Source organism: Marinibactrum halimedae (assembly GCF_021234875.1).
GTDB lineage: Bacteria > Pseudomonadota > Gammaproteobacteria > Pseudomonadales > Cellvibrionaceae > Marinibactrum > Marinibactrum halimedae.
The window spans coordinates 57,672-173,014 of sequence record NZ_JAJQVM010000001.1 but is presented as its reverse complement, the minus strand read 5'-3'; the positions used below and the strand labels follow the sequence as shown (position 1 = coordinate 173,014).

Here is a 115,343-nt window from a genome sequence, read left to right as displayed (position 1 = left end):
ACAAAGCGCTCCACCCACCACCTGGAGCGGCCCTGTTTCCTACGGGCAAGCCGTTAAAAAAGCCGCGCCCTCAGTGGTGAACATCTACAATCTTAAGCCCACACCGACACGCCGCTTCCCTTTAATCGACGACCCTCTGTTTAGACACTACTTTAATAATGCCGACCAAATGCGGCAGCAACGACTTCAATCCACGCTTGGATCTGGCGTCATTGTTGATAATCGCGGGTACATCTTAACGAATAACCACGTTATCGAATCAGCCGTCGAGATTGTCGTATTACTACATGATGGACGAGAAGCGCTGGCTGATATCATTGGTACAGACCCCGAGTCCGACCTCGCGGTGCTCAAAATCAACCTTCCCGCCTTAACCCCAATTGAGCTTGGTAACCCTAACTCCGTCAACATTGGAGATGTTGTTTTGGCTATCGGTAACCCTTTTGGGGTTGGACAGACAGTAACTCAAGGCATTATCAGTGCAACGGGCCGATATGGCCTTGATCTGAACCGCTATGAAAATTACATTCAAACTGATGCAGCCATTAACCCTGGCAATTCTGGTGGCGCACTGGTGGACGCCTATGGCTATTTGGTCGGCATAAATACTGCCATCCTCGACAATACCGAAAATACCGTTGGCATTAGCTTTGCCATTCCTTCTGATCAAGCAATGAAAGTTCTCTACAACATCATTGAGAATGGACGCGTTATACGAGGCTGGCTCGGTATTGCTGCACAGCCCATATCAGCAATGCTGGGTTCTGCCATTGGCCTTGAACGTGGAAATGGTGTTGTGGTTACAGAGCTCTACCGAGGTGGCCCCGCTCAACTGGCCGGGCTGCTACGTGGCGACATCATTACTCACATTGATGATCAGCCGGTAGGTAATGGACGAGCAAGCATGAATCAAATTGGGGAAAAGAAACCGGGAGATTTGGTTAACTTAAGCATTATCCGTAACGCCCGACAGTTTGTTGTAACAGCACAACTCGCGGAAAAACCGCTTATTTCTCGTTAATCGACCTACCTTTTTAAAGAATGGTCAGTTAAGGAATGGTCAGTTAAGGGACGCAGCATTTAAGGCACTCACCAGCCCTTAGTCTTCTTTGAGAATACGATACTCTGCTGATCGAGCATGAGCTTCCAGTGACTCCCCTCTCGCCAATACAGAGGCAACCTTACCCAATTCCGACGCACCTTTGGGAGAACACATGATAATTGAACTACGCTTTTGAAAATCGTACACCCCAAGCGGCGAAGAGAAGCGTGCAGTTCCCGAAGTTGGCAGCACATGATTAGGGCCTGCACAATAATCACCCAATGCTTCTGATGTATGCCGCCCCATAAAAATAGCCCCAGCATGACGAATCTGAGGCAATACTGCTTCAGGATCATCAATCGACAACTCCAAGTGTTCAGGCGCAATACGATTTACCATTTCAATCGCCTGCGATAAATCACTGACTTCAATTAACGCACTGCGCCCCTCAATGGCTTTTTGTGTGATATCAGAGCGTTCGAGTGTAGGCAGTAACCGCTCAATACTGTCTTTCACTTGATCTACAAAACCGGGGGAATAGCTGATCAAAATTGCTTGAGCCTGTTCGTCATGCTCAGCTTGCGAAAAAAGATCCATCGCAATCCAATCTGGATTGGTTTTACCATCACATACCACTAAAATTTCAGACGGCCCTGCAATCATATCGATCGCCACTTCGCCAAATACAGCTCGCTTGGCGGTGGCCACATAAATATTGCCCGGCCCTACGATCTTATCCACCTTTGGAACCGTCTCGGTGCCATAAGCCAAAGCCGCGATCGCCTGAGCTCCGCCGACTTTAATAACGTTATCCACACCCGCAATGGCTGCAGCAGCCAACACTAAATCATTCACTTCACCTCTGGGGGTCGGAACTACCATGGTAATTTGTTCAACACCGGCCACTTTCGCGGGGATCGCATTCATCAATACTGAAGAGGGGTAGCTTGCCTTTCCTCCAGGCACATAGAGGCCCACGCGATCCATTGGAGTCACTTTCTGGCCCAGTACGGTATCGTTCTCTTCTCGATACTGCCAAGACTCCTGACGTTGATGCTCATGATAAGTGCGTATACGAGATGCTGCCGCTTCTAATGCACTTCGTTGATCAAAGGGCAACTGCTCTAGCGCAGAAACCAAATCTTCACGCGACACAACCAGTTGTTCTGCGTGCTCAGGGTTCCACCCATCAAAACGACGAGTGTATTCAAGCAGTGCTTGATCACCTTCAATACGCACAGCAGCTAAAACCTCACTGACCACTGCCGCTACTGACGCATCGGAAACCGCTTCCCACGCGAGTAATTGATCGAGCTCTTGATCAAAGTTCGGGTGTGCCGCAGACATCATTTTAATCGTCACTTGAGCAGGCTTAGAGGAAGGAGGTTGTGTAGGTGTTGTCATAATACGTCTCAAAGACAAGTTCAATCGTGGTGAATCGTTTAATTAGGTTGCTCAACAGCAAGGCGAATATCATCAATTAATTTCAAAATCACTTCGTGCTTCATTTTCATAGAAGCTTTGTTAACGATGAGTCTTGAGCTTATATCTGCGATATGTTCCCGTGGCTCTAAGCCATTTGCGCGCAGGGTATTACCCGTATCGACGATGTCTACAATCTCATCTGCCAACCCGATAATGGGCGCAAGTTCCATGGCGCCATACAACTTTATGATATCGACCTGACGGCCCTGCGCTGCATAGAAGCGTTTGGCGACATTCACAAACTTAGTCGCAACTCGAATTCGCCCGACTTTAGTGGTTTTGCCTTTTATGGCTGCCGTCATGAGTTGGCATTTGGCAATCTGAAGGTCAAGTGGCTCATAAAGCCCCTCACCGCCATGCTCAAGGAGCATATCCTTCCCCGAAACCCCTACATCTGCAGCACCGAATTGCACATAAGTGGTAACATCCACCCCACGTAACACAATTAAATTGACACCGTCTCGATTGGTTTCAAAGGTGAGTTTTCGGCTTTTGGTGATATCTTCTAACGGTTCGATGCCCGCTGCCGCGAGCAAGGGCAAGGTTTCCTTTAAAATTCGCCCCTTCGTCAGAGCAATGGTCAATTTTGACATGTTTGGTTCTCTTTACCAGACGGTATTCCCGACTCGACGTGCTTGGTCAGGTTACAAAAATGGACAACAGGAAATAAGACACGATTAGCCGGGCACACGCCGGATATTCGCACCCAGCATTTGCAATTTTTCTTCAATACATTCATAACCACGGTCAATATGGTAAATACGATCTACCATGGTCTCACCTTCCGCGACCATTCCAGCAATCACTAGGCTGGCCGATGCTCTCAAATCTGTTGCCATCACAGGGGCGGCTTTAAGCTTCTCCACACCGGTGACAATCGCTGTATTGCCCTCGAGCTTGATACTTGCACCCATACGATTCAATTCGTGAATTTGAATGAGCCGATTTTCAAAGATGGTTTCCGTTACCGCACCCGTGCCTTCTGAAACCGCATTCATAGCGGTGAATTGTGCTTGCATATCTGTAGGAAAGGCAGGATACGGCGCGGTTTTTAGATTCACCGCTTTGGGGCGATTGCCCTTCATGTCCAACGCCACCCAATCACTTCCGCAACTGATGTGAGCACCCGCTTCTTCAAGTTTTAACAAGACGGATTCTAGAATTTTCTCATTGGTGTCTTTTAGTTTAACGCTACCTCTACTGGCGGCGGCGGCGACTAAGTAAGTCCCCGTTTCAATACGGTCCGGCATGACATCAAAACGACAACCTGTTAGACCAGGCACCCCTTCGATGGTGAGAGTATCGGTTCCAATACCTTCGATATTGGCGCCCATTGCAACGAGACAGTTCGCCAAATCAACCACTTCTGGCTCCCTCGCGGCATTTTCCAAAACGGTCTTACCTTCTGCCAATACCGCTGCCATCAGCAGGTTTTCTGTTCCGCCAACGGTTACAGTATCCATAAAGAAATGAGTACCTTTTAAACGGCCTTTTGAGCGGGCGCGAATGTAACCACCATCCACCTCAATATCAGCCCCCATTGCCTCAAGGCCACGCAGATGAATATCTACCGGGCGGCTGCCAATCGCACACCCACCTGGAAATGAGACATTCGCCTCACCATAACGTGCCAACATCGGGCCCAACACTAAAATGGATGCCCGCATGGTTTTGACAAGCTCATATGGCGCGGTGTAGTCGGTGATAGAATCATTATCCACTTCCACACACAATCGCTCATCAATAGTGACCCCAACCCCCATACAACGCAGCAAGGCTAGCATCGTCGTAATATCATGCAAATGAGGTAAATTTCCGACCTGCATTGGGGTTTCTGCTAACAAAGCAGCGGCGAGGATCGGTAATGCAGAGTTTTTTGAACCAGAGATACGAATCTCACCGGAGAGCGGGCCACCGCCCGTAATGATCAATTTATCCATTGAAGTGTTCCAAAAGCGTCCACAATTGACGCATGTTCACGAAAATATGCTTAGAACGGTAGCGTTATTAAGGTAATGCAGCAAGAAAGCACTCCCGAACATCGCCCGATTGTGTACCTTCATAGGGAAGGCGAAAGAGTGAATAGATTGAACACGTCAGGACTGATCAGCTTTCCATTGACTAGGGGTCAATGTTTTCATATTCACAGCATGAATAGTGCCGTCGGAGATATGAGCTTGGAGTACTTTATACACCAATTGTTGTTTTTTAACGGGCATTAAGCCCTCAAAGACTGGACTTACAATAACAAGATTTACATGACTACCAGATACGTCAACTTCCACCTGGCTATCTTCAATATTATCTTCCAATAATTGCTTTATTTCTTCTGGTTGCATGTTTGCTTCTCGGTTCACGTCTTTAGACCACTCTTAGCAATCATCGCCTAAATACGCTTAGTGTCTACCAGAGCAATGTTTCTACCAGAGCAATTCGACCAACGAATCCCTAGTTGACAACTTATTCCTTCAACCCCAATTGCTTACACTGTGTAAAGGCATTGCGCTTTTCTGAATATTATAAAAAAGAGGCAAGTGTAATGAATTTCGTCGTTAAGTTCATCCCACCCTTCAAATTTAGATACACATAAAATTTAGATACAACACATAAGATAGAGACGAACGAACTAAAAAGCGCTCGATACGAATATTCGAGCGCTTTTGGATGAATTAAAGCGATTCTTAAATGATAAAAAAAGGTTAGATCGTTACCCCTTTCTCCCCCAATTATTGATTACAGCATCCACATCGCCATTCGCTTGTTTCAAGGCTTGAGCAAACTGGTTACGAAAAGTACGCCCAAGATTAATACCATCAAGTACTACATTCAGTAACTGCCAATCACCTGACTTGTTAATGCCCAGCGTGTAAGACACACGGTTCATACCATCCGGGCCTTTTACTTCTTGCAATACACTCACTCGACGCTGCTTGCTGACATCACCTTCCGGCGGTACCACCACAACTTCACGATTCACAAACCCAGTCACACCACGTGTGTAGGTATCAATTAAGCTGGTCTTAAAGGTTTCCGTAAACGCTTGCACCTGCTTGTCAGTGGCTTTCCCTTTCGCAGTAGAACCCATGACATTTCGGGCGATGTAGCCAAAATCAACTACTGGCGTCAGCAACAAGTCAAAACCCGTCGCCACCTCATTAGTGTCCGGATTTTCTTGTGCTTGAAAATGCTTAATCATAGCAAGCACTTTTTCTGTCACATCCTCAACCACTTCATGAGCCGTATGATCGGCTGCAGTGACTTTAACTGGCTTAAATTCAAATCCTGCAATAGGACTTTGAGCTTGGGCCTCCTTACCTTGTGTTTCCATTGCGGATGATGGTGATGGCAATGGCTCTTCTGCTGAAAATGCCAAAGGAGAGCTCAATGTCGCTATCAATAACACCCCCTTTGCAGTAAGAGAAAAACACTTGAATACAGTTTGTTTCGCCATGGTGGCTCGACTCCATTGTTTTTACGCGTTCGTTTAATACGTGTTTGTTAATTTCAATTAGCATGAGTAACAGGTGCTACTTGTAGTTATGCCGATTTTTGTTGTGTCGACCTTCCGTCATATCTACATCGATTCATGACGATATTCATTATCGCATTATGATCAACAAGCGCACTGTAGAATGACGACAAAAACACTTAATACCCATAGATGAGCGTAGCAAGCCCCTTAATTGATTGCCTGTAGAGTTGGGGCAAGACAAAAAGATTACAAGCCTTAAACCAAACAGACACTGAACAGCCACTTTGGTGAAAAAATCCTCTTAAAACTCTCTTATCACTAGGATAATAATTACAATAGAGATCAATTCATTACTGACAGAAGCACGCGCGCCCTATACCATTTGCCGCCTTAAATCAGCGCGTCGAGTCACGGGCAATGAAGGCAAGACGCCTCGACAAACAGAGCTGCTCAATGAAATGCCTGATGATTGCCTCGAAAACCGCTTATACATATAAACGCTTTAAACTTGACAACCTTTCTTAACGACAGTTGTATCAAGAAAAATTCAATGATTTATCACGACTCAAGGAATCTTCTCATGAGTGATATTTGGCTCGCTTGGGGTGCCATATTATTAGGCTTTGTCGGGTTGGTATGGAGCGCTGATCGATTTGTCGCCGGTAGTGCAGCAATCGCACGTAATATCGGTGTATCAAAACTGATTATTGGCCTAACAATTGTGTCTTTAGGTACCTCAGCCCCAGAAATTGTCGTCTCTATCAGTGCTGCCTTAAAAGGCGCAGGCGACTTAGCGGTCGGAAATGCCATTGGCTCCAATATCGCCAATATTGGTATGGTGCTAGCCGTCACAGCCTTGATTGCACCACTGCCCATCTACAAACACTTATTAACTCAAGAAATGCCTATTTTACTGGGCGTAACTCTGCTGGCCGGGTGCTTTGTAATGGACGCTGAGCTGGCAACTTGGGAAGGCGCAATTTTAGCGGGCCTTATCATCCCTTTAATCTCTTGGATGATTTACAGCAAACGGCACCACCCTAACCCTGAAGATGAAGACCCAGAAATCGAAGACCTTAGCACAGCTTTATCAGCGGTTTGGTTTATTGTGGGTTTGGGTACGCTCATTGTCAGCTCAGAACTCTTGGTATGGGGTGCAACCACCGTTGCCACCAGCTTTGGTGTCAGCCCCTTGATTATTGGGTTAACAGTGGTTGCCGTTGGCACCAGCTTGCCGGAACTGGCCGCGTCTGTCATGAGCGCTATTAAAGGTCATCACGATATTGCCCTCGGTAACATCGTCGGCTCAAATATTTTCAACTTACTTGCCGTGATGTCTGTACCAGGGTTATTGGGCCCTCTAACGATGTCAGAAAGCGTTTTTTATCGCGACTACCTCGCTATGGGCGGTATTACCGCCTTCTTGGCAGTGGTCATGTTTTTGGCTTACCGACTTAGGCAACAGGGTGACAACGGCAAACTTGGGCGTACTGTCGGAGCCCTATTACTGACCAGCTACATTGCTTACTACACCCTATTATTTGTTTGACGGTTGTTTGAAGATTGTTTGAAGATTGTTTGTTTGCTGATTGGTATTTGACGGGTAGTCACCCTGTAGCAGTACCAATACGCCCAAAGAAGTACATTGAAGACATCCATTTATAAAGCATATTTATGAAGTACATTCAAAGAGATCGATCTTTTCATGACCAAGCTGATTGACCCCAAGATACTCATCAACGCCGCAACACGTACCATTAATATGGAAAGAGAAGCCATTGAGGTACTGACCCAACGTATTGATGATACATTTATCCATGCCTGTGAACTGATCATGAATTGCAAAGGCCGCACTATCGTCACTGGAATGGGAAAGTCAGGTCACATTGGAAACAAAATCGCGGCTACCCTCGCCAGCACCGGCACACCCGCTTTTTTTGTACACCCCGGAGAAGCCAGCCATGGCGACCTTGGCATGATCACCTCAAACGATGTAGTGATTGCCATTTCTAACTCGGGCAAATCCACCGAGATACTCACCCTGCTTCCATTGTTTAAACGCATGGGTATTCCACTGATCAGTATGAGTGGCAATCCACACTCACCACTTGCTCAAACTGCCGATGTACACCTAGACATCAGTATCACTTCAGAAGCCTGCCCGTTAGACCTTGCACCAACATCCTCTACAACAGTGACACTGGTCATGGGAGACGCACTGGCTATCGCACTATTGGAAGCCAGAGGGTTTACCGCAGAAGACTTTGCCTTCTCTCACCCAGGCGGCGCATTGGGCAGAAAGCTGCTTTTAAAAGTGGAAGATATCATGCATAAAGAAAGCGAAGTGCCGGTGGTTACACTGACGACGCCTTTAAGTGCAGCATTGGTTGAAATGACACAAAAAGGATTTGGAATGACCGTCATCACTGATTCAGATGGAAAACTGGCAGGAGTCTTTACCGACGGCGATTTACGTAGACAGGTCGATAATGGTATCAACCTGGGTACAGCGATTATGAAAGACGTCATGACCTCAACCCCCAAAACCATCCATCAAGACATCCTGGCCGCCGAAGCCTTGGCACAAATGGAAACCCGTAAAATTACCGCGCTGGTTGTGGAAAACAGTGAAAATAACGTTATTGGTATTGTCCATATGCATGACATTCTACGGGCAGGCGTTATTTAATTAACCAGCGTTCATACTATGTTATGCGCTCGCACTTTATAGTTAGTACCCTAAAGTTAGTAACCAAAATAGTTAGCACCCAACACAATTAGTACCAGATTCATCCCATACCTAATCCATCGCTCAGGAAATAAAGCAAAGGTGTTACGAAATATTGCCTCCATTACTGTGATCGTAGCGTTGATCTTGGGTTTCCTGTGGTTTTGGGAACCCTCTTCCCACTCTCCGACCACAGAATTAACCACAACACTAAATTACCCTCAGGCCATCATGAGCAATATGGCCACCACAGAGTATCGGGAGGATGGCTCGATCAATTATCAACTGCACGTAAAAAGAGCCGAACAATTCCAACGCATCAATCCAAAAAATAACCGCCCTTTACCAGATAACAGAGGTTATACCGACTTAACCACCCCTGAGCTGACGTTGTATGGCGAAAAAAAACCTGGAGAAACAGACGAAAAAGCCCCTAGCCCCTGGAAAATTCGCGCAGACCAAGGAAGAGCCGAAAACAGCGGAGACATTGTCACCCTTTGGGGGAATGTAGTTGCTACGCAATCACTGCCTAATGGGGGCGAATACCGTATGGTCACCTCACGAATGACCCTGGAACCCAAATTACAGCTCGCCAAAACCGACAAACCCGTCATCATCACCTCTCCCGAAGGAAAAACGTCCGCAATAGGTATGTCGGCAGACTTAAAACAGCAAGTCATTGATTTGTTGGCAAATGTTCAAGGAACGTTTGATGCGAATCCAAAGTCAGAGTAATCCAGCGAATCAACGAATTAACACGTCAATTACCATGAAAACAACATTAAACGTACTTTTTACCACCGCAATCGTTACAGCCATGCTTTTTTGTAGTAGTTGGTCACTCGCCCTTCCAGAAGACCGATTCCAGCAAATCGAAGTAGTGGCAGATCGCTCCCGAGCCAGCAAGTTGAAAGGCGTGACTGTGCTGATAGGTAACGTTGAGATCATCCAAGGCAGTATGAAAATCATGGCCGACAAGGTGACGATTGAGCAAGGTGAGTCAGGGCCAAAGAACATCATTGCCGTTGGCGAACCAGCAAAATTTGAGCAACGCCCTAAACCGCAGAAAGGCAAAATTTTCGGTGAAGCCTCAACCATTCACTATTACGTGGATAAGGAAACCCTGAAACTGATCAAACATGCCAACGTGAAGCAGGATGGCTCCAGCATGACCAGTGAAACCATCGAATACGATATGCGTGATTCTGTCGTGATTGCCAATAGAGGCCCAACAGTAACAACACCAAGTGATGAGCAAGTTCCTGAACCCAAGGACAATCGAGTCAGAATCATTATTCCTCCTCAGCAAACGGCGCCAACGGAGGCGTCGACAAATGCACCAACCAACTCAACTAACTCATCCAATATCCCATCTGATCAGAGCATTGATTCCGATACAGATACCCAATAGATCAAGAGCACGAAAAGAGAAATACGCATCGCATGTCTAATTTACGCGCTACTCATCTCGCCAAGAGTTACAAAGGCCGCACCGTTGTTGTGGATGTTTCTGTCACCGTAGAGACCGGCCAGATTGTTGGCCTTCTTGGGCCTAATGGCGCAGGGAAAACCACCTGCTTTTACATGATTGCCGGTTTAGTTCAGGCCGATAGAGGGCAAGTGTTTATCGCCGATGACGATATTACCCACCTCCCGATGCATGGCCGAGCTCGTCGCGGCATTGGCTACCTTCCCCAAGAAGCCTCAGTCTTTAGAAAGCTCACGGTAAAAGACAATATCCTCAGTATTTTAGAAACTCGACCCGGATTAAGCCGCAAAGAACGCTTGGAGAAGCTAGAAGGCCTTCTACAAGAATTCCACATTACTCATATCAAAAATAGTTTGGGCATGGCGTTATCCGGCGGGGAAAGACGGCGAGTAGAAATTGCTCGTGCTTTGGCCATGGAGCCAGAGTTCGTTTTGCTGGATGAACCCTTTGCAGGAGTGGATCCCATTTCAGTGGGGGATATTAAACAGATCATTGAACACCTTCGTAATCGAGGTATTGGCGTATTGATTACCGATCACCACGTTCGAGAGACACTCGACATTTGCGAGAAAGCCTACATCGTCAGCGAGGGACACATCATCGCTGCAGGCACATCAGAAGAAGTGCTGGCGAACGAAAAGGTACGCAAGGTCTATCTTGGGGAAGGTTTTAAACTCTAGCCGAACCCATCACTCTGAACTATACTCGTCGGTGTTGGGTTTCGCTTATTTCTCTTTCTTCCCCTATCCATTTCATTTTACTGGCGAGCTTTACAGGCATAAATATTGCTTAAAATGTATTGCCTGCCAACCCGCTTCCCGTCTACACTGAACCACAGAAGCAATGCTTGAGTCATCACGACAGAATGCACATATAATGGCTAAAGAAACCCCGTAAACAGAAGCCCCATATTATGTAGACAATACCAAAAGGCCAAATAAGCTCGTAGACTCTTGTACGAAAGTTTTTCCAACAGCAGAGCAGCCACACTCATGCCACACCATTTCAATCGGTAATAACACACTACCTCAGACTCATCCAATTGAATGAGTGCTCAGCAATGACAATACTTAGGCTGCATCAACGAACAACAAGTGGAATGTCAGGCGTACCATGAAACAATCGTTACAGCTCAAACTTGGTCAACAGTTGACCATGACTCCTCAGTTGCAACAGGCTATTCGACTATTGCAACTCTCCACTTTAGACCTGCAGCAAGAAATTCAAGAGGCTCTCGACTCCAACCCCATGCTTGAAGTCACTGAAGGGGAAAGCGAGCCAAGTGACAGCGCCAATGAATCCTTACAGTCCAACACGAATGATAAAGAATCCTCTCCTTCCGAAAACGCCTCTGAAGCCTCAAACGAGGATTACTCAACGAGTGATTACGCCACAAACGACACACCATCAGAGACGCCATCTGACGAATGGCAAGAAAATATCCCCAATGAACTTCCTGTCGATACTCAGTGGGATGACATCTACCAAGGGTCTGGCGTGTCGTCTTCTGCCGTCGGCCCAGAACGGGACGACAGCTTTTTTGATAGCCAAATAGACAATACCGAGACATTACAAGAACACCTACTGTGGCAACTGAATCTCACCCCTATGAGTGATCGAGATCGCTCCATTGCCATCGCCATTATCGATTCGGTTGAACCCAGTGGTTTACTGTCAAGTAGCATAGAGGAGATCTATCAAGGACTGCTTCATACGCCAGAGCAACCTCAGGAAGCCATCTCAGAAGAAGAGACGACCAGCAAATCATCAACCCCATCTGGCTCTGACACAGAGGAAGCGTTCGATTCAACAACGCCGCTGGAAGGACCAAAAATGGAAAGCCATGCTGACCATCAACACGATGATGATGGAAACGTCGACAATGAAAATGAAGACGAAGCACTCACCTTAGAAGAAGTTTTAGCGGTTCAACACCGCTTGCAACGCTTTGATCCTGTTGGTTGTTGCAGCCAAAACCTATCGGAATGCCTGATGGTCCAGCTCAATCAGTTTGATTCACAAACACCTTTTCTTGGGGCTGCTAAACTGATTGTTATGGAGCACTTAACGTTATTAGGCAACCGAGATTACAAACAGCTGATGCGTCGCTGTAAGCTCAAAGAACCTGAATTAAAAGAAGTGGTTGGCCTCATCCAAAGCCTAACCCCCCAACCCGGTGCCGCACTGGGCGGAAATCAAACCAGCTATGTCGTTCCCGATGTCTTTGTGCAGAAAAAGGAAGGCCGTTGGGTCGTTGAACTCAATCCCGAAATTGCCCCCAAACTTCGCATTAATTCTAACTACGCCAGTCTCGTCAAACGCGCTGACAGCAGCAACGACAACGCCTTTTTACGTGACAATTTGCAAGAAGCTCGTTGGTTTCTCAAAAGCCTTCAAAGTCGAAATGAAACTTTACTGAAAGTAGCCAGCTGCATCGTAGACAAGCAACAAGGCTTCTTAGATCATGGCCCTGAAGCCATGCGCCCGCTGGTCCTTCATGATATTGCTGAAGATGTGGGAATGCATGAATCCACCATATCTCGGGTGACCACACAAAAATACATGCACACCCCGCAAGGTATTTTTGAATTGAAGTTTTTCTTTTCCAGCCATGTCAGCATGGAAAACGGTGGCGAGTGTTCTTCTACAGCAATTCGCGCCATCATCAAAAAGCTGGTGGCGGCTGAAGATCCAAGAAAACCATTAAGCGACAGCAAAATTACGGCCCTGTTGGCAGATCAGGGCATTAAAGTAGCCAGGCGTACGATCGCCAAATACCGCGAGTCTCTGGGCATTTCCGCTTCAAATGAACGTAAACAATTAATTTAAACGTTAGTTTTATCGGTTTTTATACGACACGTATCGAATGAATAGCGTATTACTGCCACATTCAAGAAATCGAATAGAACAATTAAAGAACAATACGAGAACAGAACAACCAGTGTAGCTTTGAACGGACGACTGTCTTTTTATCTTCAAAAATGGTCGTCATGTCAGGACGGTAACGTCCATCGTCGAGCCATGACTTAAGGCTCAAGCGAGAGAGGAAACACTATGCAAATAAACATCAGCGGCCATCACCTAGAGCTCACCCCCCCCATCAAAGACTATGTCCAATCCAAGCTGCTCAAACTCAGCAAACATCACGACCAAATTACTCAAACTAACGTCGTACTCAGTGTGGACAAATTACGTCAAATTGCGGAAGCTCAGGTTCATGTCAGCGGGCGTGACATTGTCGCCAATAGCGAGTCAGAAGACCTCTATGCCGCCATCGATGCGCTTGCCGATAAGCTTGATCGGCAATTACTCAAACACAAAGAAAAACTTCGCAGTCATCGTTAACGGAATTCGATAACCATTATGGATCTATCCAGCCTTATCGCCCCCAACCGCGTTGTATGCGGCTTGGAGGGCGGCAGTAAAAAACGCACTCTCGAACTCATAGCCACTCACATCGCCTCAAGCCTGCCTACTCTGGAAGGTGAGGAAATCTTTCGACGTCTTATGGCCCGTGAACGACTGGGTTCAACCGGTATAGGCCAAGGTATTGCCATTCCTCACTGTCGACTGGAAAACTGTACCGGCAGCATCGGTGCGTTATTCAAGTTAAAAACCCCGCTTCCTTTTGACGCCATTGACGATGCGCCCGTCGATCTAATCTTCGCGCTAATCGTGCCGGAAGAAGCGAACGACTCACATTTACAAACACTGAGATCCCTCGCTGAACTCTTTTCAAACACAAACTATTTACAAGGCCTTAGAAAGGCCACAACTGACGGCGAACTCTATGATAATGCACTCACCACCCTGTGATTCGTTAATCTGAGATTACGTTTATCTGGTGTGATTACCTTAATATTCAAGATGCAAATACCGGAATACATCTATCTGAAGGCAATGACCAAACGCAAGCACCTAAATACACGTACTTAACGACAACGCACTCATCATCGTAATCCATTTAAAGAACTTCTAAGGAGCGACAAAGATGCGCCTCATTATTATCAGTGGACGGTCTGGCTCAGGCAAAAGCGCCGCGTTGCATGTACTCGAAGATGCCGGTTACGTATGTATTGACAACTTGCCCCTAAAACTACTTCCCGCGTTAGTTGAAGAAGAGTGCCACACAGAACAAACTTTCGCGGTAAGCGTCGATGCCCGAACTCGATCCTGCGATCTTGCTCAGTTCACCTACCTGATGGACAAGCACAAAGAAAAGACTCAGTGCACAGAAATTCTCTATCTGGATGCTCGCGATGATGTCCTTATCAAGCGATACAGTGAAACTCGACGAAAACACCCACTTTCCTCCAAAGAAGTCGACCTTAAGGCCGCAATCTTAAAGGAAAATGACCTACTCGCTCCCATACAACACACTGCAGATAAAGTTGTCGATACCAGCCATCTCAGCCTCCACCAACTGCGCGACCTTGTAAAAAAATGGGCAGTGAAACATGAAGAAACCGGCATTGCACTTCAGTTTCAATCCTTTGGTTTTAAACGTGGTGTTCCCGCTGATGCCGACCTGATGTTTGATGTCCGCTGTTTACCTAACCCTTATTGGGTTCCCGAACTCAGAAGCCACAGTGGACTTGACGAACCCGTGGCAGAATTTTTAAGCAGCCACGCTCACGTCCAAGAAATGGTCGATGACATCACTTTCTATCTAAATCGCTGGCTACCTCGATTTGAAGCCAGCAATCGAAGCTACATGACGGTTGCGATCGGCTGCACAGGTGGCCATCATCGCTCCGTGTATGTTAGCCAGCAATTAAAGCAACGATTTGTCGAGCACTATGACAATGTACAAGTTAGACATCGAGACTTACCCTGCTCAGACTAAGCATTATTCGATACTAACACTCAAGAAGCCGATGGATTTCATCAACAGTTTCATCAATAAGCGCACAACAATTTCTATAAAACAATAATTTTAATAAGACAATATTATGCTGGAACGAACGGTTGAAATTACCAATATAAGGGGCTTACACGCCCGCGCTGCCACTTTGCTTGCAAAGACCGCAATGCGCTTTAGCAGCCAAATAAACCTTTGCTACGAAGATCGTAGTGTAGACTGCAAAAGTGTTATGGCCATTATGCTGTTAGCCGCAGGAAAAGGTTCAGAAGTCACACTCCAAGTCAGCGGACAAGACCAAGACAATGCCATCGAGACCATCAGCGATTTAATTCTCGATAAATTTGGTGAAGGTGAATAGCTCGCTTAGCGTCGTGTCTCTTATACAAGTGAAGGGTGTCCGAAATACATTCCCTTTATTCACTTAAGTAGCGACGCCCATCCTTCTTTACCGTAAAATAATACTTTGGCTGCACTCTATCGGCTGACTCAGGGCTTTGATAAGAAAAAAGCCTCCCATCGGATACCGTGCGTATAAGTAAATCGCATACACGACACGAAGTATCATTTAACTTTCCATAATCAACCTAAAAAGCCGTTATCGCTTACACTAAAAGCGAAAAACCAAACACAGCCAACACCAACGTATCCACATCAAATAGAATCAAAAGGCGACCAATTTATGCCCATTAGCCCCAATACCGACGACCTTGCTCTTCAAACCCAAAGCAAGCTCGGTGATTTGTTGGCGGCAATGGAATCGGGCACATTCAAGCAAGTCCAGAAAATGCTTAACGGCCTGCAACCGGCCGCCATCGCACACCTCTTAGACTCTTCTCCCCCCCAGCGTCGTATTATCCTTTGGCGACTGGTGGATAAGGAGCTGGAAGGCGAAGTACTTCAAGAACTCTCCCATGATGTGCAAGCACAAATACTGGCTCGCATGGAGTCTTCGGAGGTAGCGGCCATTACCGAGGATCTCAGCGCGGATGACGTTGCTGACATCCTTCAGCACTTGCCAGACCAAGTGATTCAAGAAGTGCTGGCAGCCATGTCCCATCAAAATCGGCAGCGTGTGGAATCGGTCTTATCGTACGATGAGGACACCGCTGGCGGCCTGATGGATACCGATGTCATCACCGTTCGACCCGACTTAACACTGGATGTGGTATTACGCTATCTAAGACGACACGAAAGCTTACCTGACTCAACATACAGTTTAATGGTGGTCAATCGTCGAGACATTTTTCTGGGCATACTCCCCCTCACCCGACTGCTGACCAGCGACCCCAATATGACCGTAAGGGAAGTCATGGATACCAATGTGGTCGTCTTACACCCCGACATGAAAGACAGCGATGTGGCCAGCTTATTCGAGCGTAATGACTGGGTAATGGCACCCGTGATTGAAGAAAACGGTCGATTACTGGGACGAGTAACCATTGACGACGTCGTCGATGTCATTCGAGAAGATGCCGACCACTCATTAATGAGCCTGGCAGGTTTAGAAGATGACGCGGACACCTTTGCCTCAGTCACGAGAGCCTCTCCGCGCCGTGCCATCTGGCTTGGGATTAATTTACTCACCGCCATCATTGCCTCATCCGTAATCAATCTCTTCCAAGATACGATTGACAAAGTCGTTGCATTGGCAGTGTTAATGCCAATTGTTGCCAGCATGGGCGGTGTTGCCGGTAGTCAAACCCTCACCGTTGTCATTCGTGGTATGGCATTAGGGCATATTGGACGAAATAACTTAACGTGGTTGTTATCACGTGAATTTCAGGTAGGAGCCATTAATGGACTACTTTGGGCGGTTGTGATGGGTATCATTGCTGCTGTGTGGTTTGAAGACATCACCATTGCCTGGATTATCGCTGCGGCTATGGTCATCAATCTGATTTTTGCGGCCCTAGCAGGCGCGTTACTGCCGATTGTTTTGAAAGGTTTGCGTATTGATCCGGCCTTGGCCGGTGGTGTTGCCTTGACTACCGTTACAGATGTAGTAGGCTTTTTCGCCTTTTTAGGCTTGGCTACCTACTTCTATACCTAATCCCTTAAAATGCTTTAACCGATACACCACAAGGCATACCTAGATAACACACCATGATTGATGACAACCCACATGACGATGAAGAGCTCTTCATCAGTAAAACCGCCGTAAAAAAAGAAATGAAGGGCCTGCAAGATCTCGGCTCTGAGCTTACCGAGTTATCTGATAACCATTTAGCAACAGTACCACTAAGTACCAACCTTCAAGAAGCCATTGCTTTGGCCCGTAAACTGAAGGCAGGCAGTGCTCGAAAAAGGCAGGTGCAATACATAGCAAAATTACTGCGCAACGACGACTTCGAAAGCATCAAAGCAGCACTGGATGCCATTAAAGATCGAAGCCGCTTACAAACGAAATCACTGCATGTTGCCGAACAATGGCGGGATCGGTTACTTCAAGAACCCAGCACATCAGCTCTTTTTCTCGAGGAGTATCCGACAGCAAATCGGCAGTTACTTAATCAACTGATACGTGCAGCAAATAAAGAAGCAACTGCCAATAAACCGCCTGCCAGTGCCCGCAAATTATTCAAATTAATTCGAGAGGTGGTTGACAATACGGCTCAGCCATAACCCGTCCGTTTATACCCACCCCTCTTTTTAATGCCCTACTTGTGATGTCCTACTTTTTCGCCTCGAAATATTAGGACATCACACCAGTCTCTTGAGCACTTTCACATCAGTGAAAAAAAGTACGATATCGCCATAAAATCTCGATACCCACACAGCTCGATCATAGGTTCAGTGAGATACTCGCCAGGCTTCTCACCTTCAGCTGTATTGGATTGGTGGCCTGCTCAGGAATGAGCAATCTGAGTAAAACACTTCTCATATAAGCCCAGCAACTAAAAAAACAATGATCAGCCAGAGACAAATTTTCATGCCATACCTGAAGTCATATTATACGATTTTCTTTATTGCCTTATGCTCCTCATACAGTTCTGCTGCCTCTCTTCCTGTTTCTCCAGGGTTATGGGAATCCACTTCAACCACCACAGACCCCTTTTCAGGACGCCCAATCACAGAAACGAATGTTGAGTGCTTCAAAGAAACGCAGGTATCCGTCGAGGATATTTTGGAAGAGTTTGGCGAGTGTTCTATTTCAGAAAAAACTCTATCAAATAATACCTTGAACTTCTTAGCAAAATGCCTTTCTCCAGACGCACAAGCAAATATTCAAGGACAATACACTGTCGAAGGCAAAACCAGCAGGGGGGAAATGAATATCGCAGTAAAGATAGGGGAATCTACATTTGATAGCGAAATTCGTTGGAATGCTCGAAGAATGGGCGATTGCCCCTCAAACCAATAAACATCCCCGCCGCAAGTGGCGGGGTATTTAACCCTAAAAGATTAAAGGGATTTCTTAAAGTCCAGCATACGCTGAAGGGGTTTCATGGCTTGATCACCCAAGTCCTTATCCACAAAAATTTCATTCCCCCCATTGCGCAGAACGGATTCCAAATTCGCCAATCCATTCATCGCCATCCAAGGGCAATTGGCACAACTTCGACAAGTGGCGCCATTGCCTGCCGTTGGCGCTACAAAGAGCTCTTTATCCGGGCATACCTGCTGCATTTTGTAGAAAATTCCCTGATCTGTCGCGACAATAAAACGGTCATTGGGCATGGTTTTGGCGGCATGAATCAACTGTGATGTCGAACCGACCACATCCGCTAAATCAACTACTGCCTCTGGGGATTCAGGATGAACCAATACGATTGCATCAGGGTAAAGCTTTTTAAGATCTAGAACGCCCTGAGCCTTAAACTCCTCATGCACGATACAAGCACTATCCCATAAAATCACATCGGCGCCCGTCTTACGCTGCACGTATGAACCGAGATGCTTATCAGGTGCCCAAATAATTTTTTCTCCTTGAGCATCCAGATGATCTACAACGTCCAAGGCAATACTAGAAGTCACCACCCAGTCAGCCCGAGCTTTCACCGCAGCAGACGTATTAGCGTACACCACCACCGTTCGGTCAGAATGATTATCGCAAAATGCAGAAAACTCATCGGCAGGACAACCCAAGTCCAAAGAACAGGTTGCTTCTAACGTTGGCATCAATACACGTTTATGAGGGGTTAAAATCTTTGCCGTCTCCCCCATGAATTTGACACCTGCCACAATCAGTGTATCTGCAGGATGATCTTTACCGAATCTCGCCATCTCAAGCGAATCAGAAACACAACCTCCGGTTTCTTCAGCCAAAGACTGGATTTCAGGGTCTGTATAATAGTGAGCCACCAACACTGCGTTTTGATCAATTAAAAGCTGTTTGATGCGCGCTTTGTACTCTTGAGCTTCTTCTGGAGACAGCTGATCAGAATGATCAGTTGCTAAATATTCACGTACGACCCCACGAGCGTCCTGTGTGGCAACGTCATTATCTGTGGAATTGAGCATCGTTAACTCCTATGAATTTCAGGCCAATAGTTTATCACACGGACTGCAAGCTTAAGTGCTCGCCAACGAGTGCTAAAACAAGGTGGTAGCATTGAGAACATTGAAACGACAGTCACTACCGCACCATTCGCCATTAAAAGATCAAAAAATAATCAAAATTTTCAAACATGCATAAAAAAAGGGTGCTTGCGCACCCTCTTTCATATGGTGGGTCGTACTGGATTCGAACCAGTGACCAATTGGTTAAAAGCCAACTGCTCTACCAGCTGAGCTAACGACCCGAATTTTGCGAAATTAATCGCTAGACACAGAGTACAGCAAGAAGTGCATAACAAAATGTCTATTTAAAAAGTAAGGCAAACAGCATTACTCAATAATTGGTGGGTCGTACTGGATTCGAACCAGTGACCAATTGGTTAAAAGCCAACTGCTCTACCAGCTGAGCTAACGACCCAAAGGAGGCGCATATAGTACTGATCTAAAATCAAAACTCAAGCGATTTTTAACGACTTATCCCGTGCCAATAGCAAAATAAGTGGATAAGAAACAATCAGTTACTGTTTGATTGAAATATTTGTCCTTAAAGCGCTTAATACTTTACTGAATTCTCAAACTACAAAAGGAACTTACAAATAACGAGTTGGGTCGGCCAAGCCTGCTTGAGCAAACCCTTCTTGCCGCAATCGGCAGCTATCACATTTTCCACAAGCCCGACCCAAATGGTCTGCCTGATAACAAGAAATCGTCAAAGAGTAATCAACTCCTAAATCGGTACCCACTCGAACAATTTCCGCTTTCGTCATCTCCATAAGGGGGGCTCTGATGGACAACTTATTGCCCTCAACACCGGCCTTAGTCGCCAAATTTGCCATAGATTCATAAGCCCTTATAAATTCTGGACGACAATCGGGGTACCCCGAATAATCGACCGCATTCACGCCAATAAAGACATCATTGGCGCCCAATACCTCGGCCCAACCCAAAGCAATCGAGAGAAACACGGTGTTGCGTGCAGGAACATAGGTGACAGGAATGCCTGTACTCTCTTCTTCCGGAACATCGATATCATCGTCTGTCAACGCAGAACCACCGATGGCCCGCAAATCCAATGCAATCACTTTATGATCAATTGCGCCTAACTGCTTTGACGAGACAGCCGCTGCTTCAAGCTCCGCCCTGTGTCGTTGTCCATAATCAAAACTCATGGTGTAACAGTCATAGCCTTCACTTTTCGCTATGGCCAACACAGTCGTGGAATCTAACCCACCCGATACCAGCACCACGGCCTTTTTTTTCTCACCTGCCATACTCACACTTGTTTACCTTTCGCATTCAACACTATTATCAGCAAAACTTTTTTATGCACTGAAGCTGCCATATTTCAAAACCAATACAAGATTGTATTTAATGGCCTGGTACATCTCCCCATAAATATTTATGCAATTGCATTTGAAATCGAACGGGGAGGTTATCTTGTATAATCCATTCCGCCAGATCTCTAGGCTCAACTTGCCCAAAACTTGGCGAGAACAATACCGCACCCACTTTATCGACCAGTTCAAGCTCATCCAATTTAAACTTTGCCCACTCATAATCTTCACGATTACAAATTACGAACTTAACTTGGTCGTTTCGAGTCAACCTCGCTAGATTCATCCATAGGTTCCGCCCCACCTCTCCTGACCCAGGTGTTTTTAAATCCATGACCTTTGTCACGGCAGTAGGGACTTTTTCAACACTGATTGCACCGCTGGTTTCAAGAGAGACGCTGTATTTGCGAGTGACCAAACAATCAAGTAACTCAATACACCCCACTTGAGCCAAGGGCTCTCCCCCTGTCACACAGATGTTTTGTGGTTTATAGCTTTCAATTTTCGACAATAACTCTTCGAGAGAAAAACGCTCACCACCATGAAACGCATATTCAGAATCACAATATTGACACCTTAAAGGACACCCAGTAAGCCGAACAAATAACGTTGGCAAGCCCACTGTTAACGACTCACCCTGCAGTGAGTAAAAGATTTCTGTTATCCGAAGAGTTGTTGAAGACATCGTAAAGCTCTAACTATAAAACACAATATAAAGTCCAGAAGGTTGCTATGCTGCACTGCACGGAACCCTGAATTGTTCAAAGGGCGCGCAGTTTAACGGATTCACAATAAAAGAAAAACGACCAATACACTGGCCATTATTCATTAGTAATCATTACTAAGAAGGAGGGTATCGATAAGAAGGTCGATATCGATGAAACAGGCGCTACTCACAAAACATACAAATCGAGCAGCGCTCATTAAACAAACACACCAACGTTGATAAAGATGCGTTTATTTATGGGAAATTCACTTGTAAGTATTCTTTTGCCAATGAGGACGCATTACTGTTGCCTTCTGCTAACTCGACCAGCAATGACTTAGCGGCTGAAGAGTCCCCAGATTGATGGTAAACCTTGGCAAGCTTAAATTTAGCATCAGAAACTTTACTGTGGTCTGGATGGGCACTGAGCAAGCGAGAAAACCATTGTTGTGACTCAGCCAACTGCCCCTTACTCAATGATATTTCCCCTAACCAATATAATGCGTTCGGCGCGTACAAACCATCAGGAAAATCATTTAAATATTGGGATAACAAACTAGACGCACCATCAAAATCCTTCTTCTTCAACAGTAGATCAATCGCTTGACGATAAAGATATCGCTCACTGACCTCCTTGATGACAGGTTGTGCCGTGTTATTCATCGAACTTGGCAACGATGAAGGCGTACCCAAATCGGCGGCACCACTCGAAAGATTCGTAGCTTGGTTTAACCTATCTGATTGGCGCGTAGCAGGAGACATTCCACTCTTAGATAGATCACTCACACGTCGATCCAAATCCATATAGTCGTCTAAACGCTGTTGTTTTAGGCGCTTTATTTCAAAGGCTTGTTGCTCTACTAAACCTCGTAATTCAAGCACTTCTTGCTGCAAGAGCTGAAAATTATAAAAGAGATCTGTAGAGGCATTGACGGGTTTAGGCGGTGGGGGTTGATTTGTAGGATAGGACGTAGCGGAAGCAGGATTGCGTTCCTGAGAAGAAGAATCAGGTTGAGAGTCAAACACTCTTGCTTGACTAAAAACATTTACACTAAATACGGTGGCTACAATAGCCACCGTGATCATTTTCAAGGTCATGAAAAATTACTTAAGCTCTACACGACGGTTTTGCGACCAAGAAGACTCACTCATACCTAAAGCCAATGGTTGCTCTTCACCGTAGCTAATGGTTTCGATCAAACTGGCATCAACCCCTTGAAGTACAAGGAAATCACGAACTGCGTTCGCGCGACGCTCACCCAAAGCCATATTATACTCACGAGAACCACGTTCGTCTGCATGACCTTCCAAACGAACAGAACGAGGGCTGGACTTTAACTCTGCCGCATGCCCAGCAAGAGCGATACGCGCATCAGGGCGCAAAATGGCTTGGTCAAAATCGAAGTAGAAGACCGTATCCAATTGCACTTCAGGCTCGGTAGGCTCATCAACAACACTGCCACTATCAGCGCCCATAGAACCGGCGCCAGTATCAGCTGGAGCAGGTTCTGGAGCCTCAGTAGTTTGAGTACTGCTACAACCTGCCAAAACAGCAGTAAAAATAATTAGCCCAAAGCCCTGTTTTAACATTTTCATTTTTTCACTCCCAGTTTTTGTTAATTCTTAATTCTATAAGTTACTTGCACACAATTTCTGTGACGCTTTTAAGTAAATCTGCTTCAGCTGTGATCTGAACTGTATTAATTATTGCAAAAATGGAGACCAAGCAGGCTCCCTGACATCACCCTCTTGCGAAGGCAATCTGAATTTTACACCTGCATCCAATGAAACCGCCGCCAGTATACCTTTGCCATTATGCTGTGTCGCGTAGAGCAGCATAGCGCCATTAGGGGCAATGCTTGGAGATTCGTCCAAATGTGTTTCAGTAAGTATTCTCATATCGCCCGTTTCGACATTCTGTGCGGCAATATGAAATACACCATCCTCCCTATGCACCATCACCATCGTCTTGCCGTCCGGAGACAAACTCGAACGAGCATTATAATCACCATAAAAGGTTAGGCGCTCCACTCTTCCGCTGGCAAGAGTAACTTGGTAAATCTGAGGCTGTCCACCGCGATTTGATGTGAAAATGATGGATTTTCCATCTCCACTCCAGCTCGGCTCAGTATCAATAGCAAAATGATTTGTGATTCTCGAATATCGCTTTGTCGCAATATCCATTGTGTAAATTTCTGGATTACCATCTTTAGACAAAACAAAGGCTAATTGCTTTCCATCAGGAGACCAGCTTGGTGCACCATTTAAGCCTTGAAAATTCGTCATTTGTTGACGTTGGCCAGAAAAAATATCTTGGATAAATACCGCTGGACGAGAGGTCTCAAATGAAACATACGCAATTTTTTTGCCATCCGGTGACCAACGTGGTGAAAGTAAAGGGTGTTTAGACTCTAAGATAGATTGTTCACGCGCGCCATCCGCATCCGCTCGAACAAGTCGATACGTAGCATTTTTAGGGTTCGACTTATCACGCTGAACCTCGACGTAAGCAATTTTTGTAGAAAAAGCACCGCGAATGCCGGTGATTTTTTCATACACCTTATCACTGACAAAATGCGCCAAACCGCGCAAATCTTTAGGTGATGCGGTAGCGCGGTCACGATCAATTTGTCGCTGATTTAGTACATCATACAACTCATACCAGACTTGGTAATTACCACCGACATTCTCTATCCCACCAATAACCAAATATTCACCACCCAATGCACGCCAGTCGCGATAAAAAACTTCTGATGCCGATTGAGGTAATGCCAGCATATTTTTTCTGGGGATAGGGTCAAACTGACCACTACGCTGTAAATCGGCCGACACAATAGCGGCAACATCCTCTGGAAGCCCCACTGGGGACTTAAAAGGCACAATCGCAATGGAAGTTGGATTATCACTACCTTGTGTAATTTCAATGGTTAATTCTGCCCGAGCGAATACGCTTGTGACGATTACCGCAATACCCAATGCGACTTTTTTAATAATATGGTTTCTCACGTATCCCCCATAAAAACTAGAGTCTTAAATCCTCAGGCTTAAACACGAGTCGAAGCTGACGAAAGTAGCGTTCAAATACTTCGGGTTTAACATCTTGAAGCTCATTAAATTGCTCGGCCTTTAATACCGCTTGTTTCGCAGAGCGATCAAAAGCCGCGTCACCGCTCCCTTTTACAATCGTGACATTAATAACACGTCCTGTTGGTACAAGCTGTATAAGTAATTCACATGTCATTCCTAATCGTGCCGACGGAGGTCGACTCCAATACTGCTCCACTCTAGACGCAATTAAGGCCACATAGCTTTGAGCCGTCGCTTCAGCTTGCTGCTCTGCCAGCATAGCCTCTTCCGCTGCTTGGGCGTCAGCCAGCTCTTGCTGTAATTGCCTATCACGCTCTTGTTGTTCTAAATTTTCAAGCTCACGAGCCATTTCTTTTCTTAATCGCTCTTGCTCGGCTTTTTCACGTGCTGCTTTTTCTTCTGCTTTTTTCTTTTCTAATGCTTTACGTTCAGCCTCTTTCTTCTTTGCTAAGGCACGTTGTTTTTCACGCTCGCGTTTACGTTGCGCTTCTTGACGTTTTTTTTCTTCGGCTTTCTTTCTAGTAAGGTCAATCACCTTAGGCTTTGGTTTCGCGACTTGTTTAGGAGACTTTTGTTCCAGCTGCACCAGTTTCGCTTGAACAACTTTGGGCTTAGTGTGTTTAGTAACATCCTGCTGAAGCCCCCACCCCCAAGTCACCACCAAAAGAATGGCCCCATGAAGGACTAAACTGATGAAGATGGGGAAAACCAAACTCCGACCTGATTGATGATGCCGAAACCTATTTGGATCAGACATGCTAACTTTGTGGCTCCGTCACTAAGCCGACCGAATCCGCTCCGGCCGCTTGTAGTTCAGTCATTAACTTTACGACTTCGCCATAAGGTACGCTCTGATCTCCCCAAACTAAAACCGGTGTTGAGGGTTTTTGACGTAAAACCTTTGCAATAGTTTCTTTTATTTGGGCCAAAGGCTTTTTAGCCTCTTGGTCACCCCCTAAATTCAAATAAAAAGAACCATCCGCTTTGACTGAAACAATCAACGGCTCTTCGTCGTCATTCTCCATTGGAGCAGAAGGCGCTTGGGGTAACTCCACTTTAACGCCTTGCATTAGCAGGGGGGCCGTCACCATAAAGACCACCAACAACACCAGCATCACATCGATATACGGAACAACGTTAATTTCCGCCATGGGTTTTCGCTTACCGCCTTTACGAGCCGCCATGATTATTTACCCGGTGATGAATGCAGTTTGCGATGTAACAATGCCGTAAATTCTTCGGAAAAAGTTTCAAAATTGCCACTGAGTGATTCCGCTCTTGCGGAAAAGCGGTTGTAAGCCAAAACAGCTGGAATCGCGGCAAATAATCCCATTGCCGTTGCAACCAGCGCTTCTGAAATACCCGGAGCTACCGTAGCAAGTGTGGCCTGATGAACATTGGCCAACCCTCTGAAGGAGTTCATAATTCCCCAAACCGTACCAAATAAACCGATATACGGGCTTACCGAAGCAACACTGGCCAGAAATGGAAGATTGGCCTCGAGCTTTTCTTCCTCCCGAGCAAGCGCCACTCTGAGTGCCCTTTCCGTCCCCTGCATAATCACACCGGGGTCGGTTGCGCCTTGTCTTCGCAGTCGGGAAAACTCATAGAATCCCGCTCGAAAAATATTCTCAATGCCAACGGTATTTTGCTTTCCTACCTTAGCTCGATTGTAGAGTTCCGCTAAATCCACACCCGACCAAAATTCTTTATCAAACCTTACAAACAGGGACTTTACACGGCTTTGGTATGCGCCACATTGGAGAATCATCACCCAAGAAACCACTGAAGCCAAAAACAATAACCCCATAACCCCCTGCACCAAAACACTGGCTTCTGCTATGAGAGACCAAATCGATAACGGCTCAGCTTGCCCCATATTACTGTTTTTCCTTAATTTACTTTGTTATTTACCGTTTAACGGCACTATTTGTCATTATTACGAATGTCTTTCTCACCCGCGTGATTATTTAACAAACCTACCTAATTGCAAAGGGCTGATCCTCTTATTTAGCCACAGGGCATTCATTCATTTTTTAAAATGTTAAAGCCTTCATAGCATTTTGCCATCTGTTTCTGCCTGCAACCAATTATTGACTGAAACGCGTATAGGCATCGGTATTTGAGTGGGCTTCATTGTATCTTGATTAACGCAACCCACTTTTATAACTCCTTCACACAATACGTCTCCATCACGCACTACACTCTGCTTAAACAGCAAAAAAGTTCGAGCACTTCTTTCAATAGCCGTCGTGACGATTAATTCATCATCCAAACGTGCAGGGCTTAAGTATTTTACCTCTGCGTTTGCAACCACCATCAACTGCCCAGTTTCACTAACGGCAGCCTTGCCATGCCCAAGAGATCGCAATAATTCCGTACGAGCTCGCTCCATGAATTTTAAATAATTCACGTAATACACTATTTTTCCCGAGTCAGTGTCTTCAATATAGACTCGAACCGGCCATGAAAACTGCCTCATATAAACTCCGAGGTTTTATAGGTGGGTCACGTTGAACGGTACATGAACAAAAAGAATGGATTTATGAATCTTTTAACTTAGTTGGCATCGGCAAACCAAAATGGGAATAAGCATGCTCGGTGAGTACTCGACCACGCGGCGTTCTTGCGATAAAACCTTGCTGGATCAAATAGGGCTCAAGAACATCCTCAATCGTGTCTCTCTCTTCACTGATGGCCGCCGCTAAACTCTCAACACCAACCGGACCACCACCAAACTTTTCGAGCATGGCAGTCAACAATCGTCGGTCCATATGATCAAAGCCTTTATTATCCACATTCAACATGTTAAGTGCTTGGTCCGCAACTTCTTCGGTGACAAAGCCATCAGCCTTCACTTCGGCATAATCCCTCACTCGCCGCAGTAAACGATTGGCAATTCTCGGTGTACCACGAGCACGCTTCGCTACTTCTAAAGCTCCAGTTTCAGCGATATCGACACCCATCAAACGACCTGAGCGCTGAACAATGTGAGTTAAATCTTCAACATTGTAATATTCAAGGCGCTGCACAATGCCAAATCGATCCCGCAGAGGGGAGGTGAGTAAGCCAGCACGAGTGGTGGCACCCACTAAGGTAAACGGGGGTAAGTCGATCTTGATAGATCTGGCGGCAGGCCCTTCACCGATCATAATGTCCAACTGGTAATCTTCCATCGCCGGGTAGAGCACTTCTTCAACCATAGGGCTCAATCGATGGATTTCATCAATAAAGAGCACGTCTCCAGGGTCAAGATTGGTCATAATAGCTGCTAAATCACCGGCTTTTTCGAGCACGGGGCCAGAAGTGGATTTCAAGGTAACGCTCATCTCTTCGGCGATAATATTGGCTAATGTGGTTTTACCTAACCCCGGCGGGCCAAACACCAGCGTATGATCCAATGCCTCCTTTCGTGCACGTGCTGCCGTGATGAAAATCTCCATCTGCTCCTTCACAACCGGCTGCCCCACATACTCTTCCAATTTACGTGGACGTACCGCCCGATCAACCGCATCTTCTGCGGGCTTTACTGTGGGGGATATGACACGCTCAGCATGCAATTGATCTTTTTCGATCATAAAACTCTCTTTTATCAGGCCGAGATGTAACCGCTATTAAGCTGGCAATGTTGAACGAAGCGCTTCACGAATCAAGTCTTCACATCGTTCAAACCGTTTTGTCTTGGCAACACGACCAATCATTTTCGCCGCCTCAGTCGCCTTGTAACCCAATGCAATCAGTGCATCTTGCGCTTCTGACTCAATATCGTCAGTTGATTTAGCTTGTGGCTGACTGGCCTCTTCCAACTCCCATAATGGAGACGATTGTGTTTTCCAATCCTTCAGGCGATCTTGCATTTCGATAATCATACGTTCAGCCGTTTTTTTACCCACGCCAGGCACTTTGACGAGTGCTGCCGTATTACCCTCGCTGACAAAACGTACAAAATCATCTGCCTCAACACCAGACAGTACTGCTAAGGCCATTTTGGGCCCCACACCATTCACTTTAATAAGGGCACGAAAAAGTTGGCGCTCAGACTCGGATGAAAACCCAAAAAGTTGATGGGCATTTTCACTGATCGATAAGTGCGTGAACAGAGTGACAGCTTCGCCCAATTCCGGTAATCGATAAAAGCTCGTCATAGGTGCCTGAACTTCATAAAACACACCATTCACATCAATTAACACCTGTGGAGGTAATTTTTCGGCCAACAAGCCACGTAAACGACCAATCATAATCTGTTTTATCACCTTATTTTTGAACCCAAAAGACAACTCCGATTTGGGCTTATTGAGAAAGGAGGAAGTAAAAGTGCCTTAAAAACACAGAGCTTACACAAGTCGCCCTCTTCGAAAAGTTTGTGCAGAAGCAGTACGCATGAGGTAATGGCGGGTATTGGCATGACACAGTGCGACAGCCAATGCATCTGCAGCGTCTTCTTGTGGCATTGCACTGAGCCGCAAGAGGTGTTTTACCATATGTTGAACTTGACGTTTATCGGCGGCACCGCTGCCAACCACAGACTGTTTTACCTTTCGGGCTTCGTATTCAGATACTTCCAAACCCAAATTCACACCAGCCACAATCGCAGCACCGCGCGCTTGACCAAGTTTCAGTGCGGAGCTGGCATTCTTCGCCATAAAGACACTTTCAATGGCCATCTCTTCTGGATGGTACTCTTCAATAATCTCTGTGACTGCACTGAAAATGCGTTTCAGTCGCTCGGGAAGAGAACCAGCGGGCAAGCGAATAACACCACTACTGATGTATTCATTTTTACCATTTAACGTATTGATGATACCGAAACCCGTTTTTTGCGAACCCGGATCAATACCCAGTACCAGAGCCATAAACAAAACCTGTTAATTCGTCCAGTGTCAGAGTTTGACCATCTTGAATGGGGGGGTCAAGAGAAATGAGTCAGCGTGCCGAAGTGAAGAGTCTTAAAGATGAATAACGCGTTTATAAGAAAAGTAAGAAACCATTATTCACTAATGGTTTCTTGTGCTTCCATAATCACAATCGATTCACCGTCTGCCGTGGTATGTACCGTCTTCGACTTCATTGCAGGAGGATTTCCAAATACCACTTTTACGGCATGGGCGCGACTAGATTGATAGCCACTGGCATTCGTTACGACTTGAACGTTTAAGTAATAACGACCCTCTTCAGAAGACAGTACCGATATGGGGATTTCAATGGTATTCGATTGGGGCGACACCTCTGAATACTGAATTTCGCCGCCCACTAAGATGTTGTCTGGAGATGAAATAGAGAACTGAACATTATCAACCGGCTGTAACAACTTAGCAGATAAGGTAAACGACTCCATAACACCGGGGTTTGATTTCCCATCATAATCATTAGTAAATGTCACTCCTGCACCAGGCTTCATATAGCCTTCGGAAGCAGAATGCGAGTCATCATGATGGTGCTTGTCCGTAGATGCTAAAGCCATCGCGCCTTTCTCAGTGTTAGATGAGTGGCCACTACATGCCAACAGCAGGGTTCCTGTACTCAAAACAGTTCCAAACATAATAAAGCAAACAACCTTACTCAGCTCTATTGTCATGTAAATTACCTCTTAAGAATTTGCAATAGTGAATGAAAAACAGTTTTGAGTAATCGATTCGTTAATCCCTCTGCTCCCGAGCCTTGAATCCGTCACATCAAACAAATAGGTGCCAGATAACGTCTGTACCAATAGCTCCGAATTACTCACACTAGAGTTTCCAACAATAACAATATCACCACCCTGATAACCAAAAACATCCGGATTGGTTAATCCACCACTTATACGAACTATAGCCAAATCGTAGTTGCCAAAAGGCACGTTCTCTAATTTAAAATAAGCCCGGTTCCCTAATTTATTACGCTCCCCAAAGGCATTATTTAAACAAACCGTTTCCGACGTTCCAATTTGTATGGTTCTGTAAATTGGAAGAGGGCTGTCTACTCCAGCATTAACGGTTTCACGTGTACTTCCTGAGTTAGCCTCATTCGTACCCACTGCATCTTCAACATGAATCTCTTGCTCTGCTGCCAAGGCATCAATAGGTATTTCCAAAGAAGGGTAAGCCGACTTAAGTTCTGTCAAAAACAAATGGATACTGGTGAAAAACTCTGCCGAACGATAACTGGCACTGGTCATGACATCATAGATGGAAGCCAATCCATCACTTAACGTATCCGAGCCATCATCAAGAGCATCAAAAATATCGTACAAAATAGATTGCACCGAGGCTTCGCTATACCAACCTTTAACAAGGTTCTCATTATTTTCAATGTCAAACGAAATAGCGGATCGCTGCATATTACCCAAGCTGTCTTTGTACAACGAGTCATCTAGCGCCATCGCTGCAAGTGCGTTGCCCCACCCTTCACCAAATGCAAGACGCATATCTAATTTACTGGATTGCGTATGATTGCCACCTATTGAGTCTGATCGAGACAAATTGTCTTCAAAATAATGCCCCCACTCATGAGCAATCACATGAGAATCGTATTCATCGGTATCCGAATCTGCAGCACCCAAGAGATAAATCACTTTCTCACCAGAAGTGTAAAAGGATGTGAAAATTTCTCCCTCCGCTAAATTACCAAATACTGAACGATTTCTCGTACTCCATCTCACTTCCGAAGCAGGGAAAATAACATCAGGATCAACATCAACAAATGCCCGAACCGTAGTGTAGATCGTATCAATAATGGCAAATGGAGCAGCAACTCGAGCCGAATCATTGTAGGAGTTAGTCGTGGCATTCCAACCTGAACCAGCATGGAGATCTCTGGTTGAATCAGCAGAACCCACGGACACCAATGACCCTTGAAGCACGTAAATTGAATTACCGCTAGTATTATCCGTTACTTTAAAATCGTATTGCGCTCCCGAGGTGGAAATAATTTCAGCTCTTACTCGTACACGGACAGTAGAGTTAGCAGATACTTGAAAAGAATAGCTCCCATCTTCCTCATGAGTAACGGTTCTGCTGAGTTCATTGTCTGCGCTATCCAATAAGACAACCGTTACTCCACGAGCGGGTTCTTGAGTAATATTGTTATAGTCCAACCCGTAGGGTGACTCAGAGTTATGGTTTACTTTATCAAACGTGATTGTGCCAGAAAGCGTTACCATTGAAGGATCAGTGCCGCCACCAGTGTTTCCACCATTACCGCCGGAAGAAGAACCGCCTCCGCCACATGCTACTAAGCTGGTATACACCAAAAAAACCAACAGATTTCTAATAACAGCTACCGTCATACCACTATTCCTCAAATGGCGTGCTTTACATCGTATTCACCGTCACAACTCTAATCTTATTATTGACGACTGGGGATTCTTTTCCAAATTGCATAACGTAATACATCAGCCCAATTAATTAAGTAAAATGCAACATTGCTCTCACCTAATGGTCATACCCCACACACATTTATGACGAAATGTGATTGAATGATTAAGTCATTTAGCCTGTATTCAGCTAATGAGATTTTTAATGACCCATCACTGCCAAGGTATGAAAAACACACAGTGGTATTTGTAAGATGAAAATAGATGAGAAGACCACATGACAGACCGCTTCAGTAAACATCAAGGACGCTTAACTCCCACTCTCTCACTCAAGTCCGCCATTATGGTTGTGGTATGTGCATTAGCAGGGTGCGGGGGAGACGGCTTTCAACAAGGTAACAATGATAATGATGGTGGAAATGGGGGTAATGATGGCGGTGGGTCAAACACCTCCGGCTCAGGGGGAGCCAGCATAGGTGTATTAACGGATGCTGGCGCTTTTGAGGTGAACTTCACCAGTGATTTCTCATCCAGTAATAACATCAATATTACCATTGATGGCGTTGAATCCAGTGCCAGCGAATTAAAAAATGGCATGGTCGCCAACATGATTCTTGATGACGACGATGATCTTCCCAGCAACCTATCGGAAGGTGTCATTACCGATCTCACAGTGGATCACGTTGTCGTTGGACCAGTAACCACGCTTAACCCTCTGCGTGTCTTAGGAAAGCCAGTGATTGTAACAGCCGATACCGAACTCGACGGTATCAGTAACGACGACATCAATACACTTGAAGTCGGTGATATCCTCCGCGTAAGCGGCTTTATCAGCCCGACCAATGACGCCGTTCTAGCAACACTCGTTGATCAGCAAGAGAACGTGGCCAATTGGAGGCTCACAGGAAATATCAACAATCTAGAAGCCGATACCCGTTTCGAAATTAATGACCTTGGTGTAGTCATCAACGGTGCTACATCCGAAAATTGCGTCCTCAGAGATGGCCGTACAGTGACCCTGACCGCCACCCCAGATGACGACTTCACCGGTGATGGTTTCACGACCGAAACCGAATTAGATACCCTGACGGGTTGGGAATGTACCGAGTTTAGGCTAGCGAATATCGATAGCGGCGATGAAGATATCATTACCCTTCCGGCCGAAATTGAAGGGATGATCACCCGCTTTACCGACGCAACCAGCTTTCAAATTGGCGACCAAGTCATCCAAAGTGGTAGCCCAACCTATCAGGGAGGGGTTCAAGAAGACCTTAAAGTTGGCGTTAAGGTTGAGGTCGAAGGGACGTTGAATACCAATACTAACGAGTTAACGGCAACGACGATCAAGTTTCATGAGCCTAGGATTTACTTTTTTGTTCCGGGTATCAATGTCTCTGTAGACAACACCAACAGCACAGTCAGTGTTTTAGGGTTAAGTATTGATACGACGGATTTAACCAACGATGAAAATTCCATTTTATTAGATGCAAACCCCGACATCACTCAGCAAATCGAGATTCAAGGCTTTGTCGATAAAGATGAAACGCCCTATGCGACATCAGTAAGATACCGAGGAGATGACAATAGAGAAAATGTTGAACTGCAGGGCATTGTGACTCAAGCCAGTAATGATCGTTTCAGTATCCTAGGGATTTCAGTGGCTGTATCCAATAACAACAGTATTGAAGACGAAGACCTAGTCTTTGTGAATGGAGGGCAAGTGAATTCTAACGATGCGGAGGCTAATAGCGTTGATGCTCGAAATGGCAGTTTTTCAGAAATACAACTTCCCATTGACGAAGACGATGATATCTAAACTACGTTAAAAGCTTCTCAACAACGAGCAAAGCAGAATAAAAAAGGCGCAATTTCATGCGCCTTTTTTATTGTTATACTTTGTATTACTCACTCTTCTCTGCAGGTTTACTTTCTTTTTTTCGCAATTGGATATTCAATTCACGTAACTGATGAGTATCAACCGCACCCGGAGCGTCCGTCATGACACAGGCTGCTGTTTGGGTTTTCGGGAAAGCAATAACATCACGAATAGACTCGCTGCCGGTCATTAGCATGATCAATCGGTCTAAACCAAAAGCCAATCCGCCGTGAGGGGGGGCACCATACTGCAGAGCGTCTAACAAGAAGCCGAACTTCTCTTGTTGCTCTTCTTCTGAAATACCCAATACACGGAACACAGCTTGTTGCATGGCTTGATCGTGAATACGAACCGAACCACCGCCCAGCTCAGTACCATTCAACACCATGTCATAAGCAACAGATAACGCCTCAGCAGGGTTCGCTTCTAATGCCTCAGCAGTACAAGCTGGCGAAGTGAATGGGTGATGTAGAGCGGTTAAACCACCCTCATCGGTTTCTTCAAACATCGGGAAGTCAACCACCCACAAAGGCGCCCACTCACGGGTTAACAAGTTCAAGTCATGGCCGACCTTAACCCGTAATGCCCCAAGCGCTTCGCTGACGACTTTGGACTTGTCTGCCCCGAAGAACACGATATCGCCATCTTTCGCACCAACTCGCTCAATAATCGCCAACGTCGCTTCATCACCCAAATGTTTAATGATCGGCGACTGCAAACCTTCCGTTCCCGCTGCAAGGTCATTGACTTTAATCCAAGCTAAACCACGCGCTCCGTAAATACTGACAAACTTCGTGTAATCATCGATTTGCTTACGGGACAGCTCTGCACCGCCGTCTACTTTTAATGCTGTTACACGGCATTTCGGATCGTTGGCAGGGCCGGCAAATACCTTAAATTCAATGTTTTGAAGCAGGTCTTTTACTTCAACCAACTCTAATGGAATACGCAAATCCGGCTTGTCAGAACCGTACTTTTCCATCGCTTCGGCGTAAGGCATACGAGGGAAATCACCCAAATCGACCTCTTTAACGTCTTTGAACAACTCACGAATCATGCCTTCAGTCACAGCCATGATTTGCTCATCAGACATAAACGATGTCTCGATATCGATTTGCGTAAATTCAGGTTGACGATCTGCACGCAAATCTTCATCACGGAAACATTTAGCAATTTGGTAGTAACGGTCAAAACCGGACACCATCAACAACTGTTTGAATAACTGTGGTGATTGGGGTAGCGCGAAGAACTTATTTTCGTGAGTACGTGAAGGCACGAGGTAATCACGTGCGCCTTCGGGTGTTGCACGGGTCAAAATAGGGGTTTCGATGTCTAAAAAGCCATTGTCATCTAAGTAATTACGAATGGCGTTAGTCACCTTCGAGCGTAAACGCAAATTGCGCTGCATTTCGGAACGACGAAGATCTAAATAACGATATTTTAAACGGACATCTTCACCAACAGTAGAGTGCTCATTCAATGGGAAAGGAGGCGTTTCTGCCGCACTTAAAATAGTCAAGTTGGCACCGTAAACCTCAACCTCACCGGTTGCCATATTCGGGTTTACCGTTGCCGCATCACGTGCACGCACACGCCCAGTCACTTGCAATACATACTCACTGCGTACTTTATCGGCAGTTTCAAAATCCGCGCTGTCAGAATCAAAAACCACCTGCACAATGCCATCACGATCTCGCAAATCAATAAAAATGACACCACCATGGTCTCTGCGGCGGTCTACCCAGCCACACAGGGTTACTTCTTGATCAATAAAAGAGGCATTGAGAGCGCCACAATACTGGCTGCGCATAGTTGAATTTCCTGTAATGTAAATTGTGTTTTGACAGGCCGCCTGAACGACCTGAGAAGAGACGCTTATCGTTATTTATAGATGCGTTCTATCGCTGTTTGTATCCTGTTTCTATTACTGAGGATAACGAATGCAGGCACTTTATCTCACTGTTGCGCCAGCCGCTACCCTCGGATACCCACTCTTGGGAAGCTTATTTCGACGCAGAGGCTTTTTTATCGGAAGAAGAGGTGGTCTTTGCCGTCTCAGACTTATTACTACCAGATGGCTTGTCATTACCTTCTTTTTGACCGCCCGCTAAGTTCTTCTGATTTTTAGATTTAAAATCCGTTTCATACCAACCACTCCCCGCTAGGCGAAACCCTGCCGCAGATACCCGCTTAATCAATTCAGGCTGCTTGCACGCCGGGCAATCGGTTAAAGGAGCATCACTCATCTTCTGCAACGCTTCCAGTTCGTGTCCACAGGCGTTGCAACGGTACTCATAGATTGGCATTTCGGGTATTCACTCCTACTTATTTCGATGATCTTTCCACTCGGAAATCTTTCTACCACCGGTTTATATGTGGCCAAGGCGATTCAATTCAAGTTTCGCCCAGCTCAGTCAAAAGCGTTCTTCAAAAAAGGGGGCATTATATCCCAAGGATTCCCCCCCCTAGAAGCCTCATAAAAACTCACTAAAGTCGCACTAAACCTTCACTAAGCTGTGCTAGGCTCAAATGAAATTAGTCCACCAAACTCATGGTTTCTCACATCGTCACTTAACAAGCCGTCACCACACGCTATAACGCACTTGGGAGTTTAAAAAGATGCTATTTAGCAAACCAGAAAGTCTCGACACTGAGTTGGCGGAAGATTTTTTTTCTGACTTTCAAGACGCACATGCTCGATGTGAAGCAAACCTAATTAGTCTTGAACACGCTCCAAATAATCTGGAACTCATTCGAGAGCTCTTTCGTTCTGTACATACGATTAAAGGCAATCTTATTTATATCGGGCTAAAGCATTTATGCCCTCTATTGCAGAGTGTGGAAGATATTCTTGAAGAATTACGCAGCGGGCATATTACCTACGATGATCTCATGAGCGATGTCATTTTACTGGCTATGGATATCACCAAGCGATTGGTTGAAGAAGAAATACTCGATCAACAGTCGTCTTACTCCGTCAACGAATTTGACAAAATTTGTCACGCTATTCACAAAATCAGCACAGCAAAAGAAAATTATCGACCAACACTGATTCATGAAGCGCTTCAACTGCTTGAAGGGACGGCTCTTGATAAACCTGATCAACCTGCTAACGATGTCGCCGTTTATTATAAACATGTGCCCGATTTTCTCAGCCGGTACGGCGTTAACGATCACCCTGATTTACAATTAATGATTAATTTGGCTCCTGCTTTAGAGGCCCGCTCACCATATTGGATGGGCAGAACAGAACAAATTGCTCGTTTGGCATTGGCTATGAACGATTATGTCAACGTGATTGTCGACCCAAATCAATTAGCAATGGCCGCCTACAGCCACGATATTGGCATGGCTTTTTTACCCCTAGATCTCCTGCATAAAAAACATCCCTACTCCAATGAAGAACACCGCCTGGTTCGTGGCCACATCCGCTTTTCATCCGAGCCATTACAAAGGCTGGGTTGGGAAGAGGCCTGCGAAATGGTGGTTCAACATCATGAACATTGCAGCGGCGGCGGCTATCCCCTTGGATTGACCGACGATCAAATCTGCGATGGAGCCAAAATCATAGCCATTGCCGATGCCTTTCATGCGTGTCGTTATGGACGCCCTCACCATAAAGAATTTAAACGCCCTCTGATTCGCGCCGTGTTGGAAATTAATCGTCATGCGGGCTCTCAATTCAGCCAATTTTGGGTAGACGCCTTTAATCAGGTCGCCAATCGACCCAATTAAGCAGCTGTCATCAAAAAAATTACGTTTCTCACATTATTTTGTTGAATTTCTGTTGCTGAGTGCATTTTTATCCTATATATATAGCGCTATTCTTACTTATTACGTCGTAAGGCGCTTTTGACACACTCAATTGTAAGAAAGAATGAACATTTCAAGTGAGTCGTGAAATAACCTCCAAAAGAATGCCACTTTTTTGAACGCTATTGCTAAGCTGAACATTGAACGCTGACTCAAGAGCCATGACAAAAAAGAAGCATAATGGAGGCTCGATCAATGCAATATAGCTTCACAACGACGCAATGAAAAAACAAAAAAACCCATCCTGTTAGAAGATCTAGAGGGAATCCCTATGGCTGCACGTAAAGCCCCTGCCACAAAAGCACCTGCTACCAAACGCATTAAAGCAATTGGTGATCGTTACTCAAAAACACAAATTTTGAACCAAATTTCAGAGAATACGGAATTAACACGTAAACAAGTGCAATCTGTATTGGATGAGCTTTCTGATTTAATGGAAGGCCACTTGAAAAAGCGTGGTGGCTGCGGAGAGTTTGTATTACCAGGTTTAATGAAAGTCACGACGGTCAAAAAACCGGCTAAAAAAGCACGTAAGGGCATCAATCCTTTTACTGGCGAAGAAACCGTCTTCAAAGCCAAGCCTGCCAGCATTCAGGTAAAAATCCGTCCGCTGAAAAAGCTCAAAGAAATGGCAGAGTAAGGGGGCCGCCGATTACCTGTTAAGGTATTTCGCTCTATCCTCTTTAAGGGGTGCCCATGGTGCCCCTTAATATTCTCAATCAACTAACCTTTTATCTCTATCGTTTCACTATCCGCCTTACAACTGTCATCACAACCACCATAGCTCTGAAAAAATCCCAAAAACAAACTCTCACGTTATTACACACTTGTCCGCTACCGTACATTTATTTGCTGTACGATACGCTTGTGACTTATAGAAGTGGATTCCACAAAATTTTTATCCAGATTACCTCTTATCCACACTACTTCAGGAAATGTCGTGACTGAGACAAACCTTTCTAAAGAAGCTCACTGCAATACCACCGCTATTTTAATAGCCGTTTGCATTGGTTCCTTTCTAAGCCCGCTCACCATGGCAGCCGTGAACGTTGCCTTACCTTCAATCGCAGAAAACCTCAGCGCCAGCGCACAGTTAATTAGTTGGATTCCCACTGCTTTCTTATTAAGCAATGTTGCCTTTATGCTGCCCTGTAGCAAACTGGCCGATAATATCGGAAGAAAGCGCGTTTACATCGCAGGCTTACTCATCGTTTGCTTAGCCTCTACTTTTGCCGCTCTAACCCCCAGTATTGAATGGCTATTATTCTCACGACTCATTCAGGGGATTGGTTCAGCCATGATTTTTGGCTGCGGGATGGCCATCATCACGTCTGTTTTCCCACCCAATAAGCGCGGTTTACCTTTAGGTCTCAATTCGTTTTGTATTTATCTGGGCCTAGCGCTTGCTCCGATGGTTGGCGGTTGGTGTACCGAACACCTTGGTTGGAGAAGTGTATTTTGGTTACAAATTCCCGCCTCACTCGCCGTCATCGCCATCATGATTTCGCAAAAGGGTGAGTGGACTAACCCCAGTCAAGGCCGGTACGACTGGAAAGGTACCGTACTTTTTGGTGGCTGGGCTTTCACGTTTACCGTTGGCCTTTCTGGTCTACCTAACATGCAATACCTTATCGGTATGATGCTAGGGTTAATTTTACTTGTGTGGTTTATTCGACATGAAGCAGACACCGAAAATCCGTTAATTCGTGTTGGCATGTTTAGAGAGAGCAGAGTGTTTAGCTTTTCCTTAATTGCCGCTTTTCTTATGTACGCGGCCGGATACCCTGTCGCCTTCATTGTCAGCCTCTACTTGCAGTACATATTAGCCATGAGCCCAATAGAAGCTGGTCAAATTATGTTACTGCAAGCGGTCGCGATGATGATACTGGCTCCCTTTGCAGGGAAATTGTCTGATCGATGGGATTCCCGATGGCTTGCCACCAGCGGCTGCGCCGCAGCCACTATCGGCTTTTTCTTACTCACACTAATGAATGAAAAAAGTGGGAACACCCAAATCGCTCTTGCGATGATTTTACTCGGTATTGGCTATGGCTTATTTACCACCCCCAATAACAACACTGTAATGAGTGCGGTTGTACAGAAAGAAATTGGCAGTGCCGCTGCCAGCGTGAACTTAGCCCGGGTGAGTGGAAATTTAATCAGCATGGGGGTAGTCACGATGATTGTACATTGGTTGATGGGTGACAATCTCATCACCCCCACACAACACTCCGAATTAGAAGCGGCAACCAAAATAAGCTTAAGTATTGCCACTATTTGGGCGTTAAGCGCCGGACTGTTTTCAGCACTTCGAGGGAAAACCCTCTGACTATCATCGTAACTCACAATAAAATCATCACAATAAAATCACCGCAAAAACAATAATAACGAATCGCAAACACCCCAGATACACTCCCTGCCTTAAGCGTTTGCTCAATCGATTTTTTCTGACGCTCCGTATGTTATAGCGACGACACTCAATTGCATCGTGCCCCACCTATATAGCCGTTTAGAACTACACAAAATAATGATTTTTGTGACAAAATGGCGTCATTGCGCGACAAAAAAGCGATTACACAGTCGAACTCCCGAAGAAATTGGTAATCACAGAAACCAATCAAAACTTATAAAAGCGATAATAAAACCTGGAGAACCCTATGAAAACTGGACTCGTGGTCGACTCGGCATGCGATCTACCTGATACCTTTATCACAGACAATAACATCTTTGTCATTCCGCTGAATATTTCGATTGCAGGAGAAAGTATTGGTGATACGCTCTCTGAAACTGAACGATTAGCCATTTACAATGAAGGCCGCATTGATAAATCAATGCAAGCTGAAAGCTCACCTACTACCACCGAGCAAATAAAAGAATATATGCTCGACAATGTCGTCACTAAAACAGATTTTGCAATTTGCGAAACTATCGCCCGTTCACGCAGCCCAACGTACAGTCATTATTTAGATGTTTCTCAAGGCATGCAGGTCCATGCTCAAGAAATTCGTAAACAAGCGAATTGCATCACACCCTTTAGTATGCGTGTTGTCAGTACTGGAACGGTCTTTTCTGGCCAAGGATTGACTGCGGCACACACAATTAAATTAATCAATGAAGGCATCTCTAAGAACCAATTGCGGCGAGCCATTGAAGAATTTAAACCGCAAGTAAAAAGTTTTGGCATTCCTCCTGACTTAACTTATTTACGTAATCGTGCACGTAAAAAGGGGGATAAAAGTGTCGGTTTTCTTACCTCTATTATTGGCAAGGCACTAGAAGTCACTCCCGTTGTGTTGGGCTGCAATGAAGAGACCTATCCCATAGCGAAAATAAGAGGCTTTGAAAATGCCCTCAAAGCTGTGCTGAACTTTGTTGCGACTAAAGTCCAATCCGGGCTTTCTACACCGTACATTGTGATCAGTATTGCAGGCGACCCCAAAGAATTATTCAATTTTAATGAGTATGCTTCACTCCAAAACATTGCACAATCTCATAATATTGAAATACTCCTATCCGTAATGAGTTTATCTGGCGGGATTAATTTAGGCCCTGGCAGTATTACGGTGTCCGTGGCTTACGAAGGCGATGATGTTGAAATTGATGCACAATAAACGTGATAAATACGGGAACAATATGGATAAACCGGAAGAGATTAATAACCCTATTAACTCGCTGCGAATCGAGTTTTCTCTCTTAATACTCGACGATCGACGGTGAACTTTGACCCAAATTGGTTGATCGCTTTTTCGCGCATCCGTTCAGCATGAAAATGTAGGTAGTGATCCAAGGAAGACTGGCTCACAACGGTAAAATGTACACATCGAATATGCTCAGGGGCCTCCCCATGGCTTTGCTCTGAATAAATTTTTGCACCGCAAAATCCTTCAAAGCCGAGCATTTCTTTTACGTGATCTTGCAGCCATTCATCGTAGCTTCGCAATATGTCTGAGCTGATAATTAAACGTACTTCGTAAATCAGCATTGTGCCCCCATCATTCTCTCGTATTTTTATTCTTTATTAGGCTTTTTTCACTGCAATATTTTATCACGGTTTTCCTATCAAACTGTTTCCTTGTCAAATTGGCAACAAACGACGATGAACAAAAAAATCATTGCCACCCCCGACAATTCCCTGCAATTACAGTATGAATATCTTACCGTTTTTACAAAACTTACTACAACACTACTAAAAACTTACTACAGCACTACTAAATGGCACTTAAACAATACTACTAAAGTAGAATGTCATACCATAAGATCGTCAGGAAGAATAAGAACAAAAAAGAAGTGGTTTTTCAAATACGACTTAAGGCGAAACACCATGAAGAAAAAGATGATGTGCTTAGAAATTATCCTCGAAAAAAGCGACATTGAGAGTGCCACTCCCCAACCCATTACGGGTTAACGTCACACCAAAAACCAAGCTGGGCTTAAAACGCCATGAGTTCATTCAACGCCTGAGTCAACCCGTTAAAGGAAACATCGGGAAAGAGCAACAACAAATCACAATTGAAAGGGTGGTCTTCTAAATGATAGTTAATCTCTACCGATAACAATTGTCCCCAGGAAGCAATATCATTTAAAACCAACTCAGACAACGTGACACACTCACCACAAGAATAAGGCTCAGAAAATGAGATGGGTATCTCAAGGGCATGAGATAAATTCGGTAAACAAGACGATGAAATCGCATTACACGCCTTTAACAATAGGTCACGCTTGGCGTCTTCTAGTGGTATCTCTAACTCCTCACGCCCGGTAACCGTCATTAAGTCATCAATACTGGCTTGGGTGAATACTGTCAGTGCGAAACATTCTACTTGCTTAAAGGTGAAGGGCTGCACGGCAGCATATACTCGTCCACCATCATTGACGCAACCCAATGATGAGGCTAATTCACTAGGGATGGTACTGCGTATTTTAGGAATAGACAGCTCTACAAAAGCATGAGTAAAGGCCGCCAGAGACTCGCCTGCTACCCCCATTGCCACATTACACACTTCTTGCAAACAATCTTTCTGGTCGTCGTCCAGTGGAAACTCAATCATGCGGAAATACCATAACCGTACTTAATAATATTGGCCTCGTCGCTCATTCATAACCACTCTCATAAAACAACTCTCATAAAACAACACTCATAACAAACCATACATTTCTAAAACACCAAACAGCTTTTCTTTATTAATGGGCTTGCGAATAAAATCCAGAGCACCCAATTGTAATACTCGTTCTCGAGCAGCAGGTTGTACGTCGCCAGAGATTACAATGACCACGCACTTTAGGGCCTCTTGCTTCACCAACTCTAGCACTTGATAACCGTCCATTTCCGGCATGGTCAAATCCAGAAAAACCATTTCACCTTTGCCGGTACGAATAGCATCGATACCTTCTACCCCATTGGCCGCATAGGTAATGTCTACATCCCACCCATCAGGCAGTGATTTGGTTACCTGTTTACGGGCCATGTTGGAGTCATCGCAGATTAATAGCGGTATAGTCATTGAACTCTACTTGATTTCTAACCAAACGTTATCCACAAAATATTGTGTTGCGCCTCCATAAGAAAGCATCAACTGTCCACTGACTTAACCCTCAGAATAAAAGCCCATTCATAAGCAAAACTTAACGTCATTTCTTATTTTTTAGAGGCCTTAGGATTAAGCACACAGTCCAGTATAGCTATAACTGAAGAAGCGGCTGGAAAAGAGCACTGTGAATGGAAAACTTCATGCGATCTAACCACAATACTGCCGACAACCCCTCTATTTTCAAAGGGACTAATTTCAAAGGGACTAATTTCAAAGGGACTAATTTTAAGGGGGCTAATGTTAAGAAGGTTAGCTTTAAGAATTCGTTTTAGAAACGGTTTCCGAGAAAGTCGTCTCAGGGGAAGTCGATTCTTTAGGCGATAACCGTTGTCCCACCTCCTGCGGAGTGGATATCAGAGGATCGTCAATATGGAATAGATCCCACACCGAAATGGTCAATGCCTCGGTAATCGTTTGATCACACAACCGAAGTCTGCGTAATAAATCTGCAGACCAAGGTGAATTCGAACAAGGCAACGACTCACAGTCACTACTGTATTGATGTGGGTCTACCCACTCTCCAAGCTCTGCAACAGAATAAGTTTGAATGTCCCGGCATAAAATAAAATGGCCGTTTTGCATTTGGGCAATCAAATGACAACTCAGTAATCGCTCTCGCAATCGATGCCATTGGTCCGGTGCAATACCTAGCCCAGTGATAGCTCCCTCGCTGGCACTGCTGCCTTCAAACGCACATTGCCTCAAATGCCATAAGATCGTCAGCGATGCCATTAAATCGGTTTGCGGAGACTGGCCATGAATCACCCGCTGATTGCTCAATGCCCGAACAAAAACAGCCCCTCCTAAAATAATCATCCACAGTACGTAAATCCACATAAGGAAAATGGGAAATAACGCGAAAGCGCCATAAATCAGCTCATAGCTGGTCCGCGCCATAATGAAACCAAACAAGTCTTTAGCAAGTTCAAACAATAACGCCGTAATCACACCCCCAATCACGGCATCACGCGCTGGAACTCGGCAATTGGGCACCGCTGCAAATAGCAATGTAAAAGCGCTGGAGGTCAGTAACCATGGGAAGAAATGCAAAAATACCGGCATTAACCCAAGGCTATCGTACTCGTCTACAAATAACTGTAACGAAATAAGATAAGTGCTCATGACCAAGCCAACGCCCAGTAATATCGATCCTAAACTCAACACCGCCCAATAAGATAAAAAACTGGAAATGCCCTTTCGACCACTCGAGACCCCCCAAATAGAATTGAAGGTTTTTTCAATATTTTGAAGCATGAGAAACGCCGTCACCATGAGCATAATCACGCCTGGCAGCGTCATCGTGCGAGCTTTACTGGTGAAGCTTTCAAGGTAATCCTGCAACGCCTGTACCGATGACGGCACAAAATTCTCGAAAATCAACGCTTGAAATTGCGCCTCAAGCCCTTGAGCCGCAGGCACAATAGAAAACATGGCATAAATAACCGTTAACATAGGCACTAATGCGAACAGCGAAACGTACGTTAACGCCGCCGCGTTTTTCTGGCAGCCTTTCTCGACAAATTGTCGTCCCACACTCACACATAAGCGCTTTAAAAACGCCCAGTATTCAGAACATTTATCAAACTGATCTTGGCTCATTATTCCCTTCTTACCGGCGACATTACCCATTACACCCTGCTTACCTATTAACCACTTCCGATACCATTTTTGCTTTAACACAAAAACCTCCCTTTCTTTTTGCGACTTCACTGATGCTTAGTGAACGTATTTATTACTGAACCTATTTATTACTGAACCTATTTATTACTGAACCTATTGGCAGAGACGCTGTTACACTGTCCGTCATAACATCATCCGTTACTACATCATCCGTCATAACGTCACCCGTCATAGCGCTGTCTGTAATAACATGCCCGGCATAGTCATTCGTGACCTCTGATGCACTGAAAAACAAGGTATTTTCCAGAATGTATACGATTTATCATAATCCACGCTGTTCCAAATCTCGACAAACCCTAGCCTTGCTGGAAGAGGCGGGGGTTGAACCTGAAATTGTGCTGTACCTCGACACGCCTCCTACTAAAACCGCACTCCAGTCTCTGTTGAAAAAGCTGGGAATCAGTGCAAGAGAACTTCTGCGAAAAGGAGAAGAAGCGTACAAAGCCAACGGATTAAACGACAAAACCCTCACTGATGAGGCACTGGTGGAAGCCATGGTGGCCTTTCCTAAATTAATCGAACGACCGATTGTCGTAAAAGGTGACGAAGCCATTCTTGGCCGCCCGCCGGAAAATGTGAAAGCACTATTGTAAAGTTATTGTAGAAGCGTGATAGCCGAGCACGGCTGACAAAAAGCGGCTCAACTAAAAACGAACCTCACCTTCACCATTAAACACGACCATCATTAAACACGACGATCATCATGGATAACCCATACATACTCATTCTTTACTACAGCGTTAACGGTGCCACTGCCACTATGGCCAAGCATATTGCCCGTGGTGTCCATACGGTTGCGGGCATTGACGCTCTTCTCCGCACCGTACCGCCGATATCACCCAAAACCGAAGCGACCGAACCCGCCATACCGAAAGAAGGTGCTGTTTATTGCACGAAGGAAGAACTGGCCAATTGCAGCGGTTTAGCACTCGGCAGCCCCACCCGCTTTGGCAACATGGCCTCCGCCTTAAAATACTTTCTCGATGGCACCAGTGATTTATGGCTCAGCGGCAATTTGATTGACAAACCCGCCTCCGTCTTTACCTCCACCGCCAGTTTGCACGGCGGACAAGAAACCACCTTAACCAGCATGATGTTGCCTTTACTGCACCACGGCATGGTAATCGCAGGCACGCCATACAGCAACGAAGCCTTACAGGCGACGCAAACAGGCGGTACACCCTATGGGCCTTCTCATCATTCCATACAAGGCACGACTGAACTCAGCCAGCATGAACGGGAGCTGTGCGAAGCACAAGGTAAACGATTGGCCTCTTTAGCACTGGCGTTGCGTAAACCATAACGTAACCAAAATATACAACGACAATACATAACGACAATATACAACCACAATACATTGCTCTATGACTGACAACTCTTCATCTTTCAAGCAAACCACAACTTCTCAAGCAGCAGACGAGCCTGCCAAGAAAGCCAAGCCCATGCTGCCCAGCCCAGAGCTGAAAGCCAAAGCGAACCGTTGGTATGCCATTACCGTCAGTGCCTATGCCGGTCTGATACTGATGTTTTTAGGATTACAGTTTAGTGATTTCGACGCCAAGAAGCTCGCCATGCAAACGGTGCCGCTATTCATTTTCATTCCGGGCATGATCAAACGAACGCACCGCACCTTCAGTTGGATGTGCTTCGTGATACTGATTTATTTCACCGCGTTCGTAGTGGAAGTGGGTTCACCGATGTTTGTGTGGACAGACGCCCTGGGTCTGACGTTATCCATCGTGTTGTTTATCTCTGCCATGATGACTAGCCGCTGGATTCAACATTGGCGCTACGCTGAATTTCTCGAACAAAATCAGGAAACTCGATAAGCTATTTGATGATCCAACACATTAGAAAATTGACATAGCGGCATTGATCGCTGCGTAATATCTATCATCATTGTCGCCACATGGGCGTTACCGTGATGAATACACGAGACACAACACAAGGGTTTTAGCATGTCTGAACACTCCCCTGGCATTATTCGCCGATTCTTTGGTGGCATATGGAAGCTGGTCACCTGGGTGAGAGTCACTGTACTCAACCTTCTCTTTTTACTCATCGCGCTGTTAGTGGTGGCCTCTCTGTGGCCAGAGCCTGGCGTCGAAATTAAAGAGAATACCGCTCTGGTTATCGCACCTACCGGCATTTTGGTGGACGAACGCAGTTACGTCGACCCCATGGCACAGCTCCTTGAACAGAACAACAAAGAAGAGTCGGAAACCGTTGTCAGTGATGTCATTGAAGCCATTGAGGCAGCAAAACACGACAGTCGCGTAAAAGAAATCGTCCTCGAATTAGACGGTTTTATGGGAGGGGGCATCAGTAAACTGGAAGAAATCGGTGATGCGTTGGATGACTTCAAAGCCAGTGGTAAGCCCATTCGCGCCTATAGTAGCAACTATTCCCAACACCAATACCTGCTGGCGGTTCATGCCGATGAAATTCACATCAACCCCATGGGCAGCGTACTGCTAACCGGCTTTAGCCGTTACCGAAACTACTTTAAGGGCGCACTCGATAAACTGGCCATCAACATGCACGTCTTTCGAGTCGGTAACTTCAAAGACGCCATGGAACCCTTCATGCGTGAAAACATGTCAGAGTCTTCTCGCGAACATAATGAAATGTGGCTCAATGAACTCTGGAGCGTGTACACCAGCGAAGTAGAGGCCCTGCGTGATTTACCCACCGGTGCGGTGAACGAATTCGTCAATGACATGGATGTTGCACTGCAAGCGGTTAATGGCGATACCGCCAAACTGGCATTGAACACTGGGCTTGTGGATAAAATTTCGACCCACAAAGACTGGGAAAGCAGCCTCATTAACGAATACGGTAAAGACGAAAAGAAACACACCTATAAAGGTTTAAGCTACCAGCAATACTTGTCCGCCATGAAACCTGCCACGCCTCACCTAGGCGATCATATTGCGATTATTGTGGCCAGCGGTACCATCTCTGATGGCCATCAGCCTGCGGGTAATATTGGTGACAAAAGCTTTCAACGTCTGTTAGAACAGGTTGAAGAAGATCAATCCATCAAAGCCGTGGTGGTTCGCATCGACAGCGGCGGTGGCAGCGCTTACGCCTCGGAAGAAATTCGCCAAGGCTTACTTGACCTGAAAGAACAAGGCATTCCCGTCATTGTTTCCATGGGCAGTGTTGCCGCCTCTGGAGGGTACTGGATGGCGACTGCTGCCGATGAAATCTGGGCAACCCCCACTACGATCACTGGCTCCATCGGCGTTTTCGGGGCCTTCCCCACATTAGAAGGTACACTCGAAAAAGCCGGTATCACCACCGACGGTTTGGGCACCACCAAGCTCGCAGGTGCTCTACGTGCCGACCGCCCACTCGACCCCATGGCACAAAGAGTGATTCAAGAAGGGGTTAATCACATTTACCAACAATTCCTCGCTTTAGTGGCCGAGGCACGCAACACCACTCCAGAGGCGGTACACAACATTGCGCAAGGGCGTGTTTGGAGTGGCACCAAAGCACTGGAGCTGGGTTTAGTGGATAAGCTAGGAACCTTGAATGAAGCGGTGGAAGCGGCGGCCAAACTCGCCGGAACCAGTGACTTTCGTACAAAAACACTTCAGTTGCCGTTAACCCCAGCAGAAGAAATCTTACGTGAATTGAACAAGGCGGCCTCTGTTAACGGTATTCCAACCGAGCCACTCGGCACGCAATGGATTCCTCAAAGCTTAATGCAGTACTGGCAATCCGTGATGGGCCCATGGCAGTTACTGGATACCTTTAATGATCGCCGAGGTGTCTATGCCGTTTGCATGGAGTGCGAGTTGAGTACCCTCTAACCTCGATGTGTTTTTCTTGCCCCCATAAAAAAACCGCCTTTTCAGGCGGTTTTTTCTTCGGTTTTATTCTCTGGGTTCGATTTCAAAATCAATTCCAAAGACTAAAAACCTAATACACGCTTCACAAAGGGGATCGTCAGTTTACGCTGTTCCGCCAAAGACGCCTGATCCAACTCATCCAAATACTCAAATAGCTGGTTCATGTCTCGTGGTGCACGATGCACAATAAACAGGCTCACCTCTTCACTAAGGTCTAAACCCCTCGTATGCGCCCTCAATTGCAATGCCTTACACTTCTCGACATCAGACATTGGCTGAATTTGAAAGGTAATGCCCCAAGACAAACGGGAATGCAAATCCGGTAGCGACACCCCTAAATGCTTGGGTGATTGATGCGCCGCCACCAATAACCGACGGCCAGAGTCTCGCAGACGATTAAACAAATGAAACAGCGCCTGTTCCCATTGTGCTTTTCCCGCAATCGTATCTACATCGTCCAAGCACACCAAATCAAGGTCACTTAAATCATCACACAACGAGTCCGGGGAAAAGCGGGATAAATCGCGAAGGGGAATGTACTGGGAGCGCAAGCCTCGGTTGGCGGCTTGATGACAGCAAGCCTGCAATAGATGAGTGAGGCCCACACCCTCTGCGCCCCAAAGATATATCAACTGTTCACCGGCACCACTGGCCTGCTCCCCCAAACTCAACAACGCTTGGAGGTTAGGCGACTCCGGTTCTAAAAAGAAATTGTTAAACGTGGCATCGTCTGAAAGCGCGATGCCCAAAGCCAATTGCTGGGGCTGAGCCATGGTCAATGTTTTTTGTTCAAATTAACGGCGACTGGCGCCGATGCAAACGTTCATACCCCCATTGTGCCTGCAACTGCGCTATTCGCCAACCGGTATAACGGGATCATAGGTGCGTCTTTTCGGTTCTGGTTGGTCTTCTGACCCATTTTTGCCTTTGTTTTGATCAATTCCGCGATGAATCCAACGAAATTGCATTGGATTTTCACCCGAGCCCACTGGCGCAACACTGTTTGTCACGCCCAAACGTCGCACGGCTTCCATGCGTTTATCAAGAGACATGGCATCTTCCAATACCGCAACATCACCATTAAGAGCCAAGGTGATTAACAAGCTGTCTTCTCGAATCACTTGCAATTGTGCTTGGCTCACTACCGCCAAGCCACGCAAATATTCAATAACACCCACATATTCACCAAACCGATCCACACCGGATACTTGGATGTGCAGTGCTTCAGAAGTCATGGGGGAAGACACCACCGCGTAAATACCAGAAAAGTATTCCGTTATCCCCTTGATTCCATCGTTAATGGCTCGATCAAACTGCATAGATTGACTATCAAAAACCTCAAAACGACTGTTATGGTTTAACCACCACCCCACACGCCACTCACCACGACTGGTTTGCGTCACGCGCCCCACTAAAATAGCATCGGCATTATAACGATCAGACGCACTCAAAATGGCGGATTCTTCCAAACTCCACAGCGCATTGGCATCCAATCGGAGTTGATCTTCTAAATCCATTAATGGCAGCGTCATGGGCAAAGCACGATGAGCCGCAGCGTCTTGCAGTAATCCATAAAAATTAGGTGACACCTGCCCACCATTATTGGTATTCAACGACCCACTAGCAGAAACCGATGGCGCTCCGTTTCCCCCTTGGGCTTCAGTATTGGGCATCACGAGCTGTTTGCCCGTTTGGTAATCGTTCATCACCAGCCATACCAAGACTTGCGGGCGATTGGCAGGCCACATTGGTAAACCTGAATTTTGAAATAATCGGCGAACCGCTTCGGGAGAAAAACGAACCGATAGATGTGTTTGACTGTCGATGTCACGGTACGAATACTCTTGCAGGTAAGAGGAAGCTCTACGCAACGCTTCATTCGCCGCCGGTTGGGCCAAAATATCATCACGCCCCGCCACTTTTATCAGCACTCTACGCAACGCTTCCGCCGTGGCTTGTTGGCGTGTTTGTGTACCCCGGTCATTAACGGCAATATCTGCCTGATACAAATCTTTCACTGGTACCGCCATCGCCAAAGAAGGCAACATGCACAGCAGCACAGCCATTCTTCGCAAGTAAACCGCCACACCCCGAGGGAAAACGTCATTAGAGACAAAAAGGTTACGCACAAAAATGCTCCCGTAATGGACAAAAAAGTAAAACTTATTTTTATTCACACTCGCTTAACTCCTGATGAAACGCTTTCGATAAAAGCCCTCAATAAACAATGCGCATTGTCCTTGAGCTAGAGTAACGAGAGTCACAAAAGTTGCATGATGTCTCCACGAACGAGACACAGCACAAGACATCATGTGAAATATCATTAAGTCATTCAGGTATTTTCTGACAAGTGATCATAAATCAATTCCATCTAGCATGAAGGAAGAAAGCCCTTATTTTTTGCGTCAGCCTTCCCAAAACATATGGCATGAACGTATACGAACAATACATCAGCAACATCGATAAAATACAAACACTTACCCGGATAAAAAAAGCACAAACCTGACCAATCGAACAAGAGGTGATCCATGGATTTTGTGCTGATAGAATACGCGCCTTCAGATCCTGTGCCTCAGAACCCTTCGGCGCCAATGTGCCCATTAGTCGAAATTTTATTGCGCAATGTGATCCAACTTTCATTGATTGAATTTATTTTTCTCGACCAGTAATGGCGAGCAGACCCACCTATATTTCGGATGTTTTCACTATGAGTGACCCACAATCTCCTTCTCTTAGCTACAAAGATGCCGGTGTGGATATTGATGCTGGTAATGCGTTGGTTGATCGCATTAAAGGCGTTGCCAAACGCACACAACGCCCCGAAGTAATGGGAGGCTTAGGCGGTTTTGGCGCGCTCTGTGAAATTCCCGAAGGCTACAAGCAACCTGTTTTGGTATCGGGTACCGACGGTGTTGGCACGAAATTACGTTTGGCCATGCAACTCCAACAACACAACACCATTGGCATCGATTTAGTGGCCATGTGTGTTAATGACCTTATCGTGGCCGGAGCCGAGCCGTTATTTTTCTTGGATTACTATGCAACAGGCAAGCTAAACGTGGATATAGCAGCAGATGTGGTCACCGGTATTGGCGCGGGCTGTGAATTAGCAGGTTGTGCCCTAGTGGGTGGTGAAACCGCAGAAATGCCCGGTATGTATGAAGGCGATGATTACGACTTGGCCGGCTTTTGTGTTGGCGTAGTCGAAAAAAGTGAAATCATCGATGGCAGCAATGTTGCCGTAGGCGATACCTTAATTGCCCTTCGCTCCAGCGGGCCGCACTCCAATGGGTATTCATTAATACGGAAAATTCTTGAAGTAGCCGATGCCGACGTAAACCAACCATTAGGCGATACAACCTTAGCCAAAGCGCTAATGGAACCAACGCGAATTTACGTTAAATCATTATTGAGTTTACAAAAATCCATCTCCATTCATGCGCTCTCTCACATTACCGGTGGCGGGTTGCTGGAGAACCTACCTCGTGTACTGCCCGATTCCGCTCAGGCGGTCATCCATACCGACGCATGGGACATGCCTGAAGTTTTCCGCTGGTTACAAACGCATGGCAACGTGGTTGAAGAAGAAATGTACCGCACATTCAACTGTGGCGTAGGCATGGTGGTGGTTGTGAAGCCAAATGAGGCGGAGAAAGCGCTCAACCTGCTCAAAGACACCGGCGAAGATGCCTTCGTTATTGGTCAAATCGCAGAACGTCAAAGCGGTCAAGCGCCCGTTGTTCTCTCAAGTTCTAGCGAATCAACCGAAGGCTAAAAGATCAATGACCAACCCCATTTCTATTGTGGTATTGATCTCTGGTGGCGGTACCAACCTACAAGCACTGATTGATAAGGTATCCGCCGTCGAATCACCTCTGCCCATCACGATCGAAGCCGTCATCAGTAACCGTCCAGATGTTTATGGGCTGGAGCGTGCAAAGCAGGCCGGTATAGCCCATCACACCCTTAACCATAAAGCATATGATTCGAGGGAAGCCTTTGATGAAGCACTGATGAGCCTTATTGATGGATATGCGCCACAACTGGTAGTACTGGCAGGATTCATGCGTATTCTTACCCCGGCTTTCACTGAGCACTACCTGGGCAGAATGTTAAATATTCACCCGTCATTGCTGCCAAAGTACCAAGGTTTGCATACGCACCAACGAGCGCTAGAGTCAGGTGATGACGTACATGGCGTTACCGTCCACTTTGTGACCGCCGAGCTGGACGGGGGGCCCAATGTGATTCAAGCGCAAGTACCGGTTTTCGCAAACGATACCCCTGAAACACTCGCTCAGCGTGTTCAGCAACAGGAACACATCATTTACCCCATGGCGGTGGATTGGTTTGCTCGCAAACGACTCACAATGCGCGACAATCGTTCTTTTCTTGACGGTGAACCCTTGCCAAACACCGGTGTCGTCATAGACACTCTTCCGTAACCATGTAACCTTAAAAATGTAATCAGACATAAACAGCGATGCCGAGTTTGGGCATGATAATGCGGTTTTTACAACGTTCAACACTGAGCAATAATCGTCACAATCGTCACGGCAATGACATTGCTGGCACTAAAACGGATACCATTACCGCCCAAATGACCTTGAATCACCGTACTCGCCTACAGTGGCTCTCGTTACTTGGGCTGATGGCCACCCCTCTCTCCTTCGCAACCTCTTTGCACGAAACAACCTCAACACCCCAACCATCGACCTTACTACCTGAATTCACCGCTACCTACGAAGCGAAATACGGCGGAATCTCTGTCACCGCCACCCGTTCATTGACGGCGCTTGATTACAATGAGTATGAATTTCGCTTCAGCGTGGACTCTTTTTTTGTAGACCGAACAGAAACCACTCGCTTTCGTTGGAAAAAGACACAGGTTTCACCGATCTCCTATCAATATTTACGTGAGGGCTGGGGGCGGGATCGACAAGCAACACTCAATTTTGATTGGGAAAAAAACACAGTTCTCAACAATGTCCAAGGCCAGCCCTGGAAGATGGAAATTCCCCCCGGCACACTAGATAAGTTAAGCTATCAATTGCAGGTGCGGCGAGACCTGTTGGATTTACAAACATCAGACAAACAAGCGTTAAATGAACGAATCCATCAACCTTCGCCCGCAACCGAGCCACAAAGTGGTGCTGGTACTGACGCCACCGACACGCTTTGGCAAATAGGCCCATACTTGATTGCCGATGGCGGAATCTTAAAGCACTATCAGTTTCAATGGCTCGGACAGGAAGTCATCAATACCAAGTTAGGCCAATTTCGAGCAACGAAAATTCGGCGCATTCGAAGTAATGATCCCAAACATCACGAAACCCTCTTATGGCTCGCCGATGAATGGGCCTACCTTCTTCTAAGACTGCAACATCATGATGAGGATCAATCCTACGAGATTAACATTAGCACCGCTGCCATTGATGGCATCCCGGTGAAAGGACATTGATCCTCTGTTTTAACACACGTATACATTAACAGGCACTAACCATGACAATCGCTGAAAAAAAAGTGGTAAGCATTCATTACACTCTTAAAAACGACGACGGCGAGATCGTCGATTCTTCCGAAGGCCATCCGCCTCTGGAATATTTGCACGGTGCCGCCAATATCGTGATCGGGCTGGAAAAAGCCCTTTTGGGCAAGTCCGTCGGCGACAAACTGCAAGTGGTGGTAGAACCTGAAGAAGGCTACGGTGAATTCCGCCCAGAACTGGTACAACAGATTCCTGCCAGCAGCTTTGGCGGCGTTGATGAGCTGGCGGTCGGTATGGCCTTTCACGCTGAAAGCAGCGATGGCACCCCACAGATTGTGGAAATCATCGAAATTGACGGCGATGATGTCACCATCAACGGCAACCCTCCTCTTGCAGGCCAGCGTTTACACTTTGAGGTAGAGGTCACCGATATTCGCGATGCCACTGAAGAAGAAATCGACCATGGCCATGCCCATGGCGTCGGTGGAGAACAACACGACTAAGATTTCGCCGAGTTCACTAACCCCTTAGAGGTTCACTAGCCTCTAAGAAGTTCAATAACCCCCTAATCGTGACGAAACGATGGGGGTTACGTTAAAAAATAATCCAAAAACGCCGAATCAGTGCGCCTCAACCTTTTCTTTCCCGCACCGTGAACAACGATATAGCGTCACCAACTTACCTTGCTTCACGTCAAATTTATTCGATGTCACCACTACCCATTTGTGAAATCCACTACGGCATAGGGTTTTACCTTTATGTTTCTCAGACGCTTTCGGTCGTTTGAAGGGAACAACATTGCTCACATTTCTGTCCTAGTGATTACGATGAAAATTTATTTTAAACAAAACCAAGCGCACAAGCCTTATGTTTCCAACAAAGGCGTCAAGTGCTAACCTGAACGGAATTCGGCATAATCCCGCCACAGTCATTAACAATACAGTCATTAACAAAACAACCATTAACGTTACAAACATTAACGTTACAAACATTAACCTTACAACCACAGCCATTTTTAACACGGCCATTGTTGATGGACATAATGGTTAGAGAGTGAATCGCTGACAACCTTCTTCGCACATTACAAACTGCATGTATCACAAATATTTTGGATTAAAAGACGCCCCTTTCTCCATCGCTCCCAACCCACGCTATTTATTTATGAGCAAGCGACATCGGGAAGCCTTGGCACACCTCATCTATGGCATTAACCATGGCGGAGGTTTCGTACTACTGACGGGGGAAGTCGGCACCGGTAAAACCACCATTAGCCGCTGTCTACTCAAACAACTGCCGAAAAACACCGACATTGCCTATATTTTAAACCCCTCTCTCAGTGCTATTGAGTTATTGGCCAGCCTCTGTGACGAACTGGGGGTAACGCAGGTTGAAGATAAGAACAGCCTGAAAGCACTGTCTGATGCGCTGCATAAATTTCTTTTACAGAATCACGCCAAAGGCCGTAATACGGTTCTTATTATTGATGAAGCCCAACACCTTGAAATCAAGGTCATGGAGCAAGTGCGCCTGCTGACCAATTTAGAAACCGATGAAAAAAAACTGCTGCAAATTATTTTTATCGGCCAACCCGAACTCAACGATGTTTTGGCAAAAAAAGAACTGCGCCAATTAGCGCAAAGGGTCACCGCACGCTTCCACATTAACCCGCTGACCCTGCAAGAAACCGATGCCTATATTCGCCATCGTTTGATGGTTTCAGGCATGTCGGCCAACCAAACGTTGTTTACCCCTGCTGCCGTACGAGAAGTGTTCCGTGCCACCGGGGGAATTCCCCGCCTCATTAACGTCACCTGTGACCGGGCACTGCTGGGGGCTTACACCAATAATCTTGAAAAAGTCGACTTGGACCTAGCTCAAGATGCCACCAGCGAAATCGCCGGTGCTGTGGCTGCACGACAACTACCCCCAAACTTACCTTACTATCTCGCCGGAGGCCTTAGTGTCTTCATTGTTATTGCGGTACTGCTGATCCTATTTGATCGAAACCCGGAGCCCCCGTCCAATACGGCGGCAAATACGGTGATTGCAGTCGAGACAAAGCCTCAGCCCATCGAGCGCGAGCGCGCACCTCTTATCTCCTCAGCAGATGAGACAACCTCTCATGCCATCAACAACTTCACTTTCAACTCAGACCAAGATGCGGTCAATGAATTGCAGGTCGCGTTATCAATCTACGACAAACCACTCACTCCTGCCTGCGAAAAGCTCACCAATTTTGGCGTGCACTGTGAAATCAAAAGCAGTCGGAGCTGGCAAGAGTTACAAGAATACAACCGCCCAGCCATATTAGAGTTGGATGTCAACGGAGAACGCACGTTTGTCGCCATGCGTTTTTTAAATGACAACGAAGCAACGTTAATTGCAGGGCAACAAACCGGCTCGTGGTCATTGTTTGAATTAGGCCGCTTCTGGACGGGGAATTTCACTATTTTGTGGCAACCCCCCATGCATTATCGAGAAATGACGCAAGTGGGTGACACATCCCCTTTTGTGACATGGGTTGCCAACAGCTTCGCCATGATTGATGGCCAACAAGACGCCCTAACACACAACCGCTTTAACGATGCCCTCGCTCAACGTGTGGCCATGTTTCAAGAAGAAAACGGGCTGGATGCCGACGGCATTGTGGGCATCAAAACCGTGCTGCGTTTAAACGATTATCTTGATAAAGATTTTTCCCTGCAACCTAACAGGAAGGCGAATTAACGATGTCTTACATTTTGGATGCCTTACAAAAATCTGAGCAAGAACGCCAGCAACAGCAACAGGTTCCCGGCCTACAAACCCTTCATGAACGTCAGTTAGGCCCACGCCGAAGTCGTCTGAAAGCACCATGGATTATGGTCACTGCTCTTAGTGTTGCCCTACTGTCACTGGTAGTATTTTATTTCACTAGCACACCTGAATCGCGGTCTGCTTCAGCTAAGAACATGCTATTCCCCGTTAGCTGGTTAGGTGAGCAAAACCGCTCTGAACCTTCCTCTAAACCATCGGCACCAACAGCGCGCAGCTCAACGTCTTTGCCTTCAAATACTCTGCCTTCAAACGGCATGGGTTCACATAACAGTAATTCATCAGCCCACACCACAAGCTCGAACCACAATTCTGTACAAACCGCCGCAACCAATAACGACCTAAACTATCAAAATTCCGAAGAGGCTCGGAGTGGTAACGAGACCAAGACCTTGTCCGCCAATGAGCAAAGTAAAACGAGCAACCTTTCCCCGGCACAACAGCGTATTCAAGCGTTATACAGCCAAAATCATCGCGAAGTGGCCGCGCCGGTTAAAGTCAGTGAAAAAAAGCCCTCTAAGTCCTCCGCTCCCGCACAGATATCCAGCGGCGTTGAACCAAAGAAAGTGGTGATTGGTGAGTCTGATTCGAACAAAGCATCTAGCACAGCAGACGATACGCCTGCTCTCGATATCTCCCAGGCGGAAATTGACCGAATTGCTCAAGAAGTGGCCTTAACAGGCACGGCAGAAAGTGGCAACAATTTTAAGCGTATTGATGAACTGCCTGATGCCATTCGCTCAGAAATTCCGGCTCTTAAATACACCGCGCACATTTACTCCGCCCAAACCCAAAAAGGGTTCGCCATTATTAACGGCAAAAAGTTTTACGCCGGAGATCAAATCGATTACGAGCTATACCTAGAAAAAATTGACGAAAATGGCTCAGTTATTAGTTACCGAGGTTACTTCTTTCACCAACCTGCCATGCAAAGTTGGGATGGATTTTAACCTCCACACTTTAAACACAGCGTGCATTTACTGAAAACGTCTAAACAGTAAAGAAACCTTCATTCAAGTGGACAAACACAGAAGCGGTGCGCACCTTACCGTCTTGCCTAGGGTTATCCGCACTGATCATGGAAACCCCTCTGCCTTGCTCATTACACAATTGCCCGGTTCTAAAGCCCTGCGCACCGGCCTCTTCATAGGCTTGCTGTAAGTGTTCTACTCTTAACTTAGGGTTAAGAGGGTGGCTGATGGTTCGACAACAAATTTGGCCGCCATGGCCAATCACCTCTTGCGCAGTGGCTTTTACTGCTTCGAAAACGTCTTTGTATAACTGCATATTATCTTGTGGGTCATTGCTGTCTGCGTTTAAGTTTTTAATGTAAACGGACTTAATCGTTTCACTTTTACTGAAAGTGCCGCCAATTCGCGCCTCTGCAATGTCCAATGCGCTGGAGATATGAGCTGAATTTTTGGCATCTACGCCGAAAATCCAAATTTCGTTTTGCCCTGGGTAATATACGCTCTCTAATCCATTAGGGTGTTTTTGATACGCGCTGTCGCCTTGTTGGAATGCATCTTGAAGCTCCTCAAACTCAAGCTGGGTATACATTTTGGCAGGGTAAAGTACACGAGGTTTATTTTTCATTTCCTGAAGTTTTTGCATACTTTCAGGAGACGTTTTACGGCAATAGTCCAGCCATTCTGGATAATGCTGATAAACCGTTCGAACGATTTTTCCCGCGTTTTGCTTATGAACAACACGGTCGCCTTCAAAGGTCAAACTCACTGGGGTGGCAAAATTGGGGTTACCTTCAGCAATAGTTAAAAAAGATCCCATGCTCTTTCTCCTTGAGTTTATGTATTTCTATTCGCTACCACGCTTTTCCTTCATCTTCCATGATCTCTTGAGAGACAAAAGTGTCATGAATAATGGCCTTTTCTTTCAAAGCGGTTTCTGAATTGTCTTTATGGGTATGGTAGTTAGGGGGGGGATTTGTCAGTAGAGCAATGCGATATCGGGTGCACTGCGAGGGGCCGATGAAATCCAATCCATGATTCATTAAATCTTTTTTCGCAAGTACTAAAGCTTCCTCAATGGAATCCGTCGGAACATAACAGGTGCTGTAAAGATATTCCGATCCGTCCATCACCACACTGCAGTTGGGCAGCACTTTCGACTTATGTTCAATAATCCATACATCCTTGAGGTTCATGGTAAGACCTTTTTATAAACATTATGGTACTAATCTAACCAGTACTAACTCTAACCAAATGAAGGAGCGGCATACAGGGAATGATGCGCCATTATTAAAAAAACAGATTATTTATTAAAAATGAACGCCACTAGCTGTCACTCTGAGTCTCCATCATCTCAAAGCTCGCAGCGCCTGAAGAGTGATTTCCAATCAATACTCGACAAGTCTCCACTTGCTCACAGGGCAAAATAATCTCCAAACGAATTCTCGCCCCATACTGCACCTCGCTTATGTGACCAGCATGGTCCGCCACTGCTTTGCGTACCGCCGCTTCATGGGCAAAATCACATTCACACATAACTACCGCCGACGGTACAAATGGCTCACTCGGTAATCTCTCTAACACCGCCGATACCGCACCACCGTAAGCGCGCTGCAATCCACCGGTGCCCAATTTAATACCACCAAAATACCGAACCACAGCAACCACAATTTCACCAAAACCACTGTGTTGCAACACATTCAGCATCGGCCTACCCGCTGTGCCAGATGGCTCTCCATCATCACTCATAGACGTCACCGTTGTGTTCGGTGCGCCCGCAATATAAGCCCAACAGACATGCCGAGCATCAGGATACTGGTTGCGAATTTCACGAATAAACATTTCCGCTTGATCACGATCTTGCGCACGACCAGCGTGGGTAATAAAACGACTGCGTTTGATTTCTTGTTCAACGCTAACATCACCAGAAGGGATAACAAATGAAGACATAGATGTGAGCTTAGAAGAGGGCATAGTAAGAAGCGATTCTAATATTCAGTGAGAGCGAGTTTGCTAAAAGGGACGAATTATCATTAATCATTCACGGGTATTTACACTCACAACGGATGACAGCCACCACTGCTAGCATCATAAAATTAACGCTGAATCACCAACGCCCTAGGAAATTGTCATGACGAGCCTGACCACAAATACAGTCTCAACGTATTGCGCATACTGTGGCGCCCCGATTTGCTTAGTGATCGATCACTCCATTGAAAACCAAGAGTACATTGAAGACTGCGAGGTTTGCTGCCAACCTTTAGTGGTGAATGTACACATCCATGACGATGACAACATACACTGTAAAGTAAAACGGGAAGATGAGTAACGTATAGTAGAGGAATACTCCACTCACCCCAAAAATGACCAAATGGTCACGCTTTATAGTTTACAAGCACGTGTCAAACGTTACATTTATCTTAACGTCGATGAATGCATGATCAACACAATAAGAATACTCACGTGCCATAGCAACTCGGCACACCTCCAACTCATTCGATTAACCACCCGATGGTGCATAACGTAAGTTATACGATAATAATAATTGGACACCGTATTCAACAAAATGGAAGGCATCATCATCCACAAGCTTTTCCAAAAAGTAAGCACACACTTGCTTTCAAATAATAAAAAATAACAACTGAGGCTCAACGGCAGTACACAACACTAATTACAGCTGCCGCATAATAAGAAGGAAACACTATGACTTTGTATTCGCGTTTAACCCAAACCCTTTCCGATACTTCGGGCACACCATTCACTACTCGTAAGTACAATACCAATCGTAAGTACAATACCACTCTTAAGTACACTGCCCCCAAGTTGTTGGCTTGCGCCATTGCTACCAGCCTGCTCGTCGCTTGTGGAGGCAGCGATGTGGAATCCAGCGCACCGGAAGTCCCTGTTGCTTCAACCGACAGCGATGCACCCTCTGCTGTGTTTAATCTGGCCACACGCAGTTTTCCACTCGCCATCGACTTATACGGCTTCGACGATGATGGCACCATTTCACTGGACGACAACAGTAACCCGGTGACCATTGGCCTCAACCAAATCGATGGGTTTTCCACCACATCCGCTATTGATATCTATTTCGAAGCCGAACTTAATCCCGATACCGTCGCGGCTTTCGGCAATGTTTTATTAATCAACGCCGCCACGGGTATACCTGCCCCCATTCAAGCTCAGGCGCTAACGTTAGGTAGCGGCGAGCCCATTATTCGTATTAACCCCACCATGCCGTTGGATTCGTCCACTCAATATCTCGTCGTGTTGGGCGATAGTATTCAAACCTCATCAGGCGAATCGATCGATATGCCTGAAGATTTCAAGTTCGCCGCCTCTTCGGATCTCTCATCCAGTGATCCCACCGACAGCACAATTCAAGCACTCTCCGCCATTCAGGCATGGATTGCAGCCGGAGAAAACACACTGAGTTCCGCAAATAGCCCTGATGGATTGGCTTTGGCCTACACCTTTACAACAGCAAGCAATACCACACTTACCAGTGTTGCCAGCAGCTCTGAACACGTTGCTCCGCGCACCATTAACTGGATCGACCTTGATGGTGGCGCAAATAATACGATCGGAGGGGCACCGTTTTTCGCAGATGCTGCCGGTGATACAGTCACCATGGTCTACCAAGGGCAAATCGCACTTCCTCAGTACATGGGGGAACTCAATACCAACCCAGCATTAGACCCCTTCTGGACTAACGCCAACGGTAACATCAGCGGAACCAACCCGTTACCCGAGATGGTAGCCACTGAATACGCTCCCATTATGATTACCCTACCCGGTGATTACTCTGCGGGTGGAGGCAACGACTGCACCTTATTGCCGAGCTACCCTGTGGCAGTATTCGTACACGGCATTACTTCCAATCGCAGCGCCAGCTTAAATTGGGCACAAGCACTGGCTTCCAATGCCTGTACAGCCACCGTGGTCATTGACCACCCTCTTCATGGCATGGCCCCCCTGTCCACCGATCGTAATGGCAATCCCGTTATCTCGACTCTCACCTCAATTTTATCGGTAAATGCTGCTGAGTTCGCCACTAATGGGACAAGCTCGCCTTGGGCAGCAACGGTAGGCGCACTTTTGCAGGGCGGTGATACCACCTTTGCCAACCTCGCCGAACGCCACGACAATGTCACCCGAGATGCCACCGGTGCACGAGTTAGCATGACATTTGGTGACACAGTAGAAACCTCCGCAGGCCAATCCGGTGACAATTTTATTAACCTGATCAACTTTGCGCGCGCACGGGATAATCTCCGTCAAGCGGCGTTGGATCAGTTCAATGTATTGGCCAGCTTGCAAACGATCAGCATCAACGGCAAAGGACTGAATACCGATAGTGTTTCTATTATCGGGCATTCCTTAGGAGGCATTGTGGCCACCTCTGTCACCGCCGCCGTCAATAGCGATACCGCACAAGCCGCTAATGATCAGTTACCTCAAATACAGAACTTAATCGTAGGTAACCCCGGTGGGCAGATTACGAAGCTACTCGAAAACTCTCCTGCCTTTGGCCCAACCGTCGTCGGCGGCCTTGCCGCAGCGGGCGTGACACAAGGTACCTCAAGCTATGAGTCTTTCTTGCAAGTACTCCAAGCGATGCTCGATACCGCTGATGCCATCGCCTCACCTGGCCTGAACGGAACACCAACGCTGATGTACGAAATGGTGGGTGGCGCGGCCATTGCCAGTGGCGCCAGCTTATCGGATGGGCTGCAAGCGCTCTTCAGTGGAATTTACCCACCGGATCACACTGTGCCTAACTTCAGTTATTTCGGAGTAGAAGACAGCATGAACCCTTACGGTGGCGGAATTGCGGATGCCATAGGCTTAACCTCAGGCTTAACCACTGCGTTTTCACCTTTGGCAGGCAGCACCCCGCTGTCTGAAGTGCTAGGACTAGAGGTTGTAAACCAAAGCAACACCACTCCAACCTCCACCGCTCTAGTGGTGAAAATGCAAAGCGGCACTCACTCCACCTTTGCCGCAAACGATGATATGGCGGCCTTCGCAGAAATCATTGGCCAATCCCTGACCTTTATGAATGGGGCGTTTACAGTGACGAATACTTCTGTATTGGCAGAATAAATACAGACGTTGTTAGAGAGCTAAAACGAAAAAAGAGCCCAACGAGGCTCTTTTTTTATGCTTTCGATTCTTATTTCCTCTATTTATTCTCCCGAGTTTTGCTCCTGTAAATACTTCAGCAAGCGTGCCCTTAAGGCCGGTGGCACGTTTGTGATGGTAATGCTGTCTGTGGCCTTGTCATACATAATCGACTCACCTAAACAATCTGAAGAAAAACTCATGCTCAACTGATCATTTCTCCCTGAGAAACGCACGTATTGCCGCAAAACGGATCGGTCTGGAATTAAGGTTGCCTTCGGTTCAGGTTGTTTTGCCATGACGTAATCGACCAAAGCGCTAGGCTCTTTGTCATCGACAAATTGAGAGAGCGCTTCATACTCAACTTTTTCTCCGCGCTTATCATGCTCAACACAATACTCCACTACTTTTTGGCGATATTGCTTGGCGTCTTCTTCGGGTAATGAACGAGAAAAGTCCTCCACAATCGAAAGAAACTCTTCTGTATCTTCACTGGTATTAACCGTATTGGTGAAGCCAATCCAATGGGATAAGACATCACTTAAGTCTTTGTCACCACGAGCTCGCATTTGTGAAACACAACCCAACTCATTCGGATCTTGCAACCATTCTGTGACATTCACTTTCACCCCCCAACGCAGCTGTTTTACGTCGATAAAGCGAGATGACTCTAACGCCAAATTTGGTGTGAAAAATAAGCCTTCGTTATGCTCGACAAGCAAAAGATAAAAGAAATCTTCATTGGCCAACATTTCACTGAAAAACACAAAAAAACCCGAAAGCGGTAACTCCACATTTTGTAATTCCGACTTCAGAGCCGCCATCGCTTTACGAGAAAACTCCGTAAACGACAGCTTCTCTTCATGAACTTCTCGAAGCCACTGAGACAGCTGCGCCTTATCCAGCTCGCCGGTAAACGTGCCGTGGGATTTTCCCGCTTTTTGCACAAAGGTCAGCTTTAATTCACGCAGTAATTCTTGCTGGCGGCCGTTCAGTTCCGTTTCACGTTCTCCCGCAACCAGCTGAATGGGTGCCGTATCACCAGCACGTTCTAATTGATGAGCAATAAAATTTTGAAAAGACACAATAAGATAAACCGAGAAAAGACGATAAATGAATATGATCGAAAGTGACTCACATCATATCGCATACAGTGAGCACAATAAAAAAGCCCAGTCACAATCTACTGGGCTTTTTCTGCAGGCTTAATAACAAGATTTCTTAGACGAAACCGACAGTATTATTCTTCCGCTGGCGCACTTTCTGCTGCACTGTCTAATAAAGGCTTCAGTTCGCCGCTTTCATGCATTTCAGTAATAATATCGCATCCGCCCACGAGCTCCCCTTTAACCCACAACTGCGGGAAAGTCGGCCAGTTACCATACTGAGGAAGGTTGGTACGAATATCAGGGTTACTGATCACATCTACATACGCGAAACGCTGACCACAATCCATAATCGCCTGAGAGGCGCGCATAGAGAACCCACACTGTGGTGCGTTAGGGGAACCTTTCATGTACAAAATAATGGTGTTTTGCTCGATTTGGCCTTTGATGGTTTCCATGATATCCATGCAGTGATTCACCTCATTCGTGTTAATACTTGACTAAATTGATCGGTTATTGAAACCAAGTATACCTCGTTCCCGAAAAACTCCCTAGCCTCAAGCCATATCAATTTGCGCCATGATCTGAAAAGTCCGTATAGCACCTGAAAAGCGCCAGCCAAATCATTGCCAGCATGAGCCTAAATGGCTATATTGATTCCTTTACAGGCAGCTTTCGCTGCCTGTTTTCGTTTTTGCGACTCTAATTATGAAAATGATCGATATTGGAATATCAACAGTGGCAATAGCAAAAGTCAGTAAGAAACATTAAGAAAGAGGTGTATAGCACTATGTCGACTGAAACAGCATTAATGAATACCTACGGTGAAAGAACCACTACTTTTGAGCGCGGTGAAGGCGCTTATTTGTGGGACAACCGAGGTAATCGATACATTGATGCGCTCAGTGGCATTGCCGTATGCGGTTTGGGCCACGCCCACCCTGCCATCACCGCTGCCATCAGCGAACAAGCGGGTACCTTGGTACACACCTCAAACCTCTTCTTAACAACACCACCCATCCGTTTAGCAGAAAAGCTAACGGCACTCTCTGGCATGAGTAACGTCTTTTTTTCCAATTCTGGGGCAGAAGCCAACGAAGCCGCCATTAAAATTGCCCGCAAATATGGCCACTCGAAGGGAATTACCGACCCACAAATCATCACGATGGAGGGTAGCTTTCATGGCCGGACCATGGCCACTCTGACCGCAACGGGCAATCCCAAAGTCAAAACCGGGTTTTCTCCGTTAGTCAGCGGCTTTCTTCACGCACCTTTTAACGATGTTGAAGCGGTTGAAAAAATTGGCTTCAGTAACAGCAATGTTGTCGCCATTATGGTGGAACCCGTTCAAGGGGAAGGTGGCATTCGAATTCCCGATGAAGGCTATTTAAAAGCACTTCGAGCTTTGTGCGATCAAAACGATTGGTTGCTCATTGTCGATGAAATTCAAACCGGGAATGGCCGCACGGGCACCTATTTTGCCTACCAGGCCGAAGGCATCCTGCCTGATGTCGTCACCACGGCAAAAGGATTAGGTAACGGAATGCCCATTGGCGCTTGCTTAAGCCATGGCAAAGCCGCCGAGGTTTTGCAACCGGGGAATCACGGATCAACATTCGGCGGTAATCCATTGTGCACCGCTGCCGCACTCAAAGTCATCGACCTCATTGAGTCTGAACAACTTTGCCAACGAGCGCACTCGCTCGGTGTCGATATGCTCCGCACGCTAAAGGCAGAACTGGGTCAACTCGATTATGTAAAAGACATTCGCGGCTGTGGCTTGATGATGGGTATTGAATTAACCCTCTCTTGTGCAGACGCTGTGGAAATCGCTAAAAATAACGGCGTCATCGTGAATGTGACCGCCGGCAATACGATTCGCTTACTCCCTCCACTCATCCTAAGTGACGAGCAAGCCAACGATATCGTTAACCGAGTGTGCGAAACGGTACGCTCACTCGGCTGATCTTAACTACATTCATTACACACTACATTACACAGTAACATCAGAGCCTTTTTTGGAAGGCTCTATCAGACAATCCGTGCAGTCAAACATTACCTTTACCATTAACGTTATTGTTAATCATTGAGTGGGCTGCAAGCTTCACTTACTGCACGACGAAGACACAGAGGTTTATTATGGCAACTCGACATTTTCTTACGCTTCTCGATCTCACTCCGGCTGAACTGCATTCTGTGATTCACCGAGCCATAGAGATGAAAGCTGAACTGCGCGAAAACCGTGCTGGCGAGCCTATGAAAAATAAGGTACTTGGGATGATTTTTGAGAAATCGTCCACTCGAACTCGAGTGTCGTTTGAAGCCGGTGCAGCACAAATGGGGGGTCATGCGATCTTTTTGTCTTCCAAAGACACCCAACTAGGCCGGGGTGAACCGATTGAAGATTCCGCCCGGGTAATTTCACGCATGACGGACATCGTGATGATTCGTACTTTTGGCCACGATGTGGTGGAACGTTTTGCTCAGTACAGCCAGGTACCGGTGATTAATGCATTGACCGATGATTATCATCCCTGCCAATTACTGGCCGACATGCAAACTTTTCAAGAGCACAGAGGCAGTATTCAAGGTAAATCTGTCGCCTGGGTCGGTGATGGCAATAATATGTGCCAGTCTTACATCAATGCCGCACGCCAGTGGGATTTCGAATTACGTATTGCCACCCCTGAGGGCTTTGAGCCTAACGCGGAATTAATTGAAGCCAATAAAGATCGCATCGTACTTTGCTCTACAGCTCAAGAAGCAGTGAAAAAGACTGATTTAGTGGTGACCGATACTTGGGCCTCGATGGGCCAAGAAGAGGAAAAACAAGTACGTGAAGCAGCGTTTGCTCATTTCCAAGTTAATGAAACCTTAATGAGTGAAGCAAATTCGGATGCGCTCTTTATGCATTGTCTCCCCGCGTACCGAGGCATGGAAATCTCTGAAACTATGTTGGATGCGCCTCATTCTGTTGTATGGGACGAAGCGGAAAACCGACTACACGCACAAAAAGCCTTGATGGAATTTTTACTTGAGCACTAATCCTGCCTTGATGATCGTCACCCGGCATAATAGCCTTAGCCCGACATTACCTTGGGGTATGTCGGGCAAACCACCCTCCCCCTAAATCAGCCGTATTTCAGCTACAACAATTCAGCAACAACAATTCATCTACAACAAAAGCAAGATACAACTACTAACATACCTTCTCTATCGTTGAGTAACACATACTTATGAGCTTTCTGCACCTTAGCAATATTTCCTGTCAGCACCAGCGCACCAAAGTGGTCGACTGTCTGAATATCGAACTTGCCGAAGGAGACATTGCTTGCTTGTTGGGGCCGAGCGGCTGTGGAAAAACTACAATCCTCCGCGCGATTGCTGGTTTTCATCCACTTTCAGAAGGGGAAATTCGTCTCGCTAACCAAAAGTTATCCACACCCCAGGGTATGCTGGCACCAGAGAAGCGAGGTGTCGGAATGGTCTTTCAGGATTACGCCCTGTTTCCTCACCTCAGCGTCTCAGACAATATCGCTTTTGGGCTCAAGCCTCTTCCACATGACCAACAGAAACGCATCACGACTGAGCTATTAACCCTCGTAAAACTCGAGAATATGGGCGAACGTTACCCAGATGAACTCTCTGGTGGACAACAACAACGGGTTGCCTTGGCACGAGCATTGTCAACGGAACCCAGCTTGCTTCTATTGGATGAGCCTTTTTCGAATTTGGATGTTGAACTACGACGATTACTTGCGGTTGAAGTACGAAGTATTCTTAAGCAACGTGGCATAACCGCCATTATGGTGACACACGATCAAGAAGAAGCATTTGCTTTTGCAGATAACATTGGTGTTATGAACCAAGGTACGTTGTGCCAATGGGATACACCTTACAACCTCTACCATGAACCCAATAACCGATTTGTGGCGAGCTTTATTGGACAAGGTGCCTTCTTACCAGGCCGCACGAACAGCGCCACTGAAGTCACTACCGAACTTGGCACCTTTAAAAGCAAACACTCACACTGGCATAAAGACGCCAATGTGGAAGTATTATTTCGTCCAGATGACGTGCTTCATTCTCCCGAAAGCCCAATAAAAACCATCGTACAGGACAAAGCCTTTACCGGTGCGGCAACACTCTACACGCTATCACTCCCCTCCGGAAAGAAGGTTCTTGCCAACTTCTCCAGCCACCATGATTACCCTATTGGTGAAACAGTGGGAATCAACATTGATGCTCAGCACCTTATTGTGTTTCCTCAATCCACCATCGATATTGAGTAGGTTGATTCGCGTCTTATCACATAAGCACCTAGGCTTAAGAGCAGACAAGACAAGCCACCTATTCTTATTCAGAACAGGTGGCACAGGACCCATAAAAATCCGACATCAAAATAACAAAATAATATATCTACAAAGAAGAATGAACGCAGATTTTGAATCGCCTTATGCCAATGCCTAACAGATAAGTAGTCACTGACCTCCTGCTCTATCACATTTTATCCACAAGAAATCACCAACTTGATGACCTTGAAAATCCGACAAAACCCTATATCCTGTTATCAAAGGTTAAGCATACCCCTATATGTTGGGTTTTAAGGTGTTCTAGGCTCTACAAAGAGAGAGCCCTCCAGCCAGTGGCCATTGTCACTCCCTGTTAGCACAGGGGGGCAGAACAAAAATAGAGCGCCATTGACTACCAAGTACACCGCAATCATGACCATTTCACTCTAATGCTAAAACCAATTATTGCTATGACAGTATTTGTCCACGGTCACTGTTGTACACCTTTACGGTGCGCCTATGACGATGTTGTCGATATCGAAAAGGCCATGCCAGTGACACATACCCGTCACAATAGCGTCCTCGACGTTCGTGTTTAACGCAGCAATAACTCTTTAGCACTGATATACATTTTTACAGAATCACAGCCACCCAGTCGTTCGCGGAGACGTCAATGCAAACCGAGACGGAAGTCAATACTTCTTCACCTGTTACTACCCCTTCAGAATCAGCAGCACCAAGCCAAGTAATCGCTACAGCCCCAGGCAAACTGCGCGTTATTAAACGCAATGGCACGGTTGTGCCGTACGACGAAAGCAAAATTGCCGTCGCAATGACAAAAGCCTTTTTGGCTGTGGAAGGCGGTACCGCTGCCGCTTCCAGCCGTATTCGCGAAACGGTTTCCTCTTTATCAGAGCAAATCACCTCCACATTTATGCGTCGTATGCCCTCTGGCGGCACCGTCCACATTGAGGACCTTCAAGATCAGGTAGAGCTCGTTCTCATGCGCTCTGGCGAACACAAAGTGGCACGAGATTACGTTCTCTACCGTGAAGAACACGCTCGTCTAAGAGCCGAACGTGCCGAAGATGTCACGACCTCAGAACCCCAGCCCGATGAAAAATACGGCACCATCATGGTCACCATGCCAGATGGCCGCAAAGAGTCGTTGAACATGCACCGCATTCGCACCGTGGTGCAAGAAGCGTGTGAAGGCTTAAAAGAAGTCGACGCTGAGGCTATCTTGAGCGAAGCCATGCGTAACTTGTATGACGGCGTTAACCTGGAAGATGTCAACACCTCACTTGTGATTACCGCTAGAACCTTAGTGGAACAAGAACCCAACTATACCTATGCCACCGCGCGTTTACTCTTAGACAAACTCAGAGCCGAGGCCCTCTCTTTCCTTGGGCTCGCCGAGCAAGCCACCCACCACGAGATGGAAAGCCTTTACGCAGATGTCTTGCCTGTGTACATCAATAAAGGCATTGAGCTCGAACTCGTTGACCCAGAATTAGCAACCTTTGACCTTGAGCGATTAGGTGCAGCATTAAACCACCACGGCGACGAGCAATTTACCTATCTCGGCCTACAAACCTTGTACGACCGTTACTTTATCCACAGTGATAATGTTCGCTTTGAGTTGCCACAAATTTTTTACATGCGTGTTGCGATGGGGCTCGCACTGCGTGAAGACGACAAAAATGCTCGTGCGATCGAGTTCTACAACTTGTTGAGCTCCTTTGATTACATGAGCTCTACCCCAACGTTATTTAACTCGGGCACCCTACGCCCACAACTGTCATCGTGCTATCTCACCACGGTCCCTGACGATTTACACGGTATTTACGGCGCCATTCAAGACAATGCCATGTTGTCCAAATTTGCCGGCGGACTGGGTAACGACTGGACTCCTGTTCGCTCACTGGGTGCGTATATCAAAGGCACTAACGGAAAATCTCAAGGTGTTGTCCCCTTCTTGAAGGTTGCGAACGACACTGCCGTTGCCGTCAACCAAGGAGGTAAGCGCAAAGGCGCCGTGTGTGCTTACCTCGAAACCTGGCACATGGACATCGAAGAATTCCTTGAGTTGCGTAAAAATACCGGGGATGACCGCCGCCGCACCCATGATATGAACACCGCCAACTGGGTGCCAGATTTGTTCATGAAGCGCGTCTTCGAAGATCAACAATGGACACTGTTCTCTCCAAATGAAGTGCCGGACCTGCACGATTTAGTCGGCCCCGCCTTTGAAGCGCAATACGAAGAGTACGAGCGCAAGGCCGACGCCGGCGATATTCGCTTATTTAAGAAAGTTCGTGCCCTAGACCTATGGCGCAAAATGCTTGGTATGCTCTTTGAAACTGGCCACCCGTGGATCACGTTTAAAGACCCCTGCAACATGCGTAGCCCTCAGCAGCATGTCGGTGTAGTGCACTCGTCCAACTTGTGTACCGAAATCACTCTCAATACCAAAGCTGGCGAAGAAATTGCCGTGTGTAATCTGGGCTCGGTCAACCTCGCTCAACACGTTGTCGAGGGTAAGCTTGATACCGACAAGCTCAAGAAGACCATTAAAACAGCAGTCCGTATGCTCGATAATGTCATCGACATTAACTACTACGCCGTCGATACCTCAAGGAACAGTAACGCGAAACATCGCCCAGTTGGCCTTGGCTTAATGGGCTTCCAGGATGCACTCTACCGCCAAAAAATCTCTTACTCTTCAAATGAAGCAGTGGCGTTTGCAGATTACTCAATGGAACACCTCAGTTACTACGCGATTGAGGCTTCCTGTGAACTGGCCAAAGAACGTGGCAGTTACTCCACTTTTGAGGGATCGTTGTGGCACAAGGGCATCTTACCCATCGACTCACTGGAAAACATGGTCAAAGCGCGTGGTGAGAAGTACATTGAAGTCGATACCTCTCGCACCCTCGACTGGGACAGCTTACGCTCCCGCGTCCAAAAAGACGGTATGCGCAACTCCAATGTGATGGCCATTGCGCCAACCGCAACGATTGCGAACATCACCGGGGTATCACAATCCATCGAGCCGACCTACCAAAACCTGTATGTGAAATCGAACCTTTCGGGTGAGTTCACTGTAGTCAACCCGTATTTGGTTCGCGACTTGAAAGAACGTGGCCTGTGGGACAGTGTGATGGTCAACGACCTGAAATACTACGAAGGCTCTGTTCAACAAATTGACCGTGTACCGGCAGATTTAAAAGAATTGTACAAAAACGCCTTTGAAGTGGAACCACGCTGGTTAGTCGATGCCGCCAGTCGCCGCCAAAAGTGGATTGATCAGGCCCAAAGCTTGAACCTTTACATTGCTGGCGCCAACGGGAAAAAACTCGATATTACCTACCGTATGGCCTGGTTCAGAGGGTTAAAAACTACGTACTACTTGCGTGCATTAGCGGCGACCACTACGGAGAAATCCACGGTAAATACCGGAAGCTTAAATGCCGTCTCTGCGAGTGGAGCCAGCAATGGCAGCGCAGCAAAAGCGGAATCCACACCAGCTCCTTCAGAACCGGTTGCGGCAAACGTACCGAAAGCCTGCTCTCTGGATGATCCGGATTGTGAAGCCTGCCAATAATTGCGGCAAAACCGAATACGATTAACGTTTAAGCGTACCGATTCTCGGGGGAGAGCGTCTCAGCAGCAACTGCTGCGAAGACTGAGTACCGACTGCAGTGATGCCCTTTTCGCTGCAGTCGGTTTACTCCAGTGCGCATTCGTTATCAATGGAACCATTAAAAACGCATTATCAGTAGAGGAACCAACCTCATGTTAAGTTGGGACGATTTCGAGAAAGAAGATCAAGCAACACCCACAGCCGTCACGCAAACCAAATCTGCCACAGAGGCACCAGCACCTGTGGCAACTGCAACTCAAAATACACGTGCGCAAGAAGAATCACTTGTACAACCAGAGCGCTCGGAAACTCAAGGCACGCCAATTAGCCAAAATGGGTCTTCAGCAAATGGGTCTTCGACAAATAGCGTATTGGAAAAAGCCCGTGCAGCCTTAGCCAAGCTTGATCCCGCACCGGGCTTGGAAGAATTAGAATTGGGTGCCGCTCGTATCGAAGTGGACGACAAGCGCATGATTAACTGCCGTGCCGATCTCAACCAGCTTGTCCCGTTCAAATACGATTGGGCATGGCAAAAATATTTGGATGGCTGTGCCAACCACTGGATGCCACAAGAAGTCAACATGACCGCCGACATCGCGATTTGGAAAAGTGCCGATGGCCTCACCGAAGACGAACGTCGTATCGTGATGCGTTCATTGGGTTACTTCTCTACCGCAGACAGTTTGGTGGCCAATAATTTGGTACTAGCGATTTATCGATTGGTCACCAACCCAGAATGTCGCCAGTACATTTTGCGACAAGCCTTTGAAGAAGCCATTCATACCCACGCCTATCAATACTGTATTGAGTCTCTGGGTATGGACGAAGGTGAAGTCTTCAACATGTACCGCGAGTTGCCGTCTGTCGCCAACAAAGCGGCATGGAGCATTAGCCATACTCGTGGTCTGTCTGATCCGACCTTCCAAACCGGCACCACAGAAAGCGACCAAGAGTTACTCCGTAACTTAGTGGGTTTTTATGTGGTCACTGAAGGGATTTTCTTCTACTGTGGATTCACTCAAATTTTATCCATGGGCCGTCGTAACAAAATGACCGGTGTTGCAGAACAATTCCAATACATTCTGCGCGATGAATCCATGCATTTGAATTTTGGAATTGATGTCATCAACCAAATTAAATTGGAAAACCCACACCTTTGGACGCCTGAGTTTAAAGAAGAAGTGACCCAAATGATTTTAGAAGGCACTGAGTTAGAAATTCAATATGCTCGCGACACTATGCCAAGAGGTGTTCTGGGTATGAATGCCGCGATGATGGAAGAGTACCTGCAATTTATTGCTAACCGTCGCTTGGCACAACTTGGCTTACCAGAGCAATTCCCTGGCGTCCAAAACCCCTTCCCATGGATGAGTGAAATCATGGACTTACGCAAAGAGAAAAATTTCTTTGAAACCCGTGTGATTGAATATCAAACAGGCGGCGCATTAAGCTGGGATTAATTAACCCTTACTATTTTTCTTTGTTATAAAACTCTAAAAAAGCCGACAGTCATACTATCGGCTTTTTTAGTAATTAAAGCTCTGATTTTATTCCGATAAAACGAACACATTTTTAATAAGCATACCCAATAATTCATTTCTAAATTGCAAAGGCACAATCTTCGCCTACTTACAAATTATGTATATCAGCTCGCCGTTATTAATGACTTAAAAAAAGCAGCTATAGTTGAATAAAACGTAATTTTATCATCGGTGAAAATTCCCTCAATTCAAATGGATCTGCACACTCAGCGCCGCCTTAGGAGACGGAATGGGCACAATACTGATTGTCGATGACATTCCTGACAACATAAAACTGTTGCTGTTTGAATTAGAAGATGATGGCTATCGTGTCATTACTGCGACCAATGGGCGTGAAGGCGTCGACTCCGCTATTGAAAATGACCCGGAACTCATTCTATTGGACTTACATATGCCTGTGCTCAATGGCATTGAGGCATTAAAAGAATTAAAAGCACACTCAAAAACACACGACACGCCGGTTATTATTATTTCCGCAAACGATGATATTGAGGACATTATCAAGGCACTAGACTTAGGTGCTCACGACTACGTATCCAAACCTCTTGTCTATCCCGTATTAGCGGCAAGAATTCGCTCTGCATTACGCATTCAAGAGCAAAAACATGCACTGGCAACTGCCAATGACGAACTCATTCGCCTAGCAACACAAGACCCTCTCACCGGTATTAATAACCGCCGATCTTTCTTCGATTTATCAGAGCGTGAAATTTCACGAGCCGAACGTTTAAATTTACCTTCTTGCGCTCTTATGATGGATATTGATCACTTTAAACGCCTGAATGATAACTATGGGCATAATGTGGGCGATAATGCATTAATTCATGTGACCGAAACCATTCAACACTGTATTCGACCATCTGACATTTTCGGCAGGTATGGTGGAGAAGAATTCGTATTATGCTGCCCAGATACCAACTTATCTGTCGCAACTTCAATTGGCGAGCGTATTAGACACTCTGTTGAACACACGCCTTACCAGCACGAACAAACCCCCATTACCATTACACTCAGCATCGGTATCGCATTATGGATGCCTCACACCCATGGTTTTGAAGAAACATTAAAAGACGCCGACACCGCACTCTACGCAGCAAAAAGAAAAGGTAGAAATTGCTGCCACACCTATTCAGACAATTCTCTCTCCGCGTGAGACATATCTCACATTAAGTAGCGTCAATAACATCTATTCGGAAACACCTCAATTGAGCACAATACGCAACATAAGGACATGCCAAGGAATCAAAGCTAGGAAGGCTTGAGGGAATGGTGTAAGGATTACACAACCACTGGATGGTCATGGACTTAAGGAAGCACGGCCAAGGAAGAAATAATAACGGATGATTATTTCGGCCAATTTTCAGGATGAAAGCATCGTGTAAGGAGACACAAAAGGAGAGAAGTACAGCAAGGACTTTGCCAACAAGGAAACCACAAGGACGACTCGCCAGGATGGCAGTGCAGTTTATTTTCAGGGAAATGAAAAAGAAGGATAAAAGGTGTAATGGAAGACACCCAGGGATAAATCGAGACAATGGACTTGTCAGTACTGCTTCGGTACACGCATCACCAGGATGGAAATGTTGGTACCAATGAGTATTTAAGGATGAATAGCATCAAGGAACGATAAACAGATAGTAGTCAGGACGACTGGGATAACAAAAAAAGGATTTAATCAACACGGATGTCTCTTAGGTTCTTGGGCGACCGCATTAAAAGGCTGAACAGATTCTGTTCGGCCTTTTCGTTTATAATGCATTGCTCGATTAAAGCGCACATTTCATTCAGTGTCAGTGCTTTAATAAAGTGTTGTCATTCAGATTCAATATCACAGTACTTGGCCTAATAATACTTGGTCTTTACATACGTTTCTTGAATAACCACCGCATCCACAATAGCACGATGCATCTTAAGCCCAATCTCGTGGCATACCTCTCCTTTTACATCAGCCCATAAAGCCAGCTGACCCTCCGACATAATGCACTCCAAAGGGCTAATCGAAAACTCACATGCAATACCAGCTCGCTGGAATAATTTATCTAACCAAGGTTTATCCACTACCCACGCATCGGTAAACAGTCGTTTTCCACACAACATCTCGTTAAGCTCCATCGCTACCGCTCTTAAAGACAAGCCACGTTGATGAAGAAGTGAACGAGAAATACCATGTAGTGACTCTGCCTCTTTATCCCAGTGCGTCCACGAATCACAAGGCCGAATCAACCTCGAATATCGCAATCCATTACGAAGTGCTATACCAATTTCTATGGGGTAACTGTAAGTACCAAAACCAGACGCTTCAATGTCAATAATATTGGGTCGGGAATACGCCTTTAATGGAACAACACGTCCTGTCGAATCTACCTGAGCTAACATAACTCTCTCACTTGGTGGTGCCTAAAAATCGACCCTTTTTCGTCATTCTTTTTATGTGCTATTTAATGATATAGATGCTTAGTGACAACAATAAAACGACATAAATAAAAAATGATTCACTCTATTTTCGGTATAGACTCACACAGCACATTTATCCATCAACCCCTCCGCTTTTTTAATCACTATTCTAAAAGAGGGATACCGTGTTCTCTGTTAAAAAACCTTTATTAAACAAAGCTCAATTATCAACAAAATTACAATCGATCAATAAAACAACTATCAATAGAACGCCATCAACAAGGCGAAAAAATAACGGAGTGAAAGACTATTAAAAAAACAAAAAACTTAAAGAATGCTACCTAAAACAAAGAAGTAACATTGTAAGAATTAAATAAGAATAAAGAATTAAGCGCAGTATAAAAAATGGCGGTATACATCAACCGTTTGCAAAGACAATGAAAACATTTACTTAAGCGCTACCGCTACGGAAGTCCGATGACACTTTTGTCATCCAAACTTCTGTACCCAATAAGAAGTCTTTGCAAAACTGCCGATGTAACCGCCTTAGCAACAATCTGACAATCATTTCGCAAAGGTAATAAAGCAATAGAAATGCCAACTTTAAATTCCTCGTCAATACTCCTCATTAACAAAGATAAAAACTCTTACTCGAGACAAAAAAAGACTAAATAGTCTCAAAAGTGACTTGTTTTACCTAATATAAGAGAATATTTACTGACAACAAGCATGTTCAAAAGAGTCAGAGAAGCCAAAATCATACTCATAAAGATCCATTTTGGTGCAAAAAACACAAGCACGCACTCCGCCTATCGTACTGAGAATCTACGTAAACTCTGATAAACTCAGCCGCTTTTATTTACCCAGCCTCTTTTGAGGCTTATATGTGGACACCCGTGTTATGACCGAATTATCCCCCACAATTGAATTAGCAATGGACCTTATACGCCGGCGTTCGGTGACACCCAAAGACGAAGACTGCCAAACCTTAATGATTGAGCGTCTTTCGAGCATTGGCTTTCACGTCACTCAATTGGCTTGGGGGGAAGGAGATGAGCGCGTGGTTAATTTCTGGGCCGTAAGAGGGGAGTCTGGGCCACTACTCGCCTTTGCCGGCCACACCGATGTAGTACCCTCAGGCCCTGAAGACCAATGGCACTTTCCGCCTTTTGAGCCCACTATTTATGAAGGCATGTTGTACGGGCGAGGAGCAGCGGACATGAAAGGAAGCCTTGCCGCCATGGTCACCGCTTGCGAGCGATTTGTTGAGAATCACCCCAACCATAAAGGGCGTATCGGCTTTTTGATTACTAGCGACGAAGAAGGGCCAGCCAAGTACGGCACCGTTAAAGTGGTTGAGTGGTTGCAAGCGCAAAACGAAACCGTCGATTGGTGTATTGTCGGCGAACCCTCAAGCACACACCAAGCTGGCGATGTGATCAAAAATGGTCGTAGGGGGTCACTGGGCGGCTGGTTAACGGTGCATGGTGTTCAGGGCCATGTTGCCTACCCCCACTTGGCAAAAAACCCCATTCATCTTGCTTCTCCGGCTCTGGCAGAACTTGCCCATGAAGAATGGGACCAAGGCAATGATTTCTTCCCTGCCACCAGTTTTCAAATCTCTAATATTCAAGCAGGTACTGGTGCAACCAATGTCGTCCCCGGTGCCTTAAATGTGGTATTTAATTTTCGCTTCTCAACTGAACTCACTGAAGAAATATTGAAAGCACGTACTGAAGCCATTTTGGACAAATATAATCTTGAATATGAACTTGAATGGAAATTAAGCGGGAACCCATTTTTGACTGACCATGGAGAGCTAGTAGATGCCCTAGTGGGTGCCATTAAACACGTTACTGATATGGATACAGAGCTTTCTACCGCCGGAGGCACCTCAGACGGCCGATTCATTGCTCCAATGGGTACTCAAGTGGTCGAAATGGGGCCAATTAATGCAACGATTCACAAGATTGACGAGTGCGTGAGTATTGAAGATTTAGACAATACCAGCGCAATTTATGAAGAAACGATGGTACGTTTACTGAGTTAATAATACTGGAAGTCATCGTTTTAGGCATGTGATTTAACGCAACGATGACTTCCCTAAATTTACCTTCTCACACAGTTCTTAACTTTTTCTATTTTCCTCACACGCTGTCATCTCAGGCCTGTTAAACCAAGGCGACTACTCCACCTCAATTAACACTCACGCTATTACTCTTCACATCAAGCTGATAAAGTGGCATTAGTCGAGTGTCTATTCAAACGTTAAAAACCGTCATCTTAATGATGTGGCGTGTCAATTTAATTTTTACACGCTGATCAATACAATAATAAAATTGATTTAAGGACGCACCATGAATTACTTTCAAGACGCCATTCCCCACAACCATTGCTTTGGCTGCGGCCCCAATAATACCCATGGCTTAAGAATAAAAAGTCACTGGATTGAAGAGCCATCTAAAAGCCAGTGCCTTTTTACCCCAAAGGCACATCATTGCGCCGCACCAACAAAATTTCTCAATGGCGGAGTTATGGCCACCATTATTGACTGCCATGCAATCTGTACCGCTATGGCTTATGGGTATAACCTTGCCGACCAAGTCATTGGCAGCGCGCCTCATATTTGGTATGCCACAGGAAAACTATCTCTGACTTACTTAAAACCCGTCCCGATTGAAAAGGAATTGGCACTATATGCCGCCATCACTGGTCATAATGAGAAACATGTTTACCTAAATTGCACCTTGAATATCGGCGATAAAACCTACGTAGAAGCAGAAGTGGATGCGGTTCGAGTACCGTCAGAATGGATGCAATAATGTTAAGGTTTCTAGAGTCCAGAAAAAAAGAATTTAGGTAAAAATTAAAGACACTCGATCAAACAACCTAGATTCAATTTCCAAGTGCATTATATTTTTTAAAAATCATCATCCCCGATGACAAGATTACGGCCCGCGTCTTTGGCCCGATAGAGATTAGCATCTGCAATTTTCAACTGGTCATCCAAGCTATTGGACAAGTCATTACTGACACCAGCGCTAAAAGTAATCACTCGTAACTCACCATCCATTTCAATAGGAGAAGAAGCCACCACCTCTCGCAATCGGTCAATTAACAAGCAGGCCTGTGTATTGGTTAAACCTGGCATAGCGATAAAAAACTCTTCTCCCCCTGCCCTGGCAAATAAAAACCGCTGTAACGATTCAAAAATAATGTTAGTCACAAACTTCAACGCTGAATCGCCATTATGATGGCCAAATTGATCATTAATACTTTTGAAGTGGTCAATATCAATCACAGCAACCGCAAATGGGGTATCTTCAGATTTTGCTTTTTCATACATTCCAGCCGCATTTTGAAAAAAGTAACGGCGATTGTAAGCATTCGTTAAAAAATCACGATTGATTAACTCCCGAATAGCCGCAATTTGTTCAAGAGATTCTACATTGTGCATAACACGGCATTGGAACTCTTCTTGATTAAAAGGTTTTCTTAAAAAATCATTGGCACCATTTTTAATAAATTTGGCAGACAATGTTTCGTCACCTTCGCCAGACAAACCAATAATTACCAAATCTGTTTTTTCGTATTTGTTACGCAACGTACGAACGAGTTCAAAACCATCCATTTTCGGCATATTGAAATCAACAATCATAAGAGTGATTTCAGGATTCTCAACCAAAACTTTGATTGCCTCAACACCGTCTGTGGCGGTGTAAACTTGGAATAAATATAATCGCAGTAACCCGGAAATAAATTTTAGATAACTCGGAGAGTCATCCACTATTAAGACTTTCACATTCTGATTTCGGTGCAATCGATTCACAAAATTCACGGCGTAAGAATAAGAATATCGCCCTTCTTTATTCACATAATCGACTACGCCTTTTTTAAATAGTTTTTCACGAGTATCGTCGTCGGCTCGCCCCGTCAAAACAATAGTGGGAATACCTTCAGAAAGCGTATAATCAACCACTTCACCATCTGGAGCGTCAGGAAGACTTAGGTCCACCAATGCCGCAAAAATATCGGCTTTATGTTCTGTAACAATCGAGCGAGTCTCAGCAAAGCTTGACGCATAAAGGCCGTTAAAATCACAGGAAGCATTCACCACATGGCGAATGACTTTACCCACCGTATGACTGTCTTCCACTACAAGTATTTTTTTCATGTAACATCGCGCCATGCACATCATCTTTTTTTCAGTGTAGAACAAAAAGAGAGGTGATCAGCGCTACTGATCATCTTATTTAGATATGGCAAAGAAATGCGATAGATGGACAAAGTGAAGAAAAGCAGGATAAAGAAGAATGACGCTAGAAAAACAGATTGAGTCAAATATAGCAAGTCAGAGCAGAGTATAGGAAACCTATACTCTGAAATCTCTATTATGAAGAAATAGCCAGCTTTGAAAAAGCAAATAAAAAGCTAGTCTTTTGAGTTAGAGCGATGATGAGAGGGCCGACGATGGCGATGAGAATCCTGCCTATGTGAGCGCCTTTGACGTTGACCGCCATCGCCACGAGGACCATCACTTCTGGAGCGTGGAGCCATTGCCGGCGGCTCTACCAACAAATCCACAGGTGGCTGCACACATTTCAGCGGCACACCCAACAATTCTTCAATCGGCATCAAGCGAAACGCATCGTCTTCGCAAGCAAAACTAATGGACGTCCCGGTTTTGCCTGCACGCCCTGTGCGCCCAATACGGTGTACATAATCTTCTGGCTCTTCAGGCAACGTGAAGTTCACAACGTGGCTAATGCCATCAATATGAATACCACGGCCTGCTACGTCGGTGGCAACTAAGACCTTAGTTTCTCCAGACTTAAATTTGTCCAAGGTTCTAACACGCTTATTCTGAGCAATTTCGCCTGAGAGCAAGCCCGCCTTAATACCATGACGAAGCAAATTCTCATGCAAACGTCGACATTGATCACGACGATTCGCAAATACAATTAAGCTGTCTACTTCGTCCTTCTGCACAATGTTGTAGAGAAGGTTGTACTTTTCTTCGGTAGCGGCCAAATAAACATGCTGCTCAACACGGTCCGTTGCCACACTGTCCGGTTCAATCTCAATGGTTACCGCTTCTTCAGTCCACTGATCCGCTAAATTCATCACCTCATCGGTAAACGTGGCCGAAAACAGCAAGGTTTGGCGATGACTTTTTGGCGGCGTTGAACGAACAATACGCCGAACCTGAGGAATAAACCCCATATCCAGCATACGATCCGCTTCATCAATCACCAGAATCTCTAGCTGATCAAGGTACACGTCCTTACTGCCAACGAAATCCATCAAGCGGCCCGGTGTTGCAACTAAAATATCAACAAACGAATCATGCAGGTGCTGCTGCTGTTTGGCATGGTCCATTCCACCCACTAAGGTGTGAATTTTTAAGTCGGTGTATTTGCACAAATTTTTCGCATCGTCGGCTATTTGAATCACCAACTCACGCGTAGGCGCAATCACCAATGCCCTCGCCTCACCGGCATAGCGATTCTGCTCCAGTGGATGACTGAGCAAGTCATCAATCATGCCAATCAAAAAAGCGGCTGTTTTTCCCGTGCCTGTTTGTGCTTTTCCGACCATATCTTGCCCGTTGAGCGTATAAGGTAAAGAACGAGCTTGAATCGGTGAGCAATATTGAAAGCCCAAATCGCAAATAGCGTGCATTAACTCGCTGCGCAACCCAAGATCATGGAAACGTGTGCGATTGGGATCTTTTTCTACCACAAATTCTGACGCATCCCACTGTTGATGCTGGGCGACCAAATCGACTTTCGGTGAGTCTGCGCGCTGTTTTCTGCGGCGCCCCTGACGAGGCTTTCTCGAGGAGGAAGAATCCGACATCGACGACTCCGCCGGTGTCGTTATTAAATCAGCGTCACCATCATTACTGGCTGAACGGGTATTCGTCGAGCGCATAGACGTCGCTCGATCATCCTGATAATGGCGAGACTGACCACCATTTTTACGCCGATTATTATTGCGACGGGAGTGACGAGGCTTGCCACTCCCACCATGATTGCGACCGTCGTGTTTGGATGAGGCTGACCGCTGAGAAGAAGATTTCTTTTGTCGAGTATTCGTCTGCTCAGATCCGCCCGACATTTTTTTTAACAGTTTAACAATCAAATTTCACTACCCGTCTGTATGCAAAGTGCTCAGCATTGTATCACAGACATAACAAGATGCTTATAGAGCTATCAATAGAACGACGACTTAGGAACCACTAGAGGGACTTATCGCTCTGTGTGTTGAGTCTGAAAAAAACAGGCCACCCAATAATCGGCACTCACATACCGGCCGCCGCCAGTAAAAAATAGGGACAACAGCATAACAAAATAAGTAATAGCAAACTCAATACCGTTGTTTAAGATGGTAATTGAGCCACGAGCCGTTAGCCAATCGTAATTGCCGTGTTCTTTTAAAATCTCGACAGCGCGTGCTTTTCGAACCTCCGCTTCTTCAATTCGCTCATTTGCCAACCAACTGCTTGCGTCTGAAATCGCTAACCATCCGTTTTCCCAATGCACCGCAAACGCCGCAACCAACATCGTCACCATAAGAGGAATCGCCACTAAACGGGTGGCCAAGCCCAGCAATATCAAGATACCGCCAACCAGTTCTGCGCCCACAGCCAAAAAAGCCATTACTTCGGGTAAAGGCAAACCCAACCCCCATTCAGCATTCCCAAACCACTGTACCGTGCCTTCCCAGCCGACCCATTTATTCCACCCGGCTTGAATCATGACAGGGGCCAATATGAGCCGGAGCAGTAATGGAGGCAAACCCTCAAAACACTGAATTTTTTTTATCATACTCGTATAAAAAGCAATAATATTATCGACCAACACAAAAATTCCTCTCTTGCTACTCTTTGCAGTACTACTGGTTTTAGTACTACTGGTTTTAGTACTACTGGTTTTAGTACTACTGGTTTTAGTATTACTGATTTTAGTGTTACTGAACCCCGCACGCTTTACTTTACAAGCACCCACCAATCATAAACGCTAAGGATTAATTGTGTTTCGCTGTTATAGTGCAATTCCATTCTCTTTGTATCACAAAAGTATAGCGAGACAATGTACCTTATAAGTTACCTTTAAGAACAACAGCCTTAATGATAAATACACTGAAGAAACTTGTGTCGTAAAACATGCCTTTAGTCTTAACAAGAAAATATTCAACGATTCCCCACAACATCAGCCTACGATACCCTTCGTGTGTGAGCGACATTTATGCTCTGTTTTTACAACTTTTTTTATGACGGTTTTTATTATTTCCCTTAACCATTGCATACATGAGCAGTCTCCACCCCGGCAAATTGTTTTTATAAAATGAACATATCAAAACGATCAGAGCGTTTTTTCACAGAAGCCAGCATACTTCTCAAATTGGGATTTCCCCTTATCATCAGCCACCTTGCTATTATCGGTATGGGCGCCACCGATACCCTGATGGCAGGCAGAGTCAACACCGCTAACCTAGCAGGGCTTGCCATTGGCTCAGGTATTTGGTCAGCATTAAGCGTGTTTATTCTTGGCATCTGCGGTTCTACTGCCACCATTGCCGCACAATTACACGGTGCAAGAAGGCGCTCTCGGATTGGCTTTCAAATGCAACAAAGTTTATGGATTGGGCTTGCTACCGCCCTCATCATTGCCAGTATTCTGATATGCGCGCCATTTTGGATTCCTCGCCTCAATCTCGGTGACACCGCCAATACCATCTCGGCACATTATTTATCCGTATTATCCTTAGGCTGCATTGGGTTTACATTGACGGCTGTGCTGCGTGGCATTTGTGAAGCAGTAGGAGATACCCACTTAGCCATGTGGACTAACATTTCCATTTTTTTGCTCAATATCGTACTGGATTATGCGTTCGTCTTCGGTAAGTGGGGGCTTCCTGAAATGGGTGCCATTGGCTGTGCCTGGGCCAGTAACTGCGCGTATTGGATTGCTTTTGGCATTCTCTTTATTATCTTGCAACGGCATTCGGTGTATCGCACCTACCATTTATTCTCCAAACTGTGGCGGCCTCAACTGCGTCATGCCAAAGCCCATTTAGCCATTGGCGTCCCATTGGCCATTGGCGTCTCTGCCGAAGTGTTTTTTTTCACGGGAATTGCCAGCTTTGCCGCCCCGTTAGGGGATACCGCCGTTGCCGCACATCAGATTGTTCAAAGCTTTGGTGCCGTACTCTATATGATGCCTTTGGGATTGAGTGTTGCGCTGTGTATTCGTTGTGCGCAATTAAGAGGGGCCAATCAGACGACCCAAGCCGCATTTGCAGCACGCAGCGGTGTCGCTGTTGCGGCTAGCTTAGCTCTACTTTCGGCCATCATCACTCTATTGCTGCGCGACTGGGTACCTGGCTGGTACACCCCTGACCTCAAAGTACAAAGAATCGCATCGGACGTACTCATTCTTTGTGCCATTTACCAATTTATGGATGCCATCCAAGCCACATCATGGGGCGCACTGCGTGGCTACGGTGATGTAAAAGTTCCTATGGGAATGCAGCTAACCGCTTACTGGGTTGTGGGTTTCCCTATTGGGTGGGGGCTGGCATACCCAAGCAACTTGGGAATCTTTGGGTTTTGGATCGGGATTGTCAGTGGTTTAAGCACCGCTGCCGTGTTAATGGGGGTAAGACTGCTGTATCGCATTCGGGTTGAACAGCGACAACAGCAGCCTCTTTCACTTGACTCATCGTCTTCGTGATCATTCACTCATACCACACCGACGGTATCGTCAAGGTGACGAATATTTTCGCGATGATGATTATTCACATCGACGGATGAGTCAGACGCACGCTCAAGGCTTTGTTCACGTTCTGCCGCCATAAACGCCTCCAAGTCACCCACCGAGGTAAAAATAATATGGTGAGTACGATATTGAACACTATTCACCTTCGCCCATGGGTAATACATCCCCAAAGTTACCAGCAGAAAAAAGGCATTACGTAACTGCAACACCCCAAAGTCCGTGACGTTGAAACGAGCATTAAACCCATGCACTTCCAATTCGGTATGATTAAAAATCAGATTCGAGAACAAAACCGTAAACACCACGAAGACGCACAAATACACCGCTGCATAAAACAACACCGTCAACATCAACGAGGCAAAATCCCCCAGCATAGAACCCAAAATAGCAGTGACAACCCCTCCGACCACGGCAGCGGCTGCACAGAGGCCACAACCGATTAAACACTCCTTATAGAAGTCCACCACAGACACACTTAAATTAAAATACGAGGAGCCATAACCAGAGTTATTAATCCGATAGCGCTGCCATTGATACATCGCAAAGGGCATGAGCAGCCCCAAACTCAATAGGCTTAGCAAAGGCCAAAGTAAAAACACACTGTAGGCTTCGATAACTCGACCTTTAAATTGGAAGGCAAGGTTTCGATAAGCGCTATGCTCGGCATGAAATCGTAAGGAGGTATGCATCGCCCAAGGGAATATCCCCGCCAAGAAAACCAAACCTACCACCCCCATCACGGGATACCACAACAGTAATGCGCATGACACCCACCCCCCCAGTAATAAACCAAAGCGTATGACCATTAACTCCGTAGGCGATGCCGAATAAGTGAAGCCACCACCATCCAATGTGGTATTACCATAAAAGAATTGTTTTTTTCTCACGCTCGCCCATGCGCTGTAGACTCCCAACGTCAACACTGTCAACAGTAGGTTGACCAACCAGATTTTGAAGTAATCCCCCCCCCTGCCTGTGAATTCGAAACGTAAATCACGCACGGCCTCCATGCCTCGCGTATCCGATAAATAATCGGTTCGATCATCGTCAGGATGCTCCGCAATGTCCTCCGAAGTAGACGAATCTAGCGTAGCTGATTTTGAAATTAGCTCTTCTGAAATAGATGAATCTGAAGGGGGTGCCTTAACTGAGGGTGACTTAGCAGAGACCGAATTAACCGGAGCTGTCGTGGGTTGATCCGCTGCCTCATTCAAAAGCTTTTGCTCAACAGCGGGCTCTTCAGGCGCAGGGGAAGCTAAAGGCATGACCGGTGCTAACGTCACCAAAGACACCTCCATGCCCGCCACAGACATCAATTGCTGATAACGCTTCGCCTTATCTTCGCTAACATTACGTTTAATGGTGACCTTAGACGCCGCAAAGATTTTTTCAACACGCTCCTCTGAAATCCGAAAAAGCTGCGCAAACTTCTCTTTCGCCGCTGGCAGTGATTGATCACCAATCAATTCCCCACGAAATACCACATCATACTGGGTTTCCGCCATATGCCCTCCAAGTAGTGAGCCATACACCCTGTTGCCGGCATCCTCCTCAACAACACCATACTGTCGTCTATGGCGAGCGAGATGAATGCACCAATAGTTATAATTAGTGTGAATTCTATCAACCAAAAACTATGAAGTCATCGAACCATAAGGTCATGGTTGCAATAGCACATGACCAATACAGAACCATCGATATAAAGAACCATCGACATACAGAGCAGCCAATGAGAAAAAGTGAGCTGAAGAAGAGAAGGAAGGAATAAAGAAATTGGTTAGCAGATAGATTTTACCCCCGACAAACAGGACACGAAGGCAACTGAGGAATCGTTAAATAACGCCACTGCCCCGCCATACCATCAAACAAGTGCAGCACCCCGGTTTTCGGTGGTGTGATGCCCGATAGAATTTTGACAGCTTCTAAGGCCTGATGAGAGCCCATCACCCCAACAACCGGGCCAAGCACACCGCTTTCTGCACAATTTAAGGATAAATCCATGGATTCATCATACAAACATCGATAGCAAGGCGCCCCTTCCACCCGAGAGTCAAACACGTACATTTGGCCTTCCATCCCGATAGCCGCCGCACTGACAAGTGGTGTTTTCTGGGCGACGCACTCAGCATTGATACTCAACCGTGTTTGGAGGTTATCGGTACAATCCAGTACTAAGTCAGAGGCGACCACCTCCCGTGCCAATTCCGTACCACTCAATTTTTGGTTGAGCACATCCACAGTGATAGTTGGATTCAGTGCCAATAACGAGGCTTGTGCAGAATCCACTTTGCTTTGCCCCACCGTCGATTGCCGATGCACAATTTGACGCTGTAAATTGCTCTCATCCACACAATCATGGTCCACCAATACTAGATGCCCCACACCAGCTGCAGCCAAATACATCGCTACTGGCGAGCCAAGCCCACCAAGACCGACAATCAACACACGACTGCCTAACAGCTTTTCTTGACCACCCACGTCCATCTGTGGCAACAAAATATGGCGGCTGTATCGCAAAAGTTGATCGTCACTGAGCATACTTAACTTCAAAACCTCTGAGCCTTTCGGGTATTTTAAAAACTGTCTGTAGAAAAATGAGCAGAAAAATGAGTAGGAAACCTAGTAGAAAACTTAACGAAGGATGATTAACAAAGAGCAGCCCCCCACCAACACCCCAACGTGACTCGGTCACACCCATTCAAATCTTGATGTGTTTTTATCTCGGTAAAGTCTGATTGCGCGAGTAATTGCCGTACCGCTTCGCCCTGATCATAACCATGCTCCAACAACAACCAACCACCATCGGCAAGGTGAGCGGGGGCCTGGGTAACGATTTCCGACAAATCTGCCAACCCGCCATCATGTGCCACTAACGCCGAGCGAGGCTCAAAACGCACATCCCCTTCTGATAAGTGCGGGTCTTGGTCATCGATATAAGGCGGGTTCGAAACGATAAGGTGGAAATTGGATTCAGGAATGCGGTCAAACCAGCGACTTTGCCGCACCTCAACATTATTCAACGATAAGCTTGCACGATTACGCTCTGCCAACTCAACGGCTTCAACTTGCACATCGGTGGCGATCACCTGCCAATCACAGCGTTCACTGGCCAAAGCCAAGGCGATGGCACCCGTGCCCGTACCCAAATCTAGGGCCCGCAACGATTCTGGTAACAGCAATGACAAGGCAAGCTCAACCAGCAACTCCGTCTCGGGTCGAGGAATTAACGTGGCAGGCGAAACCTGCAACATCAATGACCAAAAACCCTGTTCACCCAGCAAATAGGCAACAGGTTCGCCCAACTGACGGCGTTGCAGCAGCGACAGAAACGCCGTTTGCTGAGCAGCCGTCAGCGCTTGCTCTGGATACGTCATTAAATAGGTGCGGTTCTGCTGTAATACGTAAGACAACAATAATTCTATGTCCAGCCTCGGGCTGTCGCTGCCTTCGAGGGTCTTCGCCAGCGCCATGGCGCTGCGAATGTTCATGGAAGCGTTATCCACCCATGGCCGCCAATTGATCTGCTTGATATTCATTTACCAATGGCTGCACCACTTCATCCAAGGCACCTTCCATCACTTCCGCTAATTTGTATAACGTTAAATTGATGCGATGATCGGTCACTCGACCTTGTGGGTAGTTGTAAGTACGAATGCGCTCAGAACGATCGCCACTGCCCACAAGATTACGACGTTCATCGGCTATCGATTGTGCCGCAGCAGATTCTTGTGCTGACTTTAATTTCGTGGCCAACAAAGACATGGCTTTCGCTCGGTTCTTATGTTGCGAACGTTCATCTTGGCACTCCACCACAATGCCAGTGGGGATATGGGTAAGACGAATGGCCGAATCGGTTTTGTTAACGTGCTGACCACCGGCACCGCTGGCTCGGAAAGTATCTACTCGGAGGTCGTTTTTATTGATATCAATATCTTCCACTTCGTCCGCTTCGGCCATAATCGCCACCGTGCAGGCCGAGGTATGAATGCGCCCCTGAGATTCGGTCTCCGGTACACGTTGAACACGGTGTGCGCCCGACTCAAACTTCATTTGTGAATACACGCCTTGCCCAACCACTCGGGTAATCACTTCTTTAAACCCGCCGTGCTCACCTTCGCTGGCACTGATGACTTCTATCTTCCAGCCACGGGTTTCTGCGTACTTAGAATACATCCGTAATAAATCGCCAGAGAAAATGGCCGCTTCATCACCGCCAGTACCCGCTCGAATTTCCAAGTAGACGTTTTTATCGTCGTTCGGATCTTTTGGTAACAAGAGCTTTTGCAGTTCAAGCTCAAGTGGATCGACTTGGGATTCGGCTTCTTTCAATTCCTCAACGGCCATCTCGCGCATATCCGCATCGCCATCGGCCATCATTTCTTTCGCCGCCGCAATGTCGTCCAATACCGTTTGGTACTGGGAATACGCTTTCACGACAGGCTCTAATTCAGCGTATTCTTTTGAGAGGTCACGGAATTTATTTTGATCGGCGATCACTTCAGCTTCACTTAATAAACCAGACACTTCTTCGTAACGATCTTGCAAATTTTGTAATTTTTCCAGAATGGATTCTTTCATTGATACTCACTTTCATTCATTGCGCCAGCGGTCAGAAACCGTCATGCAGGCCGATAACCCGTCGTATTCTATACGGTTTTTGAATTGAATGGCTTTTGAATTAAATAGGGGTTGAAGGGAGGGCAACCTAGTCTGCCCCGTCAAATACTAGAGAACGGCTAATCTCCACCTTCAACAACAGGCTTCTTGTTCGTCGCTTCATGGTTGAGCAGCTCATGCTGTTCTATATCAAACAGCTCTTGCGTCCAGGTAATGACTTCACTGCGGCCATCCACGCTTGCTTGCTTTAACTTCGCGGTAGGGGAATGCAATAGCTTATTGGTTAAATTTCGAGCCAACTGCGACATAACCTGCTCTGGAGACGCGCCTTTTTCAAGAGATTTCAACGCTTTATCCAATTCTTTATCCCGCAGCTCTTCAGCTTTTTTCCGATAGGCTTTGATGGTCGATACAGACTTCATCGCCCGTTGGGCCATACGATAACCTTCTACGCCATCTTCGATGATGCCCGAGGCGGCTTCAGCCGCTTCCTCACGAGAACGTCGATTTTCTTCAATGACACCTTGGAGGTCATCAACGGTATACAAATACACATCTGCCAGCTCCCCTACTTCTTCTTCAATATCACGAGGAACAGCAATGTCGACCATAAACATCGGACGGTGTTTACGCTTCTTCAGGGCTGACTCCACAGCGCCTTTTCCGAGTAGAGGCAACGGGCTTGCTGTCGATGAAATCACAATGTCTGCACGATGAAGAAAATCGGGTATTTCTTCCAGTACGATGGCTTCAGCATCGAACTCATCCGCCAAGCTCGCAGCCCTGGCGAGCGTTCGATTCGCCACAATCATGGTTTTGATATTTTGCTCAAATAAATGGCGGGCCACCAGCTCAATCGTTTCTCCTGCTCCGATCAGTAAGGCGGTATCTTGTTTCAAGTCGCTAAAAATTTGTTGCGCCAAACTGACCGAGGCATAAGCCACCGAAACCGGGTTTTGCCCGATGGCTGTCTCTGTACGAACACGCTTTGCAGTGGAAAAAACTTGTTGAAAGGTTTCATGAAGCAAAGAGCCAATAGTGCCCACTTCACGGGCGCGAGCATAGGCATCTTTTAACTGCCCGAGAATTTGGGGTTCACCCAACACGAGAGAGTCCAACCCACTGGCCACGCGCATGATGTGCCGTACTGCGTCATCATCCTCTTTCAGGTAGTGACAGGCTTGTAACTCACTGCTCCCCACTTGGCGATAATCTGCCAACCAATCAACCAAGCCCCCCTTTAAAAGGTGGCTCTCTTCGGGAGCACGAGCGTAAATTTCCGTCCGATTACACGTCGAGAGAATGGCCACCTCATGAAAACCTGCCGCTCTCGCTTGCGTTAGCGCCGACTCAATTTGTTCGGGCCCAAAAGCAAGCCTTTCGCGCAGCGCCACCGGTGCGGTGTTGTGATTGATACCTAAAGCCAACAGAGTCATGGAACTAATATGTTATAAAGTAGCTCGAAAAAAGGGCCTGTAATTGTCCGGGTCTCAGCGGACACTGGCAATAGCCAGGTTGCTCAGCATCACACATTTTCATCACGAGAGTCTCACCCTACTTGTGTAAAAGACGACTAGGCACCACCTTACTCCTTAACCTTACTACTTATTTATCATCGGCATTCGATCCAAGATACAGAAAACCTGAGTAAGTTAAGGAGTTAGGTCAAGACAAGGACAACCTTGCATTAGCAGCATATAATCCTCAAAAAGGCTCGACAACCGAGCAAAGAGATATTCGAGATCACCATGCGACGACTGCCCATTTCGATACTGCCTATTTCCATACCGACTTCGATAAGTAAATCTTTCACCTCGAAGGTGTTTTTATCCGCCTTTTTAACGACTCTGATCACCACAACCGGTTGCTCGACCCAACCCAACGTGGATATCGCCGATAACACCCCCCCACAAAAAAATGACACAGACATCGTAGAAAAAACCTACAAACCCTTTGAGCCAGAAACTTTTTATTCGCTATTAGTGGCAGAGTTGGCCGGAAATCGCCAGCGGTACGATATTGCGCTGGGCAACTATATCCAACAAGCCCACAAAACCCGTGATGCCGGCGTTACCGCACGGGCAACGCGTATTGCTCGCTTCCTTGGCGCCAATCAAGCGGCATTAAGTACTGCTGTATTGTGGACAGAAATCGACCCAGAAAATTCAGAAGCGCGGTTAATTGCGGCGTCTGAACTGGCGCAATCAGGACAACTTCAACCCGCGCTGGGCCACGCCAAACATTTGTTATCCACCGAATCAACCACCATCTTTCAATCCATTGCCGCCCGTGCCGCACAAGCCACCGACACACAAAGAGAATCGCTGCTCACTGAATACAACAACTTGCTGCAAGAATACCCCGATAGTATTGAAATCCGCATCGGCAAAGGCTTACTGCTGCAACAACAAGGTAAACTCAAAGAAGGGTTGGCACTGGCCCGAGACGTCCTGAAAGAAGACCCGGATAATGTTTCAGCCGCCACACTAGAAACCAAGCTATTACAGCAGCTTGGCCGAACGGATGAGGCCATCGAGCGCCTAGTACGCATGCTCGACAGCAACCCCACCGATAAACGGTTGCGCTTGCAGTACGCCCGCTTGTTGGCAGATTTTGACCTGGGCCAAGCCAAAGAACAATTCGTGGTCCTAACTGAGCAAAATCCAGATGATGACGATTTACTGTTCTCATTAGCATTGATTTGCCACGAGTTAGGCCAAACGGATGAAGCGGTAAGTCACTTCACTACCTTACAATCAAGCCCCAGCCGAGCCTCAGCGGCCAATTACTATCTCGGTGAAATTTATCGTAAAGCAGGAAACTTTGACCTCGCTCTTGAGCATTATGCCGCCGTATTACCGGGCCAAGATTTTATTCCCGCATTGACTAAACGCTCGGATATTCTTCTAAAAATGGGCAAGTCCCAAGCAGTCTTTGAACAATTCAATCAACTGAGAATAGAATATCCACAGGAAAGAGAACGCCTTTATCTTATTCAAGCCGACCTTCTCGCCACTCACAAACGCTATGAGCCTGCGGCAACCTTACTGACCGAAGCGCTAACAGAATTTCCACAAAGCAGCGCTATTTTATATTCCCGAGCGATGGTCAATGAGCAACTGGGGTATCTAGATCGATTAGAGGCGGATTTACGGGAGATCATAAAATACGACAGCACCAACGCCTCCGCCTTAAATGCATTGGGCTACACACTGGCCAACAAAACCACTCGCTACCAAGAAGCTTACGAATTAATTCGTCAAGCGCTGAGTTTAAAGCCGGATGACCCTGCCATTATCGATAGCATGGGCTGGGTGCAATACAAATTAGGCAATTATGACGATGCTTTGCTGCGCCTAAGAGAAGCAATGAAGGCCTACCCAGATCATGAGGTCGCCGCTCATCTAGGAGAAGTTTTATGGGTGATGGGAGAACAAAACGAAGCCCGTCAAATCTGGCAAAAAGGGCTTGAGCTAAACCCCAATAGCGAATTGATTCCCGCTGTTATGAAACGGCTTGAGGCACAATGATGATGGCCGTAACAATTCGTTTTAAACCAAAGCCATTCATCAACACACAGCACTTTTACACTTTATTGCTTGCCGTCTCGTTACTGCTACTCACGGCGTGTACGACCCAAACATCCAAGCTGGGTGACGGCAACGCGAACGTCGACAACCTTCACCACTGGTCGATTAAGGGAAAGTTCTCCGTACAAGTGCCCGGAGATCGAACCAATGCCAACCTTCACTGGCAACAAAACCGCGACCTATTCAATATTTTACTGAGTGGTCCTCTCGGGCAAGGCGCGGTTCACATTGTTGGAGATGAACACCAAACTGGCCTCACTCGTGGTGGCAATACTTACTACGCCCGCTCACCAAGACAACTTCTACTCGATCAAACCCACTGGGATATTCCCGTCCATCAATTTCAATACTGGGTAAAAGGCACACCTGAGCCAGAACAGCAAGCCTCCAACATTCAAATGAATGAATCAGGGCAAATTCGCCAATTTTCACAAAGCGGATGGAACATCACCCTTGATCGGTACGAACACATCCACAACTACCACCTTCCAGAAAAAATTGTCGCCACTCACGATGACATCAAAGTGACGTTAATCATTAAAGAATGGAAATTGCCCGAGTCACCATGATACCCCCTGTTTTCACTCTGCCAGCACCAGCAAAATTAAACCTTTTTCTTCACATAACTGGCCGTCGAGATGACGGATACCACAACCTTCAAACACTGTTTCAATTACTGAATATTGGCGATGAATTAGACTTCTATACAACGGCAAATCCTGAAGCTAAGGTGTATGAAAATGGCTTGTCCCTTAGTTGCAGTAACCCGGCACTAGAATCCAAAGATAACTTGGTCTTTCGGGCTGCCCAACACTTACAAAATCAAATACAAAAAAACGGCTCTAACACACAATCCATATCTGCTCACATCCACTTGAAAAAAAAACTGCCTTTCGGTGGTGGAATTGGAGGTGGAAGCAGCGATGCGGCAACAACCCTGCTAGGGTTAAATCACTTATGGGATGCAAAACAAAGTGAAGGCGAACTGGCCAACATTGGCCAACAACTCGGGGCCGACATTCCGGTTTTTATTCGAGGTAAAACCGCCTTCGCAGAAGGCATTGGAGAAAAACTGACTCCCGTAACACTAGAGGAAAAGTGGTATGTGGTTATCGCGCCGAATTGCCATGTTTCTACGCCACAAATTTTTTCCCACAAGGATTTGACAAGAGACACTCCCGTCATTAAAGTAGCGGCCTCTCTTGAGCGAGACACCAAAAACGACTGCGAAACACTGGTAAAAACCCTGTATCCAGACGTTAACGAAGCCCTGAAGTGGCTCTCAAAATTTGGTCAGTCTCGCATGACAGGGACTGGATCATGTGTATTTTTGCCTTGTGTAAGCGAAGAAAAAGCTGTCGAGGTATTGAGTATGAAACCATCAAAATTCAATGGTTTTATTGCTAAGGGAGTTAATCAATCTCCTTTGCATGAACAGTTACTGTCACATTATGCTACTGGGGTGTAGCCAAGCGGTAAGGCAGCGGGTTTTGATCCCGTCATGCGAAGGTTCGAATCCTTCCACCCCAGCCACTTTCAAAATGCAGACTCCTAAAGAGCTTCAAAATCTTGTTTATTTAACAATGAGAAAAGAAGAATACACTATGAGTCGCATTCACCGGATTTTCCTCCCCCTCCAAGATTTACAAAACCACACAGGTATCCATTGTGTCTGCTGATCTCATGGTATTTACCGGGAATGCCAACCCGTCATTATCCAAAGCTATCGTCGACAAACTTGCCATTCCGTTAGGCGATGCAACCGTCAGTAAGTTTTCTGATGGCGAAATCTTTGTCGAACTCAATGAAAATGTTCGTGGTCGCGATGTATTTGTTGTACAACCGACCTGCGCGCCCACCAATGACAATTTAATGGAATTAATTGTCATGGTAGACGCTTTACGTCGCGCCTCTGCCGGCCGTATCACCGCCGTCGTTCCCTACTTCGGGTATGCACGACAAGATCGACGCGTTCGCTCCGCTCGCGTCCCGATCACCGCAAAAGTGGTTGCCGACATGATGGTGAGTGTCGGGATCGACCGCGTACTTACCGTCGACCTTCACGCCGAACAAATTCAAGGCTTCTTCGACGTTCCTGTGGATAACGTCTATGGCTCTCCCGTTTTACTGAACGATATTGAGCGTCGTAATTTTGAAGACCTGATCGTTGTCTCCCCCGATATCGGCGGTGTGGTCCGTGCTCGCGCACTGGCAAAACAGCTCGCCATTGACCTCGCCATCATCGACAAACGTCGCCCACGCGCTAACGTTGCCGAAATCATGAACCTAATTGGGGATGTAAAAGGCCGGACCTGTTTATTGGTAGATGACATGGTAGACACCGCCGGCACGTTAGCTGGCGCAGCCAAAGCCTTGAAAGAATTTGGGGCTACCAAGGTTGTTGCTTACTGTACTCATCCTGTTTTATCTGGAAACGCGCAAGAAAATATCGTGAATAGTGAGTTAGACGAACTGGTTGTCACCGACTCTATTCCCCTATGTGATTGGGCACAGAATTGCGATAAAATCCGCCAGCTCACATTGGCCCCCATGCTCGCAGAGTGTGTAAGGCGCCTTTGTAACGAAGAATCTTTGAGTGCATTGTTCCGCTAAACGGGACATTCACTGATTGCCAAACTGCCTGAACGAATACCTGTATCGCTACAGGTATCTAAACGACGGGCATTATTATCAACTCCGTTAACGATCTGGTCGCAAGATTGTGACGGTCATTATTTTGAGGATTTCAGCATGTCTGAAGATTTTACATTAAACGCTGAACTTCGCTCAGATGCAGGGAAAGGTGCGAGCCGCCGCCTGCGTCGCGAAGAAAACAAAGTACCTGCCATCATCTACGGTGGAGAAAAAGCACCACAGAACATCACCGTCTTGCAAAAAGACATCATCAAGCAACTTGAGAACGAAGCGTTCTACTCTCACATCATCACCTTGAACGTTGGTGACGATAGCGAACAGGTTATCTTGAAAGACTTACAACGTCACCCTGCAAAAGCGCTAATCCTTCATGCTGATTTCTTGCGCGTTGATGCATCTAAACTATTGACCACTAAAGTACCATTGCACTTCTTGAACGAAGAGACCTGCCCTGGCGTTAAGCTACAAGGTGGTAAAGTGTCTCACTCTGTCACTGAGTTGGAAGTGTCTTGCTTACCATCGAACCTACCAGAGTTCATCGAAGTAGACTTGGCCGAAGTGGAAGTGGGACAAACCATTCACATTTCCGACTTGAAATTGCCAAGCGGCGTTAGCTCTGTGGAGCTTGCTCATGATCACGACCTAGGTGTTGTGAGCATCACCAAGCCGAAAGGCAGCAGCAGCGATGAAGAGTCTAGTGAAGGTGAAGCCGCTGAATAAATCAGCTGCTTTGCGCTCCGTTTTTTAAGCGGAAGCACTCTGAAAAAGCCAGCAACTCTGCTGGCTTTTTTGTGTCTGACCCATTTATTCAACTTGCCTTTTCCAGAAAACGACAACCTAGACACCAACCTCACTCAGTGCGAGCACCCATATGAACACCCCCAAAAAGACTGAAGCAGGCTCGGCCATTAAACTTATCGTAGGGCTTGGCAATCCCGGCTCCGAATACGAAAAGACACGACACAACGCCGGAGAAGATTTTGTGCGAGAACTGGCGCAAGATTTTGGCGAAACACTTAAGGTCGAGAGTAAGTTTTTTGGTGAATCGGGGCGCATCATCGTCAATAACAAAGACGTGCGACTGCTCATTCCTCACACCTACATGAATCGCAGCGGGAAAGCCATTGCCGCCATAGCGCAGTTTTATAAAATTGAGCCAGAATCCATTTTAGTGGCTCACGATGAATTAGACATGCTACCAGGAGTAGCGCGCTTAAAAATTGGTGGCGGGCATGGGGGGCATAACGGCCTAAGAGATACGATTTCCAGCCTAGGAAACAACAAAAATTTTGCCCGACTTCGCTTGGGTATTGGCCACCCAGGCAATGCCAAATTGGTTTCCAACTACGTACTCAAAAAGGCGCCCGAAGCGGAGTACACGAAAACGGTTGATGCAGCCTACGAGGCTCGAAAAATAGTGCCATTACTCGTCAATTCAGAGTGGAGCCAAGCCATGAACCAACTGCACACTGCGACGAAATCTGACTAAACCACCTTTTTGACTAAACCACCTTTTTGACTAAACCACCTTAATGGCGAATATTGGGGAGTGCTGTGACGTCGTGTAGAATCCCCTCCACACATTTTTGTTCGACCTGAACACTTCGCATAAAGAAGCGCTCGAACATTAAGATTAACTTTACATCAGGCCTTGCGCCTCCTCATTACAGGGTAACATCATGGGTTTTAACTGTGGCATTGTCGGCCTGCCAAACGTCGGTAAATCAACGCTCTTCAACGCGCTGACCAAAGCCGGTATCGATGCAGAAAACTTTCCTTTCTGCACTATTGAGCCAAACTCTGGCGTCGTTCCCATACCAGACCCCAGACAAGACAAAATCGCAGAGATTGTGAAGCCAGAACGCCTTGTACCGACCACCATGGAGTTTGTGGATATTGCAGGGCTTGTCGCCGGTGCATCCAAAGGTGAAGGCTTAGGTAACCAGTTTCTCGCCAATATCCGCGAAACCGACGCTATCGCTCACGTAGTACGCTGCTTCGATGACCCGAATGTGATCCATGTAGAAGGTAAAGTCGACCCAGCATCAGATATTGATGTAATCAATACTGAGTTAGCCCTTGCTGACCTAGACAGCGTTGAAAAAGCACTGACTCGCTACACCAAGCTTGCCAAGGGTCAAGATAAAGACGCCAAAGTGATGAAAGCACTTTGTGAAAAAATCTTACCTCACCTCAACGAAGCCAAGCCTCTTCGAAGCTTTGAACTATCAGAAGATGAACTCAAGCTTCTCAAACCTCTGAGCTTACTGACCCTCAAGCCGACAATGTACATCGCCAACGTGGAAGAAGATGGCTTTGATGACAACCCTCTACTTGAAGTCGTCCAGAAAATTGCTGATTCCGAAGGCGCCGCCATTGTTGTCATCTGTAACAAGCTGGAAGCTGAAATTGCCGAGCTGGATGACGAAGAAAAAACCGAATTCCTTGCCGATTTAGGTATGGAAGAGCCTGGATTGAATCGAGTCATTCGAGCGGGCTATGAATTACTAGGCCTTCATACTTACTTCACTGCGGGCGTCAAAGAAGTTAGAGCTTGGACAATCCCACTTGGCGCTAGCGCCCCTCAAGCGGCAGGAAAAATCCATACTGACTTCGAAAAAGGCTTTATTCGTGCCGAAGTGATCTCTTATGAGGACTATATTGCCCATAACGGAGAAGCTGGCGCCAAAGATGCTGGGAAGTGGCGATTGGAAGGCAAAGACTATACCGTCAAAGACGGGGATGTCATTCTTTTCCGTTTCAACGTGTAACTTGGTATACGATTAGTTAGCAACGACCACACACATCAAATCAAGCTACACCTCCCTCTCTCACAGAAGTGCCACAAGCACTCTGTGAGCTCTCTCTTTTCCACAACATTGAATTTACTACGCTTCTTTGGGCAAATCTAAAATTCTGGATTAAGCTTCTAGATAAACCAGAAAACATGTCATGAGTACCAAACCTCAATGACATTAATGATTTCCGCATTTCTGACGATACAGTTAATAGGCAATTGGTTTACAAACCATGCTTTTAACCACTCAGAATCGATACCGTACCCCGGTAGTAAAAAACCATACCCTAGAAGCAATACAAAAAGTGATAAATAGGTGAATACGCATGTTTTGGAACAACAAAGAAGAATTAAGACAACTGGAAAATAAATGTTCCGCTCTTGAAAACACGAACCAGCAACTTCACCGGGAAAACACCGACCTCAAGAATCGAATTTCCGAACTTGAGCAAGCCGCTTCCACTCACCAGTCCAGTGATCATAAAAATATATTCCACCAAGCAAGCCGCAGCTTTTCGGGCATCAATGGCGTTAAAGACTCGCTTATTACAACAGCCGAAGACTTATACAAACAAAAAGAGCATCTCAACAATAACAATGCCGCCTACGACGAAACATCTCGCTCGCTAAAACAAACTTTGGCCGAGCTAGAACTCATCAGCCAAGATGCTCGCACCAGCCATGACAACGTATTGAATTTGAAAGGCGCAGCGGGTGAGATCACAAAATTTGCAGACATTATCAACACCATTTCAGAACAAACCAACCTGCTAGCACTCAATGCCGCTATTGAAGCTGCAAGAGCAGGAGAAGCCGGTAGAGGTTTTGCGGTGGTAGCGGATGAAGTACGTGCATTAGCCGCGCGAGCCCGTGACGCCAGCGGACAAATTGGTGAGTTAGTACGTAAAATCGAGCAAGATACAGAAGCCACCGACAACTCCATTACCAATACTTTGAATCGGTGCGAAGCACTCAATGGCGGCTCCGATAAAATACTCGGAAGTATCGACCACATCCTCAACCTAACCAAAGGCATGCAAGAGACCATTGAGCGCGATGCGCTTCAAGCCATGCTCCAAGCCATCAAAATGGATCATTTGGGCTGGAAAGCACAAGTGTATCAATGCATGGATAACAACCAAGGCTCCAATGTCCTGAGCCACCCCAAACAAACCTATCTGGGCCGCTGGATTATGGATGAGCAAGCCAACCAAGTGGCCCGCTCCAGCGATCTCAACGCGATCTCTGAAATCCTCGACAAGGCCCATGTTCACGCGCAAGACGCCCTCTCCAGTCTATCCAGTAACGAACAGCGTGTTCCCGAGCTGCTCAATGAAATGGAGCTCGCCAGTGACCAAATTATCGGCAAAATAGACAGGATGAATTAATTATCCCAACTTGACACTATCGCCTGGGTTAGACATAATTCGCGCCCTCACTTAGTGAGGTAGACCTTTTGGCTAGATAGCTCAGCTGGTTAGAGCACAGCACTCATAATGCTGGGGTCGGCGGTTCAAGTCCGCCTCTAGCTACCAAATTCAAAAAGCTCGGTTTTCCGGGCTTTTTTATGAAAAAAGCCTTATAAATCAAGGCGATACAGAATCCTCCCTCTTTATTTTTTCTTAATTATTTACGCGCCACAAGATGCTTAATGTGCCAAAGGGAGCACCGAGGGAGCACGCAACTTTTTAAGCTGCAATTTCTTTCTTTGATTTCCTCATAGTAATTGGGTTTTTTTCAACTGCATCGTAAAGATGATCCGGTGCTAGATGTGCGTAAACCATCGTCATTTGAATAGTTTGGTGACCCAGTATTTTACTCAACACCAACAAATCACCACCATTCATCATGAAATGGCTCGCAAAGGTATGGCGTAACGCATGAGTTCTTTGACCACGAGGCAGCTCAATTTTTGCTCTTTCTATTGCAAATTCAAAAGCCCGCCAGCAATCACCGGAAAAAGTCGGCATCTAGCCTTCCGCCTCGTTAACGTATTGCGCATATTGACGACCTTAGACAGCTAATGCGACAGATTACTTTTACTCTATAACACTCGTTCAACTGGAGTGATTTGCCAAATTTAATTTTTATCAGATACTTCTTCCCACTCTTCTTCAAAGCCTGAGGAGCGATAGTAAGCCATTAAGGTTATTATTATTTTCTCTAAAATGTACTCACTATTATCACCCGTTTTTTCGTCTTGTTTGTTTGACTCTCTGACCATAGCCCAGAAAAAATTAGCAAGATGAATTGCCTCATCTCAGCTTTCAAACTTTCCTTTGTTGAGAATTTTCTCACTTTCGCCATCCTGTAATAAACTTGCATAATGCAAAAGCATTTTTTTCTCTTCAGGAAGAGTATAAGTTATCATTGAATTACCCTCGTTCCATCCTTAATAATTGTCATTTTGTCCGCCACCCACTTAAGTTTGGATACGAGTATTTCTACAGTCATTTTTTCTGTAACTGTTAGGAAATAGTGCCTATCATCTTTACTGTCAGCTACAAATTTTAAACCCGGAGGTAAGTCCGCCTTTTCTAAAACCCAGTATACATCGACATTCTTACCTGGATTTTTTGATGATTTAAGCTTATAGATAGTAAACGCCAAACCAATTACACCTTGATATTCCAAGGCAACAAAGCCTCCACCTGCTCAACATCATTGACATTGGGCAGTTCTTTAAAAATGTTTTGCAAATATTCGTAAGGGTTGAGCCCATTGGCCTTGGCTGTTTCGATTAAACTGTACAAGTAAGTGTACTCTTACCAGAACCATTTGGGCCTGCTATAAGAATCATTTTGGGATTCATGCCTGTTCCTTACTCTTGCTCTTTTAGTCTGGTTGAAATAGTCCCATCAGGCATCTTTTTATCAATGGCTATATTTCCATCATCATCTATGTAAGTGACTTCTAAATCTGCATCCAGCGCCTTTTGTCTAGCATTCTTACCGGCATCTAGAGCCATACTCGCAATGTCACTTGTTGATGCTTCATCCAGACTACGTAAACGTATACTTTCTTTGGTTACAACTGACATGATATATCTGCACCTCCAAAACTGAATTTGATTAAATTTTGCTCTCACCAATGGGTCGCTATCAAATGGCTCGATACCCAGTTTAGTGTTGAACTATTATTCACTTTTCGACCTGTTGAAAAACGCATATAAAATTAAATTTATATGCATTTTTATATAACCATTGATGGTTTAACAACCATATTTACAACATCACTTCTTTATATACTGACAAAAGAGATCATTTAAGAATTAATGATATAACGACGCCCATCATAAACAGATAGCTTGACGCTATCTGACTTATCAATTCCAACGAAATGTACAAAATCACCAATCTCCTATATATTCCTGACCAATCAAACAATTAGGAGGCAAAGGTTGATTGAAAAAGAGAATGATGAAGAGGAGGATTTCGAGTTTTTAAAGCATATCGCTGAGGAAGAAACTCCCGCAGTAATTAAGCGAATACGACTATATTTAAAAATGAGTCCAACAGAATTTGCTGACTTTTTGAAAATAAAATCAGTTAAGACTATTTATAATTGGGAAAGCCCAAATAGCTCTAGCACTCCTCCCGCTTCAGCTTTGCTTTTTTTATTTTTATATATAGGTTTAGAAGCGACTCACCTCAACATCTTAAAACCGTTAACCAGAAAAAAGAGAGAACCCAAAAATGACTGAAATTGCATTGTGGTTACTATTACAAATTGGTATTGAACCCACTTCCGCAACGACTACCACATCGGAAATCACCTGCCCAGAATACAATCCCAACGGGGGAACCGGCGGCGTTGACCAACCCGACCCTAATTAGAATTAAGGGGGTATTTAATGTCCTTACAGGGGTATCTCGAATTTTGGAGAGTTCTTAATCCATATCTCCTTAGTGCATCATGGGCATTTATTTTTGTATCTTTTTTAATATGCTATCGATGCATTAATATTCGATGGTTTGTCGGGTCTATTGCTGTCATTCAAATGCTGGGAATTTTGCTGACACCTTGGATGAAAGCACAAGGAATTATGTATTATTTTTACATCAGTGTATTTGATTTACTGATCATTATTTCCATTATTTTCCGACCGAATATTTGCTTGTATTTATCGAGAACAGACCATGGCATGTTTGGCTTTCTGTTAAGGCCCTTTGCTAACCTGGCCAAGGCAGCCCACCAGACTTACAACATGATTGGGCAAGAAATGCTGCTGGTTGTGGTGTATGCATTCAGCATCTTACTTAATATGCTGTCTTTTATTGAGAAGATCGCTAGAAACGAGGGCATTAACTCCATGTTAATTTGGTATTCCTTTGCCCCAATGAAGTTGCTTACCTGGGTGGTAAGTGTTCTCGCCATTACCACCGCTGCGATGTATGCCTACAAAGGAATGGAAGAAGAAATTTACACCAAAAAAGATTGATACGCCAAAAACAACTACTATTATGCCTAATATCAGTCGCATTCTTTCATTTCTTAGCAGCACCTTTAGATAGTGTAAAACTTTACACTATCTGCCTTCCTTCATATTCGCTTACCCCTTTTTTTTTGATAACTTTCCCTACCAGTGATTAAGGCAGAGCACGTTACCCCTTCTATTTTGTGGTTTCACCCTCATACGCTTTAGCAAGAATTCATTCACATCATGGCATTGCCATTGATTCAGGAATTTCGGCATAGGACGTCTTTAGTCGACTCTAAAGTACACAGTATCAAATTTAGAGCACGCTTCTATCGCCTTCAGTTAAGACCCAAGCGCACCCCAATACGCGCTTCTTTTTAGCCGTGCATTGCACGGCTTTTCTTTGCCTCTCAGCGCTTTTCATTAAAACTTCCCTTCACCACCAGCCTATTATTAACTCAAAAATAACATACCACGCCAGGAAAGCAGGAAGCCAATTCACCGAAAAGAAGGCAAAAAAATAGGGGCTATATTTGCCCCTATTTTTCTCCTACCGTGTTGCTACTCGCTTTAACACTAGACTATGGTGCGACACACTCTAAATTCATATTCGTTTGGAACGTGAACGTTGAATGACGATAACGACGCTCGGCAAAAAACAGGTCAAAAGAATACGTTTTTCCAATTTCTAGACCGAGATCCCCTGCAACCTGATCAATATCTACACTCTTTTCAATGGAACCATGAATACCCCCGATATCGATAACCAGGTGGCCATCAATAAATAACCAGAGGTCATCATCCCCTGCGAAGGTAAAAACTTCTCCTCCGTTATAATCAAACTGTAAGTGGGTTTCCAAAGTAAAGTGATAATTAATATCATCTTTGTAGTTACCCCAGCCTTCATTATTAATAGGGAAGAAGTCATAGTCAGCAAAAGACCAAATAGTGGACCCTTCTTGCCTATTCATTGTTAGTGTTTTCGGAATATTAATGTTGAATTTCTCAACATCACGATACCACTTATCAAACCAATTTTTACCGTTAGTCGTGGTAGTACCACCTGTATTACGTGCGTAAACTGGAAGCCCATCCGCACCTAAACGATTTTTGACAATACCGGTTTCGATGCCGATGTTGTACTCAAAATCTGGATGGGAAGGCGTAAAGTCACGAATGGTCACTGGAATCGATAATGACGTTGCTGTTGGTTGCGTACAAGCCGGTGTATCAGGCTTGTATTCAATAACAACGGTATCGGCTTCACTGTCAAAAGTGCCATCGTTCACGACCAACTGCACCACATAGACCCCCTCCACATCAGTGAAGAATTCAGGGTTAACTGTTGTCGAATCAGCCAATGTCGCACTAGAACCTGCAGGCTTACTCACAAAGTCCCAACGATAGGTAATGACTTCATCAGCAGGATCATAACTACCAGATCCATCTAAGGTAACCGTATCTTCAAGGCTCAAATAAATATCGGTACCGGCATCCGCTACAGGACGCAAGTTTTTGCTAGAGATCAATACGGTATCCGCAATACTATCCACGGTGCCATCATTCACAATCAACTGAACAACATACTCACCATGAACATCAGCAAAGAAGGTTGGCTGAACCACAGAGTCATCAAGCAACGAAGCAAGACTACCTTCGGGTTGTGAAATAATGCTCCATTGGTATGTCAGCGAATCACCGTCCGCATCTGAACTGTTCGTGCCATCCAAAAGCACGTCTCCAAGCGCTGTCAGACACTGGTCAGGCCCAGCATCCGCGACGGGAATTGTGTTGGTCTCAACACAAAGTTGCACGATATCTGGATCACTGTCTTGGAAGCCATCATTCACCACTAATTGCAGAACATAATTGCCTTTTACATCCAGCTCAAACGTAGGTCGTACATCGGTATCATTGACGATGATTGAAGTACTGCCGGCTGGAGCAGATAAAACAGTCCACAGGTAGGTCAAACTATCCCCATCTGCATCACTACTGCCCGAACCATCAAGCTCAACAATATCACCAAGGTAGCTATGCTGATCTGGGCCTGCATCTGCAACCGGCTTCACGTTGTCAAAGGTCAGAGTCACGAAGTCTGGAGCACTCTGTGCCTGGCCATCAGAGACAATCAACTCAAGAACGTATGTATCCGCATCCACCGGAGTGACCGTCGGAGCCACTGCAGTTTCATCAGACAAGGTTAAAGAAGTCCCCGCAGGACTGATCACTCGCCATTGATACGTCAGCGGATCACCATCAGCGTCGGTACTGCCAGAACCATCCAACACGACAGGTTGATTCAGCTTATAAAGCTGATCTGGCCCGGCATTGGCCACTGGAGCGGTATTTGCTCCGTCCGTTAAGGTCACAATCACAGTATCTACGTCACTACTCAACACGCCATCATTCACTACCAGACTAAATGAGTATTCACCCACCAGGTTTGCACTGAATGTCGGGTTTGCCGAATTGACATCGGTAAAAGAGACTTCTGAATCGATAGGCGAATTTACTAATGTCCATGAGTAGCTCAACCCGTCAAAGACAGCTTCTCCCGCTACATAACGGAAACTGCGCGTGCCATCGAGAACCTGCTCTTCGTTGATCGCACCGGCTATATCCTCACCAGCATCTGCAACAGGTGGTTTTTCGGAAACATCATCAGAAACCGTCACTTGAACGGTATCTGGGTCACTGGCCAACGAGCCATCATTGACCACTAGCTCAATGACATAGACCCCTAACGTTGAAGTGGTTAGCACAGGATTAACTTGATCAGCTCCAGCAAGCGTCAATGCACTACCTGAAGGAGAGCTGACAACCCGCCACTGATAAGACAGCTCATCACCATCTGGGTCGGTACTGCCAGAACCATTCAAGGTTAACCCCGCTGCAGAATCCGTCGGTGTAAACGTGCGATCAACCCCAGCATTTGCGATAGGCTTTTGATTTTTCTCGTGGGATGCAACGCTTACCGCAACAGTATCTGGGGTACTGTCCAAAGCACCATCGTTCACAATCAACTGAACAACGTAAGTACCTTCTTTATGCGCAGCAAAGGTTGGGCTTACAGTATTGGCAGACACCAAAGTGACATCCGCACCCGCTGGATCTATCACTAACCAACGGTAAGATAAGCCGTCCGATACTTGTTGATCACCTTCAAAGCGATAACTTGCCGCACCATTTAACGTAATCACTTCATCAATGTTTGCTGAGCGATCGCTGCCCGCGTTTGCAACCGGAGCACGAGGGTCGACAGGTGTATCTGCAACCGTGATTTGAACAACATCCGGAGCACTGTTCTGCTCACCATCATTAACAATGAGCTGGAAGGTATACACACCCGCTGTCGTGGCAGCAAAGCGTGGATTAACACGATCTATATTGGTCAACACCCCGTCGTGCTCGACTGGAGCGCCAGAAAGCGTCCAAGCATAAGTCAATGGATCACCGTCTGGATCTATACTGCGCGACCCGTCTAAAGCGATCCCTGACGTAGCAACATCAACACTGATAGACATGTCTGTACCAGCATTCGCTACAGGTGGAGCATTGCCATCAAGAACAATAATACGAACGGTATCTGGGTTACTGCTCAATTCACCGTCGTTAGCAACCAGTTGCACAAGGTACTCGCCGGCCTCAGAGGCGACAAAACTTGGGGTAAGCGTAGTGGTATTTTCGAGTACATCGACCGTCGGCTGAGACAGGAACACCCATTGATACGTTAACGTATCGCCATCCGCGTCTGTAGCCGTACCAGACAAATTCACCCTTGAGCCAACAACGACGGTTTGATCCGCACCCGCATCAACCACCGGCGCCACGTTACGTTCAGACGCCACAATGGTAACGGTGTCTGGGTCACTATCAATCTGACCGTCATTCACAATGAGTTGAACTACGTAACTACCCGCAACATCCGCTGTGAAAGAAGGTGTCGCTGATGTCCCATTGAGCAAGCCAGATGAACTGCCCGCTGGAACACTCACGAAGCTCCAGCGGTAAGTTAATGAATCACCATCAGAATCAGACCCGCTTCCCATCAAACGAACATTATCGCCAACAGAAACCCTTTGATCTGCACCAGCATTCGATACCGGTTTATTATTCTCTGGCGACGGCGGTGGAGTCTGGACATACACTTCAACATTAACCGTATCTGGTGCACTCGCTACAACACCATCATTAACGATCAATTCAATAATGTAATTGCCCTGATGAGTAGCCGTAAATTGCGGAGAGTCATCAGTATCATTAACCAACTCAACAGCACTACCTGAAGGTTGAGCAATCACTCTCCATGCGTAAGACAGAGGATCGTTATCAGCATCACTACTGGCAACACCCGATAAAGTAACTGCCGCCCCCAACATAACACGTTGATCAGGACCGGCATTCGCCACAGGTGTGTTATTTGTGTAAACCACAGTAATCGTTAAGCTATCCGGCTCACTCGACAGCTCACCATCGTCCACGACTAATTGCACTTCGTATTCACCAAGCACAGTGGGTGTAAACTCTGCCACAGCCATATTGGCATTTATCAACGCATCTGTACTGCCTTCGGGTGCGCTTGTGATTGCCCACTGAAAATTAAGTGCATCACCATCAGGGTCGCTACTGGCAGATCCATCCAGTGAGACCAGGTGATTAAGCTCAATCGTGAGATCCGCGCCTGCCACAGCAACCGGTGGCTTATTGTCAAAATCACAGACAATTCTGGTGGCATCGTCATTATCGACAAAATCACCATTAAATGGCGTCATAGTTAGGTCTTCACTAAAATGAGGCTGCGCAATCGCAACATCGGTGAAAACCGCATTATCTCTAGCTGCCACAATGGATGAACGCGTGTCTTTCTCTGCGTCATACACCCATAAACCATATTGAATGTCTAATTCACCTTCCGTACTAGCCCCATCACAGAATCCACTCACACCATTATTATTAATGATACATTGCGACCAACTCATGAGCAGGCGGCCCGAACCATCACGGTAAGGCCACATAGCACTAAACCACCCTGCTTGAGATTGCTGAGAGGGATACAAATCAACAGATCTTGAAGATAATGACTGTATAGAGGCTTCTGAGAAAAGGGTATTTTGGCCAGTTGAATTCACTTGCTCAAAATTCACCATAGCGCCACCTGCTGCCCCGCTATATTGGTGAGATAAAACTCCAAATAAATTTCCACTTTCTGACTGGAATAACTTATCAACAGAGACAAAAGCTTCATCAGAAGCGGCATTGGTTACCGTGTTATAAAGTTGTTCTAATTTTCTGGTTCGTTCATTAAGAGTAAGAATTTTATAATGGTTCGCGACAGCAATTGCACCATCCTCTGTTGAAATGGCGTACTGGCACAATGTGTCAGAACTCCAATCTGGGGCCCGATCAAAGCCAGACGGTAGCGTATTAGAAGTTAGTAAATCAGACGTTGCTCTAGAGGCACTCACGGTACAATTTTCGAGTGCAGAATAACTTTTTTCCCAACGCACGAATGCAATGCGACCATCTTTTAACGTAGTTGTTTTAATATCGTGATTATGGCGGCCATAAGTTAACTGAACCAAATCACGACCACTTTGAGACATGGAATGTAATAATGAAGGGTTTTCTGGCGGGTCAATTTTTTCACAACTGGTGCCAATCAAGTCCAAATGACGACGCGGCCTTTCAGGGTCTCCCCAATCACGGTCAGAAGAAAAAACAATGCGCCCATCCAACGTCATTGTAGGATTGGTATCTTGACCAGCATTAGCAAAATCATTGTCCGAAATAACACGCTTTAATGTCTCATCCTCAAAGCTGTACATGAAGATATTCCAAGAGGAATCCGTTGGATGATTTGCGTTACCTCGCGCCGCAAACAATAACCACATTCCATCCGGGGAAACATTTAAATCTTTTACATCATAGTCTGAATCGCCAAAATAATTGGCGAGAATATCAGACTCAACACCACCAACACCTAAACCAGAACGGACCAGCAGTGATGCACCCGGAAAATACTCATAAGGAGAAGAAAGGTTAAGCGGCGTTTGCTCTGCATTCGATAAAGAGCGATTAAACAATTCTGATTTTTGTTGAGCATACGTAGCTACATCACGTTCGATATACGCGATAGACGTGTCCTCCGTGAGCGGAGTCGTCCCAACATTATTGGCATCGGTTGAAGAAATTGTTTCTGTGTCGGTTTCACCAGACGTTACCGTCTCAGAATTTGAAGACGAGCTATCAGAGCCGCCCGAGCAACTAATAAGAGCTATTGGAAGTACAATACCGGCAATCAATAGCCGTAAATCCCTTGTCAGCTTATTCATCACAAACCCATGGTTAATTTTAGTGAATGGCGTATCAATATTGATTTTGCTTTGAACCAGCACTGTATTGTTATCTCTAATCTCTTTTGCGCAGGCTGGCTTATAATTAAACTAATGTTAAGTGAATAAAGCAGTGAGCGAGAACACATAACAAACTTTTTTCACAAAAACTTATCCATGATGAGATGCACTTCCAACTATTGCTCATCAAAAAATTTGCAAAAAAATCTTTAGAATTCTTAAGATTTTTCAGAGAAAGGGGATTACGCCAAAAAATTTGGTGATCTAGAAACACCACCAGAGAAGATCAAAATTAAAACAAAAAAGAACTAATTCACATTATGAAAGCTGAAGTTAGAAAACAAATTGAACATCTATTTTTTGATTTTTAAAAGGTCAATCGCCAGCGACTGAGCACTGGCGATGAGCAATCTTATGAGTTGCTTCCTATAGGCTTCAAACTAGCTTGGGAAAAACACAAACTTATATTCAACACTGGTTGCAACAACGTCTTCTGCACCAAACTGAATACCACGAATTCGACGTAAGATTTTACGCTCTAGCTCTGGCGTGACATTCAGCTCACTGGCAACAATCTTTAAATCACGAACGCCGCCATTCGGCTCAATCACCAAGCGGAAAATAAACTTACCTTCCAGCTCAGGATATTGGTTAAGCGCTTCATTATAGAGTGCATAAACACTGCTTTTGTGCGATTCAAAGACTCTTCGAATACTTTCCATATCACGCTGACCAGAAACATAGGAGCCATGACTTCGCGCAGTGACCTCTGTTCCACCCGTCACCTCACCCTTAACCGCTGTGACCTCGTGAGACGTTAATTGTGCTGCTTCCACCAAAATCGCCGTTTCATCTACTGCGTTCCCAAAACTGGCTTGAGACGCTCGGTTTTCTCCGAGAATATTTCGATTGGCCGTTGCCACAACACCTTTCTCACGAGTGACCGCTTCTTTTTTCTTTAAGCCCGCCACATTCAAGGCCCCCTTTAGAGCGTTTAACTGTGCCGAAACTTCAGATAAGCGAGCTGTTTTTTGAACTGCTTCCTTGGCAGTAACCGGCTTAGGGGCAGGCTTAGGCTCAGGCTTCGCTTCAGGTTTCTTTTTTGGAGGCTCAGGCTTGGGCTCGGGTTTTTTCGGTTTTGGCGGTTTCGGCACCGGCTTTGGCTTTTGCTCCACCACCGGTGGCGGAGGCACTTCAACCGGTTTCAATATTACCTTTGTTTTAACGACTGTTTTTTCCTCAGGCGTTAAGTCTGTATCAAAAACAGGCAAAAATGGGATGATAATAAAAACCACCAGTAATGCAATTAAAGTGCGTTTAACCCAACGCTGAAACGCTTGCTCTTGAGCTTCATCGGGTGTCCAAGGCAGGACAAGATCTGGAGATAAAGGCTGAGCGATCATTCTACCCTCCCGAATTACTGTCATTAGAAACATTTACAACATCTTGTTGAAATGTATCAAATTTAGGACCCGGAACATTATTCACGGCCAACGAAATATCACGGTAGTTTTCGGCGCTACAGGTATTCATGATTGACTCAATCAATGAATAAGGGGCTGACTTGTCCCCCGCTATGGTCACGGCAAAACCATTTTCTTCTTCGTAGGCAGAGGTTTCTTCTCGCTCTTCGTTAAACTCTCCAAGCGCTTGAGCCAATTCTTCAATGAAACCATTATCATTCACCGTCATCTCTGACAGCTTCACCAATGGCCGATCATTAAACCAAATATCGCTATCACCAATGGTAATTGAAGCATCGACATGCGGCACAGCCTTTGCCGTCGAATCGGGTAACGATATGTAGCTGGCTTTTTCCAATTGCGATGAATCCCCAGAATTCAACAACAAAAAGAAAACCAAAATAGTAAAAATATCCATCAAGGCAACCAAGTTTAATCGGCTCTTAGAGGAATTCATTTGAGAATGAACCGATGAAAAACTGGCGCCACTAATTCCTGACATACTCATGTTACTTTACACTCGAGCCGGCTAATGAAACCAACGGGAAGAGTTCAATTTCAACAACACTAGCAACCACAACAGACTTGTACGATTTCACGGCATCCATAGTGGCAATCAGTGTTTGATATTCAATATCTTCGTCGGAGATGATGAGCACTTCTTTTCTCTCAGCCAATTGCTCTTTCACTTCCTGCATAACCAAAGATAAAGTAGAGAAATCATAAACTAACCCCTCTTTGGTTTCTTTTGAAGGAATGGTTTGAATGAGCGTGTTACTTGGGTAATACACCTCAATGGCTTTACGCGTGACCTTCACCTCAAGTGAGGGAGGCACATCATTCGAGCTGGCACTGCTCTGGTTCAAGTCCGGTAGGCGAATCTCATGCACCGTTATTTGGGAGAATGACATCATCACCAACAGTACTGGAACCAATACGATCATCAAGTTCATGAATGGCGTAACATCCAGTTCAGCTTCTTCTTGAAGATCTCGATTCAGTACAGAACGCATATTATTATCCTAACGTTATGGCCGTATCGGTGGGCATGACAGAGGCAGATTCTTTTTCAGCGGCTGGTTGTTGTAATGACTGCTGTACTGGTTGCTGAGATGATGACTGCGCCGTTTGCTGTACAGGCGCATAAGCACCGGCATGCACTAACTGATGATAAGTCATGATATTAAGAAATTTGACTGCTGCCATTTCAATACTCTTCACAATTTTCGCCATTTTATTTTGTAAAATAGCGTGTGTAACAAGCAGTGGAATGGCTGCCATCAAACCAAATGCCGTGGTATTCATCGCAACCGAAATAGATTGAGATAACAGCGCGGATTTTTCCGCAGGGTCTGCATTGGCAACTGCAGTAAAGGCACCAATTAGACCAATAATCGTACCTAGCAGACCCAATAACGTTGCTACATTCGCCAGTACAGACAAATAGTTGGTTCTGCTTTCAAATTTTGGTGCTGCTTCCAAAATCCCTTCATGCATTGAATGCTCAATATCAGCACGGTGACGAGTGACTTTCATAATGTCTAACGCACACCCAATAACACGTATAACAGGGGCTCTGTTTTCACGCGTATACATGTACATTTTCTCTACATCTGTTGTACGCAATAAGGGCAGGAAGTTATCAAATGCCTTAGCATTGCGAATACTTTCTCGCGTTAAGAATAACCAACGCTCCACGCTGATGATAATTCCTAAAATAAACACTAATGCAATGGGGTATAAGAAAAACCCCCCTTCCTGAAAAAACTTCACTACGATACTGTATGCCGCTTCCATTTCTCACCTCGTGAATTGTAACTTATTGACTTTTTTGATTTTCTAGATTCATTTCTTGATACACCGTGATAGACCGAATAAATATTGGGCGATCTACAACACTCAGTGTCTCATCATAACTTGAACCAATTTTCCATCGCAGTTTATCGGGCGTTCCGATTTCCTCCCATGGAATAAAATAACTTACTGACGGTTGTTCTTTATCTCCAATAAAACTCGACTCCAACCGAATATTAGGCTCTTCCTCTGAAGACTCTGCAGAAACAAAGAAAGGTGCCATAAGAATACTCAATAAAAAATAAGGCGACCATTTTTTCATGGTAACTATTCCTCTTAATCTCTCAATTAGAGACGACATTTTTAAAAATAAACACCTAAGGGTTACTAATTGAAATTGCCTTAACCGGCTCTATTTTTAATTCCACAGGCTCCCCTGTACGCTCTTGCAACTCAGATAACCATTGCGCAGTACGCTTATCCTTCCCTTGGCTTAAAAATTGATAAGCTTCTAAATGACGCTGCGCCTTTAATGGTTTGTTTAAATACACATCATATAGTACAGAAAGGTTTAAATGCGCCTCTGGAAAATCTGGCCATATTGATAAAGCTTTCGCATAAGTATTTTGAGACCGAACAAAATCACCGTGTTTTCTCTGAGCAATAGCCAACTTCAAATAACCATTTACATTATTTTCATTAACGGCTATTGCTTGAAAATAACTATCAATCGCTGATTTCAACTTAGACTGCTGGACATAAACATCTCCTTTTAAGACCAGAGGCCCAGAGAGCTTTGGTGCCACTTCAATCAAGTTATCTAGCGTTTTATGCGCTTCATTAAAAGCACTTTTTCGGAACAAATCACGCGCTCTAACATATTGACTAACATAATCCGCTTTAATACGTCCTTTTATTTCACTGTAAGGGTTTATCGCAGCAATATAAGGTAAAAGCGCTCCAGTTTCCTCATCATAAGTTCGCACAGGGATATACTTTTCTGTGTTTAACTCAACCGCTTTTTTCTCATCATCCAGCGTCAAAACAACTTCAGGCGGCTTAACTTTTCCTCCACAAGCCGTCATCACTAACGCCAACCCCATAACAGAAAAAACTTTGAATAACTTCATGTTATCGAATTTCATCGCCGTAACTCACCATTCTTTCTGATTTACCAAATCGTTGCGAATTTAACTCCGCCATTTCTTCAAAGCTGCGATTAATCCATTCATCAAAATCTCCAGACCAACCTCGCTCAACATTTGTCATATGCAACTCTATAGACATTTGTTGTAATGGAAACGCTTGTTCTTCGATAAAACCTTCATAAACACTACGCTCTTCAGACGACAAACCTGCAGGCAACGGTGCCCCCCTTAATTCAAACGCTAATTGTCGATACAACTCCGAAATTTTGTAATTGGCCATTGTCATAAATTCAAACACACCATAATCCGCAGCCGCTTCATATCGTTTAACCGCATCGGTTAAGAATTCATTTTTCTTAGGAAGACTGGTTGCTAGAGCACTGGTTAATTTCCTTGCGCGAAATTCATTGGCAAAATAATCCCCATATTTTATATTCGCCCACGCACCTAACCAACGGCTTCTTTCTGTTCGCTCACTTCCACCTTTCTGATCACCTTCAATAATGCGGCGGAGCCAAAATTGTTGTTTCGAAATATCGTCTATTTTTTCATACAAAACAGCCAATCGATAACGAGATTCCATTCTTACACCAAAAGGCTTCTCATAAGTCTTCGCATAGCGTTTGAATAGCTTAATCGCCTGCTCGAATTCACGACCCTTTTCATACATCTCTGCTGACAAGAACAAAGCCTCTCGCTTGACGATATCATCTGAATCCGTTTGGCTAATCACATAATAAGCTTGGCCTGCTTTTTTCCAAGATTCATTTTTTTCGTAGGCATAAGCAATTTTTCTCTGAAATTCAGGTGCCATTTCATGATCAGGAAAAATCGTCTGTAGTTCCAATAATTCATTAATAGCATCGACCCAACGCTCAGCACCCAACATCAATTTCACCGCATTAAATTGAGCATCCACACGCACAGCGGCCTCTGGCGTCAATACTTTTACTTTCAGTAGTTGTTCAATGGCTTCTGTGTTTTCACTACGCTCCACAAGCTGCTGAGAGTTTTTATAAATAGTATTCGCTAATCGCTCAGAAATACGTGTGTATTCCTCTGAATTTTCTTCAACCAATAACCGTTGGCTCAAATAATGTCCTTCGGCTTCCGCGTAGCGCTTTAAATTGTACAACGAATGTGCCGCAATACCGTGAGCGGTTTTCTTTAAATTTTTATCCAGGTTTTCATTACTGGCAATAAGATTAGAGGAGACATCCAGCGCTTTTTGATAGTTTTCAAGGCCAAACAAGTACTCTGCCGCATTCGTTAATACCGCTGGTGAGCGCTCATCAGTATGAAACACCTCAGCAAAACGCAACATGCTCTCAACGGCTGTGCCTTGCCATTGACGCTTAGTGGCTTCATCATCAGCACCATCAATAATCGTTTGATAAGAAACAATAGCGGCATAACCAGAATTCGCTCGATAACGGTCATCCTTAAACTCATTCAAACCATAAGCGACTTTCTCATAAGATTCAGCAGCCTCTTTATATCGATCCGACTCAAAATACGCTTCCGCCATCAAG

General features: G+C 45.8%; 107 protein-coding genes, 4 tRNA genes and 1 pseudogene (2 of these 112 cut by a window edge). 54 read left to right on the top strand and 58 right to left on the bottom strand.

The features are described from left to right. Positions 1 to 1,021, top strand: partial view of a S1C family serine protease gene (locus LU351_RS00770; protein ID WP_416053920.1) — the 3' portion only. It extends 155 nt beyond the left edge of the window; 1,021 of the gene's 1,176 nt are visible here — the last part of the coding sequence; its start codon lies off the left edge, out of view; the stop codon is at positions 1,019 to 1,021. 78 nt (positions 1,022 to 1,099) lie between these two features. Here LU351_RS00770 and hisD read toward each other — a convergent pair whose 3' ends face one another. The 5 genes from hisD to LU351_RS00745 all read right to left on the bottom strand — a co-directional run bounded on the left by hisD (position 1,100) and on the right by LU351_RS00745 (position 5,978). Beyond that, positions 1,100 to 2,446, bottom strand: a complete 1,347-nt coding sequence (gene hisD / locus LU351_RS00765; protein ID WP_416053919.1) for a histidinol dehydrogenase — start codon at positions 2,444 to 2,446, stop codon at positions 1,100 to 1,102. A 38-nt stretch (positions 2,447 to 2,484) separates the two neighbouring features. After that, positions 2,485 to 3,120 (bottom strand): ATP phosphoribosyltransferase, encoded by a 636-nt coding sequence (hisG, locus tag LU351_RS00760; RefSeq protein ID WP_232592084.1) that lies wholly within the window; start codon positions 3,118 to 3,120, stop codon positions 2,485 to 2,487. Positions 3,121 to 3,204: 84 nt separating this feature from the next. Continuing rightward, positions 3,205 to 4,467, bottom strand: coding sequence for a UDP-N-acetylglucosamine 1-carboxyvinyltransferase (murA, locus tag LU351_RS00755; RefSeq protein ID WP_232592083.1), 1,263 nt, complete (start codon positions 4,465 to 4,467; stop codon positions 3,205 to 3,207). 156 nt (positions 4,468 to 4,623) lie between these two features. After that, positions 4,624 to 4,884 (bottom strand): BolA family protein, encoded by a 261-nt coding sequence (locus LU351_RS00750; protein ID WP_416053918.1) that lies wholly within the window; start codon positions 4,882 to 4,884, stop codon positions 4,624 to 4,626. A gap of 350 nt (positions 4,885 to 5,234) precedes the next feature. Beyond that, the gene (locus LU351_RS00745; protein WP_232592082.1) at positions 5,235 to 5,978 is read right to left on the bottom strand and encodes an MlaC/ttg2D family ABC transporter substrate-binding protein; all 744 of its coding nucleotides are present in this window, start codon (positions 5,976 to 5,978) and stop codon (positions 5,235 to 5,237) included. A gap of 601 nt (positions 5,979 to 6,579) precedes the next feature. Here LU351_RS00745 and LU351_RS00740 point away from each other — a divergent pair. The 13 genes from LU351_RS00740 to LU351_RS00680 all read left to right on the top strand — a co-directional run bounded on the left by LU351_RS00740 (position 6,580) and on the right by LU351_RS00680 (position 18,441). Further along, the gene (locus LU351_RS00740) at positions 6,580 to 7,548 is read left to right on the top strand and encodes a calcium/sodium antiporter (RefSeq protein ID WP_232592080.1); all 969 of its coding nucleotides are present in this window, start codon (positions 6,580 to 6,582) and stop codon (positions 7,546 to 7,548) included. A 156-nt stretch (positions 7,549 to 7,704) separates the two neighbouring features. Further along, the gene (locus tag LU351_RS00735) at positions 7,705 to 8,688 is read left to right on the top strand and encodes a KpsF/GutQ family sugar-phosphate isomerase (RefSeq protein ID WP_232592078.1); all 984 of its coding nucleotides are present in this window, start codon (positions 7,705 to 7,707) and stop codon (positions 8,686 to 8,688) included. A gap of 141 nt (positions 8,689 to 8,829) precedes the next feature. Then, the gene (gene lptC, locus LU351_RS00730) at positions 8,830 to 9,462 is read left to right on the top strand and encodes an LPS export ABC transporter periplasmic protein LptC (RefSeq protein ID WP_232592077.1); all 633 of its coding nucleotides are present in this window, start codon (positions 8,830 to 8,832) and stop codon (positions 9,460 to 9,462) included. Beyond that, entirely contained in the window at positions 9,440 to 10,138 is a 699-nt protein-coding gene (gene lptA, locus LU351_RS00725; protein ID WP_232592076.1) for a lipopolysaccharide transport periplasmic protein LptA, read from the top strand. Before lptC ends, lptA begins: the two co-directional genes overlap by 23 nt. A gap of 32 nt (positions 10,139 to 10,170) precedes the next feature. Then, positions 10,171 to 10,896, top strand: a complete 726-nt coding sequence (lptB, locus tag LU351_RS00720; protein ID WP_232592075.1) for an LPS export ABC transporter ATP-binding protein — start codon at positions 10,171 to 10,173, stop codon at positions 10,894 to 10,896. Between the two features lie 433 nt (positions 10,897 to 11,329). Continuing rightward, positions 11,330 to 13,045: an RNA polymerase factor sigma-54 gene (locus LU351_RS00715; protein ID WP_232592073.1), complete on the top strand. Its 1,716-nt coding sequence runs from the start codon at positions 11,330 to 11,332 to the stop codon at positions 13,043 to 13,045. 225 nt (positions 13,046 to 13,270) lie between these two features. Next, the gene (hpf, locus tag LU351_RS00710) at positions 13,271 to 13,561 is read left to right on the top strand and encodes a ribosome hibernation-promoting factor, HPF/YfiA family (RefSeq protein WP_232592072.1); all 291 of its coding nucleotides are present in this window, start codon (positions 13,271 to 13,273) and stop codon (positions 13,559 to 13,561) included. 18 nt (positions 13,562 to 13,579) lie between these two features. Further along, complete coding sequence (locus LU351_RS00705) at positions 13,580 to 14,032, top strand: PTS sugar transporter subunit IIA (protein ID WP_232592071.1); 453 nt, start codon at positions 13,580 to 13,582, stop codon at positions 14,030 to 14,032. A 175-nt stretch (positions 14,033 to 14,207) separates the two neighbouring features. Continuing rightward, complete coding sequence (gene rapZ, locus LU351_RS00700; protein WP_232592070.1) at positions 14,208 to 15,062, top strand: RNase adapter RapZ; 855 nt, start codon at positions 14,208 to 14,210, stop codon at positions 15,060 to 15,062. Positions 15,063 to 15,168: 106 nt separating this feature from the next. Further along, positions 15,169 to 15,438 (top strand): HPr family phosphocarrier protein, encoded by a 270-nt coding sequence (locus LU351_RS00695; RefSeq protein ID WP_232592069.1) that lies wholly within the window; start codon positions 15,169 to 15,171, stop codon positions 15,436 to 15,438. A gap of 321 nt (positions 15,439 to 15,759) precedes the next feature. Next, on the top strand, positions 15,760 to 17,130 hold the full coding sequence (gene mgtE, locus LU351_RS00690; RefSeq protein WP_232592068.1) for a magnesium transporter: 1,371 nt from the start codon (positions 15,760 to 15,762) through the stop codon (positions 17,128 to 17,130). A 53-nt stretch (positions 17,131 to 17,183) separates the two neighbouring features. Beyond that, positions 17,184 to 17,702: a ribosome biogenesis factor YjgA gene (gene yjgA / locus LU351_RS00685; RefSeq protein ID WP_232592067.1), complete on the top strand. Its 519-nt coding sequence runs from the start codon at positions 17,184 to 17,186 to the stop codon at positions 17,700 to 17,702. 307 nt (positions 17,703 to 18,009) lie between these two features. Then, positions 18,010 to 18,441 carry a DUF3617 domain-containing protein gene (locus LU351_RS00680; protein ID WP_232592066.1) on the top strand — a complete coding sequence of 144 codons (432 nt, stop codon included), beginning with the start codon at positions 18,010 to 18,012 and terminating at the stop codon, positions 18,439 to 18,441. 41 nt (positions 18,442 to 18,482) lie between these two features. Here the strand turns inward: LU351_RS00680 and nadA are convergent, their stop codons facing one another. The 17 genes from nadA to LU351_RS00595 form a co-directional block, all read right to left on the bottom strand. After that, a complete protein-coding gene (nadA, locus tag LU351_RS00675; RefSeq protein WP_232592065.1) occupies positions 18,483 to 19,541 on the bottom strand; it encodes a quinolinate synthase NadA in 1,059 nt (352 codons plus the stop codon). 205 nt (positions 19,542 to 19,746) lie between these two features. Continuing rightward, a tRNA-Lys gene (locus tag LU351_RS00670) sits at positions 19,747 to 19,822 on the bottom strand. A gap of 97 nt (positions 19,823 to 19,919) precedes the next feature. Then, a tRNA-Lys gene (locus tag LU351_RS00665) sits at positions 19,920 to 19,995 on the bottom strand. Between the two features lie 172 nt (positions 19,996 to 20,167). Then, positions 20,168 to 20,848: a 7-cyano-7-deazaguanine synthase QueC gene (queC, locus tag LU351_RS00660; protein ID WP_232592064.1), complete on the bottom strand. Its 681-nt coding sequence runs from the start codon at positions 20,846 to 20,848 to the stop codon at positions 20,168 to 20,170. Positions 20,849 to 20,945: 97 nt separating this feature from the next. Beyond that, positions 20,946 to 21,596, bottom strand: coding sequence for a 7-carboxy-7-deazaguanine synthase QueE (gene queE / locus LU351_RS00655; RefSeq protein WP_232592063.1), 651 nt, complete (start codon positions 21,594 to 21,596; stop codon positions 20,946 to 20,948). Between the two features lie 276 nt (positions 21,597 to 21,872). Continuing rightward, a complete protein-coding gene (locus LU351_RS00650; protein WP_232592062.1) occupies positions 21,873 to 22,715 on the bottom strand; it encodes a tetratricopeptide repeat protein in 843 nt (280 codons plus the stop codon). 6 nt (positions 22,716 to 22,721) lie between these two features. After that, on the bottom strand, positions 22,722 to 23,213 hold the full coding sequence (gene pal, locus LU351_RS00645) for a peptidoglycan-associated lipoprotein Pal (protein ID WP_232592061.1): 492 nt from the start codon (positions 23,211 to 23,213) through the stop codon (positions 22,722 to 22,724). 108 nt (positions 23,214 to 23,321) lie between these two features. Further along, positions 23,322 to 24,611 (bottom strand): Tol-Pal system beta propeller repeat protein TolB, encoded by a 1,290-nt coding sequence (gene tolB / locus LU351_RS00640; protein WP_232592185.1) that lies wholly within the window; start codon positions 24,609 to 24,611, stop codon positions 23,322 to 23,324. Positions 24,612 to 24,639: 28 nt separating this feature from the next. Beyond that, entirely contained in the window at positions 24,640 to 25,461 is an 822-nt protein-coding gene (gene tolA, locus LU351_RS00635; RefSeq protein WP_232592060.1) for a cell envelope integrity protein TolA, read from the bottom strand. Position 25,462: 1 nt separating this feature from the next. After that, positions 25,463 to 25,888 (bottom strand): protein TolR, encoded by a 426-nt coding sequence (gene tolR, locus LU351_RS00630; RefSeq protein ID WP_232592059.1) that lies wholly within the window; start codon positions 25,886 to 25,888, stop codon positions 25,463 to 25,465. 2 nt (positions 25,889 to 25,890) lie between these two features. After that, complete coding sequence (tolQ, locus tag LU351_RS00625; protein ID WP_232592058.1) at positions 25,891 to 26,583, bottom strand: protein TolQ; 693 nt, start codon at positions 26,581 to 26,583, stop codon at positions 25,891 to 25,893. Between the two features lie 174 nt (positions 26,584 to 26,757). After that, positions 26,758 to 27,186: a tol-pal system-associated acyl-CoA thioesterase gene (gene ybgC / locus LU351_RS00620; protein ID WP_232592057.1), complete on the bottom strand. Its 429-nt coding sequence runs from the start codon at positions 27,184 to 27,186 to the stop codon at positions 26,758 to 26,760. Between the two features lie 61 nt (positions 27,187 to 27,247). After that, the gene (ruvB, locus tag LU351_RS00615) at positions 27,248 to 28,282 is read right to left on the bottom strand and encodes a Holliday junction branch migration DNA helicase RuvB (RefSeq protein ID WP_232592056.1); all 1,035 of its coding nucleotides are present in this window, start codon (positions 28,280 to 28,282) and stop codon (positions 27,248 to 27,250) included. 36 nt (positions 28,283 to 28,318) lie between these two features. Beyond that, complete coding sequence (ruvA, locus tag LU351_RS00610) at positions 28,319 to 28,942, bottom strand: Holliday junction branch migration protein RuvA (RefSeq protein ID WP_232592055.1); 624 nt, start codon at positions 28,940 to 28,942, stop codon at positions 28,319 to 28,321. A 96-nt stretch (positions 28,943 to 29,038) separates the two neighbouring features. Next, complete coding sequence (gene ruvC, locus LU351_RS00605; protein WP_232592054.1) at positions 29,039 to 29,557, bottom strand: crossover junction endodeoxyribonuclease RuvC; 519 nt, start codon at positions 29,555 to 29,557, stop codon at positions 29,039 to 29,041. Positions 29,558 to 29,691: 134 nt separating this feature from the next. Next, positions 29,692 to 30,279, bottom strand: a complete 588-nt coding sequence (locus LU351_RS00600; protein ID WP_232592053.1) for a hypothetical protein — start codon at positions 30,277 to 30,279, stop codon at positions 29,692 to 29,694. A 12-nt stretch (positions 30,280 to 30,291) separates the two neighbouring features. Next, positions 30,292 to 31,968 (bottom strand): hypothetical protein, encoded by a 1,677-nt coding sequence (locus tag LU351_RS00595; protein WP_232592052.1) that lies wholly within the window; start codon positions 31,966 to 31,968, stop codon positions 30,292 to 30,294. 304 nt (positions 31,969 to 32,272) lie between these two features. Between LU351_RS00595 and LU351_RS00590 the strand changes: the two genes are divergently transcribed. Further along, positions 32,273 to 33,811: a DUF5666 domain-containing protein gene (locus tag LU351_RS00590; RefSeq protein WP_232592051.1), complete on the top strand. Its 1,539-nt coding sequence runs from the start codon at positions 32,273 to 32,275 to the stop codon at positions 33,809 to 33,811. Between the two features lie 85 nt (positions 33,812 to 33,896). On the opposite strand, the gene aspS is transcribed toward LU351_RS00590, so the two are convergent. Together aspS and LU351_RS00580 are read right to left on the bottom strand one after the other, a co-directional pair. Then, the gene (aspS, locus tag LU351_RS00585) at positions 33,897 to 35,681 is read right to left on the bottom strand and encodes an aspartate--tRNA ligase (protein WP_232592050.1); all 1,785 of its coding nucleotides are present in this window, start codon (positions 35,679 to 35,681) and stop codon (positions 33,897 to 33,899) included. Positions 35,682 to 35,874: 193 nt separating this feature from the next. Next, the gene (locus tag LU351_RS00580; RefSeq protein WP_232592049.1) at positions 35,875 to 36,177 is read right to left on the bottom strand and encodes an FmdB family zinc ribbon protein; all 303 of its coding nucleotides are present in this window, start codon (positions 36,175 to 36,177) and stop codon (positions 35,875 to 35,877) included. Positions 36,178 to 36,490: 313 nt separating this feature from the next. Here LU351_RS00580 and LU351_RS00575 point away from each other — a divergent pair, with 313 nt between their 5' ends. The 4 genes from LU351_RS00575 (at position 36,491) to LU351_RS00560 (ending at position 41,295) form a co-directional block, all read left to right on the top strand. Beyond that, positions 36,491 to 37,606 (top strand): HD-GYP domain-containing protein, encoded by a 1,116-nt coding sequence (locus LU351_RS00575; RefSeq protein WP_232592048.1) that lies wholly within the window; start codon positions 36,491 to 36,493, stop codon positions 37,604 to 37,606. A gap of 349 nt (positions 37,607 to 37,955) precedes the next feature. Then, positions 37,956 to 38,324 (top strand): HU family DNA-binding protein, encoded by a 369-nt coding sequence (locus LU351_RS00570; protein ID WP_232592047.1) that lies wholly within the window; start codon positions 37,956 to 37,958, stop codon positions 38,322 to 38,324. 300 nt (positions 38,325 to 38,624) lie between these two features. Next, positions 38,625 to 40,013: an MFS transporter gene (locus tag LU351_RS00565; protein WP_232592046.1), complete on the top strand. Its 1,389-nt coding sequence runs from the start codon at positions 38,625 to 38,627 to the stop codon at positions 40,011 to 40,013. A 328-nt stretch (positions 40,014 to 40,341) separates the two neighbouring features. Further along, entirely contained in the window at positions 40,342 to 41,295 is a 954-nt protein-coding gene (locus tag LU351_RS00560) for a DegV family protein (RefSeq protein WP_232592045.1), read from the top strand. A 53-nt stretch (positions 41,296 to 41,348) separates the two neighbouring features. Here the strand turns inward: LU351_RS00560 and LU351_RS00555 are convergent, their stop codons facing one another. The 3 genes from LU351_RS00555 to LU351_RS00545 form a co-directional block, all read right to left on the bottom strand. After that, positions 41,349 to 41,666: a DUF4286 family protein gene (locus LU351_RS00555; RefSeq protein WP_232592044.1), complete on the bottom strand. Its 318-nt coding sequence runs from the start codon at positions 41,664 to 41,666 to the stop codon at positions 41,349 to 41,351. Positions 41,667 to 42,114: 448 nt separating this feature from the next. Then, on the bottom strand, positions 42,115 to 42,732 hold the full coding sequence (locus tag LU351_RS00550) for a hypothetical protein (RefSeq protein WP_232592043.1): 618 nt from the start codon (positions 42,730 to 42,732) through the stop codon (positions 42,115 to 42,117). A gap of 87 nt (positions 42,733 to 42,819) precedes the next feature. Then, positions 42,820 to 43,185 carry a response regulator gene (locus LU351_RS00545; RefSeq protein ID WP_232592042.1) on the bottom strand — a complete coding sequence of 122 codons (366 nt, stop codon included), beginning with the start codon at positions 43,183 to 43,185 and terminating at the stop codon, positions 42,820 to 42,822. Positions 43,186 to 43,400: 215 nt separating this feature from the next. Here LU351_RS00545 and LU351_RS21000 point away from each other — a divergent pair, with 215 nt between their 5' ends. Then, entirely contained in the window at positions 43,401 to 43,544 is a 144-nt protein-coding gene (locus LU351_RS21000) for a pentapeptide repeat-containing protein (protein WP_416053917.1), read from the top strand. On the opposite strand, the gene LU351_RS00540 is transcribed toward LU351_RS21000, so the two are convergent. Next, positions 43,528 to 44,952, bottom strand: a complete 1,425-nt coding sequence (locus LU351_RS00540) for a YihY family inner membrane protein (RefSeq protein ID WP_232592041.1) — start codon at positions 44,950 to 44,952, stop codon at positions 43,528 to 43,530. The genes LU351_RS21000 and LU351_RS00540 overlap by 17 nt on opposite strands. Before the next feature lie 61 nt (positions 44,953 to 45,013). Beyond that, complete coding sequence (locus tag LU351_RS00535; RefSeq protein WP_232592040.1) at positions 45,014 to 45,187, bottom strand: hypothetical protein; 174 nt, start codon at positions 45,185 to 45,187, stop codon at positions 45,014 to 45,016. A gap of 13 nt (positions 45,188 to 45,200) precedes the next feature. Here LU351_RS00535 and arsC point away from each other — a divergent pair, with 13 nt between their 5' ends. The 4 genes from arsC to sppA all read left to right on the top strand — a co-directional run bounded on the left by arsC (position 45,201) and on the right by sppA (position 48,773). Next, positions 45,201 to 45,545 carry an arsenate reductase (glutaredoxin) gene (gene arsC / locus LU351_RS00530; protein ID WP_232592039.1) on the top strand — a complete coding sequence of 115 codons (345 nt, stop codon included), beginning with the start codon at positions 45,201 to 45,203 and terminating at the stop codon, positions 45,543 to 45,545. A 110-nt stretch (positions 45,546 to 45,655) separates the two neighbouring features. Further along, positions 45,656 to 46,255: an NAD(P)H:quinone oxidoreductase gene (wrbA, locus tag LU351_RS00525; protein WP_232592038.1), complete on the top strand. Its 600-nt coding sequence runs from the start codon at positions 45,656 to 45,658 to the stop codon at positions 46,253 to 46,255. 61 nt (positions 46,256 to 46,316) lie between these two features. Beyond that, a complete protein-coding gene (locus tag LU351_RS00520; RefSeq protein WP_232592037.1) occupies positions 46,317 to 46,781 on the top strand; it encodes a DUF2069 domain-containing protein in 465 nt (154 codons plus the stop codon). A gap of 129 nt (positions 46,782 to 46,910) precedes the next feature. Further along, positions 46,911 to 48,773 carry a signal peptide peptidase SppA gene (sppA, locus tag LU351_RS00515; RefSeq protein ID WP_232592036.1) on the top strand — a complete coding sequence of 621 codons (1,863 nt, stop codon included), beginning with the start codon at positions 46,911 to 46,913 and terminating at the stop codon, positions 48,771 to 48,773. Positions 48,774 to 48,874: 101 nt separating this feature from the next. Here the strand turns inward: sppA and hda are convergent, their stop codons facing one another. Together hda and LU351_RS00505 are read right to left on the bottom strand one after the other, a co-directional pair. Beyond that, the gene (gene hda / locus LU351_RS00510) at positions 48,875 to 49,585 is read right to left on the bottom strand and encodes a DnaA regulatory inactivator Hda (protein ID WP_232592035.1); all 711 of its coding nucleotides are present in this window, start codon (positions 49,583 to 49,585) and stop codon (positions 48,875 to 48,877) included. A 78-nt stretch (positions 49,586 to 49,663) separates the two neighbouring features. Continuing rightward, entirely contained in the window at positions 49,664 to 50,941 is a 1,278-nt protein-coding gene (locus LU351_RS00505; RefSeq protein WP_232592034.1) for a DUF2066 domain-containing protein, read from the bottom strand. 578 nt (positions 50,942 to 51,519) lie between these two features. On the opposite strand from LU351_RS00505, the gene purM reads away from it, so the two are divergent. Genes purM through LU351_RS00485 form a run of 4 tightly spaced genes read left to right on the top strand, consistent with a single transcriptional unit; the run spans position 51,520 to position 54,803 of the window. Continuing rightward, entirely contained in the window at positions 51,520 to 52,587 is a 1,068-nt protein-coding gene (gene purM, locus LU351_RS00500) for a phosphoribosylformylglycinamidine cyclo-ligase (RefSeq protein ID WP_232592033.1), read from the top strand. 7 nt (positions 52,588 to 52,594) lie between these two features. Next, positions 52,595 to 53,257, top strand: coding sequence for a phosphoribosylglycinamide formyltransferase (purN, locus tag LU351_RS00495; RefSeq protein WP_232592032.1), 663 nt, complete (start codon positions 52,595 to 52,597; stop codon positions 53,255 to 53,257). A gap of 59 nt (positions 53,258 to 53,316) precedes the next feature. Then, a complete protein-coding gene (locus LU351_RS00490; protein ID WP_232592031.1) occupies positions 53,317 to 54,273 on the top strand; it encodes a DUF3108 domain-containing protein in 957 nt (318 codons plus the stop codon). Positions 54,274 to 54,314: 41 nt separating this feature from the next. Further along, entirely contained in the window at positions 54,315 to 54,803 is a 489-nt protein-coding gene (locus LU351_RS00485; RefSeq protein WP_232592030.1) for an FKBP-type peptidyl-prolyl cis-trans isomerase, read from the top strand. A gap of 117 nt (positions 54,804 to 54,920) precedes the next feature. On the opposite strand, the gene LU351_RS00480 is transcribed toward LU351_RS00485, so the two are convergent. Then, positions 54,921 to 55,106 carry a hypothetical protein gene (locus tag LU351_RS00480; RefSeq protein ID WP_232592029.1) on the bottom strand — a complete coding sequence of 62 codons (186 nt, stop codon included), beginning with the start codon at positions 55,104 to 55,106 and terminating at the stop codon, positions 54,921 to 54,923. Positions 55,107 to 55,392: 286 nt separating this feature from the next. On the opposite strand from LU351_RS00480, the gene LU351_RS00475 reads away from it, so the two are divergent. Then, a complete protein-coding gene (locus tag LU351_RS00475; RefSeq protein WP_232592028.1) occupies positions 55,393 to 57,027 on the top strand; it encodes an ExeA family protein in 1,635 nt (544 codons plus the stop codon). A gap of 2 nt (positions 57,028 to 57,029) precedes the next feature. Beyond that, positions 57,030 to 58,064, top strand: a complete 1,035-nt coding sequence (locus tag LU351_RS00470) for a general secretion pathway protein GspB (protein WP_232592027.1) — start codon at positions 57,030 to 57,032, stop codon at positions 58,062 to 58,064. Between the two features lie 40 nt (positions 58,065 to 58,104). On the opposite strand, the gene LU351_RS00465 is transcribed toward LU351_RS00470, so the two are convergent. From LU351_RS00465 to LU351_RS00455, 3 genes are all read right to left on the bottom strand, one after another. Continuing rightward, a complete protein-coding gene (locus LU351_RS00465) occupies positions 58,105 to 58,902 on the bottom strand; it encodes a hypothetical protein (protein WP_232592026.1) in 798 nt (265 codons plus the stop codon). 34 nt (positions 58,903 to 58,936) lie between these two features. Continuing rightward, positions 58,937 to 59,278, bottom strand: coding sequence for a hypothetical protein (locus LU351_RS00460; RefSeq protein WP_232592025.1), 342 nt, complete (start codon positions 59,276 to 59,278; stop codon positions 58,937 to 58,939). Between the two features lie 130 nt (positions 59,279 to 59,408). After that, a complete protein-coding gene (locus LU351_RS00455) occupies positions 59,409 to 60,032 on the bottom strand; it encodes a YigZ family protein (protein ID WP_232592024.1) in 624 nt (207 codons plus the stop codon). Positions 60,033 to 60,213: 181 nt separating this feature from the next. On the opposite strand from LU351_RS00455, the gene LU351_RS00450 reads away from it, so the two are divergent. After that, a complete protein-coding gene (locus tag LU351_RS00450) occupies positions 60,214 to 60,411 on the top strand; it encodes a CPXCG motif-containing cysteine-rich protein (RefSeq protein WP_232592023.1) in 198 nt (65 codons plus the stop codon). A gap of 374 nt (positions 60,412 to 60,785) precedes the next feature. After that, on the top strand, positions 60,786 to 63,191 hold the full coding sequence (locus LU351_RS00445; protein WP_232592022.1) for an Ig-like domain-containing protein: 2,406 nt from the start codon (positions 60,786 to 60,788) through the stop codon (positions 63,189 to 63,191). A gap of 83 nt (positions 63,192 to 63,274) precedes the next feature. Here the strand turns inward: LU351_RS00445 and LU351_RS00440 are convergent, their stop codons facing one another. Continuing rightward, positions 63,275 to 64,294 (bottom strand): nucleoid-associated protein, encoded by a 1,020-nt coding sequence (locus LU351_RS00440; RefSeq protein ID WP_232592021.1) that lies wholly within the window; start codon positions 64,292 to 64,294, stop codon positions 63,275 to 63,277. A 155-nt stretch (positions 64,295 to 64,449) separates the two neighbouring features. Continuing rightward, positions 64,450 to 64,782 carry a Grx4 family monothiol glutaredoxin gene (grxD, locus tag LU351_RS00435; RefSeq protein WP_232592020.1) on the bottom strand — a complete coding sequence of 111 codons (333 nt, stop codon included), beginning with the start codon at positions 64,780 to 64,782 and terminating at the stop codon, positions 64,450 to 64,452. A 323-nt stretch (positions 64,783 to 65,105) separates the two neighbouring features. On the opposite strand from grxD, the gene LU351_RS00430 reads away from it, so the two are divergent. The 6 genes from LU351_RS00430 (at position 65,106) to LU351_RS00405 (ending at position 74,947) form a co-directional block, all read left to right on the top strand. Continuing rightward, a complete protein-coding gene (locus LU351_RS00430) occupies positions 65,106 to 66,281 on the top strand; it encodes an acetylornithine transaminase (protein WP_232592019.1) in 1,176 nt (391 codons plus the stop codon). Positions 66,282 to 66,454: 173 nt separating this feature from the next. Next, entirely contained in the window at positions 66,455 to 67,360 is a 906-nt protein-coding gene (argF, locus tag LU351_RS00425; protein WP_232592018.1) for an ornithine carbamoyltransferase, read from the top strand. Between the two features lie 191 nt (positions 67,361 to 67,551). Beyond that, the gene (locus LU351_RS00420) at positions 67,552 to 68,607 is read left to right on the top strand and encodes an ABC transporter ATP-binding protein (protein ID WP_232592017.1); all 1,056 of its coding nucleotides are present in this window, start codon (positions 67,552 to 67,554) and stop codon (positions 68,605 to 68,607) included. A gap of 673 nt (positions 68,608 to 69,280) precedes the next feature. Beyond that, positions 69,281 to 72,214, top strand: coding sequence for a ribonucleoside-diphosphate reductase subunit alpha (locus LU351_RS00415; RefSeq protein ID WP_232592016.1), 2,934 nt, complete (start codon positions 69,281 to 69,283; stop codon positions 72,212 to 72,214). A gap of 191 nt (positions 72,215 to 72,405) precedes the next feature. Beyond that, positions 72,406 to 73,713, top strand: a complete 1,308-nt coding sequence (locus LU351_RS00410) for a ribonucleotide-diphosphate reductase subunit beta (protein WP_232592015.1) — start codon at positions 72,406 to 72,408, stop codon at positions 73,711 to 73,713. A gap of 310 nt (positions 73,714 to 74,023) precedes the next feature. Continuing rightward, complete coding sequence (locus LU351_RS00405; protein ID WP_232592014.1) at positions 74,024 to 74,947, top strand: GGDEF domain-containing response regulator; 924 nt, start codon at positions 74,024 to 74,026, stop codon at positions 74,945 to 74,947. 689 nt (positions 74,948 to 75,636) lie between these two features. Here the strand turns inward: LU351_RS00405 and LU351_RS00400 are convergent. Further along, positions 75,637 to 76,170 (bottom strand): hypothetical protein, encoded by a 534-nt coding sequence (locus LU351_RS00400; RefSeq protein ID WP_232592013.1) that lies wholly within the window; start codon positions 76,168 to 76,170, stop codon positions 75,637 to 75,639. Positions 76,171 to 77,089: 919 nt separating this feature from the next. Here LU351_RS00400 and dapE point away from each other — a divergent pair. Continuing rightward, complete coding sequence (gene dapE, locus LU351_RS00395; RefSeq protein ID WP_232592012.1) at positions 77,090 to 78,238, top strand: succinyl-diaminopimelate desuccinylase; 1,149 nt, start codon at positions 77,090 to 77,092, stop codon at positions 78,236 to 78,238. A gap of 307 nt (positions 78,239 to 78,545) precedes the next feature. Further along, positions 78,546 to 79,010 carry a hotdog family protein gene (locus tag LU351_RS00390; protein WP_232592011.1) on the top strand — a complete coding sequence of 155 codons (465 nt, stop codon included), beginning with the start codon at positions 78,546 to 78,548 and terminating at the stop codon, positions 79,008 to 79,010. 98 nt (positions 79,011 to 79,108) lie between these two features. Here the strand turns inward: LU351_RS00390 and LU351_RS00385 are convergent, their stop codons facing one another. The 3 genes from LU351_RS00385 to LU351_RS00375 all read right to left on the bottom strand — a co-directional run bounded on the left by LU351_RS00385 (position 79,109) and on the right by LU351_RS00375 (position 83,018). After that, the gene (locus LU351_RS00385; RefSeq protein ID WP_232592010.1) at positions 79,109 to 80,362 is read right to left on the bottom strand and encodes a diguanylate cyclase; all 1,254 of its coding nucleotides are present in this window, start codon (positions 80,360 to 80,362) and stop codon (positions 79,109 to 79,111) included. 257 nt (positions 80,363 to 80,619) lie between these two features. Beyond that, positions 80,620 to 82,122, bottom strand: a complete 1,503-nt coding sequence (gene rhlB, locus LU351_RS00380) for an ATP-dependent RNA helicase RhlB (protein ID WP_416053922.1) — start codon at positions 82,120 to 82,122, stop codon at positions 80,620 to 80,622. 317 nt (positions 82,123 to 82,439) lie between these two features. After that, on the bottom strand, positions 82,440 to 83,018 hold the full coding sequence (locus LU351_RS00375) for an HvfX family Cu-binding RiPP maturation protein (RefSeq protein WP_269783217.1): 579 nt from the start codon (positions 83,016 to 83,018) through the stop codon (positions 82,440 to 82,442). A 519-nt stretch (positions 83,019 to 83,537) separates the two neighbouring features. On the opposite strand from LU351_RS00375, the gene LU351_RS00370 reads away from it, so the two are divergent. Next, on the top strand, positions 83,538 to 84,926 hold the full coding sequence (locus LU351_RS00370) for an MATE family efflux transporter (protein ID WP_232592007.1): 1,389 nt from the start codon (positions 83,538 to 83,540) through the stop codon (positions 84,924 to 84,926). Between the two features lie 8 nt (positions 84,927 to 84,934). Here LU351_RS00370 and LU351_RS00365 read toward each other — a convergent pair whose 3' ends face one another. The 5 genes from LU351_RS00365 to hemA all read right to left on the bottom strand — a co-directional run bounded on the left by LU351_RS00365 (position 84,935) and on the right by hemA (position 91,024). After that, a complete protein-coding gene (locus tag LU351_RS00365; protein WP_232592006.1) occupies positions 84,935 to 86,476 on the bottom strand; it encodes a YjgN family protein in 1,542 nt (513 codons plus the stop codon). 286 nt (positions 86,477 to 86,762) lie between these two features. Beyond that, positions 86,763 to 87,509, bottom strand: coding sequence for a HesA/MoeB/ThiF family protein (locus tag LU351_RS00360; RefSeq protein ID WP_232592005.1), 747 nt, complete (start codon positions 87,507 to 87,509; stop codon positions 86,763 to 86,765). A 107-nt stretch (positions 87,510 to 87,616) separates the two neighbouring features. Continuing rightward, positions 87,617 to 88,459: a peptide chain release factor N(5)-glutamine methyltransferase gene (gene prmC, locus LU351_RS00355; RefSeq protein ID WP_232592184.1), complete on the bottom strand. Its 843-nt coding sequence runs from the start codon at positions 88,457 to 88,459 to the stop codon at positions 87,617 to 87,619. 7 nt (positions 88,460 to 88,466) lie between these two features. Beyond that, the gene (gene prfA, locus LU351_RS00350; protein ID WP_232592004.1) at positions 88,467 to 89,549 is read right to left on the bottom strand and encodes a peptide chain release factor 1; all 1,083 of its coding nucleotides are present in this window, start codon (positions 89,547 to 89,549) and stop codon (positions 88,467 to 88,469) included. Between the two features lie 158 nt (positions 89,550 to 89,707). After that, entirely contained in the window at positions 89,708 to 91,024 is a 1,317-nt protein-coding gene (hemA, locus tag LU351_RS00345; RefSeq protein WP_232592003.1) for a glutamyl-tRNA reductase, read from the bottom strand. Positions 91,025 to 91,336: 312 nt separating this feature from the next. On the opposite strand from hemA, the gene LU351_RS00340 reads away from it, so the two are divergent. The 10 genes from LU351_RS00340 (at position 91,337) to LU351_RS00295 (ending at position 100,165) form a co-directional block, all read left to right on the top strand. After that, the gene (locus tag LU351_RS00340; RefSeq protein ID WP_232592002.1) at positions 91,337 to 93,118 is read left to right on the top strand and encodes a tetratricopeptide repeat protein; all 1,782 of its coding nucleotides are present in this window, start codon (positions 91,337 to 91,339) and stop codon (positions 93,116 to 93,118) included. After that, positions 93,115 to 93,747: a lipoprotein insertase outer membrane protein LolB gene (lolB, locus tag LU351_RS00335; protein ID WP_232592001.1), complete on the top strand. Its 633-nt coding sequence runs from the start codon at positions 93,115 to 93,117 to the stop codon at positions 93,745 to 93,747. Before LU351_RS00340 ends, lolB begins: the two co-directional genes overlap by 4 nt. Beyond that, complete coding sequence (ispE, locus tag LU351_RS00330) at positions 93,723 to 94,646, top strand: 4-(cytidine 5'-diphospho)-2-C-methyl-D-erythritol kinase (RefSeq protein ID WP_232592000.1); 924 nt, start codon at positions 93,723 to 93,725, stop codon at positions 94,644 to 94,646. Before lolB ends, ispE begins: the two co-directional genes overlap by 25 nt. Then, a tRNA-Gln gene (locus LU351_RS00325) sits at positions 94,637 to 94,711 on the top strand. Before ispE ends, LU351_RS00325 begins: the two co-directional genes overlap by 10 nt. A 150-nt stretch (positions 94,712 to 94,861) precedes the next feature. Continuing rightward, positions 94,862 to 95,791, top strand: a complete 930-nt coding sequence (locus LU351_RS00320) for a ribose-phosphate pyrophosphokinase (RefSeq protein WP_232592183.1) — start codon at positions 94,862 to 94,864, stop codon at positions 95,789 to 95,791. A gap of 138 nt (positions 95,792 to 95,929) precedes the next feature. Further along, positions 95,930 to 96,553, top strand: a complete 624-nt coding sequence (locus LU351_RS00315; RefSeq protein WP_232591999.1) for a 50S ribosomal protein L25/general stress protein Ctc — start codon at positions 95,930 to 95,932, stop codon at positions 96,551 to 96,553. Positions 96,554 to 96,704: 151 nt separating this feature from the next. Next, positions 96,705 to 97,322 (top strand): aminoacyl-tRNA hydrolase, encoded by a 618-nt coding sequence (gene pth / locus LU351_RS00310; RefSeq protein WP_232591998.1) that lies wholly within the window; start codon positions 96,705 to 96,707, stop codon positions 97,320 to 97,322. A gap of 190 nt (positions 97,323 to 97,512) precedes the next feature. Continuing rightward, on the top strand, positions 97,513 to 98,604 hold the full coding sequence (gene ychF / locus LU351_RS00305) for a redox-regulated ATPase YchF (protein ID WP_232591997.1): 1,092 nt from the start codon (positions 97,513 to 97,515) through the stop codon (positions 98,602 to 98,604). Positions 98,605 to 98,956: 352 nt separating this feature from the next. Beyond that, positions 98,957 to 100,018 carry a methyl-accepting chemotaxis protein gene (locus LU351_RS00300; protein ID WP_232591996.1) on the top strand — a complete coding sequence of 354 codons (1,062 nt, stop codon included), beginning with the start codon at positions 98,957 to 98,959 and terminating at the stop codon, positions 100,016 to 100,018. Positions 100,019 to 100,088: 70 nt separating this feature from the next. Next, positions 100,089 to 100,165: transfer RNA gene (locus LU351_RS00295), tRNA-Met, on the top strand. A 153-nt stretch (positions 100,166 to 100,318) separates the two neighbouring features. Here the strand turns inward: LU351_RS00295 and LU351_RS00290 are convergent. From LU351_RS00290 to LU351_RS00275, 4 genes and pseudogenes are all read right to left on the bottom strand, one after another. Then, positions 100,319 to 100,600: a tyrosine-type recombinase/integrase gene (locus LU351_RS00290; protein ID WP_348525036.1), complete on the bottom strand. Its 282-nt coding sequence runs from the start codon at positions 100,598 to 100,600 to the stop codon at positions 100,319 to 100,321. Between the two features lie 397 nt (positions 100,601 to 100,997). Next, the gene (locus LU351_RS00285) at positions 100,998 to 101,264 is read right to left on the bottom strand and encodes a hypothetical protein (protein ID WP_232591995.1); all 267 of its coding nucleotides are present in this window, start codon (positions 101,262 to 101,264) and stop codon (positions 100,998 to 101,000) included. Continuing rightward, a pseudogene (locus tag LU351_RS00280) lies at positions 101,246 to 101,383 on the bottom strand (transposase domain-containing protein); the annotation flags it as partial. The gene LU351_RS00285 and the pseudogene LU351_RS00280, both read right to left, overlap by 19 nt. A 68-nt stretch (positions 101,384 to 101,451) precedes the next feature. Further along, positions 101,452 to 101,670 carry a hypothetical protein gene (locus LU351_RS00275; RefSeq protein ID WP_232591994.1) on the bottom strand — a complete coding sequence of 73 codons (219 nt, stop codon included), beginning with the start codon at positions 101,668 to 101,670 and terminating at the stop codon, positions 101,452 to 101,454. A 360-nt stretch (positions 101,671 to 102,030) separates the two neighbouring features. On the opposite strand from LU351_RS00275, the gene LU351_RS00270 reads away from it, so the two are divergent. The 3 genes from LU351_RS00270 to LU351_RS00260 all read left to right on the top strand — a co-directional run bounded on the left by LU351_RS00270 (position 102,031) and on the right by LU351_RS00260 (position 103,071). After that, a complete protein-coding gene (locus tag LU351_RS00270; protein ID WP_232591993.1) occupies positions 102,031 to 102,333 on the top strand; it encodes a helix-turn-helix domain-containing protein in 303 nt (100 codons plus the stop codon). Beyond that, complete coding sequence (locus LU351_RS00265) at positions 102,326 to 102,466, top strand: hypothetical protein (RefSeq protein ID WP_232591992.1); 141 nt, start codon at positions 102,326 to 102,328, stop codon at positions 102,464 to 102,466. Before LU351_RS00270 ends, LU351_RS00265 begins: the two co-directional genes overlap by 8 nt. Positions 102,467 to 102,630: 164 nt before the next feature. After that, entirely contained in the window at positions 102,631 to 103,071 is a 441-nt protein-coding gene (locus tag LU351_RS00260) for a hypothetical protein (protein ID WP_232591991.1), read from the top strand. A 560-nt stretch (positions 103,072 to 103,631) separates the two neighbouring features. Here the strand turns inward: LU351_RS00260 and LU351_RS00255 are convergent. The 8 genes from LU351_RS00255 to LU351_RS00220 form a co-directional block, all read right to left on the bottom strand. After that, positions 103,632 to 109,385: a PKD domain-containing protein gene (locus tag LU351_RS00255; RefSeq protein ID WP_232591990.1), complete on the bottom strand. Its 5,754-nt coding sequence runs from the start codon at positions 109,383 to 109,385 to the stop codon at positions 103,632 to 103,634. A gap of 461 nt (positions 109,386 to 109,846) precedes the next feature. After that, the gene (locus tag LU351_RS00250; protein WP_232591989.1) at positions 109,847 to 110,809 is read right to left on the bottom strand and encodes an AgmX/PglI C-terminal domain-containing protein; all 963 of its coding nucleotides are present in this window, start codon (positions 110,807 to 110,809) and stop codon (positions 109,847 to 109,849) included. Between the two features lies 1 nt (position 110,810). Then, positions 110,811 to 111,371, bottom strand: coding sequence for an ExbD/TolR family protein (locus LU351_RS00245; protein WP_232591988.1), 561 nt, complete (start codon positions 111,369 to 111,371; stop codon positions 110,811 to 110,813). 7 nt (positions 111,372 to 111,378) lie between these two features. After that, on the bottom strand, positions 111,379 to 111,882 hold the full coding sequence (locus LU351_RS00240; RefSeq protein ID WP_232591987.1) for an ExbD/TolR family protein: 504 nt from the start codon (positions 111,880 to 111,882) through the stop codon (positions 111,379 to 111,381). 4 nt (positions 111,883 to 111,886) lie between these two features. Then, the gene (locus tag LU351_RS00235) at positions 111,887 to 112,666 is read right to left on the bottom strand and encodes a MotA/TolQ/ExbB proton channel family protein (protein ID WP_232591986.1); all 780 of its coding nucleotides are present in this window, start codon (positions 112,664 to 112,666) and stop codon (positions 111,887 to 111,889) included. Positions 112,667 to 112,688: 22 nt separating this feature from the next. Then, entirely contained in the window at positions 112,689 to 112,985 is a 297-nt protein-coding gene (locus LU351_RS00230; RefSeq protein ID WP_232591985.1) for a hypothetical protein, read from the bottom strand. 55 nt (positions 112,986 to 113,040) lie between these two features. Further along, positions 113,041 to 113,808 (bottom strand): tetratricopeptide repeat protein, encoded by a 768-nt coding sequence (locus tag LU351_RS00225; protein ID WP_232591984.1) that lies wholly within the window; start codon positions 113,806 to 113,808, stop codon positions 113,041 to 113,043. Continuing rightward, positions 113,795 to 115,343: the 3' portion of a tetratricopeptide repeat protein gene (locus tag LU351_RS00220; protein ID WP_232591983.1), read on the bottom strand. 1,394 nt of this gene lie beyond the right edge of the window; 1,549 of the gene's 2,943 nt are visible here — the last part of the coding sequence; the start codon falls outside the window, past its right edge — the gene reads right to left on this strand; it ends in the stop codon at positions 113,795 to 113,797. The genes LU351_RS00225 and LU351_RS00220 overlap by 14 nt, the downstream gene beginning before the upstream one ends.

Coding starts and splice junctions, on each gene's coding strand:
- LU351_RS00445 (WP_232592022.1), top strand. CDS start 60,786: ATGACTTTGTATTCGCGTTTAACCCAAACCCTTTCCGATACTTCGGGC.
- LU351_RS00360 (WP_232592005.1), bottom strand. CDS start 87,509: ATGCTCAGTGACGATCAACTTTTGCGATACAGCCGCCATATTTTGTTG.
- LU351_RS00485 (WP_232592030.1), top strand. CDS start 54,315: ATGACAATCGCTGAAAAAAAAGTGGTAAGCATTCATTACACTCTTAAA.
- tolR (WP_232592059.1), bottom strand. CDS start 25,888: ATGGCGGCTCGTAAAGGCGGTAAGCGAAAACCCATGGCGGAAATTAAC.
- LU351_RS00450 (WP_232592023.1), top strand. CDS start 60,214: ATGACGAGCCTGACCACAAATACAGTCTCAACGTATTGCGCATACTGT.
- LU351_RS00365 (WP_232592006.1), bottom strand. CDS start 86,476: ATGGCGGAAACCCAGTATGATGTGGTATTTCGTGGGGAATTGATTGGT.
- LU351_RS00250 (WP_232591989.1), bottom strand. CDS start 110,809: ATGATCGCTCAGCCTTTATCTCCAGATCTTGTCCTGCCTTGGACACCC.
- LU351_RS00290 (WP_348525036.1), bottom strand. CDS start 100,600: ATGCCGACTTTTTCCGGTGATTGCTGGCGGGCTTTTGAATTTGCAATA.
- ychF (WP_232591997.1), top strand. CDS start 97,513: ATGGGTTTTAACTGTGGCATTGTCGGCCTGCCAAACGTCGGTAAATCA.
- LU351_RS00430 (WP_232592019.1), top strand. CDS start 65,106: ATGTCGACTGAAACAGCATTAATGAATACCTACGGTGAAAGAACCACT.
- ruvB (WP_232592056.1), bottom strand. CDS start 28,282: ATGATCGAAAAAGATCAATTGCATGCTGAGCGTGTCATATCCCCCACA.
- LU351_RS00745 (WP_232592082.1), bottom strand. CDS start 5,978: ATGGCGAAACAAACTGTATTCAAGTGTTTTTCTCTTACTGCAAAGGGG.
- LU351_RS00420 (WP_232592017.1), top strand. CDS start 67,552: ATGAGCTTTCTGCACCTTAGCAATATTTCCTGTCAGCACCAGCGCACC.
- hisD (WP_416053919.1), bottom strand. CDS start 2,446: ATGACAACACCTACACAACCTCCTTCCTCTAAGCCTGCTCAAGTGACG.
- LU351_RS00555 (WP_232592044.1), bottom strand. CDS start 41,666: ATGCTGATTTACGAAGTACGTTTAATTATCAGCTCAGACATATTGCGA.
- LU351_RS00590 (WP_232592051.1), top strand. CDS start 32,273: ATGACAGACCGCTTCAGTAAACATCAAGGACGCTTAACTCCCACTCTC.
- LU351_RS00705 (WP_232592071.1), top strand. CDS start 13,580: ATGGATCTATCCAGCCTTATCGCCCCCAACCGCGTTGTATGCGGCTTG.
- tolQ (WP_232592058.1), bottom strand. CDS start 26,583: ATGGGGCAAGCTGAGCCGTTATCGATTTGGTCTCTCATAGCAGAAGCC.
- LU351_RS00580 (WP_232592049.1), bottom strand. CDS start 36,177: ATGCCAATCTATGAGTACCGTTGCAACGCCTGTGGACACGAACTGGAA.
- LU351_RS00680 (WP_232592066.1), top strand. CDS start 18,010: ATGCCATACCTGAAGTCATATTATACGATTTTCTTTATTGCCTTATGC.
- LU351_RS00470 (WP_232592027.1), top strand. CDS start 57,030: ATGTCTTACATTTTGGATGCCTTACAAAAATCTGAGCAAGAACGCCAG.
- ruvC (WP_232592054.1), bottom strand. CDS start 29,557: ATGGCTCTGGTACTGGGTATTGATCCGGGTTCGCAAAAAACGGGTTTC.
- LU351_RS00465 (WP_232592026.1), bottom strand. CDS start 58,902: ATGGGATCTTTTTTAACTATTGCTGAAGGTAACCCCAATTTTGCCACC.
- LU351_RS00235 (WP_232591986.1), bottom strand. CDS start 112,666: ATGGAAGCGGCATACAGTATCGTAGTGAAGTTTTTTCAGGAAGGGGGG.
- ruvA (WP_232592055.1), bottom strand. CDS start 28,942: ATGATTGGTCGTTTACGTGGCTTGTTGGCCGAAAAATTACCTCCACAG.
- LU351_RS00390 (WP_232592011.1), top strand. CDS start 78,546: ATGAATTACTTTCAAGACGCCATTCCCCACAACCATTGCTTTGGCTGC.
- LU351_RS00550 (WP_232592043.1), bottom strand. CDS start 42,732: ATGATTGAGTTTCCACTGGACGACGACCAGAAAGATTGTTTGCAAGAA.
- LU351_RS00560 (WP_232592045.1), top strand. CDS start 40,342: ATGAAAACTGGACTCGTGGTCGACTCGGCATGCGATCTACCTGATACC.
- LU351_RS00570 (WP_232592047.1), top strand. CDS start 37,956: ATGGCTGCACGTAAAGCCCCTGCCACAAAAGCACCTGCTACCAAACGC.
- LU351_RS00225 (WP_232591984.1), bottom strand. CDS start 113,808: ATGAAATTCGATAACATGAAGTTATTCAAAGTTTTTTCTGTTATGGGG.
- ybgC (WP_232592057.1), bottom strand. CDS start 27,186: ATGAGGCAGTTTTCATGGCCGGTTCGAGTCTATATTGAAGACACTGAC.
- LU351_RS00375 (WP_269783217.1), bottom strand. CDS start 83,018: ATGATAAAAAAAATTCAGTGTTTTGAGGGTTTGCCTCCATTACTGCTC.
- ispE (WP_232592000.1), top strand. CDS start 93,723: ATGGAAATTGCCCGAGTCACCATGATACCCCCTGTTTTCACTCTGCCA.
- queE (WP_232592063.1), bottom strand. CDS start 21,596: ATGTCTTCAACAACTCTTCGGATAACAGAAATCTTTTACTCACTGCAG.
- rhlB (WP_416053922.1), bottom strand. CDS start 82,122: ATGCGCTCGACGAATACCCGTTCAGCCAGTAATGATGGTGACGCTGAT.
- hda (WP_232592035.1), bottom strand. CDS start 49,585: ATGGCTCAGCCCCAGCAATTGGCTTTGGGCATCGCGCTTTCAGACGAT.
- LU351_RS00385 (WP_232592010.1), bottom strand. CDS start 80,362: ATGAAAAAAATACTTGTAGTGGAAGACAGTCATACGGTGGGTAAAGTC.
- LU351_RS00245 (WP_232591988.1), bottom strand. CDS start 111,371: ATGTCAGGAATTAGTGGCGCCAGTTTTTCATCGGTTCATTCTCAAATG.
- aspS (WP_232592050.1), bottom strand. CDS start 35,681: ATGCGCAGCCAGTATTGTGGCGCTCTCAATGCCTCTTTTATTGATCAA.
- tolA (WP_232592060.1), bottom strand. CDS start 25,461: ATGTCTGATCCAAATAGGTTTCGGCATCATCAATCAGGTCGGAGTTTG.
- LU351_RS00545 (WP_232592042.1), bottom strand. CDS start 43,185: ATGACTATACCGCTATTAATCTGCGATGACTCCAACATGGCCCGTAAA.
- LU351_RS00260 (WP_232591991.1), top strand. CDS start 102,631: ATGCTGGGAATTTTGCTGACACCTTGGATGAAAGCACAAGGAATTATG.
- purN (WP_232592032.1), top strand. CDS start 52,595: ATGACCAACCCCATTTCTATTGTGGTATTGATCTCTGGTGGCGGTACC.
- LU351_RS00320 (WP_232592183.1), top strand. CDS start 94,862: ATGGTATTTACCGGGAATGCCAACCCGTCATTATCCAAAGCTATCGTC.
- hisG (WP_232592084.1), bottom strand. CDS start 3,120: ATGTCAAAATTGACCATTGCTCTGACGAAGGGGCGAATTTTAAAGGAA.
- LU351_RS21000 (WP_416053917.1), top strand. CDS start 43,401: ATGGAAAACTTCATGCGATCTAACCACAATACTGCCGACAACCCCTCT.
- pth (WP_232591998.1), top strand. CDS start 96,705: ATGAACACCCCCAAAAAGACTGAAGCAGGCTCGGCCATTAAACTTATC.
- arsC (WP_232592039.1), top strand. CDS start 45,201: ATGTATACGATTTATCATAATCCACGCTGTTCCAAATCTCGACAAACC.
- LU351_RS00520 (WP_232592037.1), top strand. CDS start 46,317: ATGACTGACAACTCTTCATCTTTCAAGCAAACCACAACTTCTCAAGCA.
- LU351_RS00300 (WP_232591996.1), top strand. CDS start 98,957: ATGTTTTGGAACAACAAAGAAGAATTAAGACAACTGGAAAATAAATGT.
- LU351_RS00230 (WP_232591985.1), bottom strand. CDS start 112,985: ATGAAAAAATGGTCGCCTTATTTTTTATTGAGTATTCTTATGGCACCT.
- LU351_RS00275 (WP_232591994.1), bottom strand. CDS start 101,670: ATGTCAGTTGTAACCAAAGAAAGTATACGTTTACGTAGTCTGGATGAA.
- LU351_RS00455 (WP_232592024.1), bottom strand. CDS start 60,032: ATGTCTTCATTTGTTATCCCTTCTGGTGATGTTAGCGTTGAACAAGAA.
- LU351_RS00400 (WP_232592013.1), bottom strand. CDS start 76,170: ATGTTAGCTCAGGTAGATTCGACAGGACGTGTTGTTCCATTAAAGGCG.
- LU351_RS00405 (WP_232592014.1), top strand. CDS start 74,024: ATGGGCACAATACTGATTGTCGATGACATTCCTGACAACATAAAACTG.
- LU351_RS00600 (WP_232592053.1), bottom strand. CDS start 30,279: ATGACAATAGAGCTGAGTAAGGTTGTTTGCTTTATTATGTTTGGAACT.
- LU351_RS00475 (WP_232592028.1), top strand. CDS start 55,393: ATGTATCACAAATATTTTGGATTAAAAGACGCCCCTTTCTCCATCGCT.
- LU351_RS00370 (WP_232592007.1), top strand. CDS start 83,538: ATGAACATATCAAAACGATCAGAGCGTTTTTTCACAGAAGCCAGCATA.
- pal (WP_232592061.1), bottom strand. CDS start 23,213: ATGAAAATGTTAAAACAGGGCTTTGGGCTAATTATTTTTACTGCTGTT.
- queC (WP_232592064.1), bottom strand. CDS start 20,848: ATGGCAGGTGAGAAAAAAAAGGCCGTGGTGCTGGTATCGGGTGGGTTA.
- lptA (WP_232592076.1), top strand. CDS start 9,440: ATGCGAATCCAAAGTCAGAGTAATCCAGCGAATCAACGAATTAACACG.
- purM (WP_232592033.1), top strand. CDS start 51,520: ATGAGTGACCCACAATCTCCTTCTCTTAGCTACAAAGATGCCGGTGTG.
- LU351_RS00735 (WP_232592078.1), top strand. CDS start 7,705: ATGACCAAGCTGATTGACCCCAAGATACTCATCAACGCCGCAACACGT.
- mgtE (WP_232592068.1), top strand. CDS start 15,760: ATGCCCATTAGCCCCAATACCGACGACCTTGCTCTTCAAACCCAAAGC.
- LU351_RS00340 (WP_232592002.1), top strand. CDS start 91,337: ATGCGACGACTGCCCATTTCGATACTGCCTATTTCCATACCGACTTCG.
- argF (WP_232592018.1), top strand. CDS start 66,455: ATGGCAACTCGACATTTTCTTACGCTTCTCGATCTCACTCCGGCTGAA.
- lolB (WP_232592001.1), top strand. CDS start 93,115: ATGATGATGGCCGTAACAATTCGTTTTAAACCAAAGCCATTCATCAAC.
- LU351_RS00460 (WP_232592025.1), bottom strand. CDS start 59,278: ATGAACCTCAAGGATGTATGGATTATTGAACATAAGTCGAAAGTGCTG.
- LU351_RS00415 (WP_232592016.1), top strand. CDS start 69,281: ATGCAAACCGAGACGGAAGTCAATACTTCTTCACCTGTTACTACCCCT.
- prmC (WP_232592184.1), bottom strand. CDS start 88,459: ATGAACATTCGCAGCGCCATGGCGCTGGCGAAGACCCTCGAAGGCAGC.
- sppA (WP_232592036.1), top strand. CDS start 46,911: ATGTCTGAACACTCCCCTGGCATTATTCGCCGATTCTTTGGTGGCATA.
- LU351_RS00575 (WP_232592048.1), top strand. CDS start 36,491: ATGCTATTTAGCAAACCAGAAAGTCTCGACACTGAGTTGGCGGAAGAT.
- LU351_RS00490 (WP_232592031.1), top strand. CDS start 53,317: ATGCGGTTTTTACAACGTTCAACACTGAGCAATAATCGTCACAATCGT.
- hemA (WP_232592003.1), bottom strand. CDS start 91,024: ATGACTCTGTTGGCTTTAGGTATCAATCACAACACCGCACCGGTGGCG.
- LU351_RS00695 (WP_232592069.1), top strand. CDS start 15,169: ATGCTGGAACGAACGGTTGAAATTACCAATATAAGGGGCTTACACGCC.
- grxD (WP_232592020.1), bottom strand. CDS start 64,782: ATGGATATCATGGAAACCATCAAAGGCCAAATCGAGCAAAACACCATT.
- LU351_RS00650 (WP_232592062.1), bottom strand. CDS start 22,715: ATGACCTTGAAAATGATCACGGTGGCTATTGTAGCCACCGTATTTAGT.
- yjgA (WP_232592067.1), top strand. CDS start 17,184: ATGATTGATGACAACCCACATGACGATGAAGAGCTCTTCATCAGTAAA.
- nadA (WP_232592065.1), bottom strand. CDS start 19,541: ATGCTCAATTCCACAGATAATGACGTTGCCACACAGGACGCTCGTGGG.
- LU351_RS00740 (WP_232592080.1), top strand. CDS start 6,580: ATGAGTGATATTTGGCTCGCTTGGGGTGCCATATTATTAGGCTTTGTC.
- dapE (WP_232592012.1), top strand. CDS start 77,090: ATGACCGAATTATCCCCCACAATTGAATTAGCAATGGACCTTATACGC.
- rapZ (WP_232592070.1), top strand. CDS start 14,208: ATGCGCCTCATTATTATCAGTGGACGGTCTGGCTCAGGCAAAAGCGCC.
- hpf (WP_232592072.1), top strand. CDS start 13,271: ATGCAAATAAACATCAGCGGCCATCACCTAGAGCTCACCCCCCCCATC.
- wrbA (WP_232592038.1), top strand. CDS start 45,656: ATGGATAACCCATACATACTCATTCTTTACTACAGCGTTAACGGTGCC.
- lptB (WP_232592075.1), top strand. CDS start 10,171: ATGTCTAATTTACGCGCTACTCATCTCGCCAAGAGTTACAAAGGCCGC.
- murA (WP_232592083.1), bottom strand. CDS start 4,467: ATGGATAAATTGATCATTACGGGCGGTGGCCCGCTCTCCGGTGAGATT.
- LU351_RS00265 (WP_232591992.1), top strand. CDS start 102,326: ATGACTGAAATTGCATTGTGGTTACTATTACAAATTGGTATTGAACCC.
- LU351_RS00715 (WP_232592073.1), top strand. CDS start 11,330: ATGAAACAATCGTTACAGCTCAAACTTGGTCAACAGTTGACCATGACT.
- prfA (WP_232592004.1), bottom strand. CDS start 89,549: ATGAAAGAATCCATTCTGGAAAAATTACAAAATTTGCAAGATCGTTAC.
- LU351_RS00595 (WP_232592052.1), bottom strand. CDS start 31,968: ATGACGGTAGCTGTTATTAGAAATCTGTTGGTTTTTTTGGTGTATACC.
- LU351_RS00410 (WP_232592015.1), top strand. CDS start 72,406: ATGTTAAGTTGGGACGATTTCGAGAAAGAAGATCAAGCAACACCCACA.
- LU351_RS00315 (WP_232591999.1), top strand. CDS start 95,930: ATGTCTGAAGATTTTACATTAAACGCTGAACTTCGCTCAGATGCAGGG.
- LU351_RS00240 (WP_232591987.1), bottom strand. CDS start 111,882: ATGCGTTCTGTACTGAATCGAGATCTTCAAGAAGAAGCTGAACTGGAT.
- LU351_RS00255 (WP_232591990.1), bottom strand. CDS start 109,385: ATGAATAAGCTGACAAGGGATTTACGGCTATTGATTGCCGGTATTGTA.